The organism is Streptomyces sp. NPDC001381, from assembly GCF_042895685.1.
In the GTDB taxonomy this organism is placed as follows: Bacteria; Actinomycetota; Actinomycetes; order Streptomycetales; family Streptomycetaceae; genus Streptomyces.
Genome location: NZ_JBIAWO010000002.1, coordinates 1 through 114,505 on the forward strand (window position 1 = coordinate 1; position 114,505 = coordinate 114,505).

The window sequence follows — 114,505 nt, forward strand, 5'->3', positions numbered from 1 at the left end:
CAGCTGAGAGCCCCGGGCCCTCCCGTGACCCCCCGACGGGCCGCCGGGCCCCGCCCCCCCCGGGGGGCCCCCCGGGGGGGCCCCGCCCCGCCCACCCGGGGGGGCGGGCGCCCCCGGGGCCCGCCGCCCGACGTCGTTCGCGACGAGGCGTCAGGGCAGTGCGAGGACGCTGCCGATCACCTGACGCAGTGTCGACTGGGGGTCCGGGTCCGGTCCGGGGGAGCGCCAGGCGACGAATCCGTCCGGCCGGACGAGGACGGCACCTCCGGGGCCCACACCGTGGCTCTCGCGCCAGTCGGCGCCGTTCTCGGGTGTCAGGTCGGCGTCGGGCGCGGCCCCCACCCGGTACGGCGCCAGCGGGACGGACTCCCGGTCCGCGAGGCGGGCGGCGGCCTCGTGCCAGGCTCCCGGCTCATCGCCGGCACTGTCGTCGTCGGCGTCGCTGAGCAGCACCAGGGTCCGCTCGTACAGGTCGAGCGTGGAGATCCGCTCGCCGCGGTGCCGTACCCACAGGTGGGGTGCCCTGCTGCCCGGCTCCCCGGTCAGGGAGAGCCCCTCCGGGACGACCGGGGTCGCGGGGTCGGCGCCGACGACGGCGCCCCGTGGGTAGCGGTAGCCCAGGGCCACGTTGAGGATGCCGCGCTGCGGCCCGCCGCCGCCGGCGCCCGGCGGCGGTGCGAAGCCGGGGTGGCTGTGCTCGGCCGACCGGGCGGCCGCGCGGGCGCTGGTGGCCTCCGCCACCGGGCGGCGCTCGGCGTCGTAGGTGTCCAGCAGTCCGTCGCCCGCCCAGCCGCCGAGCACCGCCGCCAGCTTCCAGGCGAGGTTGTGGGCGTCCTGGATACCGGTGTTGGAGCCGAAGGCACCGGTGGGGGACATCTCGTGCGCCGAGTCGCCGGCCAGGAAGACCCGTCCCGACCGGTAGGCGCGGGTCACCCGCTGCGCGGCGTGCCAGGGCGCCTTTCCGGTGATCTCCACGTCCAGGTCGGCGACCCCGACCGCCCGGCGGATGTGGTCGACGCAGCGCTCGTCGGTGAAGTCCTCCATCGTCTCCCCGTGTTCGGGGTGCCAGGGGGCGTGGAAGACCCAGTGCTCGCGGTTGTCCACCGGCAGCAGCGCACCGTCGGCGCCCGGCTCGGTGAGGTAGCAGACGATGAAGCGGCGCTCGCCCACCACCTCGGCGAGCCCGCGGGAGCGGAACGTCATGCTGATGTTGTGGAACAGGTCGCCGGGGCCGCTCTGCCCGATGCCGAGCTGTTCCCGCACGGGGCTGCGCGGGCCGTCGGCGGCGACCAGGTAGTCCGCGCGGATGGAGGTGTGCTCGCCCGTCTCCCGGCTCTTGACCAGGGCGGTGACCCCGTCGGCGTCGGCCTCGAACGACATCAGTTCGGTGTTGAACCGCAGATCGCCGCCGAGCCGCGTGGCCTGGTCGAGCAGGACCGGCTCCAGGTCGTTCTGGCTGCACAGACACCAGGAGCTCGGGCTGAAGCGGGCCAGCCCGCCGCCCGGGTCGATGTCCCGGAACAGCCATTCGCCCGCGTCGCCCACCAGGGTGGGCGTCTGCAGGATGCCGTGGTTGTCGGCCAGCGTCGCCGCGGCCTCGTGGATGGCCGGTTCGGCCCCGGCCACCCGGAACAGCTCCATCGTGCGGACGTTGTTGCCGCGCCCGCGCGGGTGCAGGGAGGTGCCGGCGTGGCGCTCGACCAGGGTGTGCCGTACCCCCAGCCGGCCCAGGAACAGGGACGTCGACAGTCCCACCAGGGAACCGCCGACGATCAGGACCGGCACCTCGTGCGTCGTCCCGCCGGGTCGTCCGGCTGTCACGTTCGTCATTCCTTCATCACTCGCCTCCAGGCGTCATGTCCGCCGACTCGACCGGAATGGGGCCGCGATCTTCATGCATTGCCCCGCACGGCGGACACCGCCTCGGGCCGCTCCCGCTTCACCCGCTTGACCCATCCGATTCACCGTGCTGACGCCCTCACAGGTCACGGGTGACGCCGGCGGGCGCCACCCGTGACGGACCGGGGGCCGCTCAGCCCTCGATGCGGTGCGTGCTCCAGAACGACGTCAGGTCCGTGGTCGTGGCGGCCTGTGCGGCCGCCTTGAACTCGGCCGTGGTCGAGACGCCGTACCGGTGCGCGGTGGCGTAGCTCTTCAGCAGGCCGGCCATCGCGGTGTCGCCGATCAGCCGCCGCAGATCGTGCAGGGCGCACTTGCCGTAGCCGTAGACGACGGTGGAGTAGCGGGAGGAGTGGGTGTCCCAGTAGGCCATCGAATTGGTGATCTTCTCGGCCGAGGAGGCCCAGGAGACGCTGTTCCAGCAGTTGGTGCCGGTCTTGCCGAGGGCCAGGTCGGTGGCGTAGTCGGTGAACGACTCGTCCAGCCAGGGGCTGTTGTACTCGTCGTCGCCCACGATGCCGTACCACCACTGGTGGCCGATCTCGTGGGTGAGGGCCGTGGTGCTGACCAGGTCGAGGACGAACCCCGGGTACTCCATGCCGCCGAACCAGAACGAGTTGTCGATGACCGCGTCCAGCTCGCCGTAGGGGTAGGCGCCGAAGCGGGCGGCGTGGGCGTCGACGGCGGTCCTGGCGGTGCTGAGCATCGACGAGGCGTCGGAGGAGCTGATGCCGGAGACCGAGTACACGTTGACCGGGGTCCCGGCGGCCGACGTACCGGAGATCTTGCTGAACGGGCCGGCCGCCCAGGCGAAGTCACGGACCTGGGTGGCGGTGGCCGTGGTGACGGTGCGTCCGCTGGAGCCGGCGGTGTCGACCGAGGTGCCGGTGGCCGGGACCAGCAGGGTGGCCGGGTGGTCGAGGGTGACCCTGAAGTCGGCGGCCAGGGAGTAGAACGACTCGCCGTTGTTGGTGTACGGGTCCAGGTGCCAGCCCGCGCCGTCCTTCACCGCCAGCACCGGCAGCGCGTTGCCGATGAAGCTGAACGACCCGTCGTGGCCGAACCGGTCGGCGCCGCTGGGCACGGTGATCGTGAGGTCGAAGCCGATCGTGGTGCTCTGCCCCTGGGCCAGGGGCGTGGGCAGGCCGACCTGGAGGGCGGTGCAGCCGACGGAGAGGGCGCCCGCGGTGCCGCCGGTGACGTTGCCGACCGCGATCGGCATCGAGGAGCAGGTGCCGTGGTAATTGTCCCACAGCCGCAGGTACACCTCGCCGAGCGCGGTGGCGGAGGCGTTGGTGAACGTGACGCTCTCGTGCCCGGTCCAGACCGTGCCGGCGGTGTTGCTGCTGAGGCTCACGGTGTACGCCGGCGCGGCGGGCGTCCGGGTGGCGTCGGCGGGCGGAGTGGTGGAGCCGGACGTGTTCAGGGCGATGTCGTCCAGGACGAAGCTCGACTGGAGGCTGGAGTCCTCGGTGCCGGTGAAGGCGAGGGTGACGGTCTGGCCGGCGAACGCCGACACGTCGAACGACTTCTGGACGTACCCGGTGTTCTTGTCGAGGTTCGAGTACGTGGCGAGGGTCGTGGAGCCGATCTTGGCGGTGAGCTTGTCGTACGCGGTCGACGAGGTGGTCTCGGCGGTGTCGATGTGCAGCCAGAAGGTGAGGGTGGCGCCGGCGCAGCCGGAGGGGACGGTGACGCTCTGCGAGAGCGTGTCGGTGTGGGTGCCGCCGGTGCCGTCCAGCCAGGCGTAGTAGCCGCCGCCGTGCGGGGTCTGGCCGGTGCGGTTGGTGACCACGCCGGTCGACGACGCGGTCCAGGAGGTGGCGCCGCTCTCGAAGCCGCCGTTGGCGACCACCTGGGCGGGGGTGCAGGCGTCGGCCGCCGCGGGCGCGGCGGTCGCCGGGGTGGCTGGCAGGGAGAGGGCGGCCACCGCGGCGAGGGCGAGCGCGCTCGCGGCGAGGGCCTTGCGGGGGGTGGGTCTCACACGTGGCTCCTTTTGGGCGGCCGGGACCTCGGCATGGGGGTGTGCCGGAGGGAGAACGGTGTGCGACGGCTGCCGGAAGCGTGACAGATATGACGCGTCCATGCCACATCGGCAAGGCAAAGGAAACCCACAGGACACCGCGCGGCCGGGGGCGCCCGCGCACCGCACGGCCGCCGCGTCCCTCCCGCAGGGCTCCGCTCACACCCGCCCACCCCGCGCTGTGCGTCGGCCTTAACCCCCGGCGCCCCGTCCGGGAGACACCTGCGTAATGCACACTTCGTACCTTCGACAAGGCTCCCACCAGGGCCGATCGCAAGCAGGCGGCAGAACGAAAGGGGCGCCCGTGGCCGTGCCGGACCCGCGGACCGACAGCGCGTCGAAGGTGCGCACGGTCTGCTCGTACTGCGGTGTCGGCTGTGGCATGGTCCTCGACATCGGCCGTGGTCCGGACGGACGCCGTACGGTCCTGAAGGCCTCCGGGGACAAGGAGCACCCCGCCAACCTCGGCCGGCTCTGCACGAAGGGCGCGACCACCGCCGACCTGCTCGCCGCCCCCGGCCGCCTCACCACCGCCCTGGTGCGCCCGGACCGCGGCGAGGAGGCCGAGCCCGCCCCTGTGGACGCGGCGGTCGCCGAGACGGCACGCCGGCTGCGGGCGATCGTCGACGAGCACGGCCCCGACGCGGTCGCCCTCTACGTCTCCGGCCAGATGAGCCTGGAGGCGCAGTACCTGGCCAACAAACTCGTCAAGGGCTGTCTGCGCAGCAACCAGATCGAGTCCAACTCCCGGCTCTGCATGGCGAGCGCCGGCACCGGCTACAAGCTGTCCCTCGGCTCCGACGGTCCGCCCGGCTCCTACGACGACCTCGACAGGGCGGACGTCTTCCTCGTCGTCGGCTCCAACATGGCCGACTGCCACCCCATCCTCTTCCTGCGCATGATGGACCGGGTCAAGGCGGGCGCGAAACTGATCGTCGTCGACCCCCGGCGCACCGCCACCGCCGCCAAGGCCGACCTGTTCCTCCAGGTCAGGCCGGGTACGGACCTCGCCCTTCTGAACGGCCTGCTGCACCTGCTGCACGCGAACGGGCACACCGACCCCGACTTCGTCGCCGCGTACACCGAGGGCTGGGAGGCGATGCCCGACTTCCTCGCCGACTACCCGCCCGCCACCGTCGCCGAGCTCACCGGACTCGCCGAGGCCGACCTGCGCGAGGCCGCCCGGCTGATCGGCGAGGCGGGGGAGTGGACCAGCTGCTGGACCATGGGCCTCAACCAGTCCACGCACGGCACCTGGAACACCAACGCCCTGGTCAACCTGCACCTCGCCACCGGAAAGATCTGCCGCCCGGGCAGCGGCCCCTTCTCCCTCACCGGCCAGCCCAACGCCATGGGCGGCCGGGAGATGGGCTACATGGGACCCGGCCTGCCCGGCCAGCGGTCCGTCCTCGTGGACGCCGACCGCGCCTTCACCGAGGAGGTGTGGGGCCTCGAACCCGGCACGATCCGGGCGGACGGCGTCGGCAAGGGCACCGTCGAGATGTTCCGGAGGATGGCCGACGGCGAGATCAAGGCCTGCTGGATCATCTGCACCAACCCCGTCGCCTCCGTCGCCAACCGCAGGACCGTCATCGAGGGTCTGGAGGCCGCCGAGTTCGTCGTCGCGCAGGACGTCTTCGCCGACACCGAGACCAACGCCTACGCCGACGTCGTCCTGCCCGCCGCCCTGTGGACCGAGACCGAGGGCGTCCTCGTCAACAGCGAGCGCAACCTCACCCTCGCCCGGCCCGCCGCCGACCCGCCCGGCGAGGCCACCGCCGACTGGCGCCTGATCGCCGCCGTCGCCCGCGCGATGGGGTACGAGGAGGCCTTCTCCTACGACAGCGCGGAGGAGATCTTCGAGGAGATCAAGCGCTTCCACAACCCGCAGACCGGCTACGACCTGCGCGGAGTGACCTACGACCGGCTGCGCGCCGCGCCCGTCCAGTGGCCCGCCGCCACCGCCGACGGACCCCGCCGCAACCCCGTGCGCTACGTGAACCCCGACGGCACCCTCACCTTCGCCACCCCCTCCGGCCGGGCCGTCTTCCACGCCCGCCCGCACCTGGCGCCCGCCGAGATGCCGGACGACGACTACCCGTTCGTCCTGAACACCGGCCGTCTGCAGCACCAGTGGCACACCCTCACCAAGACCGCCCGGGTCGCCAAGCTCAACAAGCTGAACCCCGGCCCGTTCGTGGAGGTGCACCCCGAGGACGCGGCCGCGCTCGGCCTCGCCGACGGTGACTCCGTCGAGGTCGCCTCACGGCGCGGGCGGGCCGTGCTGCCCGCGGTCGTCACGGACCGGGTGCTGCCGGGGTCCTGCTTCGCGCCGTTCCACTGGAACGACCTGTTCGGCGAGTACCTCAGCGTCAACGCGGTGACCAGCGACGCCGTCGACCCGCTGTCCTTCCAGCCGGAGCTGAAGGTGTGCGCGGTGTCCCTGACGAAGGTGTCGACCCCGGTGACCGTGCAGGTCCCGGTCGCCGGGGCACCGGCCGGACCCGCCCCGGTGATCGTCCCGACCGCCGTCCAGCCCTCCGCCTTCGCCTCCGCCGCCACCGCTTCCGCCGCCGCCGTCTTCGGACTGGACCCCGCGCCGCCGCCGGTCCTGACCGAACGCGAACGCCAGTACCTGGTCGGCTTCCTCGCGGGCATCCCGGCCGGCGCCCCCGGCGTCCCCGTGCTGCCGCCGGACGCCCCCTTCAGCCCCGAACACGCCCTGTGGGTCAACGGCACCCTCGCCGGCATGTACTCCCGCACCGCCGCCGCGCCCGCGCACGGGCCCCGTGAGGCCCCCGGCCGCCGGGTGGTCATCCTGTGGGCCTCGCAGACCGGCAACGCCGAGGAGTTCGCCGCCACCACCGCCGAGCGCCTCACCGCGGGCGGCCACGCCGCCTCCCTCGTCGCCATGGAGGACGCCGACCCCGCCGCCCTGCCCGCCGGCGCCGACCTGCTGCTGATCACCAGCACCTTCGGCGACGGCGACGCCCCCGACAACGGGGCCGGCTTCTGGGACGGCCTCGCCGCCCTCGACACCGGGCGCCTGGAAGGCCGCCGCTACGCCGTCCTCGCCTTCGGGGACTCCGCCTACGACGACTTCTGCGGGCACGGCCGGCGTCTGGACCACCGTATGGACGAACTGGGCGCGGTACGACTGGCCCCGCGCACCGACTGCGAACCCGACTACGAGCCGCAGGCCGAGGCCTGGCTGGACCAGGTGCTCACCGCGCTGAAGGACGCCACGCAACGCACGGAAGCCGAGGCCGCCTCACCCGCGGACACCCCGTCCGGGCCGTCCGCCGTCACGGACGCCGGGGGCGCCGCACCCGGCGGGACCGGCGGGACCGGCCGGGCCGCGCCGGCCGCCGCACCGGCACCGGCCCGCCCCAAGCGTCCCGTGCCGGTCACCGCCCGCCTCACCGGGAACCGGCTGCTGAGCCTGCCCGGTTCCGGGAAGGAGGTGCGCCGCTTCACCTTCGACACCCGCGACAGCGAGACCCCGCTGGTCTACGAGGCGGGCGACGCCCTCGGTGTGCGGCCCCTCAACTCCCCGGCGCTGGTGGAGGAATGGCTGGCGGTCACCGGCCTCGACGCGGGGACGGCCGTGCACGTCAACGGCGTCGGCGAGGTCGCCCTGGGCGAGGCCCTGCTGCGCCACCTCGACATCACCCGCATCAGCCCGGCCCTGCTGCGCTTCACCGCCGAGCGCACCCGCGACCCGCGGGAGCTGCGCAAGCTGCTGCGCCCGGACAACAAGGGCGAACTCGCCAAGTGGTCCTGGGGCCGGCAGGCCGTCGACGTGGCCGCCGAGTTCGGGATCCGGGCCGGCGCCCAGGAGTGGGCCGAGGCGCTCGGCCGGCTGCAGCCGCGCCTGTACTCGATATCCTCCAGCCCGCTGACCGACCCCCGTCTCGTCTCGCTCACCGTCTCCGTGGTGCGCTACGAGAACCTGGCCGGCCGCCCCCGTCAGGGTGTCTGCTCGCCGTTCCTCGCCGACGCCGGACCCGGTGCCGAGGTCCCCGTCCACGTCCAGCGCTCCCCGCACTTCCGCCCGCCCGCCGACCCGGCCACCCCGATGGTGATGGTCGGCCCCGGCACGGGCGTCGCGCCCTTCGTCGGGTTCCTGGAGGAACGCCGGGCCCGCGGCCACCGGGCGCCCAACTGGCTGTTCTTCGGCGAGCAGCGCCGGGCGACGGACTTCTACTACGAGGAGGAACTGACCGCCCTGCTCGCCGACGGCAGCCTGGCCCGGCTGGACACCGCCTTCTCCCGTGACCAGCGCGCCAAGGTGTACGTGCAGGACCGGATGCGTGAACACGGCTCCCACCTGTGGTCCTGGCTCCAGGACGGCGCCCACTTCTACGTCTGCGGCGACGCCTCCCGCATGGCCAAGGACGTCGACCAGGCCCTGCGCGACGTCGCCGTCGTCCACGGCGGGCTGTCCGAGGCGGAGGCCGCGGCGTACGTCAAACAGCTCGCCTCGGACAAGCGGTACGTGCGGGACGTGTACTGACGGAAGCGGCGGACGGGCCCGGCGGCGAGCCAAGTGGCGTTGCGCCGAAGAGAGTTGCATTCTGGCCATCACGGCGCGCCCCTGTTCGTTTTTTCAACACTATCCGACAAGATCTGACGCACCCTCCGTCCGTGCAGCCGCACGGTCCTCCCCGAGGAAGGTCGTGGTCATGTCGCACCCGCACGTGTCGCCCATGGACCGGCCGGACCGCCCCGAGCGGGTGGTCGTCAGCCGCCGCCGTCTGCTCGAGGGATCGGCCGCCGTCCTCGGCGCCCTCGCCCTGTCCGCCCCGGCCGGCGCCCACCCGGCCGCCGCCGCGGGCGCCATCGCGGACGCCCCCGAGTGGAACGGCCGCATCGACGTCTTCCGGGTCGGCACCGAGGACCCGCACACCACCCTCATGCCGTACGCCGACCTCGCCCAGGCCCTCGCCGCCGACCGCACCCGCTCCCCGTACCGGCTCAGCCTCGACGGCACCTGGAGATTCGCCCACGCCGACCGCCCCGACGACCGCGACCCCGACTTCCACCGCACCGACCTCGACGACAGCGACTGGGACACCATCCCGGTCCCCTCCGCCTGGCAGCTGCACGGCTACGACCGCCCGCTCTACGTCAACATCACCTACCCCTGGTGGGGCCCCAACGGCCACGGCGAGGACGCGCAGCCACCGGCCGCCCCCACCCGCTACAACCCCGTGGGGCAGTACCGCCGCACCTTCACGCTCCCACGCGGCTGGGCGGGACGGCGCACCTTCCTGCACTTCGAGGGCGTCAAGTCCGCCCACTACGTCTGGATCAACGGCGAGCTGGTCGGCTACCACGAGGACTCCTACACCCCCGCCGAGTACGACATCACCGCCCACCTCAGGCCGGGCACCAACCGGATCGCCGTGGAGGTCTACCGCTACTCCGACGGCGACTGGCTGGAGGACCAGGACATGATCCGGCTGAGCGGCATCTTCCGCTCGGTCTACCTCTACTCCACCCCGGCCGTGCACCTGCGCGACTTCCGGCTGGACACCCCGCTGAGCGACGACTGCGAGGCGGCCGGCCTGTCCGTGACCGCCAGCGTGCGCGACTACGGCGGCAAGGGCGCCGGACGGTACTCCGTGGAGACCCAGCTGTACGACGCGGGCGGGCACCCGGTCTGGTCCCGGCCGCTGCGGCAGGCCGTCGAACTCGACGCCGGCGAGGAGAGCACCGTACAGGCCACGAAGGCCGTGCCCGCGCCGCGCCTGTGGTCGGCCGAGCATCCCTACCTCTACACCGCCGTGCTCCGGCTGCGCGACCCGGCCGGCCGGGTGACCGAGACCCTGTCGCACCGCGTCGGCCTGCGCGAGTTCGCCCTCAAGGACGGGCTGATGCGCATCAACGGCCGGCCGGTCTCCTTCCGGGGCACCAACCGCCACGAGATGCACCCGGCCCGCGGCTCGGCCCTCACCCGCGCGGACCTCGTCGAGGACATCCGCCTCATCAAACGACTCAACATCAACTCCGTCCGCACCTCGCACTATCCCAACAACCCCCAGTGGCTCGAACTCGCCGACGAGTACGGCCTCTACCTCGTCGACGAGACCAACCTCGAGACCCACGGCATCCGCGGCGAGTACCCCGGCGACCACGCCGACTGGACCCGGGCGTGCGTGGCCCGCGCCCAGAACATGGTCCACCGCGACAAGAACCACGCCTCGGTCGTCATCTGGTCCCTCGGCAACGAGGCGGGCGGCGGCAGCACCTTCACCGCCATGCACGACTGGATCCGCTCCTACGACACCACCCGCGTCATCCAGTACGAGGGCGACGACCGCCCCGGCATCAGCGACATCCGCTCCGAGATGTACGACAGCCCCGCCCGCGTCGAGGCACGGGCGAAGGACACCGCCGACACCCGGCCGTACGTGATGATCGAGTACTCCCACGCGATGGGGAACTCCAACGGCAACTTCAAGAAGTACTGGGACCTGATCCGCCGCCACGACGTCCTGCAGGGCGGCTGGATCTGGGACTTCGTCGACCAGGCCCTCACCTGGCCGGCCCCCTCCCGCAAGCTGCTCACCGAGTCCGGGCCCGCCGCCCTGAGCGGCGAGATCATCAACCCCAGCGGCACCTTCAGCCGCGACAAGGGCCTCTCCGGCGGCACGGTCTTCGCCCGCGACCCGCGCCTCGACCTCACCGGCTCCCTCACCCTGGAAGCCTGGATCACCCCGCACGTGACCGGCTACCACCAGCCCGTCCTCGCCAAGGGCGACACCCAGTACGCCCTCAAGCAGACCAACCGGACCCTGGAGTTCTTCATCCACGGCGGCGGCCAGTGGGTCACCGCGAGCTGGGCGCTCCCCGACGACTGGACCGGCGGCGAGCACCATGTCGCGGGCGTCTTCGACGCCGAGGCCGGCACCCTCACGCTCCACGTCGACGGGGTGGTCCGGGCCACCCGGGCCACCACCGTGCGCCCCGCCGTCAACACCGCGCCCCTGTCCCTGGCCACCGACGTCGACAACCCGACCCGGGAGTTCAGCGGCACCGTCCGCCGGGCACGCGTCTACGCCCGCGCCCTGAGCGCCGCCGAACTGGCCTCCGCGAGCCGCGGGCCCGGCGACGACGGAGTACGGTTCTGGTTCGACGCCGCCACCGCCGGCCTCACCGAGAAACGCCCCCGCGAGAAGTCCTTCCTCGCCTACGGCGGCGACTGGGGCGACAACCCCAACGACGGCGCCTTCTCCGGGGACGGCATCGTCACCGCCGACCGCGGGCTCACCGGCAAGTCCGCCGAGGTCAAACGCGTCTACCAGGCCATCGGCGCCGCGCCCGCCGCCGGCGCCCTGCTCACTCCCCGAGCCGCGGTCACCCTCACCAACGAGTACCTCTTCACCAACCTCCGCGCGTTCGACGGACGGTGGGAACTCGTCGCCGACGGCAAGGCCGTGCAGCGCGGCAGGCTCAGCCGTGACCAACTGGACGTGCCGCCGCTGACCGCCAAGGACATCACCGTGCCCTTCACCCCGCCCGGTGACCCGGCACCGGGCGCGGAGTACTTCCTGCGGCTCTCGTTCACCACCAGGGAGCGCACGAAGTGGGCCGAAGCCGGCTTCGAGGTGGCCCGGCAGCAGATCCCCGTCGACGCCGGCAGCCCCGCCGTCACCCCCGTGTCCCTCGCGGGCGTCCCCCCGCTCACCCACCGGGACGGCGGCACGTCGGTCACCGTCACCGGCCGGGACTTCTCCGTCACCGTCGACAAGAAGACCGGCGTCATCACCTCGTACCGGGCCCACGGCGTCCAGCTGATCACCTCCGGGCCGGCCCCCAACTTCTGGCGCGCCCCCACCGACAACGACCGCGGCAACGGCCAGCACACCCGCAACCAGACCTGGCGCGACGCCGGCGCCAACCGCAGGGTGACCGGCGTCGGCGTGCGGGCGCTGGGCGACCGGGCCGTCGAGATCAAGGTCGCCGGCACCCTGCCCACGACCACCGAGTCCACGTACACCACCACCTACACCGTCTTCGGGAACGGCGAGATCAAGGTCGACAACACCCTCCACCCGGGCGCCTCGAACCTGCCGTACATCCCGGAGGTGGGCACCCTGCTGATCCTGCCCTCGCGCCTGGAGCACCTGCACTACTACGGCCGCGGGCCCGAGGAGAACCACTGGGACCGCAACAACGCCACCGACGTCGGCCTCCACTCCGGCACCGTCACCGGGCAGTGGACCTCCTACCTGCGGCCGCAGGAGAACGGCAACAAGACCGACGTCCGCTGGATCGCCCTCACCGACCGCGACGGCGTGGGACTGCTCGCCTCCGGCGAACCGCTGCTGGAGGTCAACGCCTCGCACTTCACCCCCGAGGACCTCTCCGTCGGAGCCCGTCACGACTACCAGCTCACCCCGCGCAAGGAGGTCGTCCTGCGCCTGAACCACCGGCAGATGGGCGTCGGCGGCGACAACAGCTGGGGCGCGCACACCCACGACGAGTACAAGCTGTTCGCCGACCGCGACTACTCCTACACCTACCGGCTGCGCCCGCTGACCGGCGTGGACGAGGCCATGGCGGCCTCACGCAGGCCCACGGCCACGGAGTAGCGAGGCACGAGCGGTGAGCCGTGGGTACCGTTTCCCGACGGAACAGGAAACGGTACCTACGGAAGAGGAACCTCCCATGACCGAGCATGACGACCGCTTCGACGTCGTGGTCCTCGGCGCCGGTCCCGGCGGCTATGTCGCCGCGGTCCGCGCCGCCCAGCTGGGCAAACGCGTCGCCGTCGTCGAGGAGAAGTACTGGGGCGGCGTCTGCCTGAACGTGGGCTGCATCCCCACCAAGGCCCTCCTGCGCAACGCCGAACTCGCGCACATCTTCACCCGCGAGGCGAAGACCTTCGGCATCAAGGTCGACGGACAGGTCTCCTTCGACTACGGCGAGGCCTACCGCCGCAGCCGCAAGGTCGCCGACGGCCGGGTCAAGGGCGTCCACTACCTGATGAAGAAGAACAAGATCACCGAATTCGACGGCCGCGGCACCTTCCTCGACCCGCACACCCTCCAGGTCACCGGCTACGACGGCGAGACCCGCACCCTCGGCTTCGACCACGGCATCATCGCCACCGGCGCCACCCCCAAACTGCTCCCGGGCACCCGCCGCACCTCCCGCGTGGTCACCTACGAGGAGCAGATCCTCGCCGAGGACCTTCCGCAGTCCGTGATCATCGCGGGGGCGGGCGCCATCGGCATCGAGTTCGCCTACGTCCTGCACCACTACGGGGTGAAGGTCACCGTCGTCGAGTTCCTGGACCGCGTCGCCCCGCTCGAGGACGCCGAGGTCTCCGCCGAACTCGCCCGCCAGTACCGCAAGCTGGGCATCGACGTCCTCACCTCGACCCGCGTGGACGCCATCGACGAGTCCGGACCGCGGGTCCGCGTCACCGTCACCGGCAAGGACGGCGCTCAGCAGGTCCTGGAGTCCGACAAGGTCCTCCAGGCGATCGGCTTCGCCCCGAACGTCACCGGCTACGGCCTGGAGAACACCGGGGTCACGGTCACCGACCGCGGCGCCATCGACGTCGACGGCCGCTGCCGCACCTCCGTCCCGCACCTCTACGCCATCGGCGATGTCACCGCGAAGCTGATGCTCGCGCACACCGCCGAGGCGATGGGCGTGGTCGCCGCCGAGACCCTCGCCGGTGCGGAGACCATGGAACTCGACTACGCGATGATCCCCCGCGCCACCTACTGCCAGCCGCAGATCGCCAGCTTCGGCTACACCGAGGCCCAGGCCCGCGACCTCGGGTACGACGTCAGGGTCGCCAAGTTCCCCTTCTCCGCCAACGGCAAGTCGCACGGCCTCGGCGACACCACCGGCTTCGTGAAGCTCATCAGCGACGCCAAGTACGGCGAGCTGATCGGCGGCCATCTGATCGGCCCCGACGTCACCGAACTCCTGCCGGAGCTCACCCTGGCCCAGCAGTGGGACCTCACCGTGCACGAGGTCGCCCGGAACGTCCACGCCCATCCGACCCTGGGCGAGGCCGTCAAGGAGGCCGTGCACGGTCTGGCCGGCCACATGATCAACATGTGAGTCCGGCCCGGCCACCCCACCCGGCCCGGCCGTCCGGCGGGTCCCGCTCCCGGCGGGGCCGTTCACCCGTACGGCCCCGCCACGCTCGCCGCCGCCGTGCGCCCGGGATGTCCTGACACCGGCAGCAGGACCCGAGCGACGGACGAGGGATGCCCCACCGTACTGGACGGCGGGGCACCCCTCCGGAAGGGACGCCCCCATGACCGCCCACCCCCCTCCCGACGGTCCGAGCGGTCACCCGCGGGGCGAGATCGGCACCGCCTGGTCCGCGCCCCGCGGCGGCCCGCGGCCGTCCGCACCGGCTCCGTCCGACAGCTTCGCCCGCGGCGGCGTCACCTTCGCGGGCGTCCTGCTGCTGTGCGGCGGCGTCCTGTCCGTCCTGCAGGGCGTCGCCGCCCTCGCCGAGGACGACGGGTACGCCCGCGTCGGCTCCTACGCCTACGAGCTCAGCCTCACCGGCTGGGGCTGGATCCACCTCGTCCTCGGCATCCTCGCGGCCGGCACCGGCGCGGGTCTGCTCCGGAACCTGGCCTGGGCCCGCGTACCGGGCATGCTCCTGGCCGGGCTCGGTCTCCTCACCCAGTTCCTGTTCCTCCCGTACCGACCGCTCTGGTCGGTGACCGTGATGGCGATCGACATCTTCGTGATCCAGGCGCTGGCGTCCCGCCGGGCGAAGGCGGGCTGAGGCCCCGGGCGCGCGTCCGCCCGGCCCGGTGAACCGCGGTGGTGCAGGACAGGCGAGGTCGATGTCGGATTCTCGCCAGCGCCGGGGGCGGCCGGTGGCCGATGCTGGACGCATGCAGAACGGGATGTACACCGACCGGGAACGCTGTGTGCGCGCCGTGCAGTCGAAGGACGCGCGGTTCGACGGCTGGTTCTTCACGGCGGTCCTGACCACGGGCATCTACTGCCGGCCGAGCTGCCCGGCCGTGCCGCCCAAGCCGGAGAACATGGTCTTCCACCCGAGCGCGGCCGCCTGCCAGCAGGCCGGGTTCCGTGCCTGCAAGCGCTGCCGGCCGGACACCAGCCCGGGCTCCCCGGAGTGGAACCAGCGTGCCGACCTGGTCGCCCGCGCCATGCGGCTGATCGCCGACGGCGTCGTCGACCGGGACGGCGTGCCCGGCCTCGCCGCCCGCCTCGGCTACAGCACCCGCCAGGTCGAGCGGCAGCTCCTCGCCGAACTGGGCGCGGGCCCGCTGGCCCTGGCCCGCGCCCAGCGCGCGCAGACCGCCCGGCTGCTCGTCGAGACGACCGCCCTCCCCATGGCGGACATCGCGTTCGCCGCGGGATTCACCTCCGTCCGCACCTTCAACGACACCGTGCGCGAGGTCTTCGCGCTCTCCCCGAGCGACCTCCGCGTCCGCGTCCGGAGGGCGGACGGGCCCGCCGCACCGGCCGATCCGGCCGCACCGGTCACCGGCTGCACGCTCCAGCTGCGGCTGCCGTTCCGGGCCCCGCTCAACCCCGACAACCTCTTCGGACATCTCGCCGCGACCGGCGTCCCCGGCGTGGAGGAATGGCGCGACGGAGCGTTCCGGCGCACCCTGCGTCTTCCGTACGGGCACGGAGTCGTCGCGCTCACCCCGCGCCCCGACCACATCGGCTGCCGCCTCACCCTCAGCGACCTGCGGGACCTCACCGTCGCCATCAGCCGCTGCCGTCGCATGCTCGACCTCGACGCCGACCCGGTGGCCGTCGACGACCAACTGCGCACGGACCCGCTGCTCGCGCCGCTGGTCGACAAGGCACCCGGCCGCCGTGTGCCCCGTACGGTCGACGAGGCGGAGTTCGCCGTACGCGCCGTGCTGGGCCAGCAGGTGTCCACGGCGGCCGCCCGCACCCACGCCGCCCGGCTGGTCACCGCGCACGGCGAACCGGTCGACGACCCGGAAGGCGGCCTCACCCACCTCTTCCCCACCCCCGAGGCGCTGGCCGCCGTCGACCCCGAGTCCCTGGCGATGCCGCGCACCCGCCGCACCACCCTCACCACGCTGGTGCGTCAACTGGCCGACGGAACACTTCACTTGGGACCCGAGAGCGACTGGCCGCAGACCCGGGCCCAGCTCCTCGCCCTCCCCGGCTTCGGCCCCTGGACCGCCGACGTCATCGCCATGCGCGCCCTCGGCGACCCCGACGCCTTCCTCCCCACCGACCTGGGCATCCGCCGCGCCGCCCAGGAGCTGGGCCTGCCGTCCACCCCGGCGGCCCTCACGGCCCGCGCGACGGCCTGGCGCCCCTGGCGGGCGTACGCGGTCCAGTACCTGTGGGCGACCGACAGCCACCCGATCAACTTCCTGCCCGTGTGAGGACGTTCCATGAGGAACCACACCGTCATCGACAGCCCCTACGGCCCCCTCACGCTCGTCGCCGACGACGGCGTGCTGAGCGGCCTCTACATGACCGGGCAGCGCCACCGCCCGCCCGAGGAGAACTTCGGCCCGCGCGACGACGCTCCCTTCGGCGAGCCGGAAGAACAGCTGAAGGCCTACTTCGCGGGCGAGTTGAAGGAGTTCACCCTGCGACTGCGCCTGAAGGGAACCGACTTCCAGCGCGCGGTCTGGGACCAGCTCCGCAGGATCCCGTACGGCGAGACCCGCTCCTACGGCGAACTCGCCGAGGCCCTGGGCAACCCGGGCGCGTCCCGCGCGGTCGGCCTCGCCAACGGCAAGAACCCCATCGGCATCATCGTCCCCTGTCACCGGGTGGTCGGCGCCGACGGCGGACTCACCGGCTACGGCGGCGGCCTGGACCGCAAGCAGCGCCTGCTGGCTTTCGAAAGCGGGGCGGCCCTGTTCTAGCCGCTCAACTCCCTTCCCCGGCCGTCGACTCCACGACCGCCGCCAGGTCGGCGCCCGCCCGGAGCAGCTCCACGGACCGGGCGGCGATCCGGTCGAGGCGCCGCTGCAGGACCTGCCGGGTCTCCTCCAGCCCCTCGGTCCGCCGCAGGGAGCCCATGATGTCCCGCACCGCCGGTATGCCGTACCCGGCACCGCGCAGGGCCACGACGATCCGGGCCGCCCCGATGGCCGCGAGACCGTAGCGGCGCGCCCGCAGCGACGTCACCCGCTCGGGCGTCACGAGCCCTTCCTGCTCCCAGAACCGCAGGGTCGAGGGGCGGACGCCGAGGGCCGCCGCGAGCTCGGTGATCGTCATCGCGTCCCGCTCGTGCCCGGACGCGCGGGCCGGTGCCTCCGCCAGGATCGCGCGGAGCGCCTCCTGCGCGCGTCGCACCTCGTCCGTCTCCCGCGCGAGCCGGACGTGGACCGCGTTGATCGCCGTGGCGGCCTCCACGAGCGTCCGCGACCGCAGCTCCGCGAGCAACTGCCGGGCCAGGACGGGCCCCGCGGCGGCCGCGAGCCCCCGGTAGGCGCGCAGCGCGTGCACGTGCGCCGGCGTGTAACAGCGGTAGCCGTTGGCCGACCGAGCGGCCGGGGGAATGACACCCAGCCGCTCCAGGTCCCGCACCTGCTGCACCGAGTAGCCCGTCTCCCGGGCCACGTCCACCGTGCGGATCGGCCCCCGCCGCAAGCCGCCCACCTGTCCGTCCACCGGCCCAACCCCACAGCAGCACTTGAAGGTCATGCTTGAACCATGAGTATGGACCAGATCATCACGACCGTCCGCTCCTTCCCCGGCGCGCTCGTGGTCGTCCCGGCCCCGGGAGGCGAATTCCCCGAACTCGTCTGGGGGGACGCGTTCTTCTACTACGCCCCCGACGGGCGGATGCCCCGCACCGTCCAGCCCTACGGAACGATCGTCACCAAGAACCACCCCGGCGACACCGCGTCCGACCTCGACCCCCCGGGCCGCTGGCGCGTGAACGTCCACGTCGGCCGCCCGGCCTTCCGCCGGCTCACCGGAGAGGAGCCCCGCGCCCTGACCCGCCCCCGCGACCACGCGGCCGCCGACACGGTGACGCCCCACCCGGTGTACGGCCCCCTCGGCTGGATCTCCGTCGTCAACCCCGCCGAACACACCCTCGACCTGGTCACCCGACTCCTCCACGACGCCCACGTCCACGCCCGCACCCGCTTCGACCGCCGGACCCGCGGCGGGGGAGGAACGGTCGCGGAACGACCCTGAAGCGCACCATGCCGGAACCACCGGACGGCCCCGACCGCTCACATCGGCCGGCGACGGAGCAGCGGCCCTCGACTCCGAGGGCCGCTACGCCGGGATCATGTTTCTCAGGTGCTTTCGTTCTGCAGGCCGCGGAGGAGCTGAGGCAGGGCGGTGCCGATGGGCTCGCGGATGACGTCGTCGGCGAGGTCGTCGTACGGGGTCGGTTCGGCGTTGACGATGATCAGGCGGGCCCCGTGATCGGCGGCGACGCCGGCGAGGCCCGCGGCGGGCTGTACCTGGAGGCTGGTGCCGACGGCGATGAACACGGTGCACGCCTTGGTGATGGCGAGCGCGTCGCCGAGGACGACCGGGTCGAGCCGTTCGCCGAACATGACGGTGGCCGGCTTGAGGATGCCGCCGCACTCCAGGCAGGGCGGATCCTCTTCGCCGGCAGCCAGGCGGGCAAGGGCGTCGTCCATCGGACCGCGGGCATGACACTTCGTGCAGACGACGCTGCGTGCGGTGCCGTGCAGCTCCAGTACCTTGCGGCCGGGCACGCCGGCGAGTTGATGGAGCCCGTCCACGTTCTGGGTGATCACCCGCACCGCGATCCCGGACTTCTCCAGCTCGGCGACAGCCAGGTGCGCGGCGTTCGGCTCGGCCTCCAGCGCCTGGTTCTTGCGCCGCATCTGCCACGAGCGCCGCCGGATCTCCGGGTCGCCCATGTAGTACTCGTAGGTGACGAGCTTCTCGGCCTCCGGATCCCGCCGCCACAGCCCGTTCGGACCGCGATAGTCAGGGATCCCGGAATCGGTGGAGATGCCCGCACCGCTGAGGATGGCGAGGAGTGGCCTGTTCATGCTGGTGAGAGTAGGACGCCCGCCTGCTCGGGGCGAACGGATATCCGGCGGACCGCGCCAGGAGATGCCCGCAGACGAACCTGGGTCGTCGCGCCGTTCGTCTACGGCCGCCGATCGCAGCGAACGGCTGCCCGCCTACCGGGTCGGCATGCCTCCGTGCGGGCTGTCGACCACCAAGGGCAGCGATCCCTCGGCGAGATGGCAGTGCCCCGGAAAGTGGTCGACGTGGAGGTGACCGCCGTCGTCGGCAGTGGCCATGTCCCGCAGGTTCTCCGCGAGTACCGCCCTGCCCGCGGTGTCACCGCCGATCACAAGGACCTGTCTCTCGGCGTCGCGGTGGATGAGGACGCCCGGGCCGGAAGTACCTCTGACCTCGACGCCCCTCAGGGCGTCGCTGCCAGGCGAAAGGGCGGAGCCGAGCAGCCCCTCACCCTGGGCCACCGCGCTCGCCAACTCCGTCAGCTCTTCCGCCGAGGCGGAGAGAATCACTTCGCCGTACCCGGGATCGGAGACCAGTCTCATGGGCGTCACTCCTCCAACGTCGGACACCCATGATGCCTGCCGGTCAAGATCGCCGGCCACGTCTCAGGGGCAGCGGTCAGGGTCGAACGGGGCACCGCACAGCGGAGCAACTCGCTTGAGGCGTAGCTGGCGAGCCGGCGCCTGCCAGACGCCGGTCTCCTTGCGCAGCCGGGCCGCGCAGGCACCATGGTCCTCTCCGGCTCGGGCCGCGGGGTCGTGGACTGCAGCCATTTCGAGGTGGAGTAGCGCGAAGTCGTCCGCCCGGACGCGAGGTTGCTTCTGGAGATGCTCTGCTCCGGGGAGACCAACCGGTGTTACCGTCCCCCCATGGCCAAGGTCACTGTCTCCCTCGACGCCGAACTCGTCGTCGAGGTCATGGTCCTCTCCGGCGTCGGCAGCCCCCAGGACGCCGTCGAGCTCGTCGTCCGGGACTACATCGAGCGCGGCCACCGGACCGAGGCCCGGGTCGCCGTACGCGACGAGGCGCTGCGCGAGGTGGACGGCAAGCCCCGGGACCCCGAGGGCTGACGACGGGCGGCGGGGTCAGCCGGCCCGGTGCCCGTTCTCCAGCTCGACCGGCCCCGAGCCGTCCGCCAGCGCGTCCAGCGCGGCCAGGACCCGCCGGCCCAGCGCGCCCAGCAGATGGTCGGCGAGCCGCTCGCGCGGGACCAGCCGCCAGGACAGCAGCTCCTCCTCCTGCAGCCGGATCGCCTTGAGGTCGTCCTCGTCGAGTACGCCGCCGTCGTAGACGTACGCCACCAGCGGCGGCCGGCCCGGCCCGGTCACCCAGTCCACCGCGAGCAGCCGCCCGAGCGAGCGGTCGAGGCCGATCTCCTCGAGCGTCTCGCGGCGCGCGCCCTGGCGCGGGGACTCGTTCCGGTCGGACTCGATGGTGCCGCCCGGCAGCGCCCAGCCGTCGCGGTAGTTGGGCTCGACGAGCAGGACCCGGCCCTCCGCGTCCCGGAAGAGCGCGGCGGCCCCGGCCAGGACACGGGGCAGGGAGGCGATGTAGGCGGCGAAGTCGGACGCGCTGGAAGTAGTCACCCCGGCAGGGTATCCAGCCTGGTCCGGCCGTCCCCGCCAAGTTCATCCGTACGTAGGACGGTACGCCTCGGCCGGTCTCAGGCGAGGGCGGCGACCAGCAGGGTGAAGGCGGCGACGATGACGGCCACGCGCACGTAGTGGAAGCGGTCCCAGCGGTTCATCTGCTCCTTCCAGTCCTCGGGCCGGTTCTCGACGGTCCACGTCTTGCCCCGGTCGTTGATCGGGACGAGCAGCAGGAGCGACATGACCACGCTGAGGATCAGCAGCGCGCCGGCGACGACGACGAGGCCGGCGCCGTCGTGGTGCCGTCCGGCGACGGCCCAGACCGCGCTCAGGACGAGCGAGCCGATGTACCAGAACGGCATCACCGCGCCGAGCATCCGGCCCCCGTGGCTCCGGCCGCGTTGGCTGCTGTCGTCGGGGAGGGCTTTGAGGATCGGGTTGATGACGAAGGCGACGGAGAACTCCACCCCCACCATCACGCCGACGACCACGACGGTGACGATCTCCAGTGCGACGAGCATGATGACCCCTCCTGTGATCTAGCGTTGCTAGAAGTTGGGGCAACGCTAGCGCTGCTGCCGCTCGATTGTCTAGCGATGCTAGGATCGGCGTATGTCGGTACAGGAACGCAAGGAGCGCGAACGGGCGGTCCGCGAGCGCCTCATCGTGGCGACGGCCCGCGAACTCGCCGAGCAACAGGGCTGGGACGCGGTCACCACCCGCCGGCTCGCCGAGCGCATCGAATACAGCCAGCCCGTCCTCTACAGCCACTTCCGCGGCAAGCGCGAGATCATCGGCGCCGTCGCCCTCGAGGGCGCCGCCGAGATGGCCGTGGCGCTGCGGGCCGCGGCCTCCACCGCCGACGGCCCCCGCGCCCGGGTCACCGCCCTCGCCCGCGCCTACCTCTCGTTCGCCGAGCGCAACCCGGCGGTCTACGACGCCATGTTCCAGCTCGACGGCGGCCTGGCGTTCGCGCGGGAGGACACCCCGGAGCCGCTGAAGGACGCCTTCGCCGCCCTGCTGGAGACGCTCACCGAGGTCGCCGGGGACGGCGTCCACCCGGCACTGTTCACCGAGACGTTCTGGGCGGCCCTGCACGGACTGGCCACCCTGACCCGCGCGGGACGGCAGCCGCCGGAGGACACCGAGCGGAGGGTGGAACTGCTGGTGGACCGGCTCGCCGTCATCCGCCCTGGTACTCCGGCCCCGCCAGCCGCACCGTCCGCTCCGCCAGCTCGCTGATCCGCACCCCGTCGAAACCGAACACCGCGCTGCGCACGGTGTCCTCGAGCGGCTCCTTCCAGCGGGCCGGGATCGCCCGCGCCCCGTTCAGGACACCGGCCACCGAACCGGCCGTGGCCCCGTTGGAGTCCGTGTCCAGGCCGCCGCGCACGGTGAGGGCGACGGTGCGGGTGAAGTCGCCGTCGCCGTACAGCAGCCCGGCGGTGAGGACGGCGGCGTTGGGGACCGTGTGGATCCAGCCGAGGCCGGCGGTCTCCCCGGCCAGCGTGGTGAGCGTGTCCTCCCAGGCCAGCCCCGCGTCGTGGAGGGCGGCGACCCGGCGCACGGTCCGCGCGAGGCGGCTGCTCGCCGGGACGACGGCCAGCGCCTCGTCGAGCGCCCGGCGCACCGTCGGCGCGGTGAACGCCGCCGAGATCAGCGCCGCCGCCCACATGGCGCCGTAGACGCCGTTGCCGGTGTGCGAGAGGACGGCGTCCCGGCGGGCCAGGGCGGCGGCCCGGCGCGGGGCACCGGGAGAGGTCCAGCCGTGCACGTCGGCGCGGATGAGGGCGCCGATCCACTCCTGGTACGGGTTGTCGTACGTCGCCGTCAGGGGCGGTTTCAGACCGTTGGCGAGGTTGCGGTAGGCGGCGCGCTCCGCGGTGAACGTCTGCAGGTACGGCAGCCGCAGCAGCCACAGGTCCCCGACCTGCTCGGTGGTGAAGGCGAAGCCGTGGGTCTCCAGGAGGTGCAGCCCGAGGATCGCGTAGTCGACGTCGTCGTCGCGGCAGCTGCCGTGGATGCGGCCCCGCACGCACGCCGGCCACTCCGGGCGCAGCCGCAGGCGGTCCTCCTCGGTGGGCGGCTCGGGCAGATAGTCGGTCAGCGGCAGGGCGCCGGTGCGCCGCAGGTAGCCGTCGATGCGCTCGCGGGTCCACACCTCGCCCTGCTCGACCGGCTTGCCGAGCATGTTGCCCGCGATCCGGCCCAGCCAGCCGCCGAGCACGCGGTCGGCGAGGTCCGGGTCGGTGCCCACAGGGGTCATGGCTCCGGTCTACCCGATTCCGGGGGCTCTCGCGCGGGTTCCGGTGACTCCCACAGCCGCCGCTCAGGGTTGTTCCAGGGTGCGGGCATCGCATGACGGCGGGGGCGTCCTCCGGTTAAGGTCACTGCGGCGCGACTGGCCCTGACGTGCGCGGGGCCCGGAGAGCAAGGGGATGGAAACGGTGGCGGACGCTGCAGCGCAGGGCACCCGGCGGGTGCTCGTGGCCGCGGACAAGTTCAAGGGGTCGCTGACGGCCGTACAGGTCGCCGAGCGGGTGACGGCCGGGCTGCGCCGGGTCGTGCCGGACGCCGAGGTGGAGGCCCTGCCGGTCGCCGACGGCGGCGACGGCACGGTGGACGCGGCGGTCGCGGCCGGCTTCGAACGCCGGGAGGTACGGGTCGCCGGGCCCCTCGGGCACGAGGTCACCGCCGCGTTCGCGCTGCGCGGCGGCACCGCCGTGGTGGAGATGGCCGAGGCGAGCGGCCTGCAGCGGCTGCCGGCCGGTGTCTTCGCACCGCTCACGGCGTCGACGTACGGCTCCGGAGAGCTGCTGCGGGCCGCGCTGGACGCGGGCGCGCGGACGATCGTGTTCGGGGTCGGCGGCAGCGCCACCACGGACGGCGGCGCGGGCATGCTGTCCGCGCTCGGCGCGCGGTTCCTGGACGAGGAGGGGGAGCCGGTGGCGCCGGGCGGTGGCGGGCTCGCCGACCTCGCCCGGGCCGATCTGTCGGGGCTCGACCCCAGGCTGTCCGCGGTGGAGCTGATCCTCGCCAGCGACGTCGACAACCCGCTGACCGGGCCGAAGGGCGCGCCCGCGGTCTACGGGCCGCAGAAGGGTGCCTCCCCGGACGACGTCGACGCGCTGGACGCGGCGCTCACGCACTACGCGAAGGTGCTGGAGGCGGAGGCCGGGCCGCGTGTGGCGGAGTACGCGGCCGCGCCGGGCGCGGGGGCCGCGGGCGGTATCGGGTACGGGGCCCTGCTGCTGGGCGCCCGGTTCCGGGCCGGCATCGAGGTCATGCTCGACGTGCTGGGCTTCGCGCCGGCCCTGGAGCGGGCGGAGCTGGTGATCACGGGGGAGGGGTCGCTGGACGAGCAGACCCTGCACGGCAAGGCCCCCGCCGGCGTCGCCGCGGCCGCGCGCGCGGCCGGCAAGGAGGTCGTCGCCGTGTGCGGGCGCCTCGCCCTGCCGCCCGAGGCCCTGGGCCGGGCCGGCATCCGGCGGGCCTACCCGCTCACGGAGGCCGAGCCCGACGTCGCGACCTGCATCGCCGACGCCGGCCCCATCCTGGAACGGGTGGCGGAACAAATCGCCCGGGACTACCTGACCTGACCTGCCCGCCGACGGCCCTGGTCCGGGCTCGCGCCGTGTCTGGTCCGGGCTCGCGCCGTGTCATGGAACGGCCCCGCGCGCTATGGGCCGCCCCGCCCCGCCGTGGCCAGGGCGTCGACCCGCCCGACCGCGGCACCACGCCCGCCCGAGCACGAGGAAGGCCCCGAACCAGGAGGTTCGGGGCCTTCTCTGCGGGGGACCGGCGGTTCCGCTACGGCAGCTGGGCCGCTCGGGCCTCGCGCCGGTTGTCGCGGAAGTTGTTCACCCGGCGGGCCGTGGCGAACAGCGGGATGACCGCGCCCATGACCAGCTGCAGCGCGCAGCCCGTCTGCAGGAGCAGCTGGCCGCTGGGGGCGTCGAAGGCCCAGGCGGCCAGGAGCCCCATCGACAGCACGATCCAGCACAGCATCGCGCCGGCGAGGCGGCCCCGCGGCTTCGGGTACTCCACCCGGCTCACCATCAGCCAGGCGGTGCCCAGGATCGCCAGCAGGGTGGCCACGAAGGGCAGCTCCAGCAGGACGATCGAGACGACCGTCAGCGCGCCGAACGGCGAGGGCATGCCCTGGAACATGCCGTTCGTCGGGGTGACGCACGAGAAGCGCGCCAGGCGCAGTACCACGGCCAGCAGAACGACGATCGCGCCGACCGCCGCCACCCGCTGGTGCGCGTCGTCGGCGACCATGCCGTAGACGAGGACGAAGTACGCCGGGGCCAGACCGAAGCTGATCAGGTCCGAGAGGTTGTCCAGCTCGGCGCCCATCGGCGAGGAACGGAGCTTGCGCGCCACCAGGCCGTCGAACAGGTCGAAGACCGCCGCGCAGAGCATCAGGATGACCGCCGTGGCCGCGCTGTGGCGGGCCATGCCGGACTCCTGGCTGCCGGTGAGGTGCGGGATCAGGATCCCGGTGGTGGTGAAGTACACCGCCATGAAGCCGCACGTGGCGTTGCCGAGGGTGAGCGTGTCCGCTATCGACAGACGCAGAGAGAGGGGCATCTCCTCCTCTTCGTCCACCTCGTCGGCCTCGGGCACCCAGCCCGCCTGGGTCTCCGGGTCAATCACGGTCAATGCGAGTCACCCCCGCCACGGTCTTCTGCCCGACCTCGACCGCGACGTCCACGCCCTCGGGCAGGTAGATGTCGACGCGCGAACCGAAGCGGATCAGGCCGATCCGCTCGCCCTGCTCGACCTTCGTGCCCTCAGGGATGTAGGGGACGATACGGCGGGCGACGGCACCGGCGATCTGGATCATCTCGATGTCACCGAGCTCGGTGTCGAAGTGCCAGACGACGCGCTCGTTGTTCTCGCTCTCCTTGTTGAACGCGGGAACGAAGCCGCCGGGGATGTGCTCGACCGACGTCACCGTGCCGGCCAGCGGCGCGCGGTTGACGTGGACGTTGAGCGGGCTCATGAAGATCGCCACCCGGGTGCGTCCGTCCTTCCACGGCATGATGCTCTGCACCACTCCGTCGGCGGGGGAGATGACCCGGCCCGGGGCGATCTCGCGCTCGGGGTCGCGGAAGAACCACAGCATGCCCGCCGCGAGAGCGGTGGCGGGCACGGCGACGGCCTTGGCGACGCCCGAGCGGCGGGCGCGGACCAGGCTGACGGCTGCGGTGGCGACGGTCGGCAGAAGCCACGGCGATGCTCCGCGCGCGAGGCGTGCGCCTACCAGGCGGTCGCGGTGTGCAGAGGTTTGGCTGTGGGGCATGGATGACCTTCGTAGCGGATGATGCCGCGCTTCGACGGGGGGACGGCGGCTTTCCGGCGATCGTAGCGGTTCGGGGGCGCAACTGGGTAAGCCAGGAAGCCGAGTCGGCGGCCGAGGGAAGTTGACGGGGTGTGATCTTCTTCTCGAAGAAAACACCCCCAACCCGGACATCTATCCCTGGAACCGATACTCTTCGAGCAGTCGGCGCCCAATGATCATTTTCTGGATTTCGGCGGTACCTTCACCGATCAGCAGCATCGGGGCCTCACGGTAGAGGCGCTCGATCTCGTACTCCTTGGAGAAGCCGTAACCCCCGTGGATCCGGAAGGCGTCCTCCACGACCTCTTTGCAGTACTCGGAGGCGAGGTACTTCGCCATACCGGCCTCGAGGTCGTTACGTTCGCCGGAGTCCTTTTTGCGTGCCGCGTTCACCATCATGGCATGCGCGGCCTCGACCTTGGTAGCCATCTCGGCGAGCTTGAACTGGATCGCCTGGTGCTGGGCGATCGGCTTGCCGAAAGTGTGACGCTGCTGGGCGTACTGGACGCCCAGTTCGAACGCACGCTGAGCGACGCCGCAGCCACGCGCCGCCACGTTCACGCGGCCCACTTCGACGCCGTCCATCATTTGGTAAAAACCTCGGCCGGTGACCCCTCCGAGCACCCGATCGGCGGGAAGCCGCAGGCCATCCATGATCAGCTCGGTGGTGTCGACGCCCTTGTAGCCCATCTTCTCGATCTTGCCCGGGATGGTCAGGCCGGGGCGGACCTCACCGAAGCCGGGCTCCTTCTCGATCAGGAAGGTCGTCATGGACTTGTGGGGCGCCGTGCCCTCGGGGTGTCCTTCGTCACTCCGGACCAGAACGGCCACCAGGGACGACGTGCCGCCGTTCGTCAGCCACATCTTCTGACCGTTCAGGACGTACTCGTCGCCGTCCCTGACCGCCTTCGACGTGATCGCCGAGACGTCCGAGCCCAGGGCCGGCTCCGACATCGAGAACGCGCCGCGGATGTCGCCGGCCGCCATCCGCGGAAGGAAGTGGTCCTTCTGCTCCTGCGTGCCGTGCTGCTTGAGCATGTACGCCACGATGAAGTGCGTGTTGATGATCCCGGAGACGGACATCCAGCCGCGGGCGATCTCCTCGACGCACAGGGCGTACGTCAGGAGCGACTCGCCCAGACCCCCGTACTCCTCGGGGATCATCAGGCCGAACAGACCCAGTTCCTTGAGGCCGTCGACGATCTGCTGGGGGTACTCGTCACGGTGCTCCAGCTGGGTGGCGACCGGAATGATCTCCTTGTCCACGAAGTCGCGGACGGTGGAGAGGATCTCCTGCTGGACGTCGGTCAGACCGGCGGTCTGGGCGAGACGGGCCATGGCTTACTTCTCCTGCGACTTCAGCTCCGGGCGGCCGGGCTGCTCGCCGCCGCGCTCCTTGATGTACGTCTCGGTCGGCACCATCACCTTGCGGCGGAACACGCAGACCAGCGTGCCGTCCTGCTTGTAGCCCTTGGTCTCGACGTAGACGATCCCGCGGTCGTTCTTCGACTTGGACGGCCACTTGTCGAGCACGGTCGTCTGGCCGTAGATCGTGTCGCCGTGGAAGGTCGGCGCCACGTGCTTGAGCGACTCGATCTCCAGGTTGGCGATCGCCTTGCCGGAGATGTCCGGCACGCTCATGCCGAGCAGCAGCGAGTAGATGTAGTTGCCCACGACGACGTTCTTGCCGAAGTCGGTCGTCTTCTCCGCATAGTTGGTGTCCATGTGGAGCGGGTGGTGGTTCATCGTGAGGAGACAGAACAGGTGGTCGTCGTACTCCGTGACCGTCTTGCCCGGCCAGTGCTTGTACGTCGCCCCGACCTCGAACTCCTCGTAGGTGCGTCCGAACTGCATCGCGCTCAGGCCTCCGGGATCTCGAACTTGCTGGTGCGCTGCATGCCGGCGGCGCGGCCCTTGCCGGAGATGACCAGGGCCATCTTGCGGCTGGCCTCGTCGATCATCTCGTCGCCGAGCATCGCGGAGCCCTTCTTGCCGCCCGCCTCGGACGTGTAGTAGTCGTACGCGTCCAGGATCAGCTCGGCGTGGTCGTAGTCCTCCTGAGACGGCGAGAAGATCTCGTTGGACGCCTCGACCTGGCCCGGGTGCAGCACCCACTTTCCGTCGAAGCCGAGGGCGGCGGCGCGCTGGGCGACCGCGCGGTAGCCGTCGATGTTGCGGATCTGCAGGTAGGGGCCGTCGATCGCCTGGAGGTTGTTGGCGCGGGCGGCCATCAGGATCTTCATCAGGATGTAGTGGTAGGCGTCCGCCGGGTAGCCGGGCGGCTGCTCGCCCACGACCAGCGACTTCATGTTGATCGACGCCATGAAGTCGGCCGGGCCGAAGATGATCGTCTCCACGCGCGGGGAGGCCTGCGCGATGGCGTTGACGTTGTTCAGGCCCTGCGCATTCTCGATCTGCGCCTCGATGCCGATCTTGCCGACCTCGAAGCCCATCGTCTTCTCGATCTGCGTCAGCAGCAGGTCCAGCGCGACGACCTGCTCGGCGGTCTGCACCTTCGGCAGCATGATGCAGTCGAGGTTCTGGCCGGCGCCCTCGACGACGGTCACGACGTCGCGGTACGTCCACTCGGTCGTCCAGTCGTTGACACGCACGACGCGCGTCTTGCCCGTCCAGTCGCCCTCGTTGAGGAACTTGACGATGGTGTGCCGCGCCTCGGGCTTGGCGAGCGGCGCGCACGCGTCCTCCAGGTCGAGGAAGACCTGGTCCGCCGGGAGGCCCTGCGCCTTCTCCAGGAAGCGCGGGTTGCTGCCCGGTACCGCGAGACACGAGCGGCGGGGACGCAGACGGTTGACGGTCATGCGGGGACCTCCAGGGGGTCGAGCTTGTTCGCTTTCCGGATCTCGTCGACGATGCGGCCGATGATTCCGGTGATGTCGAAGTCCTTCGGGGTGAACACCGCTGCCACTCCGGCGGCCCTGAGCTGCTCGGCGTCCCCGTTGGGGATGATGCCACCGGCGATCACCGGTATATCTGTGGCACCGGCCACACGCAGCCTTTCGAGCACGTCGGGGACCAGCTGCGCGTGCGAGCCGGAGAGGATCGACAGCCCCACCGCGTGCACGTCCTCGGCGAGCGCCGCGTCCACGATCTGCTCGGGCGTCAGCCGGATGCCCTGGTAGACCACCTCGAAGCCGGCGTCCCGCGCGCGCACCGCGATCTGCTCGGCGCCGTTGGAGTGCCCGTCCAGGCCGGGCTTGCCGACCAGGAAGCGCAGCTTGCCCACGCCGAGGTCCTTGGCCGTCACCTCCACCTTGCGGCGGACGTCGGCCATGGCCGACCCCTCCTCGGCCGGAACCGCGACCGGCGCCGAGGAGACCCCCGTCGGGGCGCGGAACTCGCCGAACACCTCGCGCAGGGCCCCGGCCCACTCGCCGGTCGTGACCCCGGCGCGGGCGCACTCCAGGGTGGCCTCCATGAGGTTGTCGGTGCCCTTGGCGGCCTCCTTCAGCCGCTCCAGCGCCTTGCAGGGGCGCGGGTGGTTGAAGGGCGGCTGGTAGCGGGTGTCGCGCCAGTTCTGCAGGGAGGCGACGACCCGGGCCTCGACGGCCGGGTCGACCGTCTGGATCGCCGTGTCGAGGTCGGCGGTCAGCGGGTTGGGCTCGGTCGTCTCGAAGATGTTGACGCCGACGATCTTCTCCTGCCCGGACTCGATCCGGGCCCGGCGCTCGGCGTGCGAGGAGACCAGCTGCGACTTGAGGTAGCCGGACTCGACGGCGGCCATCGCGCCGCCCATCTCCTGGATCCGGTCGATCTCCGCGAAGGACTCCTCGACCAGCCGGCTCACCTTCGCCTCGACGACGTGCGAGCCCTCGAAGATGTCCTCGTACTCCAGCAGGTCGCTCTCGTGGGCGAGCACCTGCTGGATGCGCAGCGACCACTGCTGGTCCCACGGGCGGGGCAGGCCCAGGGCCTCGTTCCACGCCGGGAGCTGCACGGCACGCGCCCGCGCGTCCTTGGAGAGCGTCACGGCCAGCATCTCCAGCACGATCCGCTGGACGTTGTTCTCCGGCTGCGCCTCGGTCAGACCGAGCGAGTTGACCTGGACGCCGTACCGGAAGCGGCGCTGCTTGGGGTCCTCGATGCCGTACCGCTCGCGGGTGATCCGGTCCCAGATGCGGCCGAAGGCGCGCATCTTGCACATCTCCTCGATGAAGCGGACGCCCGCGTTCACGAAGAAGGAGATCCGGGCGACCACGTCACCGAACTTCTCGGCCGGCACCTGGCCGGAGTCGCGGACGGCGTCCAGCACCGCGATGGCGGTGGACATCGCGTACGCGATCTCCTGGACCGGCGTGGCGCCCGCCTCCTGCAGGTGGTAGCTGCAGATGTTGATCGGGTTCCACTTCGGGATGTGGGAGACCGTGTACGCGATCATGTCCGTCGTCAGCCGGAGCGAGGGCCCCGGCGGGAACACGTGCGTGCCCCGGGAGAGGTACTCCTTGACGATGTCGTTCTGGGTCGTGCCCTGGAGCCGGCTGATGTCCGCGCCCTGCTCCTCCGCGACGACCTGGTAGAGCGCCAGCAGCCACATGGCGGTGGCGTTGATGGTCATCGAGGTGTTCATCTGCTCCAGGGGGATGTCCTGGAACAGCCTGCGCATGTCACCGAGGTGCGCCACCGGCACACCGACCCGGCCGACCTCGCCGCGGGCGAGGACGTGGTCGGAGTCGTAGCCGGTCTGCGTGGGCAGGTCGAACGCCACCGACAGGCCCGTCTGCCCCTTGGCGAGGTTGCGCCGGTACAGCTCGTTGGACGCCTCGGCCGTGGAGTGACCGGCGTACGTGCGCATGAGCCACGGCCGGTCCTTCTGACGCTCAGTCATCTATGACCCCGGGTGTCTCAGATGTTGCGGAAGCGGTTGATGGCGTCGATGTGCTGGGCGCGCTTCTCCTCGTCGCGCACGCCCAGGCCCTCCTCGGGGGCCAGGCACAGCACGCCGACCTTGCCCTGGTGGAGGTTGCGGTGCACGTCGTAGGCGGCCTGGCCGGTCTCCTCCAGGGAGTAGACCTTCGACAGGGTGGGGTGGATCTTGCCCTTCGCGATGAGCCGGTTGGCCTCCCAGGCCTCGCGGTAGTTGGCGAAGTGCGAGCCGATGATCCGCTTCAGGGACATCCACAGGTAGCGGTTGTCGTACTCGTGCATGTAGCCCGAGGTCGAGGCGCAGGTGGTGATGGTGCCGCCCTTGCGGGTGACGTAGACCGACGCGCCGAAGGTCTCGCGGCCGGGGTGCTCGAAGACGATGTCGATGTCCTCGCCGCCGGTCAGCTCGCGGATGCGCTTGCCGAAGCGCTTCCACTCCTTGGGGTCCTGGGTGTGCTCGTCCTTCCAGAACTTGTAGCCCTCGGCGTTGCGGTCGATGATCGCCTCGGCGCCCATCGAACGGCAGATGTCCGCCTTCTGGGGGCTGCTCACCACACAGATGGGGTTGGCGCCGCCGGCCAGCGCGAACTGCGTGGCGTAGGAGCCCAGGCCGCCGCTCGCGCCCCAGATCAGGACGTTGTCGCCCTGCTTCATGCCGGCGCCGTTGCGGGAGACCAGCTGCCGGTAGGCGGTGGAGTTGACCAGACCCGGGGCGGCGGCCTCCTCCCAGCTGAGGTGGTCCGGCTTCGGCATCAGCTGGTTGGACTTGACCAGCGCGATCTCGGCGAGGCCGCCGAAGTTGGTCTCGAAGCCCCAGATGCGCTGCTCGGGGTCGAGCATGGTGTCGTTGTGGCCGTCCGACGACTCCAGCTCGACGCTGAGGCAGTGGGCGACGACCTCGTCACCGGGCTTCCAGGCGTTGACGCCGGGACCGGTGCGCAGGACGACGCCCGCGAGGTCGGAGCCGATGATGTGGTACGGCAGGTCGTGCCGCTTGGTCAGCTCGCTGAGGCGGCCGTAGCGCTCCAGGAAGCCGAACGTGGACAGCGGCTCGAAGATCGAGGTCCACACGGAGTTGTAGTTGACCGAGGAGGCCATGACGGCCACCAGGGCCTCGCCCGGGCCGAGCTCGGGCAGCGGGACCTCGTCGAGGTGGATCGACTTGCGCGGGTCCTTGTCGCGGGTCGCGAGGCCCGCGAACATCTCGGTCTCGTCCTTGTGCACGGTGATCGCGCGGTACGACTCGGGGAGCGGCAGGGCGGCGAAGTCGGCCGGCGTCGATTCCGGCGACTGGATCGCGTCCAGGATGTCCTTCACGGTCACGGTGATGCCTCCGGCGGTGAGCGCCCTGAGGGCGGGGCGCTGAGGGTTACGTCGGTGCTGCTGAGGGTGGGTGGGAAGGTGCCGTCGGTTCGGCGGTGGTGCTGTTCGGCAGCGCTTTGTGGCGCGGGAGGTTGCCTGTGACGCAGGCGTCCGGGCGCGCGAGCCGTCGGCTTGCGGGGACAGCCGGCGTACGTATGGTCTCTGCACGCCGGCCGCCCGGACTCCTTCAACGTATGACACCGCGTGTCACCCCGCAAGGCACTGAGTGCCAGAACTTCCTCTCAGCTGAAATCTTTACGTAACAAATGAGCGATGATCGATCGAACTGCCTCGGAAATCCGCGTGAAAAGGGGCTCTGACATGCCAAAACGGCCACCCGGTGGGGTGGCCGTCATCACAGGGGCCGGGCTGCGGGAGAGGGGGCTCAGCGCTCCTTGAGCGCCTGCTCGATGGTGCGCATGACCTCGTCCAGCGGTGCGTCGGTGCGGGCGACCGTCACCAGCACCTCGCCCTGGGCGGAGACCGCCGCGGGGACCTGCTGCGCGGGGGCGGCACCGTTGCGTCCGGCGCCGATGCCGGTGCCGAAGGTCCTGCGGACGATGGCGAAGGCGTGGTCGAGCTGTGCCTCGACGTCGCCCTGACCGCCGGCCCGCAGCCAGCGCCGCAGCACGTGGTTGTGGGCGGTGACCACGGCGGAGGCGGCGACCTCGGCGAGCAGCGGGTCGTCGTTGGCGTCGTCGTCGTGCGCGTGCTCGTCGAAGTGGCCGAGCAGGTAGCGGGTGAAGAGCCGCTCGTAGCGGGCCACCGAGGCGATCTCCGCCTCGCGCAGGGTGGGCACCTCACGCGTCAGCTTGTAGCGGGCGACCGAGATCTCCGGGCGGCCCGCGTACATCTTCATGACCTCCTTGATGCCGCGGCACACGGTGTCGAGGGGGTGCTCGTGCGCCGGGGCCGCGTTGAGGACGGCCTCGGCGCGGATCAGGGTGTCGTCGTGGTCGGGGAAGATGGCCTCTTCCTTGGAGCGGAAGTGGCGGAAGAAGGTGCGGCGTGCGACGCCGGCCGCGGCCGCGATCTCGTCGACGGTGGTCGCCTCGTACCCCTTCGTCGCGAACAGCTCCATGGCCGCGGCCGCCAGTTCGCGGCGCATCCTGAGCCGTTGGGCGGCCGCGCGGCCGCCCGCGGCACTCTCCGGCGCGTCGGGCGTGGCTGGTGTACGTGGGGACCTGGCGGGCTGGGACATGACCCGAACGTACTGCATGTGCGCAGCTCGATGCGCAGGTCCGGGGTTTCCCCCGCCCGGGAGAGGCGGGGGACCGCCGGGCCGGAGCGGGGGGAGACGCCCGGGCCGGGCGGGTGTCGGATGCCCGCCCGGGTCCAGCAGCCCGCCCCAGTCCCGGTCCCCTTCGAACCCGTCGCCGGCGCCGTCAGCGGCGGGCATATTCGCGGAAGCCGCGGCCGGTCTTGCGGCCGAGGCAGCCCGCGGCCACCAGGTGCTCCAGGAGCGGGGCCGGGGCGAGGCCCGGGTCGCGGAACTCGCGGTGCAGGACCTTCTCGATGGCGAGGGAGACGTCCAGCCCGACGACGTCCAGCAGCTCGAACGGGCCCATCGGGTAACCGCCGCCCAGCTTCATCGCGGCGTCGATGTCGTCGAGGGAGGCGTAGTGCTCCTGCACCATCTTGATCGCGTTGTTGAGGTACGGGAACAGCAGGGCGTTCACGATGAAGCCCGCACGGTCCCCGCAGTCGACGGCGTGCTTCCTGATCCGTCCGCACACCTCGTGGACCGTCGCGTGGACGTCCTCGGCCGTCAGCACGGTACGGACGACCTCGACCAGCTTCATGGCCGGCGCCGGGTTGAAGAAGTGCATCCCGATGACGTCCTGCGGGCGCGAGGTGGCGCGGGCGCAGGCGACCACCGGCAGCGACGAGGTGGTGGTGGCCAGGACGGCACCCGGCTTGCACACCTTGTCCAGCGTCGCGAACAGCTGCTGCTTGATCTCCAGGTCCTCGGCGACCGCCTCGACGGCCAGATCGACGTCGGCGAAGGCGTCGTAGCCGCCGGCCGGGGTGATCCGCTCCAGGGTCTGCGCGGCGGCCTCGGCGGTCATCCGGCCCTTGTCGACGGACCGGGCGAGCGACTTGCCGATACGGGCCTTCGCCGTCTGCGCCTTCTCCTCGCTGCGGGCGGCCAGGACGACGTCGTAGCCCGCCTTGGCGAACACCTCGGCGATGCCGGAGGCCATGGTGCCGGACCCGGCGACGCCGACGCTGCGGACCTCGCGCCCCGGCGTCCCGGTCCCGCCGGAGACGGGCGTCAGCGCGTCCGGGACGACCGTCGCGCTGCCCGGCGCCTCGTACGTGTAGAAACCGCGGCCCGCCTTACGGCCCGTCAGACCCGCCTCGCTGAGCTGCTTGAGGATCGGGGCGGGGGCGTGCAGCCGGTCGCGGGACTCGGCGTACATGGCCTCGAGGACCGTACGGGCCGTGTCGACGCCGATCAGGTCGAGCAGGGCGAGCGGGCCCATCGGCAGGCCGCAGCCGAGCCGCATCGCGGCGTCGATGTCCTCGCGGGAGGCGTACCGCGCCTCGTACATCGCGGCGGCCTGGTTGAGGTAGCCGAACAGCAGCCCGTCCGCGACGAACCCGGGGCGGTCGCCGACCGCGACGGGCTCCTTGCCGAGGTCGAGGGCGAGGTTGGTGACAGCGGTGACGGCGGCCGGCGCGGTGAGCACCGAGGAGACCACCTCGACCAGCTTCATCGCGGGCGCCGGGTTGAAGAAGTGCAGGCCCAGCACCCGCTCCGGGCGCGCCGACTCGGCGGCGAGCCGGGTCACCGACAGGGCGTTGGTGCCGGTCGCGAGGATCGTGTCCGGCCGCACGATCCCGTCCAGCTCACGGAAGATCGGCTGCTTGATCTCGTACGACTCCGGGGCCACCTCGATCACCAGGTCGGCGTCGGCCGCCGCGCGCAGGTCGGTGGAGGTGCGGACCCGGGCGAGGGCGTCGGCGCGCTCCTCCTCGGTCAGCCGGCCGCGCTGCACGGCGCGGGCGGTGGAGGCCTCCAGGGCGGCGAGCGACCGCGCCGCCTGGGCCTCGCTGATGTCGATGCCGATCACCTCGCGGCCGGCCTTGGCCAGGACCTCGGTGATGCCGGTGCCCATGGTGCCGAGGCCGACGACGGCGATCGTCCGGAGCGGGGACAGAGGGGTGTCGGACAGGGGAGTGGCCATCGCGGGACTCCAGAGAAAGAGGGTGACGACTGGGAACGCCCCCAGGTGCGCCGGAAAGCCTCTGCGAGGCCCGGGCGCACCGGGTGCGGAAGGAGTGCGGGTGTTGCCGGGCTACTGGCGCACACGCCCGGTGCCGCTCGCCGCGGGCGCGCACACGCCCACCGGACGAACGGGAATCCGACCGGCCCTGTCCCGGGACCGGGTCGTACATCGGTACCACGTACCGAACCGACTGCTCTCGCGGTGGCTGCGTCACCAGGCCGCCGCGAGGGATGAGCGAGTGGGTGACTCGCTCGTATGAGCTTAACCGGTGGGTAACGAGCGCGCCAGCCCTCGGCAGTGTGACCTGTTCCGCACGGGTGCGCGCGTCAGGAGCCGCCGTCCGAGGGGTCCTTGCGGCGGAGGTGGAGGAAGAGGGGGACGCCGGCGGCGACCCCGGTCATGCACACACCCGCCAGCGCCAGGAACCCGTTGGCGAGCGGGGAGTGGTCCAGCATCTGGTGGATGCCCAGGGCGACGCAGATGAGCGAAGCGGTGGCCAGCAGGCCGAGGACGGCCCCGAGGGCGAGCGTCCGGCGCGCGGGGCGCACCGCCGGGCTGCCGGACGCCGGGCGTGGTCCCTTCCCGGGGGCGGGGGCGGGGGTGGACACAGGGACAGGGACGGGAACGGGCGCGGGGGTGGTGTCGGATCCGGGTGCGGGTGCGGGTGCGGGTGCGGGTGCGGGTGGGGGTGCGGGGGCGGGTGTGCGGACGGCGCCGGATCCGGGCGTGGCGGCGTCGGGTTCGGGTGCGGGGCCGGGCGCGGGCGTGGTGCGGGACGCGGGGGGCGGGGTGTCCGTGCCGGTGTCCGGTCCGGGCGCGGTGCCGGAGTCCGCCCCGGTGTGCGGGCCGGTCTCGGGTGTCGTACGGGCGTGGGGTATGCCCGCCCTCGTCGCGTTGCTGCATCTCGCGACGGTCTGCCGGGGGGTGCCGTGGGTCGCCATCGTCGTGCTCTCTGTTCTCGCGGCGGGGCGTGGGGGGTGCGGGGGTGCGCCGGAGACCGCCGCTCCCGCGGCCGTGGCCCGTGGGCCGGGGCCGCGGGAGCGGCGGCTCCGTCATGACGTCGGACGGCCGGCGGCTATGCGCCGGCCGACGACGCCACGATGGTCCGCCCGCCCCGGGTGGGCGGGCTCATGGTGTGGTCCGGGTGGCGGGAGCGGCCGTCGTGAGCACGGTGCTCGCGCCCCTCGGTGTCGGCGTGGTCGCCGGTGCGTCCGGCGCCCGGGCCGGTCGTGGGACGGATGCTCTCCCCGTGGAGCAGCCGGTCCAGGACCAGGCGGACGACCGCCCCGCGCGGCAGATGGCGCAGTACGAGCAGCGCGCGTCGCGTGGCGGACGTGCCGTGGCCGGTGTCGAAGTACAGCGGCGACGTCCAGGGAGCGCGGCCGGGATCGCCCCCGGCGGCCCGGCGCCGGATCTCCGCCTCGATGTCCTCGAAGTACCGGGCGTCGTTCTCCCGCCACTCCTCAGGAGTGGGCGGAGCGGCATGATCGATGAGACGCGCCTTGCGGCGGTGAGCCGTCACATGGGTCATTCCTTGTCCTTCCTTCTCTCGATCTCTATGTCGAAGAAGCTCGTCTGCAGCTCCTCCACGGAGACCCCGGCGCGCGTCAGGAGGGATCTGGCCCGTGCCATGAGCTTGCTGGTCCAGCCCTCGGAGCGGTCCAGCAGCCCGGCGGTCCGGACGTTGGTCCAGCCCAGGTGGGCTATGGCCCGGAAGACGGCCCGCTCCTTGCGCGGCAGGTCGTCGACCGCGACCAGCCACGGGAGGAGTTCCTCGTCCAGTTCGCCGAGCCGGGGGCCGTACAGGGAGACGAGCGGGACCAGGTGCACCTCGTACGGGCCGCAACCGTCCCGTACGCGCTTCATCCCGTCGGCCGCGAGCTGCATGCTCGCGTCCATCAGCCGCTCGTACGTCTCCTCGACGCTCGTGCCGGCAGGCAGCCGGGGCAGGGTCACGGTGAAGGCCTCCATGGTGACGGCCGTGATGTTGCAACGCGGGTCGTCGTAGGTCTCGAACGTGTCGAGCCGCACCTGGTGGAACAGACCGCGCATCAGTTCCCCGTAGGAGGACGGATCGAATGGCGGGGGAGAACTCATGTGGTCAAGGCCCTTCGGACAAGACGACGGCGCCGCCGGGCGCCTCGGTGCAGGAGCCCAGCGGCTCCGCATCGACGGCACCCATCATCAGGGAGGAGGCCGTCGACCCTTTCCTGTCGGTTCCAGCGTCCATCTGACGGCTCATTACTTATCAGTAGCAACGCTTTTGATCGTTCCTGCTCGGACCACCGCTCATGGCTGTGGTTACTGCGGAGATGTGCCAACAGCAGGCGCTTCCTGTGCTGTTGGGTGCGTCATCGTACTGACGGGGGCGGTCGGCCCTTTCCGCCTCGAAAATTCACTCGTGCGAACTAATGTGCTTCGAAAATCAGCCGAACATGACCGTCGTTGAACGAAGTTGAGTCTGAAGGTGCTTTCTCTGCTCGTGGTCCATGGCATTGCTGCACGTCGCTGAGGGGGAGGGGATCGCGTGGAGGGGTGCCGCGGCCCTGGAGGGGAACGGGTGCGCATACATCGGAGGCGCATTCGAATCCGTCGCCAGTGCGCTGGTTGTGCTTCCATGCGCCGCTGCGCGCCGCCCGGTCCCCGGGGTGTGTCCCAGCCCCTACCCTCGAGGACATGGACGAAGAGTTGCGATCACTCACGGAGCGCTTACGGCGGGAGTCGGGTGGCACGGCCGCGTTCGAACGGCTCGCGGCCACCGAGGACCGCGACGCACTGGCGGACGTGCTCACCGAGCCGGGGCAGCCGCTGTGGGCCCGGGAGCTGGCCGCCTTCCGGCTGGGGCTCGCGGGGGACCCGCGGGCGTTCGAGGCGCTCGTGCTGCTCCTCAACCACCGCGACCCGCCGCGCTGCGCCTCCGCCGCCCACGCCCTGGCCCGCCTCGGTGATCCCCGCACCGCACGCGCCGCCGCGGCCCTGGCCACCAACGAACTGCGCGTCGCCTACGCCCTGCACCCCGTCCGGCTCCTGGTGCGGCTGCGCGCGCCCGAGGCGGTGCCCGCGCTGATCACCACCCTCCGGCGCCGGCTCACCCCGCACGACCCCTACCGACGGGTGGCCCTGGCCTGCGTGGAGGGGCTCGGCTCGCTCGGCGACGACCGCGCCCGGCCCGTGCTGAACGAGGCCCTCGCGCATCCCGCGCTCGCCGAGGCCGCCGTGCACGCGCTGGCGCGGATTCCCCGCCAGCGGTAGGCGGCCGGCGGGACCGGCGGGCCGTGAGACCGCCCGGCCGCCACGCTGCCGGACCGTCGGTCCGTCACTCCGTCGGCCCGTCACACGGTTCCGGCCGTTGCCTTGCCGGGCCGCCGAACTGTCAGGCCGTCGGACTGTCAGGCCGTCACCAGGACGCTTCCCCGCCGGAACAGCGCTCTGTACGGCTCGCGGTCATGCCCCGAGGACCGCGAACGCCTCGATCTCCATCAGGAACTCCGGGCGGACCAGCGCGGCGACCTGGACGGCCGAGGCGGCCGGGAGGCGGTCGTCGGGTATGTGGGCGGCGCGGGCCGCGCGGATCGCGGGCATGTGGGCCATGTCCGTGACGAAGTAGGTCAGTTTGACGACGTCGTCGAAGCCGGCGCCCGCCGCGGCGAGGCAGCGCCGCAGGTTCTCGAAGACCTGACGGGCCTGCGCCCCCGGGTCCCCCTCGCCGACCAGCGCGCCGTGCTCGTCGAGGGGGAGCTGGCCGGAGATCGCCACGAAACGGCCGGAGCCCATGACCACGTGGGTGTACTGGGCCGCTGGGGCGACCCCGTCGGGGGCGGGAATCCTGGTCGGTTCGCTCATGCGTCCATGGTGGACCACGGGTCCGACAACGCCCCCGACGGGCCCGGCGGCCACCCTCAGCCGCGGAAGCCCAGCAGGCCGTGCAGGGCCGAGCCGCGGGCCGTGCGCGCGGTGGCCTCCGAGGCCGGCGGCTTCGGAGCGGGCTGGGCCTCGCACACCGCGTCGACCGGGCCGGTGCCGCGCGGGACCGTGCCGTCGGTCAGATACGCCGCCAGGTGCTCGTCCAGGCAGCTGTTCCCGCTCAGCGTGACGCCGTGGTTCCCGCCGCCCTGTTCGACCACGAAGCTGGAGCCGCGCAGCAGCGCGTGGACCAGCGCGCCGCCCTCGTACGGGGTGGCCGCGTCGTTCGTCGCCTGGAACAGCAGGGCCGGCGGCAGCGCGTCGTTGGCGATGTTCACCGGGCCCCGCGACCTGGTCGGCCAGAACGCGCACGGTGCGTTGTACCAGGCGTTGTTCCAGGCCATGAACGGCGCCTTCCGGTACGCCGCCCAGTTGTCCGAGCGCCACGTGTCCCAGTCGCGCGGCCAGAGCGCGTCACGGCACTGCACCGAGGTGTAGACGCTGTAGCCGTTGTCCCCCGAGGCGTCCACGGCGGCGTAGTCCTCGTAGGCCCGCACCAGCGGATCGGCCTTCCCGTCGTTCACGTACGCCGCGAACGCCTTGGCGAGATGGGGCCAGTAGCCGTCGTAGTAGCCGCCGGGCAGGAAGGTGTCCTCCAGTTCCGCGGCGCCCACCTTGCCGCCGGCCGGCTTCCTGGCGAGCGCCGCCCGCATCGCGTACCACGCGGCCTCGACCTTCTCCGGGTCGCTGCCGAGCCGGTACGTCTTGTCGTACTTGGCGATCCACGCCATCAGAGCGCGGTGGCGGTCGTTGAAGGCGACGTCCTGCGTGAGGTTGGCGTCGTACCAGACGCCCGTGGGGTCGACGATCGAGTCCAGGACCAGGCGCCGTACCCGCTGCGGGTACAGCTTGGCGTAGACCGCGCCGAGGTAGGTGCCGTACGAGTAGCCGAAGTAGTTCAGCCTGGGCGCGCCGGTGGCGGCGCGGATCGCGTCCATGTCGCGTACCGCGCTGACCGTGTCGATGAACGGCAGCACGCGCGCGTACTTCTTGCCGCACGCCTCGGCGAAGGACCGGGCCCGCTCCAGGTTCGCCTTCTCGGTCGCCTCGGTGGCCGGCACGGAGTCCGGGCGCACGGGCCCGAAGTGGCCGGGCCTGCAGTCCAGGGCCGGGGTGCTTCTGCCCACCCCGCGCGGGTCGAAGCCGATGACGTCGTACTGGGCGGCCACCGCCTTCGGCAGCGACGACGCGACGAATCCGGCGAGGGACAGTCCCCGGCCGCCGGGCCCGCCGGGGTTGACCAGCAGCGGCCCCTGGTAGGTCCGCGCGGTGTGCGGGACGCGCGACAGCGCCAGGGTGATCTGCTCCCCGCCCGGGGTGTCGTGGTCCAGCGGCACCTTCAGGGACGCGCACTGGAGCGTCGGCTGGTCGGTGGTGGCGCACTTCTTCCAGTCGAGCTTCGCCGTCGCGGCGGCCGCGGCCGCCGGGGTCGCGGGCGCGGGGGTCGCGCCCGCCGGTACGGCCGTGACGGTCCCGGCCAGGACGACGGCGGTGGCGCACAGCACGGCTGCGCGTGGGTTCAAGGAGTCCTCCCAGGACGGAGGGGGCCGGAGGTGGCCGGGCCGCGTGGCTCACGGCCCTCGCGGCATCGTCCCGGAAAGATCGTCCGGACATTCCTGTTGCGGTGAGAGTTGACCCGATCGGGCGCCGGATGCGCTCGAACGCGCTCAGATCAGGGTGAGCTGGGTCGGCCCGGACGGGGCGGGTTCCTCCGCCCGCTCCGCCGGCCGGATCCGGCGCGGCGTCCCCGCGTGCGCGGGCCCGATGCCGTACTCCTGCGCCAGTTCGTGCACCTGACGGGTGATCCGGCGCTGGTACCACTTGGGGGCGTAGGAGCCGTCCGCGTACAGCCGCTCGTAACGGCGCACCAGGTGCGGGTGGTGCTGTCCCAGCCAGGCCGTGAACCACTCGCGGGCCCCGGGGCGCAGATGCAGCACGAGCGGGGTGACGGACGTGGCCCCCGCCGCCGCTATGGCCCGCACGGTCGCCCGCAGCTGGGCCGGTTCGTCGGAGAGGAACGGGATCACCGGCGCCATCAGCACGCCGACGCCGACGCCCTGCCCGGTGAGGGTCCGTACGACGTCCAGGCGCCGCTCGGGGGACGGGGTGCCCGGCTCCACGGTGCGCCACAGCGCGGTGTCGGTGAAGCCGACCGAGACGGAGATCCCGACGTCGGTCACCTGGGCGGCCTGCTTCAGCAGGTCGAGGTCGCGCAGGATCAGGGTGCCCTTGGTCAGGATGGAGAAGGGATTGGCCCGGTCGCGCAGGGCGGACAGGATGCCCGGCATCAGCCGGTAGCGGCCCTCCGCGCGCTGGTAGCAGTCGACGTTCGTGCCCATCGCCACGTGATCGCCGTGCCAGCGCGGCGAGGCGAGCTGGCGGCGCAGCACCTCGGGTGCGTTCACCTTGACCACGATCTGGGTGTCGAAGCCGATCCCGGTGTCGAGGTCCAGATAGCCGTGGGTCTTGCGGGCGAAGCAGTACACGCACGCGTGCGTGCAGCCACGGTAGGGGTTCACCGTCCATTCGAACGGCATCCGGGAGGCGCCCGGCACCCGGTTGAGGACCGAGCGGGCCCGGACCTCGTGGAAGGTGATCCCGGCGAACTCCGGCGTGTCGAACGTCCGGGTCGTGACCGCGTCCGCGCCGAACAGGGCGGCGTCCGACGCCCGGTCGTGGCGGGACTCCAGGGCGAGGTTCTCCCAGCGCATGACGCCTCCTCGGTAGCACTGAGCCCCACAATAGAACATGTGTTCCCATGATCGTGCGGGTGCGTCTCTGCCTCGGCGTTTCGAGCGCCTTCCGGCCGCTTCCGCGCCCCCGATTTGGGCGGCCGTGGAGCGGGGTGGTTGGCTTGCCTCGCCCGAGCACACCCTGAGCAACCCCGAGCAACACGGACCTGGAGGAACTTCATGGCGCAGGTCGAGGCCACCACCGAGCGGGTCGTCGCTGCGGACCCCGACAAGGTGTTCGACACGCTCGCCGACTACAGCGGCACGCGCGCGAGCCTGCTGCCCGAGCACTTCAGCGAGTACGAGGTGCGCGAGGGCGGCGACGGCGAGGGCACCCTCGTCCACTGGAAGCTCCAGGCCACCAGCAAGCGCGTCCGCGACTGTCTCCTGGAGGTCACCGAGCCGACCGACGGCGAACTGGTCGAGAAGGACCGCAACTCCTCGATGGTCACCGTCTGGCGCGTCACCCCGGCCGGCGAGGGCGCGTCCCGTGTCGTCGTCACCACCACCTGGCAGGGCGCCGGCGGCATCGGCGGCTTCTTCGAGAGGACCTTCGCCCCCAAGGGCCTCGGCCGTATCTACGACGCGATCCTCGACAAGCTCGCCGCCGAGGTCGAGAAGTAGTCCCGGTGGCCTGACCTCCGGGTCCGCCGGCCCCCTTCACCTGTCCGCGTGGCTCCCCCCGACGACCGGTACGGCGCCGCCACTCGTCGCGTCCGCCCGTGTCTCCCGCTTCCCGCGGGGAGCGCGCGGCAGGTGCGACGAGGGCGACGCGCAGCCCGGCCACGAGGGCCGGGAAGCCATCGCGGCGCACGGCGTACCCCGGAGCGCGCCGGTGAAACCAATTCCAGGATTGCCGCACATCCCGAGCGGTACGCGCCGTACGGTTGGTGCTGCGGACAGATCTTGCACAGCTCTGGGGAGAGAGGGCCTGGGCCATGGACCGTGGCACCGACAGGGACGCACCTCCCGGCCGCGGAGCGGGCAGTGGGGCGGCGGACGCCGGCGCCGGGCGCATGCCGCTGGCCGTGGTCGTCGTCGACCGCGACGGCCTCGTCTCCCACTGGAGCACCGGCGCACGCCGGCTCTTCGGCGTCGCCAAGGAGGAGGCGATCGGCGCACCCGCCATCGACCTGCTCCCCGTCTCCGGCGCCCTCCCCGAGCCCGACGACGACCTTCCGCACGGCTCGTACGGGGAGTTCGGGGCCTACGACGGACTGGGCCCCGGTCTGGAGTCCTCCCTCGACCGCGGACTGAGCTACCCGGCCGCGGGACGCGCCCGCCTCACCGTGCCGGACCGGGACCGCCACCGGGTCGACGTCCTGTGGTGGGCCTACCCCCTCGTCGGACCGGGCCCTGAGCGGCTGCTCGTCCTCGCCGCCGACGCCGCCACCCTGCACCGGGAACAGCCGGCGACATCCCCGGACCCGCTCGCCGTCGAGCGCATCGCGCCCGGCTTCGCCCTGCACACCGACTTCCCCGGCGCCGAGGAACTGGCCCGCAGACTGCCCGAGATCCTGCCCAGCATGAGCGTCGGCGAGAGCGCCCGCATCGTCGCCCAGGTCCTCGAACTCGGCTACCCCGTGCTGGAGTTCAGCCAGAACGACCGGGTGCCGGTCACCCCCGACTGGGGTGTGGCCCGGCGCGTCGAGCGCAAGGCCCGTCGTGAGCGGGCCGTCCGCGCCGCCGCCGAGGGACTGCCCGTCACACCGGAGCTCGCCGACGAACGCGAGGACCTCGAGTACGCCGCCGTGCGCGAGCGCCTGGAGTTCCTCAACGAGGTCAGCGGAAGGATCGGCACCTCCCTGGACCTCTCCCGCACGATCACCGAGGTCAGCAAGGCCGTCGTCCCCCGCTTCACCGACGTCGCCGGCACCTATCTGCGCGAACAGGTCGTCGCCGGCGAGGGATTCGCGGAGGGCGTGCCCGACACCACGACCATGTGGCACCGGGTGGCGGTCGAGCACACCGACGAACCCGGCCGCTGGGACGACGTCGTCCCGGTCGGCGAGGCCATGCCCTTTCCGGCCCACACCCCGTTCTTCCAGTGCATGACCACCGGCGAACCCGTCCTCGTGCCGCGCATCAGCGAGCAGATGGGCCACGCCATCGCCTCGCAGTTCGAGAAACGCGACATCCGGCCCCTCATCACCGGCCGCTCCATGCTCGTCGTCCCGCTGAAGGCCCGGAACGTCGTCCTCGGCTTCATGATCCTGCTGCGCCACCCCGAGCGCGCCGAGTTCAACGACATGGACCGGGTCACCGGAGCCGAACTCGCCGCCCGCGCCGGCCTCGTGCTCGACAACGCGCGCATGTACACCTACCAGGAGAGCGTCGCCGAGACCCTCCAGGACAGCATGCTGCCGCACATCCCGCCGCGCATGGCGGGCTGCGACATCGCCACCCGCTACCTGCCCGGCACCCTGCTCGGGCGGGTCGGCGGCGACTGGTTCGACTCCGTGAAACTCCCCGGCGCACGCACCGCCCTCGTCGTCGGCGACGTCATGGGCCACGGCCTCAACTCGGCCGCGATGATGGGCCAGTTGAGAACGGCCGTGCAGACCATGGCCGCCCTCGACCTGCCGCCCGCCCAACTCCTGCGCAACCTCGACGACCTGGCGCAACGGCTCGGCGACACCTACCTCGCCACCTGCCTGTACGCCGTCTACGACCCCATCGCGAGCGAACTCCACCTCGCCAACGCGGGCCACATCCCGCCGGTGCTGGTCCGCGCCGTCGACGGCCGCAGCGAACTGCTCGACCTGCCCACCGGGGCGCCCATCGGAGTGGGCGGGGTGCCCTTCGAGGCGGTACGCGTACGCGTGGAACCCGGCGACCGGCTGGTGATGTGCACCGACGGCCTGGTGGAGGTGCGCGGCGAGGACATCGGCGCGGGCCTGGCGACCCTGTGCGAGTCCGCCGCGCACCCGGCCGCCTCCATGGACGACGCCTGTGACACCATCATCCGCGCCCTCGCCGCGACGTTCTCGAAGGCGGGCCGCGGTGGCCGCAAGGACGACGTGGCCCTGCTCATGGCCCGCCTCAACGGCATCGAACCCGACGACGTGGCCGAGTGGCGCTTCCGTCTCGACCCGGCCGAGGCCGCCCGGGCCCGCGCGGCGGTCCGCGAACAACTCCACGACTGGGGCCTGGCGAAACTCGCCCACACCGCCGAACTGATGGTGAGCGAAATCGTCACCAACGCCCTGCGGCACTCCCACCGGCAGCCCGTCACCCTGCGGCTGGTGCGCGGGGAGACACTGCTGTGCGAGGTGGACGACGACGACCACGAACTGCCGACCCTGCTGAGCGCCGGGCCCGAGGACGAGAGCGGGCGGGGCCTGCGGGTGGTGAGCACGCTGGCCAGGGAGTGGGGGACCAGCCGCACGGGCGCCGGGAAGTCGGTGTGGTTCGAGCTCACGCTGCCACGGCGCTGAGCGGCCTCGAAGAGCCTCACGGACAGCGGTTCCCGCACCCACCCGGGCCGTGCGGGGCGCACAACGGCGTACGGTTCCGGAACGAGGCGTGAAGGAAGACGCACCGCGCTTGTAGCGGCGCCGTGGGAGCGATAGACCGTACTCGCCCGTCACTTACGGCGGATCGGCCTCGCACCCCGGGGAGCTGTGCATGAGCGTGACGATGCGGTACCGAGAAGCCTGGGAGGGCTTCTGGCGGGAGGCCCCCGACGACCCGGGCGCGGTCTTCTGGGACGCCGATCCCAAGGTCACCGCCGCCCGCCACCTCGCCCTCTTCGAGCCCCGTCTCGCCGACGCCGGGCTGCCCCTAGTCGACCTCGGCTGCGGCAACGGCACCCAGACCCGGTTCCTCGCCGACCGCTTCCGGCAGGTCGTCGGCGTCGACCTGGCCGCCGCCGCACTCGACCACGCCCGGCGCGCCGACCCCGCCGGACAGGCGACGTACCGGCTGCTGGACGCGGCCGAGCGGGGCGCCGCCGAGACCCTGCACGCCGAACTCGGGGACGCCAACGTCTACATGCGGGGCGTCCTGCACCAGTGCGAGCCCGCCGACCGGCAGCCGCTGGTCGACGGGATCGCCGAGCTGCTCGGCGAGCGGGGCCGGGTCTTCCTCGTCGAACTGTCCGAGGCCGCCCGTCCCGTCCTCGGCGGTCTGGCCCAGGGCCCGGCCGGTCCGCCCCCGAAACTCGCGCCGATCTTCCGCCACGGCATAGCCCCCGGCGAGGTCGCCGACGACGCCGTGCCGGGCCTCCTCCGTGCGGCGGGGCTCACCGTCCTCGCGAGCGGTGAACTCCCGCTCATCACCACCGAGTCCGCGCCGGACGGCACCCGGATCGAACTGCCGTCGAAGTGGCTGGTGGCGGGGCGGCCCGGCTGACCTCGGAGCACATCAGGCGATGAGCCGCCGCGCCGAGTCCACCTCGAACCAGACGGCGCCCACCGGCGGGCCGGCCGCGCGGACGCCGGGCGACGGGGCGACGGGGTGACGGGGCGACGGGGGGCGATGAGTCTCCGGGACTCCGGAACGACGGGGCGGCCGTGCCGCGAGTGTCGGTCGCGCCGGAGAACGCCGGGCCGTCGCTGGTGAGCCCGGACAGCCGACGCGCGGGCGCCCGCGTCACCCGCGTCACCCGCGCCACCCGCGACGACCTGGGAGCCGGCGACGAGGCGGACCGGATGGTACGGCGGCCATGGTGGGCGGGCGCGCGCCGAGCGGAAGCGGGGCGCACGCCGGGCGCAGGCCGGGTTCTCGGCGGCGTGCCCGGCGGCGGCCTGCCCAGGCACTCGTGCCGCCGCCCTCCGGCGCGGCCGTCGGCCTCACGGGTCCGGCAAGCCGTGCGCAGCCCTGGGCGGACCGGGCCCGGAGGCGCATACGATCAGCAGGAGACGCCGCCCGCGCGTCCGCCGCAGGGCGGGAGCAGCCTCGTCGAGCCGGTCCAGCGGCACCGCGAGTTCGCCTCCGGGACCAGGTCACGGAACAGAACGCCTCTCCGGGTTGTTCTCTCGCAAGGGTACGATACCCGTGGGGGTATGAAAGAGGAGGAAGTGTGCAACTCGACATGTCGGCCGAGGAGCTGAAGTCGGCGCTCAACCGGCTGCGGCGCGCTCAGGGCCAGCTCGCGGGCGTGATCCGGATGATCGAGGAGGGCCGGGACTGCGAGGACGTGGTCACCCAGCTCGCGGCGGTCTCCCGGGCCCTGGACCGGGCCGGTTTCGCGATCATCGCGACCGGGCTGGAGCAGTGCATGACCAGCGAGGACCCGGAGGTCCGGGACTCCGCGCAGATGCGCGGCCGCCTGGAGAAGCTGTTCCTGTCGCTGGCCTGACCCGGGCCCGACCTGCCCGCCGGTGGCGGGCCCACCCGCAGCGGTGCACCGGGGGTCTTCGGTGCGCGGCCGCCAGGGGCCCGGGTCGCCGGCGCTGTGGGTACGCTCTGGCCGCCCATCCCGTCCGGCAGCCGGGACAGGGGCGCTTCGCCGCCGCGGCCACCGGCCGGGCCGACCTCGTCGCCCCCCGCACACCGGCCCCGGCGCGCTGTACCCCCCGCTCCCCGGGCAACCGTGAGGGGGCCCGTTAGGCTCGAAAATCTCCTGGAGACGCCGGAGAGACCGGAGTCGGACAGAACGGGGCCCGGACGTGAAGATTCTGATCAGCGCCGACATGGAGGGCGCCACCGGCGTCACCTGGCCGGCCGACGTGCTGCCGGGGACCCCGCAGTGGGAACGCTGCCGGTCGATGTTCACCTCGGACGTCAACGCGGCCGTGCACGGCTTCTTCGCCGGCGGCGCCGACGAGGTGCTGATCAACGAGGCCCACTGGACCATGCGCAACCTCCTCCTCGAACGGCTCGACGAACGGGCCGAGATGCTCACCGGCCGGCACAAGTCCCTCTCCATGGTGGAAGGCGTGCAGTACGGCGACGTGGACGGCATCGCCTTCGTCGGCTACCACGCCGGCGCCGGAATGGAAGGCGTCCTCGCCCACACCTACCTCGCCAACTCCATCACCGGCGTCTGGCTGGACGACGTCCGCGCCAGCGAGGGCCTGCTCAACGCGCACGTGGCCGCCGAGTACGGCGTCCCGGTCGTTCTCGTCACCGGCGACGACGTGGCCTGCGAGGACGCCCTCGGCTACGCGCCCGAGGCGCTGAAGGTCGCCGTCAAGGACCACGTCTCCCGGTACGCCGCCGTCTGCCGTACACCCGCCCGCACCGCCGCCGACATCCGGGCGGCCGCGCAGGAGGCGGCCTCCCTCGCGGTGCGCCGGGACCCCGTCCACGGCGGACCGCACACGGTCGCCGTCGAGTTCGACGCCGAGCACCTCGCGATGGCCGCCACCGTCGTACCCGGCGTGGCGCGCACCGGCGAACGTAGGATCGTCTACACCAGCGGCACGATGTACGAGGGCATCCGTACCTTCAAAGCGGTCACCACCGTCGTCTCGGCCGCGATCGAGGAGCAGTACGGCTGAACGGCGGGACCGGGAAACAGGACCGGGACGCCGGGCGGAACGGCCGGGAAGAGGAGAGGGATGGCTGACGCGCAGGCACGGGACGAGGTCGTCCGCTTCACCTCCGACCTCATCCGGATCGACACCACCAACCGGGGCGGCGGCGACTGCCGGGAGCGGCCCGCCGCCGAGTACGCGGCCGCGCGACTGGCCGACGCGGGCATCGAACCGGCCCTCCTGGAACGCACCCCCGGACGCACCAACGTCGTCGCCCGCATCCCGGGCACCGACCCGTCCGCGGACGCGCTGCTCCTCCACGGCCACCTGGACGTCGTCCCCGCCGAGGCCGCCGACTGGACCGTGCACCCCTTCTCCGGGGAGATCCGCGACGGAGTGGTGTGGGGACGCGGCGCCGTCGACATGAAGAACATGGACGCGATGATCCTGGCCGTGGTGCGCGCCTGGGCGCGGCAGGGCGTACGGCCCCGCCGCGACCTCGTCCTCGCCTTCACCGCCGACGAGGAGGCCAGCGCCGAGGACGGCGCCGGGTTCCTCGCCGACCGGCACGCCGCACTGTTCGAGGGGTGCACGGAAGCCGTCGGCGAGTCCGGGGCGTTCACCTTCCACGACGGCGCCGGCCGCGAGATCTACCCGATCGCCGCGGGGGAGCGCGGCACCGGCTGGCTCAGGCTCACCGCGCGCGGGCGCGCCGGACACGGCTCCAAGGTCAACCGGGACAACGCCGTCACCCGGCTGGCCGCCGCCGTCGCCCGGATCGGTGAACACGAGTGGCCGCTCCGCCTCACCCCGACCGTCCGCGCCGCCCTCACCGAACTCGCCGCCCTCTACGGCATCGAGCCCGTACTCGACGACCCCGACGCCGTGGACACCCTGCTGAAGAAGCTCGGCCCGGCGGCCTCCCTCGTCGAGGCGACGGTCCGCAACAGCGCCAACCCGACCATGCTGGAAGCCGGTTACAAGCTCAACGTCATCCCCGGCGAGGCCGTCGCCCACGTCGACGGACGGTATCTCTGGGGCACCGAGGACGAGTTCCGCGCGACCCTCGACGAACTCACCGGCCCCGACGTGAACTGGGAGTTCCGCCACCACTCGGTCGCCCTCCAGGCGCCGGTGGACACCCCGCTGTACGCCCGTATGCGGGCCGCCGTCGAGGAGTTCGCACCCGAGGGGCACGTCGTGCCGTACTGCATGTCCGGCGGCACCGACGCCAAGCAGTTCTCCCGCCTCGGCATCACCGCCTACGGCTTCGCACCGCTGAAGCTGCCCGAGGGCTTCGACTACCAGGCCCTCTTCCACGGCGTCGACGAACGCGTCCCCGTCGAAGCCCTGCACTTCGGCGTCGACGTCCTCGACCGCTTCCTGCGCACGGCCTAGACGAGCGGGGAGAACGTGCAGATCCTGCCGTACGGTTCCTGGCCCTCACCCCTCGACGCGCACCTCGCCGCCACGCACGACGGACGGCCCGAGTACGTCGGCTTCGTCGGCGACGAGGTGTGGTGGACCGCGCCCCGCCCCACCGAGGAGGGCCGGCGCACCCTGGTGCGACGGCATCCGGACGGCACCCAGGAGTCGTTCCTCCCGCCCCCGTGGAACGTGCGCAGCCGGGTCGTCGAGTACGGCGGACAGCCGTGGGTGGGAGCCGCGTTGGAGGACGGCCCCCTGGTCGTGTTCGTGCACTTCGACGACCAGCGGCTGTACGCCTGCGAGTCCGGCTCCGCCCCCCGGCCCCTGACCCCCGTCTCCACGCTCGGCGGCGGACTGCGCTGGGCGGAGCCGCAGTTGCTGCTCGACCGGGGGGAAGTCTGGTGCGTCCTGGAGGAGTTCACCGGCACCGGCCCCACTGACGTGCGCCGGGTCCTGGCCGCCGTACCCCTGGACGGCTCGGCCGCCGACGACCGGAGCGCCGTACGCGAACTCACCGACGGCCGGCACCGATTCCTCACCGGAGCGCGTCTCTCGCCCGACGGCCGCCGGGCCGCCTGGCTGGCCTGGGACCACCCCCGGATGCCGTGGGACGGCACGGAGGTGCTCGTCGCCGACGTCTCGCCGGACGGGACGCTGAGCGGCGCGCGGGTGGTGGCCGGCGGGCCGGAGGAGTCGATCGCGCAGGTGGACTGGCAGCGGTCGGCGCGCGGCGGTATGCAATACGCGGACGACGGTAGGCGGTACGCGGGCGACGACAGCCGGTACGCGGACGATCGTATGCGGTCCGCGGACGGTCGTATGCGGTCGCCGAGTGAGGGTATGCAGTCCACCGTCGGCGACGCGCAGTCCGCTGACGACCGTATGCGGTCCACCGTGAACGGCCCACACCTCCCCGCCGACCGTCTTCTGTATACAAGCGACCGCACCGGCTGGTGGAACCTCTACCGCGACCACGAGCCCGTCTGCCCCCGTGAGGAGGAGTTCGGCGGCGCCCTGTGGAAGCTCGGGCACCGCTGGTTCGCGCCGCTGGACAACGGGCTCGTCGCGGTCGTGCACGGCCGGGGCGCCACCGCGCTCGGGATCCTCGATCCGGAGACCGGGGAGCTGGTCGACGCGGCCGGGCCGTGGACGGAGTTCGCGTCCACCCTGGCCGTGCGGGGGGACCGGGTGGTCGCCGTCGCGGCCAGTCCGCGCAGCGCCTACGAGGTGGTGGAGCTGGACGCCCGCACCGGCCGGGCCCGGGTGATCGGGGCCGCGCACGACGACGCGGTGGACCCGGCGTACTATCCGGAGCCGCAGATCCGCACCTTCGCCGGACCCGACGGGCGCGACATCCACGCGCACGTCTACCCGCCCCACCATCCGGCCTGCGCGGCCCCCGGGCACGAACTGCCGCCCTACGTCGTGTGGGCGCACGGCGGCCCCACCGACCGGGCGCCGCTCGTGCTGGACCTGGAGATCGCCTACTTCACCTCCCGGGGCATCGGTGTCGCCGAGGTCAACTACGGGGGGTCGACCGGATACGGGCGGGAGTACCGGGAGCGGCTGCGCGAGCAGTGGGGGGTGGTCGACGTCGAGGACTGCGCGGCCGTCGCCCGTGCCCTCGCCGACGAGGGGACCGCCGACCGCGGCCGACTGGCGATCCGGGGCGGCAGCGCGGGCGGCTGGACCGCCGCCGCCTCGCTGACCGGCACCGACGTGTACGCCTGCGGCACGATCCGCTACCCCGTGCTGGACCTGCTGGGCTGGGCGACCGGCGAGACGCACGACCTGGAGTCGCGCTACCTGGACACGCTGGTCGGGCCGCTCGCGGAGGTGCCCGCCCGGTACGCGGAGCGCTCGCCGCTGGAGCACGCCGAGCGCATCGCCGTACCGTTTCTGCTGCTCCAGGGCCTGGACGACGTGATCTGTCCGCCCGCGCAGTGCGAGCGGTTCCTGGCCCGGCTGGCGGGGCGGAGGGTCCGGGCGCCCCACGCCTATCTCGCGTTCGAGGGGGAGGGGCACGGGTTCCGGCGGGCGGAGACGACGGTGCGCGCGCTGGAGGCGGAGCTGTCGCTGTACGCTCAGGTGTTCGGGCTGCGTCCGCCCGGTATCCCCACCCTGGAGCTCGTGCAGTGAAGGACCTCGTCCGGCCGTCCCGGCTGGCCCCCGGCGCCCGCGTCGCCGTCGTCGCCCCCAGCGGACCCGTGGCGGAGGAGCGGCTGCAGGCCGGGCTCGACCTGCTGCGCGGCTGGGACCTCGACCCGGTGGCCGCGCCCCACGTCCTGGACCGGCACCCCGGCCTCGGCCACCTCGCGGGCACGGACGCCGACCGGGCCGCCGACCTCCAGCGCGCCTGGTGCGACCCCGCGGTCGACGCCGTGCTGTGCGCCCGCGGCGGATACGGCGCCCAGCGCGTGGTCGACCTGCTCGACTGGGAGGCGATGCGGGCGGCCGGACCGAAGGTGTTCGTCGGCTTCAGCGACAACACCACGCTCCACGAGGCGTTCGCCGTGCGCCTCGGCCTGGTCACGCTCTACGGACCGGTGGCCGCCGGCATCGACTTCGTCAAGAACGCCCGCGCCCAGGAACACCTCAGGGCCACCCTCTTCACCCCCGAGACCGTCCGCACCCTCGGCTCCCCGACCCCGGCACCGGCCCTCGCCCCGGGCCGTGCGCGGGGCGTCACCCTCGGCGGCTGTCTGACCCTCCTCACCACCGGACACGGCACCCCGCACACCCGGCCCGGCGCGCGCGGCGGGCTGCTGATGATCGAGGACGTGGGGGAGCGGCCGTACGCCGTGGACCGTGCCCTCACCCAGCTCCTGCGCACCGGCTGGCTGGACGGCGTCGCCGGGATCGCGCTCGGGTCCTGGGAGCGCTGCGGACCCTACGAGGAGCTGCGGCCGGTGTTCGCCGACCGGCTCGGCGGCCTCGGCGTGCCGGTCGTCGAGGAACTCGGGTTCGGCCACTGCGAGGGCGCGCTGACCGTGCCCTTCGGGGTGAACGCCGAACTCGACGCGGACGCGGGCACGCTGACCCTGGACGAGCCCGCCCTGCGCTGACGTGCGGGACAGCGGTTCACGGCCCACCCTGGACGTATGAGCCCGAAGACCTCGAAGTACTCGACGACCTCCGGGACCCGCCACCGGTCCGGTGGCTGGCGCGAGGCGATGACGCCCGGCCGGATCGTCGTCCTGGTGCTCGCCGCGCTCGCCCTGGTCTTCATCTTCGAGAACACCCAGGAGACCGAGATCAGGCTGCTGATCCCCGTGGTGACCATGCCGCTGTGGGCGGCCCTGCTCGCCACCGGGCTCGTCGGCGCGCTGTGCGGAGCCTATTTCGTGGGCCGCCGTCGCTGACCGGCCGTAGGCTGGCCGGATGCCGCACTCCGCCTCCCGCTACCTCGCCGAGGGCCCTCGCGTCGGGATACGTCACTTCACGTACGCGGACGGGGCCGAGTTCACCGCCCGGGTCCGCGAGAGCAAGGACCTGCACCACCCGTGGCTGTTCCCGCCGGCCACCCCCGAGGCGTACACCGCCTACGCGGGACGGCTGATCGAGGACCCCGCCAAAGCCGGGTTCCTGGTCTGCGAGAAGGAGCGCGGGGCCGCCCTCGCGGGGTTCATCAACATCAACAACATCGTCCAGGGCGGCTTCCAGTGCGGCGCGCTGGGCTACGGCGCCTTCGCGCACGCGGCCGGCCGCGGACTGATGCGCGAGGGCCTCGACCTCGTCGTGGGGTACGCGTTCGGGCCGATGCGGCTGCACCGGCTGGAGATCAACGTGCAGCCCGGGAACGCGGCGTCGATCGCCCTCGCCCGGGCCTGCGGGTTCCGGCTGGAGGGCTTCTCCCCGAAGATGATCCACATCGACGGGGAGTGGCGCGACCACGAGCGGTGGGCGATCACCGCCGAGCTGCGGACTTCCGGTTGATCTTCATGGTGTCGAGGTCCGTCACGGTCGACTTCAGCCCGGTGAAGCCGTAGCCCCGCTCCCGCAGCGCCGTCTCCGCGCGCTCCTCCGCGAGCGCGCCCGCCATCTCCTCGCCGTCCGCCGCGTCCGACACCACCACATAGCGCATCGAGAAGTGCTTCAGCGGGCGCGGCTCGTACGACAGCGTGCCCTCCTCGGTGAAGCGCATGCTGGTCAGGCCGTGGCCGTCGGCCTCGGCGAGCAGCCGGGCCCGGGCCTCGTCGGTGAGGCCGTCCCAGGTACCCCGGACGATCACCCGGTAGGTGTGCCGCTCGCTCACGTTCGCTCCTCGCTCGACCCGTCGGACGGTCGAGGGTACGTCGGCGGGGGCGCGGCGCACACGGAATTCCGTGGTGCGCGACGCCCCTCGACCCCGGGCCCCGCACCCGCCCGCGCCGGGCGCGGTCCCGGCGGGAACCAGGCCCTAAGCGGTGTCCTCGGCGGGGCGGCGGTCCACGTACTCGTACACCGAGCCGTCCGGGTGACGGGCGATCAGGTTGCGGCCCGCCGGGGTCGCCACCGGGCCCGCGACGACGTCCGCGCCGAGCTCGGTAAGGGTCTTGTGGGCCTCGTCGACGTCGGCCACGGCGATCGTCGCGGCCACCTTGCGCAGCACCTCCAGCTCCGCCTCGGGCCCGCTCATCAGGAGGAAGCAGCCGACCGCGGCCACTTCCACACCGCCGCGTCCGAAGCGGAGTGCTCTGGTGCCCGCGAGCCGCTCGTAGAAGGAGACCGAGGCCTCCAGATCGTCGACACACACCCGCAGCGTGGCTCCCAGAATGTCCATGGCCGCGAGCCTAGTTGGGCCGGCCGGAGGGTGGCGATCCCCTCACCCGATCCCCTTCGCGCCCTCTCGCCCTCCGTCCGTCGCCCCTCCGCCGGGCGCCCGTCGGCCCCGGCGTTACGGGCCCGCGACGGCGGGTACCCGGCCGCCATGGAGCGCATGGATCATCTGGAGCATCTGGACAAGCACCTCGTCGAAGAGCTGGCGCAGGTGGCGCGCAAGACGATCCGCGACGAGCTGCGGGAGCAGACCCGCAGGCAGCGCCGCAAGGCCACGCTGTACGCGGCGTCCGGCGCGGTCGCCCTCTACGCGGGCGCGGCCCTCGCGGTCGCCCTGGGCCTCGCCCTCGACATCGGTCTGCCCGGCTGGGCCGCCGCACTGATCACCGCGGCGATCCTGGGCGCCGTGGCGTACGCGCTGCGGGGCGCCGCCCGGCCGCACGGGCCCGCCCGGCCCGGCGGCGAGGCAGGGCTGAGCCACGCCGCACAGCAGGCGGGACACGGCCCCGTCGCCGGCGGACTGCCGCCGGCCGGGCCCGCAGCCGGTGTCGGCTCGCCGTACCCGCCGATGCCGCCCACCGCGCCCACCACGCCTCCCGCGCCCGGCGTGCCCGGCGCGCGGGGGCCGGAAGCGGGTACGGCGCGGGGTGACGACATCGACCCCGAGATCCCGCACCACCGGGCGTGATGCGTGATGCGCACGCTTCGGGGACCGGGCCGGGCCGTGGTGGTGACCGGCGCCAGCGCGGGCGTCGGCCGTGCCACGGCCCTGGCCTTCGCCGCGCGCGGCGACCGGGTCGCCCTCCTCGCCCGGGGACGTGAGGGGCTCGCCGCGGCCGCGGACGAGGTGCAGCGCGCGGGCGGCGAGGCTCTCGTCGTGAGCGTCGACATGGCCGACGCCAAGGCCGTCGAGGACGCGGCGCAGAAGGTCGCCGACGCGTTCGGCCGCATCGACGTGTGGGTCAACAACGCCTTCGCCGGCGTCTTCGCGCCCTTCACCGAGATCACCCCCGACGAGTTCCGCCGCGTCACCGAAGTGACGTACCTGGGCTATGTGTCCGGCACCCGGGCCGCCCTGCGGCACATGCTGCCGCGCGACCGCGGCACGATCGTCCAGGTCGGCTCCGCGCTCGCCTACCGGGGCGTGCCGTTGCAGTCGGCGTACTGCGGCGCCAAGCACGCGATCCAGGGGTTCAACGAGTCCCTGCGGTGCGAACTGCTGCACACGGGCAGCCGGGTCCGTACGACGATGGTGCAGCTGCCCGCGGTGAACACCCCGCAGTTCGACTGGGTGGCGGACCGGATGCCGGGGCGGGCCCGGCCGGTGGCCCCGGTGTACCAGCCGGAGGTCGCGGCAAGGGCGATCGTGCACGCGGCCGGCCACGCCCGCCGGCGGGAGTACTGGGTGGGAGGCTCCACGGCGGCGACCCTGATCGCCAACGCGGTGGTTCCGGGGTTCCTGGACCGGTATCTCGCCCGGACCGGCTTCGACGCCCAGCAGCAGGGCGAGCGGGACGGCGGCCCGGGCAATCTGTGGAGCCCCGCCGACGGCCCGCCCGGGCACGACTTCGGCGCGCACGGCCGGTTCGACGCGGAGTCGACGGACACCAGCGTGCAGGAGTGGGTCTCGCGGAACCGGGCGCGGATGGGGGTCGGCCTGCTGGCCGGCGGGCTGGGCGCCGCGGTCACCGCCGGGCTGCGCCGCAGGTCGCACGCCTGACCGGGGCCCGGCCGGGCGGCGGCCCGGCGCAGACCGGGCGTCGGGCGTCGGCGCACACCACCCGGTGGCACCCGGTACCGCTCCAGCCCGGGCGCACCGCGGTCAGCCCCGGTCGAGCCGGGGCAGCACCTTCGTGCGGTAGAAGTCGAAGAAGCCGCGCTGGTCGGGGCCGATCTGGTTGACGTAGATCCGGTCGAAGCCCGCGTCGGCGAACGCCTTCAGCGCGGCCACGTGCTCGTCGACGTCGTCGCCGCACACCGTGTTGTCCCCGACCATCTCCTCGGTGACCAGCGGCGCGAGCTGCTCGAAGTGGCTCGGGGTGGGCAGGATCTGGCCCATCTCGCCGGGCAGCAGCTGGTTCGACCACAGCCGGCGGGCCGTGCGGACGGCCTCGGCGCGGTCGGTGCCGTAGCAGACCTTGAGTCCGCCGCTGACCGGCTTGGATCCGCCGCCGCCCTTGCGGAACTGCTCCACCATCGGCTCCTCGGGCGTCATCGTGATGTAGCCGTCGCCGACGCGGGCGGCGAGGGAGGTCGCCTTCGGCCCGAAGCCGGAGATGTCGATGGGGACCGGTTCGTCCGGGACGGTGTAGAGGCGTGCGTTCTCCACCGTGTAGTGCGGGCCGTGATGGGTGACCTCCTCGCCGGTGAACAGCCGGCGCATCACCTGGACGGCCTCCTCCAGCATGTCGAGGCGGACGTCCGCGGGCGGCCAGGCGTCGCCGAGGACGTGTTCGTTGAGCGCCTCGCCCGAGCCGACGCCGAGCCGGAACCCGCCGCCCGTCATCACCGCGGACGTGGCCGCGGCCTGCGCCACCACCGCCGGGTGGATCCGCACGGTCGGGCAGGTCACCGCCGTCTCGACCGGCAGCGACACCGCCTCCGACAGCGCGCCGATCACCGACCAGACGAAGGGGCTCTGGCCCTGGGCGTCGTTCCACGGGTGGTAGTGGTCGGAGATCCAGAGTGCCTGGAATCCGGCCTGCTCGGCCATCCGCGCCTGCTCGACGAGGTCCGCGGGGCCGAACTCCTCGCAGGACAGGAAGTAGCCGTACTCGGGCATGGGGGGTACCTCCGCGCTGGGCGGGTCGCATCGTCCCGGCCGGTCGCGGCCGGAGCCGCGGCGGGGTGGGCCGGGGCCCCGACCGAGTACCCGGCGCCCGGCCGGGAAACCGGTGGCGCGCCCGCCCGGCACCCCCCGGCGCACGTTTGGCCGTCCTGGCCAGGGGGACGCGGAAACTCCGTACGACAACACCCGGAGGCGAACCGTGGCTCGACCCCGCATCGTGATCGTCGGAGCCGGCTTCGCCGGATACCGCACGGCCCGCACCCTCGCGCGGGAGGCCCGCGGCCGGGCCGACATCACCGTGCTCAACCCGACCGACTACTTCCTCTACCTGCCCCTGCTGCCCCAGGTGGCCGCCGGCCTCCTCGAACCGCGCAGGGTCACCGTCTCGCTGTCCGGGACGCTGCGGGAGGTAAGGCTGGTGCTCGGCGAGGCCGACCGGATCGACCTCGACGGCCGCACGGTCCACTACACCGACCCGGAGGGCGGCACCGGCACCCTCCCCTACGACCGGCTCGTCCTCGCCGCCGGCAGCGTCAACAAGCTGCTGCCCATCCCCGGTGTCGCCGAGCACGCCCACGGCTTCCGCGGGCTGCCCGAGGCGCTCTACCTGCGCGACCACATCACCCGTCAGATCGAGTTGGCGGCCGGTGCCGACAACGCCGAGGACTGCGCCGCGCGTTGCACGTTCGTGGTGGTCGGCGCCGGCTACACCGGCACCGAAGTCGCCGCCCACGGGCAGCAGTTCACCGAGGCGCTGGTGCGCTCCCACCCGTTGCGCAACGGCATCCGGCCGCGCTGGCTGCTGCTCGACGTCGCCGAACGCGTCCTGCCGGAACTCGACGCACAGCTCTCCCGCACCGCCGACCGGGTGCTGCGCCGGCGGGGCGTCGAGGTGCGCATGGGCACCTCCGTGAAGGAGGCCACGGGCGACGGGGTCCTGCTGACCGACGGCGAGTTCGTCGACACCCGGACCCTGGTGTGGTGCGTGGGCGTCCGGCCCGATCCGCTCGCCGAGTCCCTGGGGCTGCCCCTGGAACGCGGGCGGCTCCTCGTCGAGCCGACCCTGCGGGTGCCGGGCCGGCCCGAGGTGTTCGCGTGCGGCGACGCGGCCGCCGTACCCGATCTGGAGAAGCCCGGTCAGTACACCCCGATGACCGCTCAGCACGCGTGGCGGCAGGGCACGGTGGCCGGCCGGAACGTGGCCGCCTCGCTCAGCGGGGGCGAACTGCGGCCCTACCGGCACAAGGACATGGGGTTCGTGGTCGACCTGGGCGGGGCGCAGGCCGCGGCCAATCCGCTGGGCGTGCACCTGCCCGGACTGCCGGCGGGCCTCGTCACCCGCGGCTACCACCTCGCCGCCCTGCCCGGCAACCGCGTCCGCGTCGCCGCCGACTGGCTGCTGGACGCCGTACTGCCGCGCCAGTCCGTCCAGTTGGGCCTCGTACGTTCCTGGTCGGTGCCGCTGGACACGGCCTCGCCGGAACTGGCGAGGGTGCCGGGCGGCCACGAGCGCCGGCCCGTGTCAGGGCCGGGCGCGGCCCTCGCCCGGGACACCCGTGGCCCGGCCGGGTCCGGCGACGACGGCTCCTCGCCGTTGGTGGCGCCGACGCCCGCAGACGCGACGGACGGGCAGGAGTCCGGGTCCGGTTCAGGGACAGGGTCGGGGGCGGGTGAGGAGGATGCGCCGATCGTGACGCCGACGCCCGATGTCGCGAGGGACGACCCGGAGTCCGGGTCCGGTGACGACGATTCCTCGCCGTTGGTGGCGCCGACGCCCGCAGACGCGACGGACGGGCAGGAGTCCCGGTCCGGATCCGGGTCGGGGCCGGGTGACGAGGATGCGCCGATCGTGACGCCGACGCCCGATGTCGCGAAGGAGGACCCGGAGTCCGGGTCCGGTGACGAGGATGGGCCGCTTGTGGCGCCGACGCCCGACGTCGCGAAGGACGGGCCGGGGTCCGATCCCGCCGAGGACGGCTCCTCGCCGCTCGTCGCGCCGACCCCCGACGCCGCCCGGAACCAGCCGGGCGGCGAGCCCGCGAAGAGCCGGCCCGGCGGGGAAGCGGCGAAGAACCAGCCCGGCGGGGAAGCGGCGAAGAACCAGCCCGGCGGGGAACCCGCGAAGAACCAGCCCGGTGGTGAGCCGGCGGGGAGCCGCCCCGCCCCCGGGCCCGTGCAGCGCACCCACACCCGTTCCGAAGGAGATCAGTAGCCCGATGGACACCGCCGAACTCACCGAACTGGGCCAGCAGTTGCGCGTGGACAGCGTGCGCGCCTCCGCCGCCGCGGGCTCCGGGCATCCGACGTCCTCGATGTCGGCCGCGGACCTGATGGCGGTGCTGCTGGCACACCACCTCCGCTACGACTTCGACCGGCCCGCCCACCCCGCCAACGACCGCTTCGTCCTCTCCAAGGGCCACGCCTCCCCGCTCCTCTACTCCGCCTACAAGGCGGCCGGCGCGATCGACGACGACGAACTGCTCACCTTCCGCAAGCTCGGCAGCCGTCTCGAAGGGCACCCCACCCCCCAGCGGCTGCCCTGGGTCGAGACCGCCACCGGATCGCTCGGCCAGGGCCTGCCCGTCGGCGTCGGCATCGCCCTCGCCGGGAAGCGCCTGGACCGCACCGGATACCGCGTGTGGGTGCTGTGCGGGGACAGCGAGCTCGCCGAGGGCTCGGTGTGGGAGGCCGCCGAACACGCGGCGTACGAGCATCTCGACAACCTCACCGCGATCGTCGACGTCAACCGGCTCGGCCAGCGCGGCCCCACCCGGCACGGCCACGACCTCGACGCCTACGCCCGCCGCTTCCAGGCCTTCGGCTGGCACACCGTGGAGATCGACGGGCACGACGTGGACGCCGTCGACCGCGCCTACGGAGAGGCGGCCTCCACCCGGGGCCAGCCCACCGTGATCCTGGCCCGCACCCTCAAGGGCCGGGGCGTCGAGAGCGTCCAGGACCGCGAGGGCCTGCACGGCAAGCCGCTGCCCGACGCCGACGAGGCGGTGCAGGAACTGGGCGGGATCCGCGACCTGCGCGTCCAGGTGCACGAGCCGCCCGCCGCCCGCATGCTGCACTCCGTCCCCGACGGGCACCTGGACCTGCCCCGCTGGGAGAAGGACTCCGACGACACCGTCGCCACCCGTGACGCCTACGGGCAGGCCCTCGCCGCCCTCGGCACGGCCCGGCCCGACGTCGTCGCGCTCGACGGCGAGGTGAGCGACTCCACCCGCGCCGAGTTCTTCGCCAAGGAGCACCCCGACCGCTTCTTCGAGTGCTACATCGCCGAACAGCAGCTCGTCGCCGCCGCGGTCGGCCTCGCGACGCGCGGCTGGGTGCCGTACGCCTCCACCTTCGCGGCCTTCCTGACCCGCGCCCACGACTTCGTCCGCATGGCGTCCGTCAGCGGCGTCGGCATCAACCTGGTCGGGTCGCACGCGGGGGTCGCCATCGGCCAGGACGGTCCCTCGCAGATGGGCCTGGAGGACCTTGCGATGTTCCGGGCGGTGCACGGCTCGACCGTGCTGTACCCGTGCGACGCCAACCAGACCGCGCACCTGGTGACCGCCATGGCGGGGCTCGACGGCGTCCGCTATCTGCGCACCTCGCGCGGCGGCGGCCCGGCGCTGTACGGGCCCGACGAGGAGTTCCCCGTCGGCGGCAGCAAGGTGCTGCGTGCCTCCGACCGCGACCGGCTGACCGTCGTCGCCGCCGGCGTCACCGTCCACGAGGCGCTCGAGGCGGCCGACGCCCTGGCCGGCGAGGGCATCGCGGTCCGCGTCGTCGACCTGTACTCGGTCAAGCCCGTCGACCGGGCCACCCTGCGCCGGGCGGCCGAGGAGACCGGCTGCCTGATGACGGTCGAGGACCACCACCCGGAGGGCGGTCTCGGCGACGCCGTCCTCGACGCCTTCCTCGACGGCCGCCCGATGCCTCGTCTGGTGCGGCTCGCCGTGCGCACGACGCCGGGCTCGGCCTCCCCCGACGAGCAGCTGCACGCCGCAGGCATCGACGCCGAGTCGATCGCCGCGTCCGCCCGGCTGCTGGTGGAGACGGCGGTCGTGCCGTGAGCGGTGCCGAGGTCCGTACGGTGCGCGCGGGGCGCCGTACCGTCGAGGTGCACCGGCCGGGCAAGGTGCTCGTCCCGGCGGACGACGGGGGCACGGAGTACACCAAGGAGGACCTCGTCGCGTACTACCGGTCGGTCTCCGCGTTCGTGCTGCCGCACCTGCGCGACCGCCCGCTGATGCTGGAGCGGCAACCGGACGGCGTCGACGGGCCCCGGTTCATGCAGAAGAACACCCCCGCGCACTATCCGCGGTGGATCACCCGGGTCGAGGTGCCCAAGGAAAGCGGCACGGTCTGCCACACCGTCTGCGACGACGCCGCGACCCTCGCCTTCCTCGCCGACCAGGCCTGCCTCACCCTGCACCGCTGGCTGTCGCGGACCGGACGGCTCGACCGCCCGGACCTGATGGTGTTCGACCTCGACCCCTCCGGCGACGACTTCGGCGCGGTGCGGGAGGCGGCCCGGTGGACGGGCCGGCTGCTCGACCAACTGCGCCTGCCCTCCGGGCTGATGACCACCGGATCGCGCGGACTGCACGTGGTCGTCCCGCTGACCGGGCGGCACGACTTCGACGAGGTGCGCGCCTTCGCCCGGGACGCCGCCGAGCTGCTCGCCGCCGAGCATCCCGACCGGCTCACCACGGCCGCCCGCAAGCAGGACCGCGGCGACCGGCTCTACCTCGACACGGGGCGCAACGCCTACGCCCAGACCGCCGTCGCCCCCTACACCGTGCGCGCCCGCCCCGGCGCGCCCGTCGCCGTACCGATCACCTGGGACCAGCTCGACGACCCGGACCTCGGCCCCCGCCGCTGGACCGTCGCGAACGCCGCCGACCAGGCCCGTACCCGGCCCTGGTCAGGGCTGATGAGCCGCGGCCGGGCCCTGGGGCCCGCCCGCCGCCGGCTGGACGCGCTGCGCGGCTCCTGAGGCACTCGGGCTCTCGTGAAGGTTTGGCCAAGAGCGTTCAGGCCACCCGGAGGAAGAGGTGGCCATGTCTGACACGAAGAACACAGAGCCGACACGGGCTTCACGCGACGTACAGAGACCGAGGGACAAGGGGACGGCACGATGGCGGACGAGGACCGGCAGAGCCCCATGGAGGTGCTGCGTCAGGCACGCTCGCAGCTCGCCGAGCTGACCGGCATGTCCGCCGAGAGCGTCTCGTCCTTCGAGCAGACGGAGGACGGCTGGACCTTGGAGATCGAGGTCATGGAACTCGCCCGGGTGCCCGACACCATGAGCCTGATGGCGAGCTACCAGGTCGAACTCGATCCGCAGGGTCAGCTCACCGGCTACCGGCGCGTTCGTCGCTACGAGCGCGGGCGGGCCGACGCACATCGGTCCGGCGGCCGCTAGGCCGCCGGCCCGCACCCGCAGACCTTTCCATTCATCCCATCCGACACAAGGAGGCGCGGACGGCATGACCGTTGTCCCGGCACAACAGACCGGCGGTGGAGGCGGCAGCAGTGGTCTCTACGACGTGCTGGAGCTCGTCCTAGACAGGGGTCTGGTGATCGACGCGTTCGTACGTGTGTCGCTGGTCGGCATCGAGATCCTCAAGATCGACGTACGGGTCGTCGTGGCCAGCGTCGACACCTATCTGCGGTTCGCCGAGGCGTGCAACCGACTCGACCTGGAGGCCGGCCCCCGCAAGAGCCCCGGCCTGCCCGAGATCGTCGGCGAGGTCACGGAGTCGGGCGCGCGCGGCAAGTCCAAGGGCGCGCTGTCCGGCGCCGCCGAGACCATCTCCGACGCCTTCAAGCAGGCACGTGACGAGGGCTCGTCGAAGGAGACCGAGTCCAGGCCGCGGCCCCGCAAGAGCACCGCGACGCGCCGGAAGGAGGACGAGGGGTGAGCACGTACGTCTACGGCATCACCGCACGCTCGCACGCCGCGCTCCCCGAGGCCCTCGGCGGTGTCGGCGACCCGCCCAGGCCCGTGCGGGTGCTGGTGGAGGGCGAGCTGGCGGCGGTCGTCAGTGACGCGCCCGAGGAACTGCGCCCCAAGCGCAAGGAGCTCCTCGCCCATCAGAACGTGCTCGCCGAGGCCGGCGCCGACGGCTGTGTGCTGCCCATGCGGTTCGGCAGCGTCGCCCCCGACGACAAGTCGGTCACCAGCGTCCTCGCCGAGCGCGCCGAGCACTACCTGGAGCGTCTGCAGGCGCTCGACAACAAGGTGGAGTACAACGTCAAGGCCTCCCACGTGGAGGAGGCCGTCCTGCACCAGGTGATGGCCGACAGCCCCGAGCTGCGGGCCCTCGCCGAGGCCAACCGGCAGGCGGGCGGCGGCACCTACGAGCAGCGGCTGCAACTCGGCGAGATGGTCGCCTCGGCGGTCAAGGCACGGGAGGCCGAGGACGCGGCCGAGGTGCAGCAGACCCTCGAGCCGCTGGCCGCCGCCACCAGCGTGGGCCCCGAGTCCACCGGCTGGCTGGCCAACGTCTCCTTCCTCGTGGACCGGGACTCGGCCGCCGGGTTCCTGGAGGCGGTGGAGGAACTGCGCAAGGCACGCTCGCACCTCGACGTACGCGTCAACGGCCCCCTGCCGCCGTACAGCTTCGTCGAGCCCGGTCCGTCCGGACCCGCGGGCAGCGCCGGGGAGTAGGTGAAGCCGTGGGACTGATCTCGGAGGTCCTCCTGCTGCCGTTCGCGCCTGTGCGCGGCAGCGGGTGGGTGATCCAACAGGTGCTGCGAGAGGCGGAGCGGATCTACTACGACCCCGCCACGGTGCGGGCCGAACTCTCCCGGCTGGAGGAGCGGCTGGAGGCCGGCGAGATCACGGAGGACGAATTCGACCGGATGGAGGACGAGCTCCTCGACCGGATGGAGATCGCGATGCGCGGAAGCGCCGGAAATGACGGGACAACGCGATGAACCGGATGGGACTTGGCCTCGCGATCGGGGCCGGATACGTCCTCGGACGTACGAAGAAGGCGAAGCTGGCGTTCGCCGTGGGCTCGCTGGTGGCGGGCAAGAAGCTGAACCTGACACCGCGGGCCCTCGGTGACCTGCTGACCCAGCAGCTCAAGGACAACCCGCAGTTCAAGGCGATCGGCGACGAACTTCGCCAGGACCTGCGCGGAGTCGGCAAGGCCGCCACCGGCGCCCTGGTCGAACGGCAGATCGAGGCCCTCGCCGACCGGCTGCACGGCCGTACCGCCGAGGTGCGCGACCAGTTGCAGGGTGTGGCGCCCGGCGGCGGGAAGGACGAGGAGGCCGAGGAGGCCGAGGAGCCCGAGGGCGAGCACGAGGAGCCGGACGAGGAGGAAGAGGCCGAGGGTGCCGAGGGTGAGGAGCCCGAGGGCCGCGAAGAGGACGAGGAGGAAGAGGCCGAGGGTGAGGAGCCCGAGGGCCGCGAAGAGGACGAGGAGGAAGAGGCCGAGGGTGAGGAGCCCGAAGGCCGTGAAGAGGACGAGGAGGAAGAGGACGAGGAGGAGGACGGAGAGGCCGAGGCGTCCGAGGAGGACGAGGAACCGGCGAGGAAGCGGGCGGCCAGGAAGGCACCGGCCTCGAAGGCGGCCAAGAACGCGCCGGCCTCGAAGGCGGCCAAGAACGCCCCGGCGAGGAAGACACCGGCCCGCAAGCCGGCCGCGAAGAAGACCGGCGGCGCCCGCAAGACGGCGGCCCGGTCGGCCTCCCGCGGCGGAAGCGGCGGGGGACGTACGGGGGGACGGAAGGGAGGCGGTGAGCGATGACCGAGACCCTCGGATCCGCGACCTCCTCGGCGAAGTCCGGAGCGAACTCGGCCGCCTCCGGGGCGGCGGACAAGGCCGGCTCGGCGACGAACGGCGCGAACCCCCTCTCCGGTCTGGCCCACAGCGAGGCCGCCGACCGGCTGAAGGCGGAGGTGCAGGAATACCTCTCCGCACAGGCACAGCGGATGCTGGTGGGCGTCGGCCGCAAGCTCGGCGAGACCACCGGCAAGCTCAACGACATAGCTGACGGCAGCAGCCCCGGCTTCGCCAAGACGGCTCTGGACGGCGGGCGCAAGCTCGCCGAGGGCAAGGGCCCGCTGCGCTCCGCGCTGGAGCTCGGTGGCTCGCGGATCAAGGACAAGGTGACGGGCGCCTTCAAGAACCTCACCGGCGGCAAGGGCGGCGGGAAGAAGAGCAGATCCGGCAGCAAGCCGACCGTCATCATCGAGCACATCGACGTCGGCGTGCCGCTGCGCACGGCCTACGACCAGTGGACCCAATACCAGGACTTCAGCACCTTCGCCAAGGGCGTCAAGAGCGCCAGGCGAACGAGCGACGTCGAGTCCGACTGGCAGCTGAAGGTGTTCTGGTCCAACCGCAGCTGGAAGGCGAAGACCGGCGAGCAGGTGCCGGACGACCGGATCACCTGGACCTCGGAGGGCGCCAAGGGCACCACGACGGGCGTCGTCTCCTTCCACCGGCTCGCCGACAACCTCACCCGCATCCTGCTGGTCATCGAGTACTACCCCTCGGGTCTGTTCGAGAAGACCGGCAACATCTGGCGTGCCCAGGGCCGCCGTGCCCGCCTCGACCTCAAGAACTTCGTCCGCTTCATCACCATCAAGGGAGAGGCGGAGGACGGCTGGCGCGGCGAGATCCGCGACGGCGAGGTCGTCCGCTCCCACGAGGACGCGGTCGCGGAGGAAAGCGAGCGGGAGGACGATGAGGAGAACGAGGAGGAGAACGAGGAGGAGGGCGCCGAGGGGGCGGTGAGCCCGGACGCCGAGGAGGAGGAAGAGGAAGAGGACGAGGAGCCCGAGGGCGAGTACGAGGAGGACGGCACCGAGCCCGAGGACGAGGACGAGTACGACGAGGAGGCCGAGGGCGAGTACGAGGAGGACGAACCCGAGGACGAATCCGAGGACGAGGCCGCGTACGAGGAGAGCGGGAGCCGTCGATGAGCATGCCGAGTCGGCTGCCGGAGCCGTACGGCCAGGGTGGCGGCGCCAATCTCGCCGACATCCTGGAACGTGTCCTGGACAAGGGCATCGTGATCGCCGGCGACATCCGGATCAACCTGCTCGACATCGAACTGCTCACCATCAAGCTCCGTCTCATCGTCGCCTCCGTCGACAAGGCCAAGGAGATGGGCATCGACTGGTGGGAGGACGACCCGGAGCTCTCCACCCGGGCCCGCCGTGACGCACTCGCGCGGGAGAACGCCGAGCTGCGGGAGCGGCTGGCCCGGCTGGACGAACTGGGTGCGGGCCGCGCCCCGGACGCCCGGGAGGCCCCGGGCGTCCGGAAGGGCGGACGCGAGATACGGGAACCGCGGGATAATGCCCCTCAGGACGTCCGTGAGGAGTCCCCATGACCGGACTGCGTTACGTCTACGCCGTGTGCCGCCCGCTCGGCGCGCCCCTGCAGGCCGATCTGACCGGGGTCGCCGGCGATCCGCCCCGACTGCTCACCCACCACGGCCTGATCGCCGTGGTCAGCCATGTACCGGAGCGGGACTTCTCCGAGGAGCCGCTGCGCCGCCATCTGGAGGACCTGGACTGGCTGTCCGCCACGGCCCGCGCCCACCAGCAGGTCGTGGACGCCCTCACGGCCGTCACCACACCGCTGCCGCTGCGGCTCGCGACCGTCTTCCGCGACGACAGCGGTGTCCGCGTGATGATGGAGGAACGCGAGGAACACTTCCGCCGCACGCTGGACCGGCTGGACGGGCGGGTCGAGTGGGGTGTGAAGGTCTACGTCGAACCCGAGGCCGAGCCCGCCGCGGCCGCGGCGGCGCCGAGGGGGACGAAACCCGCCTCCGGGCGGGACTATCTGCTGCAACGGCGGCAGAGGGCCAGGGCGCGGGAGGACACCTGGCAGCGCGTCGAACGATTCGCCGGCCGGCTGCACAGCACGCTCCGCGCGCACGCCGAGGACGCCCGGCTGCACCCGCCGCAGAATTCCACCCTTTCCGACCGGGCCGGACAGAACGTGCTGAACGCCGCCTATCTGGTGCCGCGCGGACAGTCCGAGGAATTCGTGGAGATCGTGGACCGCACCAAGGGCGAGGAACCCGGCATTCGCGTGGAACTCACCGGTCCCTGGGCGGCCTATTCGTTCGTGGACGACGCCGGCGAAGCCGTGGAGGGGGAGGGTTCATGACCGTCGTGGAGCGCCGGGAGATCGCCCTGGTGGACCTGCTCGACCGGCTGCTGGCCGGCGGCGTCGTCATCACCGGGGACGTCACCCTGCGCATCGCGGACGTCGATCTCGTCCGTATCGACCTGAACGCGCTGATCAGCTCCGTCAACGAACAAGTGCCGTCACCGTGGGGGGATGCACCGTGACCGCTCGCCGCAACCGGCTGGACCTCGAGCCCGACACGGTCGAGCGCGACCTCGTCAAACTCGTCCTCACCGTGGTGGAACTGCTGCGCCAGCTGATGGAACGGCAGGCGCTGCGCCGTTTCGACCAGGGCGACCTCGACGAGGAGCAGGAGGAGCGCATCGGCCTCACCCTGATGCTGCTCGACGACCGCATGGCCGAGCTGCGCGATCGCTACGGACTGCGGCCCGAGGACCTCAATCTGGACCTCGGGCCACTCGGACCGCTGCTGCCCCGGGAATGAACCCGGGAACGAGCTCCTGAAAACCCCGAAAGGGGGAATCCCGGAAAGCGGGATTCCCCCTTTCGGGGAGACAGGTGTCAATTCACCTGCCAGTCACCACCTGTACCAACGTCCCCTGCCTCCTGCCGCAGAGGTTCCGCGGAAGAGGAATCCCAGGAGCCAGATGACGAGAACCGCGAGTGCGATCCACCAGAGCAACTTCACCGCGAATCCGGCGCCGAAAAGTATCAGCACCAGCAGCAGTACCAGCAGGATGGGAACCATAGTGTGAACCTCCTGCATTCCGGGTTTCCCGGATTCCGGGAATCATCCTCGGTTCAGGCTTCCTTCCGGCACAGAATCTCTCCATGCAGAACGGCGAACCAGCCGTCCTCCCGCGCACCCCATTCCCGCCAGGCCTCGGACACGGCCCGCAGTTCCTCCCCGGTGGCGTGCCCGCCCCGTGTGGCGTGCTCCGCGTACACCGAGGCGACCGTGCGGTCGGCCCACAGTCCGCTCCACCACGCCCGCTCCTGCGGGGTGCTGAACGTCCAGGTGCCCGACGTCGCCGTGATGTCGGTGAACCCGGCCTCCAGGGCCCAGGACTTCAGCCGCCGCCCGGCGTCCGGCTCACCGCCGCCCGCCCTCGCCACCCGCCGGTACAGGTCCAGCCAGTCGTCCATCCCGGGCGAGGCGGGGAACCAGGTCATCGCCGCGTAGTCCGAGTCCCGCACCGCGACGTACCCGCCCGGCCTGGTCACCCGCCGCATCTCACGCAGCGCCTGCACCGGGTCGCCCACGTGCTGGAGCACCTGGTGGGCGTGGACCACGCAGAACGTGTCGTCCGGGTGGTCGAGGGCGTGCACGTCCGCGACCGCGAAGTCGACGTTGGCCAGCCCCCGGCCGGCGGCGGTGGCCCGCGCCTGCTCCAGGATGCCCGGCGCGTGATCGACGCCGGTGACGTGCCCGTCCGGGACCAGGGCCGCCAGATCGGCGGTGATCGTGCCCGGACCGCAGCCGACGTCCAGGATCCGCATGTGCGGTTCGAGCGCGCCGAGCAGGTACGCCGCGGAGTTGGCGGCGGTCCGCCAGGTGTGCGACCGCAGCACCGACTCGTGGTGCCCGTGGGTGTAGACGGCGGTCTCCTGTGCCTTCGGCATGGCTCAGCCCCTTCTCGACGTACCGCGACGACGTACCGGCCCCCGGGCTCCGGAGAGCCCGGGCGGCAATCCTCACCGTACGCGTGTCGACCGTATCCTGAGACCATCTATTCCGACATGCGGACTGACGGAGCGTCATGTGAGCGCCGGGTACGCTGAGGACGGCCGTCTCCGCCGGGGTGGCGTCCGCGACCTGGAGGGTCCCCGTATGCGCCTGCTGCTCGTCCGCCACGGCCAGACCCCCACGAACGTGGACTACCTCCTGGACACCGCCGCTCCCGGTCCCGGGCTGACGGAACTGGGCGAGCAGCAGGCCGCGGCGCTCCCCGCCGCGCTCGCCGACGAGGACATCGAGGCGGTCTACGCCTCCACCCTCGTCCGCACCCAGCTCACCGCCGCCCCCCTGGCCGCCGCCCGCGGCCTCGGCGTCCTCGTCCGCGACGGCATCCGCGAGATCTCCGCCGGCGACCTGGAGATGCGGCCCGGCGACTCCGAACAGGGCGCGCTCTACCTGCGCACGGTGTTCGCCTGGGCCGCCGGCGACGTGGACCTGCGCATGCCGGGCGGCGAGAGCGGCACCGAGTTCCTGGCGCGGTACGACGCCGTGATCACCGAGGCCGCCGCGACCGGCGCCGCGACGGTCGCCCTGATCAGCCACGGCGCCGCCATCCGCACCTGGACCGCCGCCCGCGCCCACAACATCGACGTCCCGTTCGCCTCCGCCCACCGCCTCGCCAACACCGGAACGGTGATCCTGGAGGGCAGCCCCGCGGACGGCTGGAAGGCCCTGACCTGGGCGGGCACCACAGTGGTACCGGCGGGGGAGGGCGGTCCGGCGGGAGCGGCCGCAGCGGGGGATTAAGGGTTTGCCGCCGGGCGCGGGCGGCCCGCAGAATGCCTTTTCATGGGACATCTGGAAGCCGCGCACCTCGAGTACTACCTCCCCGACGGGAGGGCGTTGCTCGGCGACGTGTCCTTCCGGGTGGGCGAAGGGGCCGTGGTGGCCCTGGTCGGGCCCAACGGTGCCGGCAAGACCACCCTGCTGCGCCTGATCTCCGGCGAGCTGAAGCCGCACGGCGGCAGCGTCACCGTCAGCGGCGGCCTCGGCGTGATGCGCCAGTTCGTCGGCTCCGTACGGGACGAGACGACCGTGCGCGACCTGCTCGTGTCCGTGTCCTCGCCCCGCCTCCGGCAGGTCGCGCAGGCCGTCGACCGGGCCGAGCACGCGATCATGACCGTCGACGACGAGGCCGCGCAGATGCAGTACGCGCAGGCCCTCGCCGACTGGGCCGAGGCGCGCGGCTACGAGGCCGAGACACTGTGGGACATGTGCACCACGGCCGCGCTGGGCGTGCCGTACGACAAGGCGCAGTTCCGGCTCGTCCGCACCCTCTCGGGGGGCGAGCAGAAACGCCTGGTGCTGGAGGCGCTGCTGCGCGGCACCGACGAGGTCCTCCTCCTCGACGAGCCCGACAACTACCTCGACGTCCCCGGCAAGCGCTGGCTGGAGGAGCGGCTGAAGGAGACCCGCAAGACCGTCCTCTTCGTCTCCCACGACCGCGAACTCCTCTCCCGCGCCGCCGAGAAGATCGTCTCCGTGGAGCCCTCGCCCACCGGCGCCGACGCCTGGGTGCACGGCGGCGGCTTCGCCACCTACCACGAGGCCCGCCGCGAACGCTTCGCCCGCTTCGAGGAACTGCGCCGCCGCTGGGACGAGAAGCACGCCCAGCTGAAGAAGCTGGTCCTGAACCTGCGCCAGGCCGCATCCATCAGCCATGAACTGGCCTCCCGCTACCAGGCCGCCCAGACCCGGCTGCGCAAGTTCGAGGAGGCCGGGCCGCCGCCGGAGCCGCCGCGCGAGCAGGACATCACCATGCGTCTGAAGGGCGGCCGCACCGGCGTGCGCGCCGTCACCTGCACGGCACTCGAGCTGACCGGCCTGATGCGGCCCTTCGACCTGGAGGTCTTCTACGGCGAACGCGTCGCCGTCCTCGGCTCCAACGGCTCCGGCAAGTCGCACTTCCTGCGCCTGCTCGCCGGCGAGGACGTCGCTCACACCGGCCAGTGGAAGCTCGGCGCGCGGGTCGTCCCCGGGCACTTCGCCCAGACCCACGCCCACCCCGAACTCCAGGGCCGCACCCTGCTCGACATCCTCTGGAAGGAACACTCCCAGGACCGCGGCGCGGCCATGTCCCGGCTGCGCCGCTACGAACTCACGCAGCAGGCCGAGCAGGCCTTCGACAAGCTCTCCGGCGGCCAGCAGGCCCGCTTCCAGATCCTGCTCCTGGAACTGGAGGGCGCCACCGCGCTCCTCCTCGACGAGCCCACCGACAACCTCGACCTGGAGTCCGCCGAGGCCCTCCAGGAAGGCCTGGAGGCCTTCGAGGGCACGGTCCTCGCCGTCACCCACGACCGCTGGTTCGCCCGCTCCTTCGACCGCTACCTGGTCTTCGGCAGCGACGGCCGGGTCCGGGAGACCCCGGACCCGGTCTGGGACGAGCGGCGCGTGGAACGGGCCAGATAGACAGCGCTCCGGCGGGCTACTTCCAGCGCAGCAGCGCCCCGAGCCCGCCCACCGGCGCCTCCTCGGCCGCCTCGGACGGGACGACGAGCGCGCTCGCGTCCGTGGCGACCGCCGACCGGATCAGCGCGTCGTCCGCCCGGGCCGCCCAGGAGTGCTGCTCGCCGAGCGTCTTCAGCTCCGTGCGGCGCACGGCCAGCTGGTCCGGGTCCTCGCCGATCCACACCTCGCGGTGCGCGTCGGGACCGTCGGGCCGGATCAGCAGCTCGTCGATACGGTGCTCACGGGCCGCCTCGACCAGCGCGGGCACCCCCTCCACCGCCCCGGCGCGGCCCTCCTCGTCCGGGGCCCGGGCGGCGAGGAAACGTTCCAGCTCGGCCTCGGTGCGGCGCCGCACATGGTCGGCGCGGGCCGCCTCCACCTCCTCGTCCAGCAGCCGGCTGCCCGCACCGCGCTCCATCTCGGCCACCCGGCCCCGCAACCGCCGCGGCAGCCGCTCGTGCACGGCCCGCCGCTCCCGGTCGTCCCCGACCAGCACCAGCAGATCGGCGCGGGTCTCCTCCTGGCAGACGGTGAGCGCGTCCGCGATCTCCACCGCGTTGTGCTCCCAGGTGTTCTCGACCTTCAGCTGGAAGTGCCGCTCGGACCAGTCGGCCGTCGCCGTGCGGTGCACGGGATACTGCCGGCCGGAGACCGTGTCCACCTTCTCGCGGGTCCACGGCGTCCGCAGCTCGAAGTCCGCGCCCTTGCGGTCGATGTACGCCACCACGCACACCGGGTCCTGGTCGGCCAGCTCCAGCAGCGGCGCCACCCGCGGCAGCGGTGCCCACTCGGCCCAGTCCCCCTGCGGGGGCCGGGCGGCCAGCGCGGGATCCAGGACGACCTCGCCGGCCCGGGCGAACAGAGCCCGCCCGTACGGCTCGGAGGAGTGGCTCAGCTCCTCGACCGCGTGCTCCACGGCCCGGCGGGTCGCGTCGTCGGCGCCCTGGCGGCCCAGCTCGCGGGCCATCGCGGCGGCCGTGAGGTGACGTTCGTGAGGCGTGTTCTCCGTGTGCCGGGAGGTGTCGACGTACACGGAGGCCCAGGGGCCGGAATGTTCGTACAGTGGATGCAGAAAGGCGAGATCCATGGCTCCCTCCCGGATGCCGCTCGGGGTCGTGCTGGTGTGCTCCCGGGCGGGTACCCGAACCGCATGGACGAACACGACGAGCGGGGCACCACCATGACCGGAGTCGACCCGGACCGGCTGGACGACCAACAGCTCATGAAGGAGCTGGAGACGATCCACCGCACGCGCCACGACACCCTGCTGTACGGCTCGAACGACGCCCTGCGCGCCCACAACGACCGCATGGCCCAGCTCGAGGGCGAGTATCTGCGCCGCAATCCGCGCCGCTTCGTCGCCCCGGGCCGCACCCGGGACGGGGCCAGGGACCGCGCCACCGCGGCGAACGGCGGCCCGGGCACACGCCGTACCCCGGCCGGCACGGCTCCGGCGGGGGCGGCCGCGTCGGAGACCCCCGTGGGCAAGTGGGGTCCCGGTTCCACGGGTTCCACGGGCGGGAGCTCTCGCGGGGCCTGAGGCGGTCCGGGCGGTGTTCGGCGGTCGTCCGCTGGCTGTCGGCGGTCGGTTGTCGGCGGTCGGTTGTATGCGGTCGTCCGTCGGGGAGTGACCGGATCCGAGAGGTCGGCCGGATGCCGTCGATCGCATACAGCCGTCGGCGGACGTCGGCAGTCGTCGGCCAACGGCACCGGCCGATGCACCGGCATGACGCGAGGCGGCTCCGGGATCCGCCTCGGATCCCGGAGCCGCCCGGAGCTCGGCCGCTCAGCCGCCGAACGGGCTGTCGTCCGTCACGTGGGCGACGTTCACGTTCGGGCTGTCGTCACCGTTGCTGCAGCTCTGCTGCGTCACGGTCTGCTTCGACACCGCGCTGGGGGCGAGGAAGGCGGTGGGGAGGAGCCCCGCGAGGTTCACGTCGGAGACGTTCAGAAGACCGACGGTCACGTCGCCCTGCTGGATGCACTGCCGGAAGCCCCCGTCCCCGTCGGACCCGTAGGGGGAGGCGGAGGCGGCACCCGCCCCCGCCATGGCCAGGCTTCCGATCATGGCGGCGACGACGCCCGCCTTGTGCAGCTTGCGCATTAGATCCCCTTTGCTATCTGAGTGGCGTGTTTTGTGGCGTAACGGAGCGTTACGAGTGTGTACGATATGTTATGATTGCACCCTTTGCACCCCAACACGCCGCCACCCCCACGGCAACCACAGGCGTGCCGGTCGGGGGATGCGAGGCCGCTGCCGGGACACAGAGATGCGGTCGACCGCGGCACGTGCGGTCGACCGCATCTCCTCCCTCGCGGGCCGCCGCCCTCAGCCGTGCAGGGGCGGCCGGTCCCAGTGCCGATGAGCCGCGACCGCGGCCACGAACGCCTGGACGAACTCCGCGCTCGCGGTACCCGGCGAGGTGTCCGAGACCACGCCCTGGTCGGTCACCACCCGGTGGAACTCGGTGGACAGCCGCACCCCGGCCGGCTTCAGCGCCGCGATCACGCCCACCCCGGATCCCAGCGCGCCCACGGGCTTGCCGTGCCGGAAGGCGCTCCGCGCGAAGCGCATGGCGTCCGGGTCCTCGACGACCGGCGGGGTCCCGGTGGGACCGCCGGGCAGCAGGACGGCGTCGTACAGGACGGAGGCGACGGTCGGCAGTGCGCGGTCGACCGCATACCGTCCACCGTCGGCCGCCGCCACGCTCCCGTCCGTGGCCGCCAGCGCCTCCACGACCGCGCCCTGAGCCTCCAGCTCCTCCCGCACCGACGCCACCTGCTGCGCGTCCACCCCGTCGGTGACGAGCACCGCGATCCGCCGGGTGCGGATCGAGCCGTCGCCGCGCAGCGACTCCAGGCTGAGGGCGGGCGAGGACGCCTTGGACGCCGTCTCCGCCGCGCCGGACGGCTCGGCCACGCCGATGCCGCGCGCCACCCGGGTCGCCAGGCCGCCGTCGACATGCGCGAGTCGCTCGACGGTACGGGCGCGGATCTCCCGGGTCTCGACCTTGCCCAGCTCGAACCGGAACGCCTGGACGATGTGCTGCTTCTCCCAGTCGGCCATGCTGTTCCAGAACAGCGCGGGCTGGCTGTAGTGGTCCTGGAAGCTCGGGCTGCGGCGGCGGATCTTGGCGCCGTCGACGCGCTCCGTGTGGTGGGTGAAGGCCTTGCCGTCGACGCCCGCGTGGGCCGGGCAGCCGCCGCCGAGGGAGTTGGGGAAGTAGTTCGTACCCCGGTGGACCGTGCTCTGGTGGTAGCCGTCCCGCTGGTTGGTGCGGACCGGTGCGACCGGCCGGTTCACCGGCAGCTGGCTGAAGTTGGGACCACCCAGCCGGATCAGCTGGGTGTCCAGGTAGGAGAAGTTGCGGGCCTGCAGCAGCGGGTCGTTGGTGAAGTCGATACCGGGCACCACGTTGGCGGTGTGGAAGGCGACCTGTTCGGTCTCCGCGAAGAAGTTCTCCGGGTTGCGGTCCAGGACCATGCGGCCGATCGGGCGGACCGGCACCAGCTCCTCCGGGATGACCTTCGTGGCGTCGAGCAGGTCGAAGTCGAAGGCGAACTCGTCCTCCTCCGGCACCAGTTGCACACCCAGCTCCCACTCCGGGAACTCGCCGGCCTCGATCGCGTCCCACAGGTCCCGCCGGTTGAAGTCCGGGTCACGGCCCTGGCACTCCTGGGCCTCGTCCCACACCAGCGAGTGCACGCCCAGCCGCGGGGTCCAGTGGAACTTCACGAACGTGCCGCGTCCCTCGGCGTTCACGAACCGGAAGGTGTGCACGCCGAAGCCCTGCATCATGCGGTAGCTGCGCGGGATCGCCCGGTCCGACATCAGCCACATGATCGCGTGCAGCGTCTCCGGCTGGAGCGACACGAAGTCCCACAGGGTGTCGTGCGCGGAGGCGCCCGTCGGGATGTCGTTGTGCGGTTCCGGCTTCACCGCGTGCACGAAGTCCGGGAACTTGATGCCGTCCTGGATGAAGAACACCGGGAAGTTGTTCCCGACCAGGTCGTAGTTCCCCTCCGACGTGTAGAACTTGGTCGCGAAGCCGCGCACGTCCCGCACCGTGTCCGCGGACCCCCGCGGCCCCTGCACCGTCGAGAACCGCACGAACACCGGGGTGCGCACCGACGGGTCCTGGAGGAAGGCCGCACGGGTCAACTCCGCGCAGGACTCGTACGGTTCGAAGTATCCGTAGGCGCCCGCGCCCCGCGCGTGCACCACCCGCTCGGGGATGCGTTCGTGGTCGAAGCGGGTGAGCTTCTCCCGGAAGTGGAAGTCCTCCATCAGGGTCGGACCGCGCTCGCCGGCGGCCAGCGAGTCGTCGGTGTGGTCGACCTCCACGCCCTGGTCGGTGGTCAGCGGCCCGGACGCGGGATCCTCGGAACGAAAGCGGTCGAGTTGCTCGTCCTTGCGGCCGGCCGGCGTGCCCATCAGACCGCCTCCTGGGCGAACACGTCGAGAAACGCCTCGCAGAACGCCTTCAGGTCGTCGGGCTTGCGGCTGGTGACCAGCTTGGTCGGACCGTGGTCGCAGATCTTCACCTGCTCGTCGACCCAGGTGCCGCCGGCGTTGCGGATGTCCGTGCGCAGGCTCGGCCACGAGGTCAGCTCACGGCCGCGCACGACGTCCGCCTCGACGAGCGTCCACGCGGCGTGGCAGATCGCGGCGACGGGCCGTCCCCGCTCGAAGAACTCCTTCACGAACGCCACGGCCTCGGGCTTCGTCCGCAGGAAGTCCGGATTCGCGACGCCGCCCGGCAGGACCAGCCCGCCGAAGGACTCCGCGGTCACCTCGCCGGCGACCTCGTCCACCATGAACGTGTCGGCCTTGTCGAGATGGTTGAAGGCCTGGATCTCACCGGAGTCCGTCGACACCAGCACGGGCTCGTGACCCGCGTCCACCGCGGCCTGCCAGGGATCGGTGAGTTCGACCTGTTCGACGCCCTCGGGCGCCACCAGAAACGCGATGCGCATGATCGTTCAACGTCCTTTCGTGGCACGCCGGCGGGCCGCTTCGCCCCCGGCTCGCAGTTCGTTCTTCCTGGCCCGTGCAGCGTCGACGCACCGAACGGCAGCGACCCGGGAAGGCCGTGGACGTGCCGCTCGACGGGCTCGACGTCGCGCTCGCCGCGCGCGGACCCCACGCGGGGTGGTCGCGTCGAGGGTGGTGACGGTGGCTGCGATCTCGGCGGCCCGGTGGCTTCGGGTCACCGGCCGCTCCCGACCAGCGCCTCGGCCAGTTCGGACGCGTTGGCGTAGCGCTCCTTGTGCGGCAGCCGCCGTACGGCCTCCACCAGCGCGTCGGAGGCGTTCCTGCGCCGCAGGGTCACGGACAGCTCGCCCGGTCCCGCGGGGAAGGAACCGCGCCCCAGGATCCGGCCCAGTTCCAGCCGCACCGTCGCCAGGGACGCCCGGGAGGTGCCCGGCACCACCGGACCTCCCCAGACCTCGGGATCGTCCTCGGCGGACGGCTCCGGGTCGTGCCATTCCTCGGACCGCGTGGGATGCCCGGACCGGAGCAGACCCTGCAGTTCATGCTTCATCTCGTCGTCCCGGTGCACGCTCAGCCGGTCGCTGCCTCGCTGCATGTCTCCCTCCAGACTTCGTGGCCGGCCCACCGCGTACCCGTGGGGCGGGGGCTGACACGGGATCCCGGGAACGGATGCCGGTATGGCGGATCCAGGGAAGGGACGGCGGCATACGGGATCTCTCATGGCGGATATTGCATACAAGATCCCGCGCGGCCCGGGTGATCATTTCCTCCCCGGCAAGAAGTCCTGCATCTTCGCCTTGAACCCCTGCTTGATCATGGAGCCGCGGTCGGTGTCGCCCTTGAGGATCGACTCGGCCGTCGCCTCCATCTGCTCCCAGGTCGCGTGCGGCGGGATCGGCGGCACGGAGGGGTCGGTGAGGAACTCCACGACCGCGGGCCCGTCCGCCTCCAGGGCCGTACGCCAGCCCGCCTCGACGTCCTCGGGCTTCTCCACCCGCACCCCGGTCAGCCCCAGCGAACGGGCGAACGCGGCGTACTGCACGTCCGGCAGCTCCTGCGACGGAAGGAACGACGGGGCGCCCCCCATGGACCGCATCTCCCACGTCACCTGGTTGAGGTCGCGGTTGTTCCAGACGGCCACCACGAGACGCGGATCCTGCCACCGGTCCCGGTACTTGGCCGCCGTGATCAGCTCGGCCATGCCGTTCATCTGCATCGCCCCGTCCCCGACCAGCGCGATCGCGGGCCGGTCCGGGTGGGCGAACTTCGCCCCGATCGCGTACGGCACTCCGCAGCCCATCGACGCCAGTGTGCCGGAGAGGGAGGCGCGCATGCCGGGGCGCATCGTGAGGTGCCGGGCGAACCAGTTGGCGACCGAGCCGGAGTCGGAGGTGATGATCGCGTCGGCGGGCAGCAGCGGGTCCAGGGCGCGGGCCACGTACTCCGGGTTGATCGGGTCGGCGGACAGCCGGGCCCGCCGTTCCATCACCTCGTGCCAGGTCCGTACGTTGTCGCAGACGGTGTCGAACCACTCGCGGCCGCGTTCCTCGCCCCGGATCATCGGGATCAGCCGCCGCAGCGTCTCCCTGGCGTCGCCGACGAGATTCACCTCGTACGGATACCGCATCCCCACCATGTGCGGGTCGATGTCGATCTGCACGCCCCGCGCCTTGCCGAACTCCGGCAGGAACTGCGTGTAGGGGAAGGAGGATCCGATCGTCAGCAGGGTGTCGCAGTCGCGCATCATCTCGTAGGACGCGCGGGTGCCGAGCAGGCCGATCGAGCCGGTGACGTAGGGGAGTTCGTCGCTGAGGACGTCCTTGCCCAGCAGCGCCTTCGCCACGCCCGCGCCCAGCGTCTCGGCGATCCGCTCGACCTCCTCGCGGGCCCCGGCCGCGCCCTGCCCGGCCAGGATCGCCACCTTGTCACCGGAGTTGAGGATCTCGGCTGCCCGCTCCAGTGACTCCGCGGAGGGGACCGCCGTCCAGTCGCTGCGGTCCAGGCTGGACGGCACCATCTTGAACTCGTGTGTGGGGGCGGAGTAGTCGAGCTCCTGGACGTCCCCGGGGATGATGACCGCGGTCGGGCAGCGGCGGGCGTACGCGGTGCGGATCGCCCGGTCCAGGACGTTCGGCAACTGCTCGGGAACGGTCACCGTCTCCACGAAGTCCGAGGCGACGTCCTTGAACAGGGAGTGCAGGTCCACCTCCTGCTGGTACGAGCCGCCCATCGCCGAGCGGTGCGTCTGGCCGACGAGGGCCAGCACCGGGACATGGTCGAGCTTCGCGTCGTACAGACCGTTGAGGAGGTGGATCGCGCCCGGTCCCGAGGTCGCCACGCACACCCCGAGGCGGCCGCTGAACTTGGCGTACCCGGTCGCCTGGAACGCGGACATCTCCTCGTGCCGCGACTGCACGAACCGCGGGTGGTCCTCGGCGCGGCCCCAGGCGGCGAGCAGACCGTTGATGCCGTCGCCGGGATAGCCGAACACCTCCTCCACCCCCCACTCGCGCAGGCGCTGCAGGACGTGGTCGGCGACCTTGGTGCTCATGTACGGGACCTCCCGGACGTCGGGAAAAAGGACACGCGGACTTATGCCGTGACGTGTGACGAGTGACCCCGGAGGCGGCCGGAAAACCCGGGCGGGCGTTTGCGGAGGGGGTCCGGGGGCAGGCGCACTGCCAGTGCTTCGGACCGGAGGCACGCCCGTGGGACCGCCGCAACCGGCGGCCCCGGCACGCCCGGTCGGGCTGTTGCCGTGCTCCCGCGGGGACCGGCCAACCCTGAGCACTTCAAGGGAGTTGCTACGCATCATGCCAACCCGAGCGAGCGCGAGGCACCACCCGCACGACGACGCCCCCGACACCGCCGACGCCTTCCGCAGGCTGGCCGCACAGCCGCCCGGCCCCCGCCGCGACGAGCTCCGCGGCCGGATCGTGGAGGCCTGGCTGCCCATGGCCGACCGCATCGCCGGCCGCTTCCGCAGCCGCGGCGAGAGCTACGAGGACCTGCGCCAGGTCGCGGCCCTCGGCCTGGTCAAGGCCGTCGACCGCTACGACCCCGAGCGCGGCAAGGCGTTCGAGAGCTACGCCGTGCCCACCGTCACCGGGGAGATCAAGCGGCACTTCCGTGACCACATGTGGACCGTCCACGTGCCCCGCCGGGTCCAGGAGTTGCGCAACCGTGTCCGGTTCGCCTGCCAGGACCTGACCCAGACCGTGCCCGGGCGGCGCCCGACCGTCACCGAGATCGCCGCACAGGCGCAGCTGAGCGAGGAGGAGGTACGGGCCGGGCTGGAGGCGCTGGAGAGCTTCACCGCGCTGTCGCTCGACGCGGAACTGCCGGGCGGCGAGGACGGGTACTCGCTGAGCGATGTGCTGGGTGCCGCCGACCCGGCCCTCGACACGGTCGTGGACCGCGAGGCGGTGCGGCTGCGGCTGGCCGCGCTGCCCGAGCGGGAGCGGGCGATCCTGTACATGCGGTTCTTCGGGGACATGACACAGAGCCGGATAGCGGAGCGGCTGGGGATCTCGCAGATGCATGTGTCGCGGCTGATCAACCGGTGCTGCGACCGGCTGCGGGAACAGGTCATGAGCGACGCCTGAAGGGCGTGACACGGTCGCCGTGCGGGCGATCGCCCGTGCGGGCCGGTCGCGCCGTTCCCCGCCACCGGGTCGGTGACCCTCATCCCGTCCCCGCGTCACCCGTGTGGCGGGTCGGCGTCCCGCCAATGGACCGTGGCCGCGCGCGGCCCGGCGGCTCTGCGGCTGTGATGAGTGCGAGGCATGAACGCCGTGCCCGCCCCCGTCGGCCTAAGGAGCCGTTCCCATGCGCCGCACCGCCCCCCTTCTCCTCGCCGCCGCCCTGCTGGTCGCCGCCGGGCCGGTCGCGGTCGCCGACCCGGCGGCCGAAGTCGGCCCGGGCAGTGTCGACCCGGGCGGCAGTGTCACCGTGTCCGTCTCCTGCGATCCTCTCGACGGCACCGCACCCGACACCCTGGACGCCGTCTCGCAGGCCTTCGCCGACGGGACCGTCAGACTGAACAAGGTCCCGGGCGACGACGAGAAGACCGCCGGCCCGGCCTACGAGGGCAGTGCCCACATCGCCGCCGACCTCGGCGCGGCGGACGGCGGGGTCGGACCGGACACCGCCTGGACCGTCGACGGGACCTGCCCGGCACCGCCCGGCGGACAGGGCAGCCCCTGGAGCGCGACCTTCGACGTCAACCGCGCCGACGGCGGCAGCGGCGGCAGCGGCGGCAGCGGTGGTGACGGTGGCAGCGGTGGTGACGGTGGCAGCGGTGGTGACGGTGGCACCGGTGGTGACGGTGGCACCGGCGGGGACGGCGGCAGCGACACCTACGGCGGCCTCGCCGGCAGTGACACCGACAGCGGAATCGCCGGCGGCGGCACCGACAACGGCCTCGCCGGCAGCGACAGCGGCACCGACAACGGAATCGCCGGCAGCGGCACCGTCCCCCAGCCCTGCGGCCCGGCTCACGTCCCGGGCGGACCCTCCTGCGACACCGGCCACACGTGCTCCCAGGCCGCCTCCTGCGACACCGGCCACGCCTGTTCCCAGCCGACTTCCTGCGCCACGGCCCGCCCCCCTGTCCACGCCACCACTCCGGCCACCGTCGAACACGGCGTACGGGCCGGTACGGGCGGTGCCTTCCGCGAGTCCGTGCCCGCTCTCGTCGCCGGCGGCCTGCTGATCGCCGGCGCGTGCGGCGCCGCCGCGCACCGGCTGCTGCGCCGCCGCAGGCCCACGGCGGACGTCTGACCGGCCCGACGGCCCGTCCGGCCGCCGCTGTGATCAGCGCAACGCGGTCGGGCGGCCATGGCCCCCGGGCCCACGGGGTACTCGGAGCCCGGGGGCACGACCCGCCCCGTACGAGACGCCACGCATCAGCGGCACACCGGGCACCACAGGGCACACGGCTCCCGGCGGCCGACGGCACACGCCACCAGGGACGGACTGCGCGGAGGACCCCATGCGGCGCACGGCACCGGAAGGCCACGGGCCCGTCCGCTACGGCCCGCCGCTCCCGCCCGACGGACTGCCCGTGCTCCCCGGCCTCGCCTCCGTCCTCGCCGCGGCCGCCACGCGCGCGTACGGCGAGCCCGTCGGCGGCGGCTCCGCGCTCCTGGACGCCGCCCACGGCTACTGGGAGCGGCGCGGCACGCCCGCCGAGCCCGGCCGGGTCGTCGCCGGACCCGGGGCCCCCGCCCTGCTGCTCGCACTGACCGCCGCGCTCGGCGGCGACGTCCTGGTGCCCCGCCCGTGCGCGGCCTGGTGGGCGCCGTACGCCCGTCTGCTGGGCCGTCCCGTCTTCCACGTGGCGACGCCCGCCGAGTGCGGGGGAGTGCCCGATCCCTTCGCCCTGCTGGAGACGGTGCGCCGGGTGCGCGCCGAGGGCGGGGACCCGCGGCTGCTGGTGCTGTCCGTCGCCGACGACCCCACCGCCACCGTCGCCCCGCCCGAGGTGCTGCACGAGGCCGTCGAGGCCGCCGCGGCCGAGGGGCTGCACCTGGTCAGCGACGAGACCTGGCGCGGCACCCTGCACGCCCCGCACGACACCGTGCTGGTCAGCCCCGCCGAGATGCTGCCCGAGCAGGTCACCGTCGTCACCGACCTGGCAGGCGCGCTGCTGCCCGACGGCTGGCCGGCCGCCGTCGCCCGCCTGCCGGCCTCGACCGCCGGGGACGACCTGCACGCGCGCGTGCTCGACGTCCTCACCGCTCTCGACGCGCGCGTGGCCGCACCGGTCGCCGCCGCCGCGGCGTACGCCCTGGCCGAGCCCGAGCCGGTCCTCGCGCGCGTGGCCGCCACCGTACGTCTGCACGCGCGCGTGGCCCGGGAGGTGCACGCCACGGTGGTGGCCGCGGGCGCGCTCTCCCTGCCGCCGCAGGCCGGCCGCCACCTGTACGCCGATCTCGGTCCGCTGCGGGAGGCGCTCGCCGGGCACGGGGTGGGCGACGCACAGGACCTGGAGGACTTCCTCACCGCCCGGCTCGGGATGCCCGCGCCCGGCGGCCACCGCTTCGGAGACGACCTCGGGGCACTGCGGGTGCGCCTGTCCACCGGTCCGCTGCTGGGCGGCACGGACGCCGAGCGCACGGAATGCCTCACCTCACCCGCGCCGTTGGAACTGCCACACGTGCAACGCGCGTTGACGCTCTTGAGGTCGGTCTTCGACGATCTCCGTGACGACGCTCAGCGATGGGAGCCTCCTCGATGACGCAGCAGTCCGAGTCGACCACCACCCCCACCGGCACGGTGACCACCCCGGACCCCGATGCCCTGCCACCCTTGTCCGAGCCCACCGTCCCGCCCCTCGCCGAGCCCCGCCCGCTGGGGGAGCGGCGGGTGTGGCCGCGTACCTTCCACGACCGGTTGACCGCTCCGCTGCCCGGCCTCAAGGCCCTCGCCCGCTTCGCCCGCGAGGGCTCCGTACGCCCCGGCAAGGAGGGCCTCGCCGACGTCCCCCGGCTGCCGTTCGCGCCGGCCCCGCTGCCCCGCGTGGACGCCCGCACCGTCGCCGTCACCTGGGCGGGGCACGCGAGTTGGGTGGTCCGCATCGGAGGGCTGACCGTCCTCACCGACCCGGTGTGGTCCCGCCGCATCCTCGGCACCCCGGCCCGCATCACCCCCGTGGGCGTGCCCTGGGAGGCGCTGCCGCCGGTCGACGCCGTCGTCATCAGCCACAACCACTACGACCACCTGGACGCACCCACCCTGCGCCGGCTCCCGCGCGACACCCCCGTGTTCGTACCGGCCGGACTCGGCCGCTGGTTCCAGCGCCGCCGCTTCACGCGCGTGACCGAACTCGACTGGTGGGAGGCGGCCGAACTGTCCGGGGTCCGTATCGACTTCGTCCCCGCGCACCACTGGTCCAAGCGCAGCCTCACCGACACCTGCCGCACTCTGTGGGGCGGCTGGGTGCTCACCGCGCCCGACGGGCAGCGCGTGTACTTCGCCGGCGACACCGGCTACGGCCACTGGTTCTCCCGTATCGGGCAGCGCTACCCGGGCATCGACCTCGCCCTGCTGCCCATCGGCGCCTACGACCCGCGCTGGTGGCTCAGCGACGTCCACTGCGACCCGGAGGAGGCGGTCCGGGCCGCCCTCGACCTGGGCGCCCGCCGCATGGCCCCCATGCACTGGGCGACGTTCGTCCTGTCCGCCGAGCCGGTGCTGGAGCCGCTGCAACGGGTGCGCGCGGCCTGGGAGAAGGCGGGACGCGACCGCGGGGACCTGTGGGATCTCCCGATCGGAGGCTCACGCATACTCGGCTGAGACCTGTCCGACCCGATCGGGCCGCCCGCCCCGCTCCTCGGCGAGGCTGCGGTGTCCCCGGCCCGAGGACGGCCCTCGTCCGCCCGGCCGTGGCCGGGGGCCCGCCCGGCACGTCGGCCGGCTCGCGGTGCGCCGAACGCCTGTGTCAGGAGGTGCCCGCGGGGTCGGCGTCGCCGGCACCGGCCGCGTCGTCCCGCGCGATGCCGAGGAACCGGCGGATCGCTTCGACCGGCATGTCCAGGCCCTCGGACGCCGACTGCTCGTCCCCGAACACCTGCACCGCCTCGGTGACGGCCACGGCCAGTTCGACCTCCGCCTTGCGGACCTTGGCCTCGGCCTTGTCCACGGTGTCGACCACCGCCAGCTGGCGACGCTGCTTCTCCTGGAGTCTCTGCTTGCGAGACAGGGTCTTGTCAGAGTTCTGCACGGACATGACCAAGATCATAATCAGTCGAACCGCCTTACGCGGCCCGGGGTTTCCTGATCCGGCGCCACGCGCTCGGCGCCGCGCCGATCACCACGGTCAGCGCGACCGCCGTCACCACGCCCTGCCACGGCTCCGGGAACAGGGAACCGCCGAGGATCCCGATCAACTGGTAGGTCAGCGCCCACGCCAGACAGGCCGGCAGATTGCCCCGCACGAAGCGGCGCAGCGGCCACTTCGCCATCAGACAGGCCAGCATCACCGGGATCCGGCCCGCCGGCACCAGCCGGGACAGCACCAGCACGGCCACGTTGTGCTCGGCGAGCCGCTGCTGCGCCTGCGCCAGCCGCTCCTCCGGCGCACGGGAGCGGATCGCCTCCAGCCAGCGCGAGCCGTTCTTCGACCGCATCCCGCGCCGCCCCAGCCAGTACAGCGTCGCGTCCCCCAGGAACGCCGCCAGGGACGCCGTCACGAACACCAGCGCCAGCGCGAACGGCGCCGTCTGATGGAACGCCACCACCGCCGCCGAACTCACCAGGGCGCCCGTCGGCACCACCGGCACCAGTGCCCCGATCAGCACCAGCAGGAACAGCGACGGATAGCCGAGCGCCTGCTGCGTGGACTCCGTCGGCACCACCGCCGTCGCGGCCGTGGCGAGCAGCCACCTCATCGGGCGACCTCCGGGCGCACGCTCTCGCCGTGCGCCAGCCGGTGCACCGTCACGCCCGGCGCACGATGCGCCGCCAGGCGCACGAACTCCTCGCCCGGCGCATGGAACTCATGGGGGCGCATGGCGTCCATCCCGATCGGCCAGTACGTGCCGTAGTGCACCGGCACCGCGCTCGCCGGCGCCAGCCGCGCCAGCGCCTCGGCCGCACGGCCCGCGTCCAGGTGCCCCTCACCGAGATACGGCCCCCAGCCGCCCACCGGCAGCAGCGCCACGTCGACGGGCCCGACCTCCTTGGCCATCTCCTCGAACAGCCCGGTGTCCCCCGCGAAATAGGTGCGCGCCTCGCCCTCGACGACATACCCGAGAGCCGGGGAGCGGCACGGGCCGACCGGCAGCCGCCGCCCGTCGTGCCGCGCGGGCACGGCCCGTATCCGCAGCCCGCCCACCGAGGTCTCGTCGCCCGGCTCCACCTCGCTGACCTGCAGATGCGTCAGCCGCCGCAGACCCGGGACGGCGCGCGGCGCACCCCGCGGCACCAGCAGGCGCGTACCCGGCGCGAGGCGCGCCAGCGACGGGACGTGGAGGTGGTCGGCGTGCAGATGGGAGACGAGCGCCACGTCGGCGCGCCACGCGGCCGGCGGGGGGAGCGCGCCCCGGCGACGGCGCAGATGAGCGAGCCGGCGGACGAACAGAGGGTCGGTCAGCACGCGCACGTTCGAATCCTCGACCGTGCAGGTCGCGTGACCCCACCAGGTGATCTCCACCGGCACCCCTTTGCCTCCTTCGCGCGACTCCCCCGAAGCCTACGGGCAGGAGTAGGGTCGGCGGCGAAACCCGGAGGTGAGGGGGACGCCATGGGACCGGTGCGGGTCACGGCGATCGCGAGTCTGACGCCGCTGGAGGAACTGGACGCCGATCCCTTCCTGGTCGACTCCCGCAGCCAGCACGCGATGTGCGCGCGCTGGGCCGCCCAGCGCGGCTACGTCGTCAGCCGCGAACTGCTGGTGCGCGGCCTGCGCGCGGACCACTGCGTCCTGTGGGACGGCGTGCGGGCCGGCGTCGACCTGTTCGTGGCGCCCAGCCGCCGCGTTCTGGAGAGCGCCCTGTCCGACGTCGAGGAGTTCACCGACGAGTGCGCCCGGCGCGGGGTGCGCGTCGAGACGGTCGGCTACGCCGAACCCGCCTACGACGCCCAGATGAAGGCCCGCGTCCACCGCCGGCTGTCGATGCCCACGGCCGGGTACGACGGACGGTGACCGGGGTGACTGTCAGTCCCGTGTGACAGGGTGGACAACGGCCCCTCCTACGGCATCGGGGCCGGAAGACGAGGTGGACGGGGCGTGCGAGGGGTGCGGTGGCGGCGGGCCGTCAGCCAGGCCGGGCGGAGTCTTGCGGTGTGGGCCGTGTCCACCCTGACCATGCTGGTGCTCGCGGGGATCCTGCCGGACTTCCGCCTGCAGTCCGCCGACGGCGACAGCGCCACCACCATCGCCGTCACCGCGGCCGTCGGCGCCGGCGTCTTCGGTGTCCTCTCCGCCCTCGCCTGGCCACTGCTGGTCCGCCTCCTGCTGCTCGTACCGGCCCTCGTCCTCGGCCTGCTCGTGTTCTTCCTCAACGGCTCCCTGCTGCTGATCGCCCTGCGGCTGACCCCCTCCGGACAGAGCGAGGCCGCCCCCGAGACCGCCGTCATCGTCGCCGCCGTGATGTCCGCCGTCGCCTCCGCGACCGGCGCTGCCCTGGCCGTCCGCGACGACGACGCCTACCGCCGCCGCCTCTACCGCCTCGCCGACCGCCGCCGCAGAGGCGGCCCGCCCTGCCCGTCCGCCCCCGGCACCGTCTTCCTCCAGCTCGACGGCGTCGGCCACGACGTGCTCGCCGCGGCCGTCCGCAAGGGCCTGATGCCGACCGTCGCCGGATGGCTCGGCGAGGCCCCCCGCCCCGATTCCGGACCCGCGACCCGCCCCACCCACCGCCTCACCCCCTGGCGCACCGACTGGTCCAGCCAGACCGGCGCCAGCCAGCTCGGCATCCTGCACGGCAGCAACCACGACGTGCCCGCCTTCCGCTGGTACGAGAAGGACAGCCGCGCGGTGATGGTCTGCAACCGCCCCGCCGACGCCGTCGAGCTCCAGCGCCGCGCCGTCGAACGCACCGGCGACGGCGGACTGCTGACCGCCGACGGCGCCAGCCGTGGCAACCTCTTCAGCGGCGGCGCCGACGAACAGGCCCTCGTCCTGTCCATCGCGACCCGCAGGCGCAGCCGCGAGACACGCTCCCGCGCCGGGTACTTCGCCTACTTCTCCGACCCGGCCAACGCCGTGCGCACCGCCCTGTCGTTTCTCGCCGAGGTGGGCCGGGAGATCGCCCAGTCCACCCGCGCCCGGCTGCGCAAGGAGCGCCCACGCGTGGGCCGCGGCGGGCTGTACCCGTTCATCCGCGCCTTCGCGACCGTCGTCGAACGCGACGTCGTCGTGGCCGCCGTCATGGGCGACATGCTCGCCGGCCGCACCGCCGTCTACGCCGACCTCGTCGCCTACGACGAGGTGGCCCACCACTCCGGCCCGCTCGGCCGGGACACCGCGCAGGTCCTCGGCCGCCTCGACCGCGCCCTCGCCCTGATCGAGACGGTCGCCGAGCACGCTCCCCGCCCCTACCGGATCGTCGTCCTGTCCGACCACGGCCAGAGCCCCGGCGAGACCTTCCGCGCCCGCTACGGCCTCACCCTCGCCGACCTGGTGCGGGCCGGCTGCGGGCTGCCCGTGCCGCGCCGCGCCGAGCGCACCCACAGCGGCGCCGAGGCCCGCGCGGCCGTCCGCGCGGCGCTGCACCGGCCCGTCGAGGAGGGCGGCGATCAGCACCGGCCGGCCGGGCGCCGCTCCGAGCCGATCGTGCTGGCCTCCGGCAACCTGGGCCTGATCTCCTTCCCGGACGTCGCGCACCGGATGACCAAGGAGGAGATCGACGCCCGCCACCCCGCACTGCTGCCGACCCTCGCCAACCATCCGGGCATCGGCTTCCTCCTGGTCCGCAGCGAGCGGCACGGCGGGGTCGTCCTCGGCGCGTACGGCGTGGAGACACCCCTGGACCGGCTCGACGAGGACCCCGGCCCGCTGGCGGCGTTCGGCCCCGGCGCCGCCGACGCCGTGCGCCGCACCCACTCCTTCCCGCACACCGCCGACATCATGGTCAACTCCTTCCACGACCCGGCCGACGGCGAGGTCCTCGCCTTCGAGGAGCAGATCGGCTCGCACGGCGGCCTCGGCGGCGCCCAGAACAGGGCGTTCCTGCTGTCCCCGCTCGCCCTGTCCGCCCCCGTCGAGGACGGCGAGGTCCTGTCCGGCGCCGAACACGTCCATCGCGTCCTGCGCCGCTGGCTGCACGAGTCCCACGGTCCCCAGGTCCCGCTCGAGCCGGCCCCCGAGGAACGCGCCGCCTGACAGAGGCACGGCCACCCGCACATCGGCGGCGCCCCGCGGCGGACGCGCCACCTCGCCTTTCACCGCTGAGGGGCCGGTGTTCCGGGTGCGGTGAGCGAGAGTGTGATCGGATGGGGACCACGGAAACCCGTCCGACGGGAAACCCACGCGAAAGGAACAACCGTGGCCACCACGCGCTCCGCACACACCGTCTGGGAAGGCAACCTGCTCGAGGGCAACGGCGTCGTCACCTTCGACTCCTCCGGTGCCATCGACCAGCAGCCCGTGACGTGGGCCGCCCGTACCCAGGAGGCGAACGGCAAGACCAGCCCCGAGGAGCTGATCGCCGCCGCCCACTCCAGCTGCTTCTCCATGGCCTTCTCGCACGCCCTGGCGGGCGCCGGCACCCCGCCCACCAAGCTCGTGACCTCGGCCGACGTCACCTTCCAGCCGGGTGAGGGCATCACCGGCATCCACATCACGGTGGAGGGCACGGTCCCCGGTCTCGACAACGACGCGTTCGTCGCCGCCGCCGAGCAGGCCAAGGTCAACTGCCCGGTCAGCCAGGCCCTCAAGGCCGTACCGATCACGCTGTCGGCCAAGCTCGCCTGACCCCTCACCCGCACCGGCCGGCACGCCCCCGCGCACCGGCCGGTGCGGCATGTCCGCGCCCCTAGGCGGTCGGCATGCCGGCGCTCCGGGCGGATTTCGGCTTGCCCGCGCTCCGGGCGGGTTCGGCGTGCAGTCGCTCCGGGCCGGTTCGGCTTGCCGGCGCTCCGGGTATACCGCAGCGGCCGGGTCCACCGGGCGGGGACGGGACCACCCGTCGCGGGCGCCCGCCCGGGCACGCGAGGAAGGGCGACGGTGCCGGGAATCATGGATCATGAAGCGGTGATCAGCCTCCCGCACACCCCCGGGACCCCCCTGCCCCGTCCCGCCGTCTCCGCCCACCGGGGCGGCTCCGAACGCCGTGGCGCCGCGACCCTCCAGGCGTACGAGGACGCCCTCGCCTCCGGCGCGGAGTACGCCGAGTTCGACATCCGGCGCACGGCCGACGGCGTGCTCGTCGTCCACCACGACGCCCGGGCCGGCGGCCGCACCGGACCGCCGGTCGACCGGATCACCCACGCCGAACTGTGCGAACGCGCGGGATACGACGTCCCCGCCGTCGAGGACGTGATGGCGCTGGTCGCCGGCAGGCTGGCGGGCCACCTGGACCTGAAGGAGACCGGCTACGAGCACGAGGTCGTCGACCGGGCGGTGGCGCTGCTCGGCCGGGACGGATTCGTCGCCACGACCCTGGAGGACCGTTCCGTCGCCGCCATCACCCGGGCCTTCCCGGGGGTGCGCACCGCCCTGTCGCTGGGCCGCGACCGCCAGGAGGTGGGCGCCGCCCGGCTGGCCGGCACCCGGGCCGGAGAACTGTTCCCGCTGCGCCGCCTGCGGGACTGCGGCGCCCACGGCGTCGCCGTGCACCGGCTGCTCGCCCGCGCCACCGTGCTGCGCCGGGCGGCCCGGCACGGCCTGTTCACCATGGTCTGGACGGTCAACGACGACGCCGGACTGCGCCGCTTCCTCGCCGACACCCGGGTGGACGTGGTGATCACCGACCGGCCGCGGCGGGCGGTGGAACTGCGCGGCGAGGCGCATCGAACCCGTCCGGCGGGGCACCCGGCACCCTGAGGGGCACGCCCGGCCCCCGACCCGGCCCCGCCCTTCGCAGGGGCACCCGGGGCCCGCGGCCGGGGCGGCCCGCGCCGGGGTGTGCCCCCGGTGCCCCATTGACAGGAGCCCGCGCACCATTTGTGCTGGAAGTCCGGTGGCACGGGAGCTCCCTGGCGGAAGGGGACGGCGATGGGACGTCCGGTCGGCATCGATCTCGGGACCACGAACTCGGTGGTGGCCGTCCTGGAGGGCGGCGAACCCACGGTCATCGCCAACGCGGAGGGGGCCAGGACCACCCCGTCCGTCGTCGCCTTCGCCAAGAACGGCGAGGTGCTCGTCGGCGAGGTCGCCAAACGGCAGGCCGTCACCAACGTCGACCGCACCGCCCGCTCGGTCAAACGGCACATGGGCGACGCGACCTGGCACTTCCCCGACCAGGGCGATGTGGACGGCACCCGCTACCGCGCCCAGGAGCTGTCCGCCCGCGTCCTGCAGAAGCTCAAGCGGGACGCGGAGGCGTACCTCGGCGAGGACGTCACCGACGCGGTGATCACCGTGCCCGCCTACTTCGACGACGCTCAGCGGCAGGCGACCAAGGAGGCCGGGGAGATCGCCGGCCTGAAGGTGCTGCGGATCATCAACGAGCCCACCGCCGCCGCGCTCGCCTACGGCCTCGACCGGGGCGAGGAACAGACGGTCCTCGTCTTCGACCTCGGCGGCGGCACCTTCGACGTGTCGCTCCTGGACATCGGCGACGGCGTCATCGAGGTCAAGGCCACCAACGGCGACACCCACCTCGGCGGCGACGACTGGGACCAGCGGATCGTCGAGTACCTCGTGAAGAAGTTCAAGGGCCAGTACGGCATCGAGCTCGGCAACGACAAGATGGCACTGCAGCGGCTGCGTGAGGGCGCCGAGAAGGCGAAGATCGAACTGTCGTCGTCCTCCGAGACGACCATCAACCTCCCCTACATCACGGCCTCCGCCGAGGGCCCCCTGCACCTCGACGAGAAACTGACGCGCGCTCAGTTCCAGGAACTCACCGCCGACCTGCTCGACCGCTGCCGCACTCCCTTCCACCAGGCCGTCAAGGACGCCAAGGTGCAACTGTCCGCGATCGACCACGTCATCCTCGTCGGCGGCTCCACCCGGATGCCCGCGGTCACCGACCTGGTACGGGAGCTGACCGGCAAGGACCCGCACAAGGGCGTCAACCCCGACGAGGTCGTCGCCGTCGGCGCGGCACTGCAGGCGGGCGTCATCCGCGGCGACGTGAAGGACGTGCTGCTCCTCGACGTCACCCCGCTGTCCCTCGGCATCGAGACCAAGGGCGGCATCATGACCAAGCTCATCGAACGCAACACCACGATCCCCACCCGCCGTTCGGAGATCTTCACCACGGCCGCCGACAACCAGCCCTCCGTGGGCATCCAGGTCTACCAGGGTGAACGCGAGATCGCCGCCTACAACAAGAAGCTCGGCGTCTTCGACCTCACCGGTCTGCCGCCGGCCCCGCGCGGCGTCCCGCAGATCGAGGTCGCCTTCGACATCGACGCCAACGGGATCATGCACGTCTCCGCGAAGGACCTCGCCACCGGCCGCGAGCAGAAGATGACCGTGACGGGCGGCTCGGCGCTGCCCAAGGACGACATCGACCGCATGATGCGCGAGGCGGAGCAGTACGCCGAGGAGGACCGCAAACGCCGCGAGTCCGCCGAGGTCCGCAACCAGGCCGAGCAACTCGTCTACCAGACCGAGAAGTTCCTGCGCGAGAACGAGGAACGGGTACCCGCTCAGACGAGGGGAGAGGTGTCGTCGGCGGTCGCCGAGCTGAAGGATCTGCTGGAGCACCAGGCCGACACCACCGCCCTGCAGGCCGGCGTGGAGAAGCTCGCCACGGTCAGCCAGCAGATGGGCCAGGCGATGTACTCCCAGGCCCAGCAGCAGCCGCCGACCACCGGACCCGCCGACGACCACACCGGAGGCCGGAGCCGGGACGACGACGAGACGGTGGTCGACGCGGAGATCGTCGACGACGACCGGGACCAGGCCAAGGGGGCCTAGCGAGGGAACCGCCGGCGCCGGGGGACCCCGCGGCGTCGGCGGCATCGGGCGGGAGCCGGGGCGTCAGGGGTGCCGGCGGCGTGAGGGATGCCGACCGTGGTCTGCGGTCGGCGGTGTGGTGCATACAGTCGGCAGTGTGGCGCATACGGCGTCCAGGACGGAGGCGTACGGGGTACCGAGACCGGTCAGCCGGGAGCGGAGCCGCTCCAGCCCTCCGCGGTGCTCGGTGAGCGGACCCGTGTCGCCGGTGCGGGCGGCGAACTCCAGCACCGCGGGCAGGAAGTCGGGCCGCTCCTCGCCGGTGAACTCCAGCCCGTGCTGCCGGTAGAGCCCCTTCAGGCGGACCCGGACCTCCGGCCCGCCGGGCCGCTCGGTGCCGCCGCCGTCCCGCCACCGGCTCACATACAGGCTGTGCCGGCCGTCGGGGTCGAAGACCTCCTCGTAGTGCGCGGCCAGCTCCCGCGGCGCGGTGAGCGCCGCGTGGTCCACGAACTCCCTCAGCTGCGGGGCCGCTTCGCGCAGCAGGGGCAGCCGGTCGCGCAGAGCGTCGTCCGGATACGTCAGACAGAGCGCGGCGGCCTGGTGGAGTACGGCGTCCGAGGGCATCGGGCCTCCTTCGCGTCACCGACGCGGTGCGGGTCCCCGTCCTCCGACGCTAGGGGCGCGGGGACCGGCGCACCTGTCCACGGCGCCCGTCCGGGTGTACGGCCGGGGAAGGCGGGCCGGGATCGGCCAGGACCACGGCACCCGCACGGGTGCCGTCCACGGCATCCGCCGGTACCGGTCACGGCCTCCGCGCCGGTACCGGTCAGGGCTTGCGGGCGACCCCCGCGTACACCGGCACGATGCCTTCCGCCTGCGCCGCCACGTCCTCCGGGTCCGGCCGCCAGCCCGAGACCGGGATCAGGCCCGGGCCGAGCAGTTCCAGGCCCTCGAAGAAACGGGCGAACTCGGCGAGGGAGCGCGGGAAGAAGGGAGTGCCGCTGCGGCGGAAGTGGTTCGCCGCGTTCTCCATGGCCTCCGGGCTGAGGTCCGGGGTCACCTGGGAGAGGATCAGCCAGCTGCCGGGGGCGAGCCTCGCCACGTACTCCCGCACCAGGTCGGGGGCGCTGTCGTCCAGGTAGTGCGTGAGCGCCACCAGCGACAGCGACACCGGCCGGCCGAGGTCGAGGGACTCCGCGGCCCGCGCCAGCAGCGTCTCGAGGTCGCGGACGTCGGCGTGCACGTACTGCGTGGAGCCCTCGGCCGTGCCGTGCAGCAGGGCCTCCGCGTGCCGCAGCACGATCGGGTCGTTGTCCGCGTAGACCACCTTCGCCTCCGGCGCCACGCCCTGGGCCACCTGGTGCAGGTTGGGCTCGGTGGGGATGCCCGTGCCGATGTCCAGGAACTGCCGTATCCCGGCCTCGGCGGCGGCACGGACGGCCCGCTGCATGAAGCGGCGGTTGGCGCGCGCACCGCGCAGCACCGTGCCGTCCACGGCGAGGATCTTCCGGGCCAGCTCCTCGTCCACCGGGTAGTTGTCCTTGCCGCCCAGCCACCAGTCGTAGACACGCGCCGGGTGGGGCCTGCTGGTGTCGATGCGGACGGGCGCCTTCCCGGCCTCGGATCCGGTCATACGGGCTCTTCTCCTCGCGCGTGGGGCCGCCGTGGGCCGTGCTGTCGTGGGCCGTGCTGTCTTGTCCGTGCTGTTCTGGCCGGTGCCGCCCCCTGGCCGGAGCGGTCGGGGCTCCGGTCCGTGCTGGGGCGCGTCCCCGGGGTCCGCTTCCGTGGGGCTCAGAGGGCTTCGCGGACGTCCCGCAGGATCTTCCGCGTCTCCTGGGCGGAAGCGGCGTGGGTCGTCAGGTGGTCGAGGACCTCCAGATGCGCGGAGACCTCCGTGCGGGAGTCGAGGTAGAGGGCGCCGGTCAGGTACTCGGTGACGACCATGTCGGGCAGCTCCGGCTCGGCGAAACGGAAGAGCGAGAAGGGTGCGGCCGTCCCCGGGTGAGGGCCGTCGGCGAACGCGGCGATCTGCAGGGTGATCCGGTCGCGTTCGGCCAACTCCAGCAGCTTGTCGAGCTGTTCACGCATGACGGAGGGGTCCTCGCAGACCGGGCGCAGCAGCACCGTCTCGTCCATCACCGCCCACAGGTGCGGCGGGTTGGGGCCGTCCAGCAGCTGCTGCCGGGCCATGCGCAGCGACACGTGCCGCTCGATCGCGTCCGGCCGCGTCCGCCCGACCGTCCCGGCCTCCAGGACGGCGCGCGCGTACCTCTCGGTCTGCAACAGCCCCGGCACGAAGTGCGGTTCGTAACTGCGGATCAGCCGTGCCGCGCCCTCCAGGCTCACGTACAGGCTGAACCACTCCGGCAGCACGTCGTGGAAGCGCTGCCACCAGCCGGGCAGGTTGGCCTCCTCGGCCAGCCGAACGAACGCCTCGGCCTCGCCCGCGGGAACGCCGTACCTCTCCAGCAGCACCTGCACGTACGGGATCTTCAGCGCGACCTCGGCCGTCTCCATGCGCCGCACGGTCGCGGGAGCCACGCGCAGCGCGCGGGCCGCCTCCTCGCGACCGAGGCCGGCCGCCTCACGCAACTCCTGCAGCCGTCTGCCGAGCACCACCTGGCCCACCGTAGGCGCGGGCCGCCGTTCACTCACGCCACGTCTCCCCTACGTGTCGAGGCACGCGGGCCAGTGTGTCATGTTCCGGCCGCGGTCTCACAGGTACGGAGGTGAGGTCCTCGCCACGCATGACGTCACGGGTAATCGACCCGACCGTCCCCAGCCGGGATCGTGGAGTCACCGGGTTACGGGCCGGCGCACTCCGGCCCGTGACCCGGCTCCCCGCCACCACCGGTGGACGACCACGACCCCGACGGAGGGTGATTCACCATGTCCGGAACCCTGTCCGCCCCGCTCACCGCCCTCGCCCGCACCGCGGAGCCGCACACCGCGCTGCGCCGCTTCCTGGCCCTGGACGCCGTGGTGACCGGTGTCAACGGCCTCGCGTACCTGGTCGCGTCCGGCCCGCTCGGGCGTCTGCTCGGCGTCGACGGCGCCCTGCTGCGCGAACTGGGGGTCTTCCTGGTGGCGTTCGCCGTCGCCGTGGGTGTGCTGGCTTCCCGTGGCCGCCCGGCACCGCTGCCGGTGCGGCTGGTGGTGGAGGCCAACCTCGCCTGGTCGGTGCTCACTTGCGTCGCACTCGCCTTCTGGCTCTCACCGACCGCGGCGGGCGCGGTGTGGACGGTGCTGCAGGCCCTGACGGTGACCTGCTTCGCCGCACTGCAGCACGTCGCCCTGCAGACGGTGCGGACCAGTCACTGACGGGCTGTCAGTGCAGCGCTGAGTGAAGGTACTTGACCGTCGCCGGGTCGGCCGGGAGGAACGTCTCGATGGCCAGCTCGGCGACGGTCACGTCCAGGGGCGTGTTGAAGGTGGAGATCGACGAGATGAACGACAGTGTCCGCCCGTCGTGCTCGATCTGCATCGGCAGCGCGAAGTGCGGCACGGGACCGGCCGGTTCGCCGCCGCCTGGGTACTCCGGCACCGGATAGGCGGCGACCTCCTCGTACAACGCGCGCAGCGGGGCCGAGCGGTGCAGGGCGATCTGACGCTCCATCTGGCCGAGGAGATGGCCGCGCCACTCGGGCAGGTTGCGGATGCGGGGTGCGAGACCCTGCGGATGGAGCGTGAGCCGCATCGCGTTCAGCGGCGGCGCGAGCAGGGACTCCGGGACGCCTTCCAGCAGCATGGCGATCCCGCGGTTGGCCGCCACGACGTCGTACCTCGCGTCCACCACCAGCGCCGGGTACGGCTCATAGCCCTGGATGAGTTTTTCCAGGCCCGTGCGCAGCACGTCCAGCGCCGGGTCGTCCAGCGGGGTCTGCGCGTAGTGCGGGGCGTAACCGGCCGCCAGCAGCAGCGCGTTGCGCTCCCGCACGGGCACCTCCAGGTGCTCGGCCAGTCGCAGCACCATCTCCTCGCTGGGCCGGGAGCGGCCCGTCTCCACGAAACTGATGTGCCGGGCCGAGGACCCGGCCCGCAGCGCGAGCTCCAGCTGGCTGACCCGCCGCCGCTCCCGCCAGGCCCGCAGCAGCGGACCCACGCCCCGCTCGGCGGGGGCGGTGAACGGCGCGTTCGTACTGGTCGCGACAATGCCCATACGTACGACCGTAGTCGAGAAGCCGGCGCAGAGCCGCGGACGAGAGGTGGGTGGACGACCGTGCCGTGGATTTCGCGGAGGTTCACGTTCGAGGCCGAGGCGCTGTACCGGGCGCGGGTGCGTGGCTGTCTGCTCGGCGGGGCGCTCGGGGACGCCCTCGGCTACCCGGTGGAGTTCGACTCCCTCGGCCGTATCCGCGCCCGGCACGGCGAGCGGGGCGTCACCGGGCTCGTGCCGGACGCGGCCGGCGTGGTCGGCCGGATCAGCGACGACACGCAGATGACGCTGTTCAGCGCGGAGGGCGTCGAGCAGGCGCTCCGGCGTGAGCGCGAGCGAGGGATCGGCGGGGGAGGCCCCCGGCTGGTGCGCTGGGCCTACGAGCGCTGGCTGCACACCCAGCGCGTACCCGGGCCCGACGGCGGACCCACCGCCCACGGCTACGCCGGCCCGGCCGGCGGCCTCGTCGCCGAGCCCTGGCTGTACGCCCGCCGGGCCCCGGGCAACGCCTGCCTGAGCGGCCTGGAGCAGGACTTCGTCCCCGACACCTGGGCCGAGCTGGGCCCGCCGGGGCCGGTCAACCCGGACTCCAAGGGCTGCGGCGCCGTCATGCGGTCGGCGCCCTTCGGCCTCACCGGCACCTCCGCCGACACCGCGTTCCGCCTCGCCGCCGTGTGCGCCCAGATGACCCACGGCCACCCCACCGGCTACTACGCGGCCGGCGCGCTCGCCGCCGTCGTCTCGCACCTGACGGACGGGGAGTCGGTCGAGGGCGCCGTACTGCGCGCCCTGCGGCTGCTGGCCCGGCACCCCGGGCACGAGGAGACCAGCGCGGCCCTCGGGCGGGCCCTGGACCTGGCGGCGGAGGGCGACCCCACCGCGGAGAAGGTGGAGCGGCTCGGTGCCGGCTGGATCGCCGAGGAGGCCCTCGCGATCGGCGTCTACGCGGCCCTGGCACACGCCGACGTCGAGCAGGCCCTGCTGCTGGCGGTCAACCACTCGGGCGACAGCGACTCCACGGGCTCGATCTGTGGCAACCTGCTCGGCACCCGGCACGGCGACCACGGTCTGCCGCACGCCTGGCTGCGCCAGGTGGAGGGCCGCGCCCGCATCGCCGCGCTCGCGGACGACTTCGCGGCCGAGAGCGCGCTGACCTGAGGCCTGGCAGGCTGGACGGGTACGCGACATGAGGAAGGGAGTCGGACCATGGCCGTGGAACCGTTGTCGCAGGAGGAGATCGAGGACCGTCTGTCCGAGCTGCCGGGCTGGTCGCTGGACGGCGACCGTCTCACCCGCTCCTACCGGCTGGGCTCCCACTTCGCCGCGACGGCCCTGGTCGTCCATGTCGCGCAGATCCAGGAAGACCTCGACCACCACTCGGACCTCACCCTCGGCTACAACACGGTCTCCCTCTCCGTGAACACCCACAGTGTGGGCGGCGCCGTCACCGAACTCGACGTCCAGCTCGCCCGCCGGGTGGAGGAGGCGGCCGCCGGGCACGGCGCGCACTGAGGCGGGCGACGGCATACTGACGCGAGGGGACGGCATACAGTCTGCGACATCCGGCATACGGCACCTGGTCTGCGGTCTGCGGTCTGCGGTCTGCGGTCTGCGGTCTGCGGTCCGCAGACCTGGGGTCTGGGGCTTACAGTCCGCGGGCCTACAGTCCGCGGGCCGCGGTATGTGCCCCAGCGGCGGGTCGCACCTGGCATACGGCCGACGGGCGGAACGGGAGGGCGGGTGCTGGACTACGACAAGGAAGCCGAACGCTACGACGCCTCGCGCGGCGGTGAGCCCCGAGCGGCCGCCGCCGCGGAGGCCGTCCTGGACCTGCTGCCGCCAGGGGCGCGCAGTCTGCTGGACGTCGCGTGCGGCACCGGCATCGTCACCCGGCGGCTCGCGGCCGCGGGCGACGCCCTGCGCGTGACGGGCGTCGACCTGTCGCCCGCGATGGCCCGGCAGGCCGCCGCCCGGCTGCCCGGCGCGATCGTGCGCGCCGACTGCCGCCGACTCCCCTTCCGGGAAGCGCGGTTCGACGCGGTGAGCAGTGTGTGGCTGCTGCACCTCGTCGACGACGCCGGGGACGTACGGCGGATCGTCGCCGAGTGCGCCCGGGTGCTGCGGCCGGGCGGGGTCTACATCACCACCGTCGACAAGGGCGCCTCGCACAACGTGGGCAGCGACATCGACGGTGTCCTCGCCTCCCGCCCGCCCCGCCCCGCGTCCGACGCCGACGCGCTCGTCGAGGCGTACGCCCTCGGCTGCGGCCTGGTCCCGGCCGGGCGCGCCCGGTTTCCCGGCCGGGGGCAGGGCCGCAGCCCGCGCCGGGCGATCGCCGATCTGCGGCGCGGCTGGTTCGTCACCCTGCCGCCCGGACATCCCCTCGCCGACGAGTTCGCCGCCCGTCTCGCGGCCCTGCCCGACCAGGACCGGCCGCGCCCGGAGCCGGAGTTCACCCTGCGGGCGTTCCGCAAGCCGCCGGTTCCGCGGACGGGCGGACGAACTCCCTGAGCGCGACATCCGCCAGAGGCTGTTCCCACACCCCGTCGACCTGCCCTCCTGGCGGATCGCTCGTGGTCGGCCGAACTGGCCGAAAGATGGGGCAACTTGGCCGAACCCCGTGGCGACTGGAGTGCGGAACCCGTCCGTCCTCTCTGGAGGTTCGTCCCGTGCAGCACCCGCACCCGCACCGCAGACGCCGCGCCCTCCTCGCGGCGACGACAGCCGCCGCGGCCCTGGCCGCCGCCGGCCTGACCGCGCTCGGCACCGGCACGGCCGAGGCCGCCACCGCCCGCCAGGTCGAGGCCCTCGACCGGGGTGTCGTCAGCGTCCACACCGACAGCGGCAACCTCGTCAGCTGGCGCTGGCTCGGCACCGACCCCGACAGCGTCTCCTTCAACGTCTACCGGGCCGGCACGAAGGTCAACTCGACCCCGGTGACCGGCTCCACCAACTACTTCCACTCCGGCGCCCCCGCACAGGCCGACTACACGGTCCGCGCCGTCGTCAACGGCGTCGAACAGGCCGACTCCGTCCACGCGGTGCAGTTGCGCACCGGGTACAAGGACGTCCCGATCACCCCGCCGGCGGGCGGCACGACCCCGGACGGAGTGGCGTACACCTACGAGGCGAACGACGCCTCGATCGGCGACCTGGACGGCGACGGCGCACTGGACTTCGTCCTCAAGTGGCAGCCGACGAACGCCAAGGACAACTCCCAGTCCGGCTACACCGGCAACACGGTCCTCGACGGGATCAAGCTCGACGGCACCCGCCTGTGGCGCATCGACCTGGGCCGCAACATCCGCTCCGGCGCCCACTACACCCAGTTCCAGGTCTACGACTACGACGGCGACGGCAAGGCCGAGGTCGCCATGAAGACCGCCGACGGCACGGTCGACGGCACCGGCACGGTGATCGGCAGTTCCTCGGCCGACCACCGCAACTCCAGCGGATACGTCCTCTCCGGCCCCGAGTACCTGACCATGTTCAACGGCCAGACCGGCAAGGCGATGCAGAGCGTCGACTACGTCCCGGCCCGCGGCTCGGTCTCCTCCTGGGGCGACTCCTACGGCAACCGCGTCGACCGCTTCCTCGCCGGGACCGCCTACCTGGACGGCTCCCGCCCCTCCCTGATCATGGCGCGCGGCTACTACACGCGCACGGTGATCGCCGCCTGGGACTGGCGAGGCGGCGCCTTCACCCGCCGCTGGACCTTCGACACCAACTCCTCCACCAACAGCGGCAAGGGCTACGACGGACAGGGCTCGCACAGCCTCTCCGTCGGCGACGTCGACGGTGACGGCAAGGACGAGATCGTCTACGGCGCGATGGCGGTCGACGACAACGGCAACGGTCTGTGGACGACGAAGACCGGCCACGGCGACGCCCAGCACCTCGGCGATCTCGACCCGTCCCATGCGGGCCTGGAGTACTTCAAGGTCTCGGAGTCCGCCGGCCAGCCGGCCGAGCTGTACATCGACCCGGCCGACGGGACCGTCGACTGGCAGCTCGCCGCCTGCTGCGACAACGGCCGCGGCGTCGCCGGCGACATCTGGGCGGGCAACGACGGAGCCGAGGTCTGGTCCGCCTCCGACTCCTCCGTCCGCGACGAGGCGGGCGCGGCCAAGGGCCGCGAACCGTCCTCCGTCAACTTCCTCTCCTGGTGGGACGCCGACACCACCCGTGAGCTCCTGGACGGCACCCACATCGACAAGTACGGCACGTCCTCCGACACCCGTCTGCTGACCGGCTCGGACGTCCACTCCAACAACAGCACCAAGGCCACCCCGTCCCTGTCCGGCGACATCCTCGGCGACTGGCGGGAGGAGGTCGTCTGGCCGACGAGCGGCAACACGGCACTCAGGATCTACTCCACGCCGTACGAGACGACCACGAAGATCACGACCCTGCTCCACGACACCATGTACCGCACCGCGCTGGCCTGGCAGAACACTGCCTACAACCAGCCGCCGCACCCGAGCTTCTTCATCGGCAACGGAATGCCGACGGCACCACGGCCGACGGTGTACACACCGTGAACTGCTGAAACCCCGCCCACCAGGCCCCGCACCGGCGGCTTCCCGACCGGTCGGCATGCCGCTTCAGCCGCCCGGGCCGGCAGGCCGGGGCGGAGCGGCACTGCTGCGGCCACCGCCGAAGGGGCAGCTGTCCTCCGCCACGAGTCCCGCGCTCCGGCCTACGATTTTCGGCCGTGATCTATCTCTGTGGCTGGTTCGTGGTGCATGGTGTCTCGCACGGGATCCCGCTCCACCCCCGGGTGGAATCCCGCTCTCGGGCCCTGCCGTCCCCTGAACGGCGGGGCCCGCCGCTCCTCCCGGCTCCCCACGGGAGGCCAAGCGGCTGCCCGCGTGCCGAACGCCCCCCCCGCGCCATGTCCGAGGAGGCACCGTCCGTAGCCACGGGGCGAGCGCGAACAGGGCGGCGCCCGCGAGCCCGCACACGAGGGGCGCGTGCCCGGCACACGCCCCTCGGTTCGGCTCAGGAGACCGTGCAGCTCTGGTCTCCCAGCGTGAAGGCCGCCGGTTTCGCGTTCGAGCCCGACCAGCTGCCGGTGAAGCCGAAGCTCACGGACGAGCCGGCCGCCACGTTGGCGTTCCAGGTGACGTTCCTCGCCGTCACCGCCGAACCCGACTGCGTGTAGCCGGCGTTCCACAGCTGGGAGATCGTCTGGCCGTTGGGGAAGGACCAGCCGAGGCTCCAGCCGGACCAGGCGCTCGTGCCCGTGTTGGCGAGCTTCACGTCGGCCTGGAAGCCACCGGACCACTGGTTGGTGATGGTGTACGTCACCGCGCAGGCCCCGGTCGGAGCGGGTGTGGGATCCGTCCCGCCGCCGCCCCCGCCCCCGCCGCCGCCGGTGTCGGAGGTGTCGCCGTAGACGACACCCCGGCCGTTCGTCGACACGTAGACGCGCCCGTAGATCCGCGGGTCACCGGTGATCGCGGCGCCCGTCCAACCCCATTGATGGGCGTCGTCGTTGATGCGCGTCCAGGTGGCGCCCTTGTCGGTCGAGCGGAAGATGCCACGGACCCCGGCGATCTTCGCGCTGGTGTAGAGCGTCTGGTACGAGGCTCCCGTCGCCGCCTTGCCGAAGCCGATCGTGTCGGCCTGTTCGACGGTCGACAGCTTGGTGAAGGTGGCGCCCGAGTCCGTGGAGTGCCACAGCCCGTACGCCCCGTCGCTCGCCCCGCCCGCCAGCCACACATCGCCCTTGACGCCCGGCAGCGCCTTGAAACGCACGCTGTCACCACTGGGCAGACCGCTCGCGGACGAGGCCGTGAAGGTGGCACCGCCGTCGGAACTCACGTAGAACTTGCCGGACTTGAAGCCGTAGAACGTCTTGGGGTCCACCCGGTCGGACTCGACGACCGCGCCGGAGGGGATCCCGCCGGACGCGGACCAGGACGAGCCGAAGCCGGTCGTGTACTGCACCCCCGCACCCGCCGGGCTCCACACGAACCTGCTTCCGTCGGCCGCCGCCGCGACCGTCCCGCCGCCGCTGACCCCCGAAGGATCCGTGCCCGCGAACCAGTTGGCGCCGTTGTCCGTCGAGAACGCCACATGCGGGCCGGAGTCCAGGTCGCCCACCCGCACCACCGTGTTCGGGTTGGTCTCCGCGTAGTCCAGGCTCGTGGTCGTCGTGAAGTTCGGCGAGGTGAACATCATCGACGGAACCTTGGTCAGGTCGGTGTGCCGGAAACCGCCGACGTCACCGAGGGCGCTGAGCAGCGGGGCGCCGGCCGGGGGAGAGACGAGGTCGTTGACCGCAGTCTCCTCCAGCCCCTGCACCATCGGCCTGACGGTGAACTGGCCGCCGCTGTCCCAGTTCGCCAGGTTCTCCGTGCCGTAGATCGTCGCCCCCGTCCCGTACATCATGCGGCTGGAGTTGAACGGATCGATCTCCAACGCCTCCGTCATCCAGCCCAGTTTGGGCGTCTGCTCCGGCGGCGAGGGGTTCGCGCCCCAGGTCAGCCAGGGCGACGAGGAGACGTCCATGGTGTAGCGGTTCGAGCGGTTGGGATACGACGTGTAGTCCCACGCCTTCGTCCAGGTCCCGCCGCTGTCCGTGGAGCGGAAGATCTGCGTGTCCGGCCACCAGGAGCTGTACGCGGTGGCCATGACGGTGCCGGGCTTCTGCCGGTCCACCGTCAGCCCGCTGAAGCCGTAGTAGGTGTCGGCCTCCGCCACCGGGCTGATGTCGGTCCACGTCCCGGTCGCCGTCGCGTACCGCCACAGCCGGCCCTTGCCGCCGTCGTACGGGCCGCCCTTGTCGCTGTATGCGATGTACAGATAGCCGTTGACGGTATCCAGTACGCCCTTGTGCGCCAGGTATCCCGTCGGCTGCCCGGCCAGCCGGCTCCAGGTCGCCCCCGCGTCCGTCGACCGGTACACCGCGTTGTCCTTGTCCGCGACCCCGACGTAGACCGTCTTCGTCGCCGTACCGGACGTGCCCGTCGACTCGTCGAAGGTGACCCAGACGATCCCCTGGTTGTCGCTCGCGTACCCGCTGGTGTCGCTGGGATCCTGTACGTAGTTGCCGACGTTGGGGAAGTTCGTCACCTGCGACCAGGTGACGCCCGAGTCCGTCGACCGCCACAGCCCCTTGCCGCTCGGCGCGCCCAGGTACAGCACGCTGTTCCTGTTCGGGTCGACCGCGAGCCGCTCGCCCATGCCCCGGCCGGGCATGTTCCCGCCCAGCTTGAAGGGCAGGTCCGTCTTCTGCCAGCTGGCGCCCCGGTCCCCGGATCGCAGCACGGCGCCGTTCCCCGGATCCCAGCTGTTGGTGTACGTGCCGACCGCCGCGTACACCTTGTCGGGGTCGACGGAGTCGGAGGCCAGGCTCACCACGCCGGTGTGCCCCCAGTCAGCCCAGCCGACCGAGTCCAGCAGCGGTGTCCAGGTCTTGTCCGACTCCTGCCAGCGGTAGGCGCCCCCGATGTCGGTGCGCGCGTAGGCGAGGTTCTTCTCCTTGCGGTTGAAGACGATGCCCGGGACGAATCCGCCGCCGTCGATCCGGGCGTTCTTCCAGGTGTACGCCTCGGCGGCCAGTGCCGTCTTCGGCGCGGCATCGGTGGCAAGGGCGGGCGGGCTGCCGGCGAGCAGGCCAGCGGCGAGCGCCAGCACAGCCGTCAGAATGCGCTTTCTTCGCACGGTGGGGGTCCTTCCTCGCGAAGCCATGTGGGAGGAGATCGGTGCGCAAAGGTGCGGTGCGTGCGGGTGCTGACGTGCGACTACCGGGCGGCCCCCATGCGGGAAGGGGCCGCCCGGCGCGGTACGCGGAGCGTTAGCGGGGACTTATTCGAGGAGCTCCGCGTACGAGCCCATGGCCAGGGCGATGTCGGCCTGGGCCCAGAACCGGTGGTAGGTGAAGACGGGTGCGGCACCGCCCTTGAGGTAGGCGTCGATCTTGGACCAGGCGGGGTCGTTCTTGTAGAAGGACCGGATCGAGGCGAAGGTCGACGAGGAGTTGATGGTGTCGCCGTTCGGCATCGTGCCGGTCCAGCCGCTCGGGACGTACACGCCGTCGTCGAAGCGGTTGTAGTCGGCGCGGGTCTCGGGGACCGCGATGCCGAGGGCGTCCTGGTGGTTGGTCCACATGCCGTCCAGGAGCGCCTTGGCGGTGGTCTTCGCCTCCGTGTCACCGGACTTGGCGGCGTAGTACGTCAGAGTCTTGGCGTACGCGGCGGCCACGCCGACGTCGTTGGTGTAGTCGGCGACGGTGACGTGCAGTCCCGCGTTGGCGCCGGGACTCGACGCGTTCCAGGTGTCGGGCTGGCCCGACCACTGGAGGGTGGAGGGGATCAGGAAGGTGCCGTCGGGGTTGATCGTGGTCTTGGACAGCGCCCAGTCGACCCACTTGTCGAGGACCGCCTTGGCCTGCGCGTTCCCCGTCTGCTGGTAGTACTCGGCGACCCGCTCCATCGACCACGCCTGGAAGCCGAACCACTGGTTGGACGGGGGGTCGTGGTAGACGGGCTGCTGGTCGTAGTACATGCCGTAGAAGGTCGACGTCCCGGCCGGCGGGGTCGCGTAGCGGCCTGCCCAGCTGTTGGTCGCCCCGCCGGCGATGGCGCCCTCGTTCGACTGGAGCCAGCGGTAGAACTCCACCTGCCGGGTGAGCGACTTGGCCCAGTCGGCCTGGCCCGTCGCCGACTTGGGCTTCAGGTCGGCGTAACTGCTCAGCGCGTAGGCGGCCAGGGGGTTCTGGTAGCCGCCGTGGGTGTGGCTGGAGCCGATGCGCCAGGCCCAGCCGGCGCTGGTGTCGGTGGCGCCGCCCCAGGCGTAGTACCAGGAGAGCAGGTAGTGCGAGGCGTCCTTGCCGGTCCCGGCCGGGCACGCGGTCGGGCCGACACAGTTGCCGATCTTCTTGAAGTACTTGTCGTACATGGCGTACCGCAGGTAGTCGCCCATCTTCGCGGCCTTGCCGACGGTCGCCGACACGTCACTGCCCTTGCCCTGCTGCTTCGCCCACAGGTCCGCCCAGTACGCGGCCTGCACGGCGCGGGCGTCGGCGTCCGGGGCGTTGGTGAACTTCCACTGCTTGGCGTAGGAGGAGTCACCGGTGAACAGGTCGAGATACCCGTTCCTGCCACCGTACTTGAAGGCGTCGCAGGTCGGCTGCGGAACCGTCTCCCACACCGACTCCTGCGCGCCGCGCTGGAAGGTGTTGATGTAGGACGGTCCGGTCGCGGTCGGGCCGGCCTCGCACGTGCCGGGCTCGTTGCCGTAGCCGTAGACGTTGTCGACGTCCTGGAGCCAGTGCATACCGTAGACGTCGTCCGTGCCGTATGCGCTCTTCAGTTCACCGGCGATCGGATCCGGTCCCACGGACACACCCGTGTCCAGCTTCGCCGGATACTCGTTCGGCGTGTCCAGTTCCGGCGCGTACGTCGCCGGCTTGGAGGCGTTGTAGAACGAGTTCGTCGGCTGGTCGGCGTGGGTGGGGATCATGTACTTCTCCATGATCTCCCAGGCGCCGTTGAACTTGGTCCAGTCGCCTGTCACCTTGCCGTACATCGCCTGGAGCCACAGCAGGTAGCTGTAGGCCTCCGACGTGGTCTCGTGGCCCTGGTCCGGCGCCTCGACGATCAGCGTCTCGACCGAGTGGTACGGGATGCCCTCGGGGGAGAAGTAGCCGTTCGCCGGGTTGGTGATCTTGCCGTAGAGGTCCAGGAACCGGGCGTCGTACACCTTGCTGCCGGCGATCTCGGTGACCGTCACCGAGGCCTTGGCGTGCCCCGTGGCGGTCGACTCGAAGGTGGCCGCGCCCGTGCCCGAGGCGTTCGCGGTGACGGTCACCTTCTGGGCGGTGCTCCAGTTCGACGGGGTGAAGGTGAGGGTGGCGCCGCCGGTGACCGTCAGGCCCGTGTTGCCGCCGGTGCGGGCGGTCGTGACGGTCACATTGGCCGACGGCTGGGTCGACAGCTTCAGCTCGTAGGTGCCCGTCTTGCCCTGCTGCACCGCCAGTTGGTTCGTGGAGGCGACCACGGCCGGTCCCGAGGCGACCGTGATGCCGACCGGCGTCGACGACGCCGACGCGCCCAGACTGTCGTAGGCCTTCGCCACCAGCGAATGACTGCCCACCGACAACCCGGAGGCCGACAGGGTGTAGGGCGAACTCGTGTCCGTACCGAGCAGCGTGGTGTCGTCGTAGAACTCCACCTTGCTGATCGTCGCGCTGTCGGCGGCCGCGGCGGTCGCCGCCAGGGGCACCGGGTCCCCTTGTGAGTACACGGCGCCCGCGGCGGGACTGGTCAGCACGGCGACGGGCGGCTGGTGCGCGCCGGCGCAGGTGGTGCCGTTGACCGCGAAGCTCGTGGGGGCGGCGTTGGCGCCGCTGTAGGTGAACTGCGCACCGGTGCTCACGGCGGCACCCGCCGCGATCGTCCCGTTGTAGGTGGCGTTGTTCACCGTGATCTGCTGGCCGGACTGCGACCAGGTCCCGTTCCAGCCGTTCGACAGCTTCTGGTTGCCCGTGTAGGCGTACGTCAGGGTCCAGCCGCTGATGGGGTCGGTGCCGCGGTTGGTGAGGGTCAGGTCCGCGGTGAAGCCGGACCCCCAGTCGTTGGTCTTGTAGTCCACGCTGCACTGAAGTGCCGCCGCCTGGGCGGGGGTCGAGCTGGTGCTCAGCATGGCGAGGGGAAGCGCGAGGGCCGCCACGACGGCGGTCCACAGGCGCCGCGCCCGGCGGCGTCTGCGTGAGGGATCCATGGTTCTGGTTCCTCCTTGCGGCTCGGAGCGGTGGGGGAGGAGCAACAAGCCTTGAACCAGTGGGAGCGCTCCCATAGTGATGACGGGGGTGAGAACGGTCAAGGTGCTTGAAGAGTCGAAAAGATTCGACGCTGTAAGTTGAGGGAAAGTCAGTGACTCCCCTGTTCTTTGCCGGGACTTGGCGCTAGCTTCGAGACACCAGTGGGAGCGATTCCATCAGTCGACGCGTTCGTCACGACGCGCTGAGCTGCAAGGAGTCGCTCATGCGACGCCCCCCTCGTTCAGTGTTCTCAGCCGTGGCCGGCCTGGTCGCCCTCGGGACGGGTGTGACCCTGCCGGTCATGACGGCGCAGGGAGCCACGCCCGCGTGCACGGTGGAGTACTCCGTCACCGGCCAGTGGGACGCAGGCTTCCAGGGTGCCGTGAAGATCACCAACAACGCGGCTCCCGTGTCCGTGTGGAGCCTGACCTTCGCCTTCGCCGACGGGCAGCAGGTCGCCCAGGGCTGGAGCGCCAAGTGGTCCCAGTCGGGTACGGCCGTCACCGCGGCGAACGAGAGCTGGAACGGTTCCCTCGGCACGGGCGCCGTCGTCAGCGCGGGCTTCATCGCCTCGAAGGGCGCGACGAACTCCGTGCCGACGGCGTTCAAGCTCAACGGCACCCTGTGCAACGTCGACAGTGATCCCACCCCGACGCCCACCCCGACCCCCACCGCGTCCCCCAGCACCCCGCCGGACACCGGCGACGCGCCGCCCGCGCTGCGCGTATCCGGGAACAAGCTCGTGGACGCCGACGGCGCGACCCGCCGGCTGCTCGGCGTGAACCGGTCCGGCGGCGAGTTCATGTGCGTCCAGGGCCGCGGCATCTGGGACGGCCCGGTCGACGACGCGGCCGTGCGGGCGATCGCCGACTGGAACGTCGACACCGTCCGCATCCCGCTCAACGAGGAGTGCTGGCTCGGCCTGTCGAACATCGACTCCGCGTACGGCGGTGCCGCTTACGTCGACGCGGTCAAGGACCTGGTGGCCCGCGTCGAGGCGCACGGCATGACACCGGTCGTCGAACTGCACTGGACCTACGGCCAGTACACCGGCAACTCGGCCGGCTGCTCCGACGTGCACGCCAGTTGCCAGAAGCCGATGCCCGACATGCAGTACACCCCGTCGTTCTGGACCTCGGTGGCGAACACCTTCAAGAACGACCAGGCCGTCGTGTTCGACCTGTTCAACGAGCCCTACCCGGACCGCGCGACCTCCACGACCACCCAGGCGTGGCAGTGCTGGCGGGACGGCGGCACCTGCCCCGGCATCGGGTACGAGGTCGCCGGTATGCAGGATCTCGTCGACGCCGTACGGGCCACCGGCGCCCGGAACGTGATCCTCGCCGGCGGGATCGCCTACTCCAACGACCTCGGTCAGTGGCTCACGTACAGGCCCACGGACCCGACCGGCAATCTCGCCGCCGCGTACCACGTCTACAACTTCAACTCCTGCGCGAACGAGAGCTGCTGGAACTCCACGCTCGCCCCCGTCGCCGCCCAGGTGCCGCTCGTGGCCGGGGAGATCGGGGAGAACACCTGCACGCACGCCTTCGTCGACCAGGTCATGAAGTGGTTCGACGACCGGGGCCTGTCGTACCTCGGCTGGACCTGGAACACCTGGGACTGCTCCTCCGGCCCGTCCCTCATCTCCAGCTACGACGGCACCCCCACCGCGTACGGCACCGGGCTGCGCGACCGTCTGCGCGCCCTCGACGGATAGGCGCCACCCCAGCACGAGCCGCACGACCAAGGGAACGGACAACACCCGCAACGGACAACTCCCGCAACGGACAAGGAAACCCGCACTCATGAGCCGTAGCAGAACAGCGATACTCGCCGCGCTGGCGCTGGTCGCCGGCGCCTCCGGGACGGCGCTCGCGGTGGTCCCCGGGGATCCGGGCATCGCCGCGATCCCCTGCACCGTCGACTACAAGGTGCAGAACCAGTGGGACACCGGCTTCACCGCCAACGTCACCGTGACCAACAACTCGGCCGCCAAGACGAGTTGGTCGGTGAAGTGGGCGTACGCCGGCAACCAGAAGATCACCAACGGCTGGAACGCGAAGATCACCCAGTCCGGCACGGCCGTCACCGCGAACAACGAGACCTACAACGGGGCCCTGGCGAACGGCGGTTCGGTCAGCTTCGGATTCCAGGGGTCCTACAGCGGCACCAACGCCGTGCCCACGACGTTCACGCTCGACGGCGTGACCTGCAACGTCGACAGCGGCACCGGCACCCCCACCGACCCCGGCACACCGACGGACCCGGGCACCCCCTCCACCCGGGTGGACAACCCCTACGCCGGTGCCAAGGTGTACGTGAACCCGGAGTGGTCGGCGAAGGCGGCCGCCGAGACGGGCGGCTCCCGCATCTCCAACCAGCCCACCGGCGTCTGGCTGGACCGCATCGCCGCCATCAACGGCGTCAACGGCGGCATGGGACTGCGCGCCCACCTCGACGCGGCCCTCGCCCAGAAGGGGAGCGGCGAAGAGGTCGTCCAACTGGTCGTCTACGACCTCCCCGGACGCGACTGCTCGGCCCTCGCCTCCAACGGTGAGCTCGGTCCGACGGAGATCGACAAGTACAAGACGCAGTTCATCGACCCGATCGCGGCGATCCTCGCCGACAGCAAGTACGCCGGTCTGCGGATCGTCACCACCATCGAGATCGACTCGCTGCCCAACCTGGTCACCAACACCGGCAGCCGGCCCACCGCCACCGCGGCCTGCGACACCATGAAGGCCAACGGCAACTACGTGAAGGGCGTCGGCTACGCGCTGAACAAGCTCGGCGCCATCCCCAACGTCTACAACTACATCGACGCCGGTCACCACGGCTGGCTCGGCTGGGACGACAACTTCGCCCCGTCCGCCCAGATCATGTACCAGGCCGCCACCGCCGAAGGCGCGACCGTCGACGACGTGCACGGCTTCATCACCAACACGGCGAACTACAGCGCCCTGAAGGAGAACAACTTCACCATCAACGACTCGGTGGCCGGCAAGTCGGTCCGTGAGTCGAAGTGGGTGGACTGGAACCGGTACGTCGACGAGCTGTCGTACGCGCAGGCCTTCCGCACCCAGCTGGTCTCCACCGGCTTCCGGTCGAACATCGGCATGCTGATCGACACCTCCCGCAACGGCTGGGGCGGCTCGGCACGGCCCACCGGCCCGGGCGCCACGACCAGCGTGGACACGTACGTCGACGGCGGCCGCTACGACCAGCGTATCCACATCGGCAACTGGTGCAACCAGTCCGGCGCCGGCCTCGGCGAGCGCCCGCAGGCCGCACCGGCCGCCGGGATCGACGCGTACGTGTGGATGAAGCCGCCGGGCGAGTCCGACGGCTCCAGCTCCGCCATCGCGAACGACGAGGGCAAGGGCTTCGACCGCATGTGCGACCCGACGTACACGGGCAACCCGCGCAACGGCAACAACCTGTCCGGCGCCCTGCCGAACGCCCCGCTGTCCGGGCACTGGTTCTCGGCCCAGTTCCAGCAGCTGATGCAGAACGCCTACCCGCCGCTGTCGTGACGGCGCGGTAGTCCCCGTCCGGCCGCTCCAGCTCGCAGGGAGCGGCCGGACACGGCGGCAACCGGATTTTGCCGACCCGGCAACAGAAGTGGCCCTCCCGCGGTGCGTCGGAGCACGCTGACGGCATACCGGACGAGAGGCTGACCACCATGGCGCACCACCCGCACCAGCAACAGCACGGACCCGACCACGAACACGGCCCGGGCCACGGCTCGAGCCACGGCCACGGCTCGAGCCACGGCCACGGCCCGGGCCACGGAGCCGGCCACAGCCACAGCCACGACACGGAGATCGACTGGGCGGAGATGGCCCCGCACCTCGAAGCCCAGGCCGAACTGTTCATGCCCCTGTACGAGCGGGCCCTCGCCTGGCTCGGCAAGGAGGTGACCGAGCCGGGGCTGATCGTCGACGCGGGCAGCGGCCCCGGGGTGGTCGCCTGCCTGTTCGCCGAGACCTTCCCCGGCGCCCGCGTGCTGGCGGTCGACGGCTCCGAGCCGCTCCTGGACCGGGCCGGGCAGCGGGCCGCCCGGCTCGGGTACGCCGACCGCTTCGGCACCCTCGCCGGTGATCTCCCCGGCGTGCTCGAGGAGTTGGACTATCCGGCCGATCTGCTGTGGGCGGGCCGCAGTCTGCACCACCTGGGCGACCAGCGTGCCGCCCTCGCCGCCTTCGCGGAGCGGCTCGCGCCCGGCGGAACCCTGGCGATCATGGAGGGCGGCCTGCCGAGCCGGTTCCTGCCGCGCGACCTCGGCCTCGGCCGTCCCGGCCTGGAGGCGCGGATCGACGCGCTGCAGGAGGAGTGGTTCGCGCACATGCGGGCCGACCTCCCGGGGTCCGTCGCGGTGACCGAGGACTGGTCGGCGCTGCTCGCTTCCGCGGGGCTGAAGCACACCCGCACCCGCAGCTTCCTGCTCGATCTGCCGGCCCCCGCCTCCGACCGGACCCGCGCCTACGTCGCCACGTCCCTGTCCCGGCTGCGCGACGTCTTCGGCGACGCCCTGGACCCCGAGGACCGCGCCGTACTGGACCGCCTCCTCGACCCCGACGACCCGGCGGGCGTCCACCGCAGGCCGGACGTCTTCGTACTGGCGGCCCACACGGTCCACACGGCGGTCAAGCCGACCTGACCCCCCCACAGCCGTCCGCCCGACCTGACCGTTCCCCACGACCGGTCCACGTGGCCGCCCTCAGCGGCCGTCCCGTCTGGCCGTCCCGCGGGCGCCGTCGTCGCGGCCGGGAATGCGGAGAGGGCGTGACCGGCGGTCACGCCCTCTCCCGATGCGCACGGGCGTCCGCCCGCCTCCCCGGCTGCCGCCCGCGTGGGCGGCGGAAGGTCCGGGCTCAGCCCATGTCGAACGTCGCCGGGTCCGGGCCGATGCGCCGGTCCTCGTTGAGCGCGCTGATCGCCGCCAGGTCCTCGGCGTCCAGGCTGAAGTCGAACACGTCGATGTTCTCCGCGATCCGCGAAGGCGTGACGGACTTGGGGATCACCACGTTGCCGAGCTGGAGGTGCCAGCGCAGCACGACCTGGGCCGGGGTGCGGTTGTGCTTCTGGGCGATGGCCACGATCGCCGGAACCTCCAGAAGGCCCTTGCCCTGGCCCAGGGGCGACCAGGCCTCGGTGGCGATGCCCTGCTCCGCGTGGAACTCGCGGGCGGCGTGCTGCTGCAGATGCGGGTGCAGCTCGATCTGGTTGACCGCGGGGACGACCGACGTCTGCTCGATCAGCCGCTCCAGGTGCTCCGGCAGGAAGTTGGAGACGCCGATGGCCTTGACCCGGCCGTCGGCGTACAGCTTCTCGAACGCCTTGTACGTGTCGACGTACGTGTTCCGGGCCGGCAGCGGCCAGTGGATGAGGTACAGGTCGACGTAGTCCAGGCCCAGCTTCGCCAGGGAGGTGTCGAACGCGCGCAGCGTCGCGTCGTACCCCTGGTCGGCGTTCCAGAGCTTGGTCGTGACGAAAAGCTCCTCGCGGGGCACGCCGGAGGTGGTGAGGGCCTTGCCGGTGCCCTCTTCGTTGCCGTAGATCGCCGCTGTGTCGATGCTGCGGTACCCGGCCTCCAGCGCGGTGGAGACCGCCCGCTCCGCCTCGTCGTCCGGCACCTGCCAGACACCGAAGCCCAGCTGGGGCATCTCGACGCCGTTGTTGAGGATGATCGGGGGGACCTTGCTGCTCACTAGCTCTCGATCCTTCGGTTGTCCGTCAGAGTGGTCTTCACATCCTCAACGATCACGGGCCGTCATGCATTCCTGACCGCGAATTCGTGCCCGAAGCCTGCGAAGACTCCCGCGCGGCACGCAGGACCTACGTCCGGTACAGCGCGTCGACCTCGTCGGCGTACGCGTTCTCGATCGCCTTGCGCTTCAGTTTCAGCGACGGGGTGAGCAGCCCGTGCTCCTCGGTGAACGGCTGGGCCAGGATGCGGAAGGTGCGGATGGACTCGGCCTGCGAGACCAGGGTGTTCGCGGCGACCACGGCCCGGCGCACCTCCGCCTCCAGGTCCGGGTCGCGCACCAGCTGGGCGGGGGTCAGGTGCGGCTTGGCGCGCATCTGCAGCCAGTGCTCGACGGCCTCCTGGTCGAGGGTGATCAGGGCGGCGACGAACGGCCGGTCGTTGCCGACGACGATGCACTGGGCGACCAGGGGATGGTCGCGCACCCGCTCCTCCAGCGGCCCCGGCGAGACGCTCTTGCCGCCGGAGGTCACCAGGATCTCCTTCTTGCGGCCGGTGATGGTGAGGTACCCGTCCTCGTCGAGGGTCCCCAGGTCACCGGTGGCCAGCCAGCCGTCGTGCAGGGTCTCGTCGGTGGCCTTGGGGTTGTTGAGGTACCCCTGGAAGATGTTGTCGCCGCGCAGCCAGATCTCGCCGTCGTCCGCGATGTGCACGGTCAGCCCGGGTATCGGCCGGCCGACCGTGCCGTAGCGGGTGCGGCCGGGCGGGTTGGCGGTGGCGGCCGCCGTCGACTCGGTCAGCCCGTACCCCTCGTAGATCTGTATGCCGGCGCCCGCGAAGAACAGCCCCAGCCGGCGGTCCATCGCCGAGCCGCCCGACATCGCGTGCCGCACCCGGCCGCCCATCGCCGCCCGCACCTTCGCGTAGACGACCTTGTCGAAGAACTGGTGCTGCATCCGCAGCCCGGCCGACGGCCCGGGCCCGATCCCCCACGCCTTCGCCTCCACCGCCTCCGCGTAGGCCACGGCGACCTCGATCGCCTTCTCGAACGGGCCGGACCTGCCCTCCCGCTCGGCCTTGCGCCGGGCCGCGTTGAACACCTTCTCGAAGATGTACGGGACGGCCAGGAAGAACGTCGGCCGGAACGCGGCGAGGTCCGGCAGCAGAGCGGCCGCGTGCAGTTGGGGCTGGTGGCCGAAGCGGACCTTGCCGCGGATCGCGGCGATCTGCACCATCCGCCCGAACACATGCGCGAGCGGCAGGAACAGCAGGGTGGCCGCCTCGTCGCCCTTGCGGGAGTGGAACACCGGCTCCCAGCGTTCGATGACCGTGTCCGCCTCGAACATGAAGTTGCCGTGCGAGATCACACAGCCCTTGGGACGGCCCGTGGTGCCCGAGGTGTAGATGATCGTGGCGACCGAGTCGGGGGTGACCGCCTCGCGGTGCCGGTGCACCACCTCGTCCTCGACCGGGGCGCCGGCGTCGTACAGCTCCTGTACGCAGCCCTCGTCCAGCTGCCACAGCTGACGCAGCCGCGGCAGCCGGTCGATGACGGTGGCGATCGTCATCGCGTGGTCCTCGTGCTCCACGACCGCCGCCGTGCACTCCGCGTCGTACAGCATC

Annotated in this window: 99 protein-coding genes and 2 pseudogenes (1 of these 101 cut by a window edge); 56 read left to right on the plus strand and 45 right to left on the minus strand. The window is 72.3% G+C overall.

Annotated features, from left to right (window positions below):
• Positions 1-150: 150 nt before the first annotated feature.
• Both ACFY2L_RS07100 and ACFY2L_RS07105 read right to left on the minus strand, forming a co-directional pair.
• Positions 151-1,821 carry an FAD-dependent oxidoreductase gene (locus ACFY2L_RS07100; RefSeq protein WP_390658824.1) on the minus strand — a complete coding sequence of 557 codons (1,671 nt, stop codon included), beginning with the start codon at positions 1,819-1,821 and terminating at the stop codon, positions 151-153.
• 211 nt (positions 1,822-2,032) lie between these two features.
• Positions 2,033-3,883, minus strand: coding sequence for a M1 family aminopeptidase (locus ACFY2L_RS07105; protein ID WP_390821717.1), 1,851 nt, complete (start codon positions 3,881-3,883; stop codon positions 2,033-2,035).
• Between the two features lie 421 nt (positions 3,884-4,304).
• Between ACFY2L_RS07105 and ACFY2L_RS07110 the strand changes: the two genes are divergently transcribed.
• The 6 genes from ACFY2L_RS07110 (at position 4,305) to ACFY2L_RS07135 (ending at position 16,809) form a co-directional block, all read left to right on the plus strand.
• Complete coding sequence (locus ACFY2L_RS07110; RefSeq protein WP_390822388.1) at positions 4,305-8,438, plus strand: molybdopterin-dependent oxidoreductase; 4,134 nt, start codon at positions 4,305-4,307, stop codon at positions 8,436-8,438.
• Between the two features lie 169 nt (positions 8,439-8,607).
• The gene (locus ACFY2L_RS07115; protein WP_390821718.1) at positions 8,608-12,522 is read left to right on the plus strand and encodes a glycoside hydrolase family 2 TIM barrel-domain containing protein; all 3,915 of its coding nucleotides are present in this window, start codon (positions 8,608-8,610) and stop codon (positions 12,520-12,522) included.
• Positions 12,523-12,598: 76 nt separating this feature from the next.
• The gene (gene lpdA / locus ACFY2L_RS07120) at positions 12,599-14,011 is read left to right on the plus strand and encodes a dihydrolipoyl dehydrogenase (protein ID WP_390658821.1); all 1,413 of its coding nucleotides are present in this window, start codon (positions 12,599-12,601) and stop codon (positions 14,009-14,011) included.
• 199 nt (positions 14,012-14,210) lie between these two features.
• Positions 14,211-14,696: a hypothetical protein gene (locus ACFY2L_RS07125; protein ID WP_390658820.1), complete on the plus strand. Its 486-nt coding sequence runs from the start codon at positions 14,211-14,213 to the stop codon at positions 14,694-14,696.
• Positions 14,697-14,808: 112 nt separating this feature from the next.
• On the plus strand, positions 14,809-16,317 hold the full coding sequence (locus ACFY2L_RS07130) for an AlkA N-terminal domain-containing protein (protein WP_390658819.1): 1,509 nt from the start codon (positions 14,809-14,811) through the stop codon (positions 16,315-16,317).
• Between the two features lie 9 nt (positions 16,318-16,326).
• Positions 16,327-16,809 (plus strand): methylated-DNA--[protein]-cysteine S-methyltransferase, encoded by a 483-nt coding sequence (locus ACFY2L_RS07135; protein WP_390821719.1) that lies wholly within the window; start codon positions 16,327-16,329, stop codon positions 16,807-16,809.
• Positions 16,810-16,813: 4 nt separating this feature from the next.
• Here the strand turns inward: ACFY2L_RS07135 and ACFY2L_RS07140 are convergent, their stop codons facing one another.
• Entirely contained in the window at positions 16,814-17,560 is a 747-nt protein-coding gene (locus ACFY2L_RS07140; protein ID WP_390821720.1) for a MerR family transcriptional regulator, read from the minus strand.
• A 48-nt stretch (positions 17,561-17,608) separates the two neighbouring features.
• On the opposite strand from ACFY2L_RS07140, the gene ACFY2L_RS07145 reads away from it, so the two are divergent.
• On the plus strand, positions 17,609-18,094 hold the full coding sequence (locus tag ACFY2L_RS07145; RefSeq protein ID WP_390658991.1) for a DUF6194 family protein: 486 nt from the start codon (positions 17,609-17,611) through the stop codon (positions 18,092-18,094).
• Positions 18,095-18,198: 104 nt separating this feature from the next.
• Here the strand turns inward: ACFY2L_RS07145 and ACFY2L_RS07150 are convergent, their stop codons facing one another.
• Both ACFY2L_RS07150 and ACFY2L_RS07155 read right to left on the minus strand, forming a co-directional pair.
• Positions 18,199-18,933 carry an NAD-dependent deacetylase gene (locus ACFY2L_RS07150; protein ID WP_390821721.1) on the minus strand — a complete coding sequence of 245 codons (735 nt, stop codon included), beginning with the start codon at positions 18,931-18,933 and terminating at the stop codon, positions 18,199-18,201.
• Positions 18,934-19,068: 135 nt separating this feature from the next.
• Positions 19,069-19,455 (minus strand): hypothetical protein, encoded by a 387-nt coding sequence (locus ACFY2L_RS07155; protein ID WP_390821723.1) that lies wholly within the window; start codon positions 19,453-19,455, stop codon positions 19,069-19,071.
• A 327-nt stretch (positions 19,456-19,782) separates the two neighbouring features.
• Between ACFY2L_RS07155 and ACFY2L_RS07160 the strand changes: the two genes are divergently transcribed.
• Entirely contained in the window at positions 19,783-19,983 is a 201-nt protein-coding gene (locus tag ACFY2L_RS07160) for a type II toxin-antitoxin system VapB family antitoxin (RefSeq protein ID WP_390821725.1), read from the plus strand.
• A gap of 15 nt (positions 19,984-19,998) precedes the next feature.
• On the opposite strand, the gene ACFY2L_RS07165 is transcribed toward ACFY2L_RS07160, so the two are convergent.
• Both ACFY2L_RS07165 and ACFY2L_RS07170 read right to left on the minus strand, forming a co-directional pair.
• Positions 19,999-20,499, minus strand: a complete 501-nt coding sequence (locus ACFY2L_RS07165) for an NUDIX domain-containing protein (RefSeq protein ID WP_390821726.1) — start codon at positions 20,497-20,499, stop codon at positions 19,999-20,001.
• Positions 20,500-20,576: 77 nt separating this feature from the next.
• A complete protein-coding gene (locus ACFY2L_RS07170; protein WP_390821727.1) occupies positions 20,577-21,023 on the minus strand; it encodes an anthrone oxygenase family protein in 447 nt (148 codons plus the stop codon).
• 91 nt (positions 21,024-21,114) lie between these two features.
• Between ACFY2L_RS07170 and ACFY2L_RS07175 the strand changes: the two genes are divergently transcribed.
• On the plus strand, positions 21,115-21,744 hold the full coding sequence (locus ACFY2L_RS07175) for a TetR/AcrR family transcriptional regulator (protein ID WP_390658811.1): 630 nt from the start codon (positions 21,115-21,117) through the stop codon (positions 21,742-21,744).
• Here ACFY2L_RS07175 and ACFY2L_RS07180 read toward each other — a convergent pair.
• Positions 21,686-22,768 (minus strand): ADP-ribosylglycohydrolase family protein, encoded by a 1,083-nt coding sequence (locus ACFY2L_RS07180; protein WP_390658810.1) that lies wholly within the window; start codon positions 22,766-22,768, stop codon positions 21,686-21,688. The two genes, ACFY2L_RS07175 and ACFY2L_RS07180, sit on opposite strands and share 59 nt — an antisense overlap.
• Positions 22,769-22,949: 181 nt before the next feature.
• Between ACFY2L_RS07180 and ACFY2L_RS07185 the strand changes: the two genes are divergently transcribed.
• Positions 22,950-24,101 (plus strand): glycerate kinase, encoded by a 1,152-nt coding sequence (locus ACFY2L_RS07185; RefSeq protein ID WP_390821728.1) that lies wholly within the window; start codon positions 22,950-22,952, stop codon positions 24,099-24,101.
• 211 nt (positions 24,102-24,312) lie between these two features.
• Here the strand turns inward: ACFY2L_RS07185 and pssA are convergent, their stop codons facing one another.
• The 12 genes from pssA to ACFY2L_RS07245 all read right to left on the minus strand — a co-directional run bounded on the left by pssA (position 24,313) and on the right by ACFY2L_RS07245 (position 37,422).
• Entirely contained in the window at positions 24,313-25,131 is an 819-nt protein-coding gene (gene pssA, locus ACFY2L_RS07190; protein ID WP_390658990.1) for a CDP-diacylglycerol--serine O-phosphatidyltransferase, read from the minus strand.
• A gap of 22 nt (positions 25,132-25,153) precedes the next feature.
• Complete coding sequence (locus tag ACFY2L_RS07195) at positions 25,154-25,810, minus strand: phosphatidylserine decarboxylase (RefSeq protein ID WP_390658808.1); 657 nt, start codon at positions 25,808-25,810, stop codon at positions 25,154-25,156.
• Between the two features lie 171 nt (positions 25,811-25,981).
• Positions 25,982-27,187, minus strand: a complete 1,206-nt coding sequence (locus ACFY2L_RS07200; RefSeq protein WP_390658807.1) for an acyl-CoA dehydrogenase family protein — start codon at positions 27,185-27,187, stop codon at positions 25,982-25,984.
• Positions 27,188-27,190: 3 nt separating this feature from the next.
• The gene (locus ACFY2L_RS07205; protein WP_093905754.1) at positions 27,191-27,703 is read right to left on the minus strand and encodes a MaoC family dehydratase; all 513 of its coding nucleotides are present in this window, start codon (positions 27,701-27,703) and stop codon (positions 27,191-27,193) included.
• A 5-nt stretch (positions 27,704-27,708) separates the two neighbouring features.
• On the minus strand, positions 27,709-28,668 hold the full coding sequence (locus ACFY2L_RS07210; protein WP_386379252.1) for an HpcH/HpaI aldolase/citrate lyase family protein: 960 nt from the start codon (positions 28,666-28,668) through the stop codon (positions 27,709-27,711).
• Positions 28,665-30,692 (minus strand): protein meaA, encoded by a 2,028-nt coding sequence (locus tag ACFY2L_RS07215; protein ID WP_390658806.1) that lies wholly within the window; start codon positions 30,690-30,692, stop codon positions 28,665-28,667. The genes ACFY2L_RS07210 and ACFY2L_RS07215 overlap by 4 nt, the downstream gene beginning before the upstream one ends.
• A 17-nt stretch (positions 30,693-30,709) precedes the next feature.
• Complete coding sequence (gene ccrA / locus ACFY2L_RS07220) at positions 30,710-32,047, minus strand: crotonyl-CoA carboxylase/reductase (protein WP_390658989.1); 1,338 nt, start codon at positions 32,045-32,047, stop codon at positions 30,710-30,712.
• A 430-nt stretch (positions 32,048-32,477) separates the two neighbouring features.
• Positions 32,478-33,293 carry a TetR family transcriptional regulator gene (locus ACFY2L_RS07225; protein ID WP_390658805.1) on the minus strand — a complete coding sequence of 272 codons (816 nt, stop codon included), beginning with the start codon at positions 33,291-33,293 and terminating at the stop codon, positions 32,478-32,480.
• Between the two features lie 184 nt (positions 33,294-33,477).
• On the minus strand, positions 33,478-35,283 hold the full coding sequence (locus ACFY2L_RS07230) for a 3-hydroxyacyl-CoA dehydrogenase family protein (protein WP_390658804.1): 1,806 nt from the start codon (positions 35,281-35,283) through the stop codon (positions 33,478-33,480).
• 368 nt (positions 35,284-35,651) lie between these two features.
• Positions 35,652-36,266: a hypothetical protein gene (locus tag ACFY2L_RS07235; RefSeq protein ID WP_390821729.1), complete on the minus strand. Its 615-nt coding sequence runs from the start codon at positions 36,264-36,266 to the stop codon at positions 35,652-35,654.
• A gap of 134 nt (positions 36,267-36,400) precedes the next feature.
• Positions 36,401-36,856, minus strand: coding sequence for a hypothetical protein (locus ACFY2L_RS07240; RefSeq protein WP_390821730.1), 456 nt, complete (start codon positions 36,854-36,856; stop codon positions 36,401-36,403).
• Positions 36,853-37,422: a hypothetical protein gene (locus ACFY2L_RS07245; RefSeq protein WP_390821731.1), complete on the minus strand. Its 570-nt coding sequence runs from the start codon at positions 37,420-37,422 to the stop codon at positions 36,853-36,855. Before ACFY2L_RS07245 ends, ACFY2L_RS07240 begins: the two co-directional genes overlap by 4 nt.
• A 579-nt stretch (positions 37,423-38,001) precedes the next feature.
• Here ACFY2L_RS07245 and ACFY2L_RS07250 point away from each other — a divergent pair.
• Complete coding sequence (locus ACFY2L_RS07250) at positions 38,002-38,577, plus strand: adenylosuccinate lyase (RefSeq protein ID WP_390658800.1); 576 nt, start codon at positions 38,002-38,004, stop codon at positions 38,575-38,577.
• Positions 38,578-38,769: 192 nt separating this feature from the next.
• On the opposite strand, the gene ACFY2L_RS07255 is transcribed toward ACFY2L_RS07250, so the two are convergent.
• The 3 genes from ACFY2L_RS07255 to ACFY2L_RS07265 all read right to left on the minus strand — a co-directional run bounded on the left by ACFY2L_RS07255 (position 38,770) and on the right by ACFY2L_RS07265 (position 41,999).
• Complete coding sequence (locus tag ACFY2L_RS07255) at positions 38,770-39,168, minus strand: RidA family protein (protein WP_390658799.1); 399 nt, start codon at positions 39,166-39,168, stop codon at positions 38,770-38,772.
• 56 nt (positions 39,169-39,224) lie between these two features.
• On the minus strand, positions 39,225-40,811 hold the full coding sequence (locus ACFY2L_RS07260) for an alpha/beta hydrolase (protein ID WP_390658798.1): 1,587 nt from the start codon (positions 40,809-40,811) through the stop codon (positions 39,225-39,227).
• A 144-nt stretch (positions 40,812-40,955) separates the two neighbouring features.
• Positions 40,956-41,999 (minus strand): Rv2578c family radical SAM protein, encoded by a 1,044-nt coding sequence (locus tag ACFY2L_RS07265; RefSeq protein WP_390658797.1) that lies wholly within the window; start codon positions 41,997-41,999, stop codon positions 40,956-40,958.
• Positions 42,000-42,200: 201 nt separating this feature from the next.
• Here ACFY2L_RS07265 and ACFY2L_RS07270 point away from each other — a divergent pair, with 201 nt between their 5' ends.
• The 10 genes from ACFY2L_RS07270 to ACFY2L_RS07315 all read left to right on the plus strand — a co-directional run bounded on the left by ACFY2L_RS07270 (position 42,201) and on the right by ACFY2L_RS07315 (position 53,806).
• Entirely contained in the window at positions 42,201-42,644 is a 444-nt protein-coding gene (locus tag ACFY2L_RS07270) for an SRPBCC family protein (protein ID WP_390658796.1), read from the plus strand.
• 314 nt (positions 42,645-42,958) lie between these two features.
• Positions 42,959-45,457, plus strand: coding sequence for a SpoIIE family protein phosphatase (locus ACFY2L_RS07275; RefSeq protein ID WP_390821732.1), 2,499 nt, complete (start codon positions 42,959-42,961; stop codon positions 45,455-45,457).
• Positions 45,458-45,647: 190 nt separating this feature from the next.
• The gene (locus ACFY2L_RS07280; protein WP_390658794.1) at positions 45,648-46,373 is read left to right on the plus strand and encodes a class I SAM-dependent methyltransferase; all 726 of its coding nucleotides are present in this window, start codon (positions 45,648-45,650) and stop codon (positions 46,371-46,373) included.
• A 670-nt stretch (positions 46,374-47,043) separates the two neighbouring features.
• Complete coding sequence (locus tag ACFY2L_RS07285; protein ID WP_390658793.1) at positions 47,044-47,322, plus strand: metal-sensitive transcriptional regulator; 279 nt, start codon at positions 47,044-47,046, stop codon at positions 47,320-47,322.
• Positions 47,323-47,632: 310 nt separating this feature from the next.
• The gene (locus ACFY2L_RS07290) at positions 47,633-48,466 is read left to right on the plus strand and encodes a M55 family metallopeptidase (RefSeq protein ID WP_390658792.1); all 834 of its coding nucleotides are present in this window, start codon (positions 47,633-47,635) and stop codon (positions 48,464-48,466) included.
• Between the two features lie 60 nt (positions 48,467-48,526).
• A complete protein-coding gene (locus ACFY2L_RS07295; protein WP_390821733.1) occupies positions 48,527-49,840 on the plus strand; it encodes a M20/M25/M40 family metallo-hydrolase in 1,314 nt (437 codons plus the stop codon).
• A 15-nt stretch (positions 49,841-49,855) separates the two neighbouring features.
• Complete coding sequence (locus ACFY2L_RS07300; protein ID WP_390821734.1) at positions 49,856-52,009, plus strand: S9 family peptidase; 2,154 nt, start codon at positions 49,856-49,858, stop codon at positions 52,007-52,009.
• Entirely contained in the window at positions 52,006-52,935 is a 930-nt protein-coding gene (locus ACFY2L_RS07305) for an LD-carboxypeptidase (protein WP_390658789.1), read from the plus strand. The genes ACFY2L_RS07300 and ACFY2L_RS07305 overlap by 4 nt, the downstream gene beginning before the upstream one ends.
• Before the next feature lie 36 nt (positions 52,936-52,971).
• The gene (locus ACFY2L_RS07310; RefSeq protein ID WP_390658788.1) at positions 52,972-53,232 is read left to right on the plus strand and encodes a DUF1049 domain-containing protein; all 261 of its coding nucleotides are present in this window, start codon (positions 52,972-52,974) and stop codon (positions 53,230-53,232) included.
• Between the two features lie 19 nt (positions 53,233-53,251).
• A complete protein-coding gene (locus ACFY2L_RS07315; RefSeq protein WP_390658787.1) occupies positions 53,252-53,806 on the plus strand; it encodes a GNAT family N-acetyltransferase in 555 nt (184 codons plus the stop codon).
• Here ACFY2L_RS07315 and ACFY2L_RS07320 read toward each other — a convergent pair.
• A complete protein-coding gene (locus ACFY2L_RS07320; RefSeq protein WP_390821735.1) occupies positions 53,778-54,125 on the minus strand; it encodes a DUF6204 family protein in 348 nt (115 codons plus the stop codon). The two genes, ACFY2L_RS07315 and ACFY2L_RS07320, sit on opposite strands and share 29 nt — an antisense overlap.
• Positions 54,126-54,269: 144 nt before the next feature.
• A complete protein-coding gene (locus ACFY2L_RS07325; RefSeq protein ID WP_390658785.1) occupies positions 54,270-54,632 on the minus strand; it encodes a VOC family protein in 363 nt (120 codons plus the stop codon).
• A 147-nt stretch (positions 54,633-54,779) separates the two neighbouring features.
• On the opposite strand from ACFY2L_RS07325, the gene ACFY2L_RS07330 reads away from it, so the two are divergent.
• Together ACFY2L_RS07330 and ACFY2L_RS07335 are read left to right on the plus strand one after the other, a co-directional pair.
• Positions 54,780-55,316: a phage holin family protein gene (locus ACFY2L_RS07330; RefSeq protein WP_390821736.1), complete on the plus strand. Its 537-nt coding sequence runs from the start codon at positions 54,780-54,782 to the stop codon at positions 55,314-55,316.
• Between the two features lie 6 nt (positions 55,317-55,322).
• Positions 55,323-56,348, plus strand: coding sequence for an SDR family oxidoreductase (locus ACFY2L_RS07335; protein WP_390821737.1), 1,026 nt, complete (start codon positions 55,323-55,325; stop codon positions 56,346-56,348).
• Between the two features lie 102 nt (positions 56,349-56,450).
• On the opposite strand, the gene ACFY2L_RS07340 is transcribed toward ACFY2L_RS07335, so the two are convergent.
• A complete protein-coding gene (locus tag ACFY2L_RS07340) occupies positions 56,451-57,410 on the minus strand; it encodes an LLM class F420-dependent oxidoreductase (protein WP_390821738.1) in 960 nt (319 codons plus the stop codon).
• A gap of 205 nt (positions 57,411-57,615) precedes the next feature.
• On the opposite strand from ACFY2L_RS07340, the gene ACFY2L_RS07345 reads away from it, so the two are divergent.
• The 13 genes and pseudogenes from ACFY2L_RS07345 to ACFY2L_RS07405 all read left to right on the plus strand — a co-directional run bounded on the left by ACFY2L_RS07345 (position 57,616) and on the right by ACFY2L_RS07405 (position 68,027).
• Positions 57,616-59,628, plus strand: a complete 2,013-nt coding sequence (locus ACFY2L_RS07345) for an FAD-dependent oxidoreductase (RefSeq protein ID WP_390821739.1) — start codon at positions 57,616-57,618, stop codon at positions 59,626-59,628.
• A gap of 4 nt (positions 59,629-59,632) precedes the next feature.
• Positions 59,633-61,486, plus strand: coding sequence for a transketolase (locus tag ACFY2L_RS07350; protein ID WP_390821740.1), 1,854 nt, complete (start codon positions 59,633-59,635; stop codon positions 61,484-61,486).
• Positions 61,483-62,412, plus strand: coding sequence for a non-homologous end-joining DNA ligase (gene ligD / locus ACFY2L_RS07355; protein ID WP_390821741.1), 930 nt, complete (start codon positions 61,483-61,485; stop codon positions 62,410-62,412). Before ACFY2L_RS07350 ends, ligD begins: the two co-directional genes overlap by 4 nt.
• Positions 62,413-62,565: 153 nt before the next feature.
• Positions 62,566-62,841 (plus strand): annotated as a pseudogene (locus ACFY2L_RS07360) (gas vesicle protein); the annotation flags it as partial.
• Between the two features lie 64 nt (positions 62,842-62,905).
• Entirely contained in the window at positions 62,906-63,340 is a 435-nt protein-coding gene (locus ACFY2L_RS07365) for a gas vesicle structural protein GvpA (protein WP_390658778.1), read from the plus strand.
• Positions 63,337-64,089 (plus strand): GvpL/GvpF family gas vesicle protein, encoded by a 753-nt coding sequence (locus ACFY2L_RS07370; protein ID WP_390658777.1) that lies wholly within the window; start codon positions 63,337-63,339, stop codon positions 64,087-64,089. The genes ACFY2L_RS07365 and ACFY2L_RS07370 overlap by 4 nt, the downstream gene beginning before the upstream one ends.
• Positions 64,090-64,097: 8 nt before the next feature.
• Complete coding sequence (locus ACFY2L_RS07375; protein ID WP_390658776.1) at positions 64,098-64,358, plus strand: gas vesicle protein GvpG; 261 nt, start codon at positions 64,098-64,100, stop codon at positions 64,356-64,358.
• On the plus strand, positions 64,355-65,179 hold the full coding sequence (locus ACFY2L_RS07380) for a DNA primase (protein ID WP_390821742.1): 825 nt from the start codon (positions 64,355-64,357) through the stop codon (positions 65,177-65,179). Before ACFY2L_RS07375 ends, ACFY2L_RS07380 begins: the two co-directional genes overlap by 4 nt.
• Positions 65,176-66,360, plus strand: coding sequence for an SRPBCC family protein (locus tag ACFY2L_RS07385; protein ID WP_390821743.1), 1,185 nt, complete (start codon positions 65,176-65,178; stop codon positions 66,358-66,360). The genes ACFY2L_RS07380 and ACFY2L_RS07385 overlap by 4 nt, the downstream gene beginning before the upstream one ends.
• Positions 66,357-66,773, plus strand: a complete 417-nt coding sequence (locus ACFY2L_RS07390; protein WP_390658773.1) for a gas vesicle protein — start codon at positions 66,357-66,359, stop codon at positions 66,771-66,773. The genes ACFY2L_RS07385 and ACFY2L_RS07390 overlap by 4 nt, the downstream gene beginning before the upstream one ends.
• Positions 66,770-67,561 (plus strand): GvpL/GvpF family gas vesicle protein, encoded by a 792-nt coding sequence (locus ACFY2L_RS07395; protein ID WP_390821744.1) that lies wholly within the window; start codon positions 66,770-66,772, stop codon positions 67,559-67,561. Before ACFY2L_RS07390 ends, ACFY2L_RS07395 begins: the two co-directional genes overlap by 4 nt.
• On the plus strand, positions 67,558-67,746 hold the full coding sequence (locus tag ACFY2L_RS07400; RefSeq protein WP_390658771.1) for a gas vesicle protein: 189 nt from the start codon (positions 67,558-67,560) through the stop codon (positions 67,744-67,746). The genes ACFY2L_RS07395 and ACFY2L_RS07400 overlap by 4 nt, the downstream gene beginning before the upstream one ends.
• Complete coding sequence (locus tag ACFY2L_RS07405) at positions 67,743-68,027, plus strand: gas vesicle protein K (RefSeq protein WP_390658770.1); 285 nt, start codon at positions 67,743-67,745, stop codon at positions 68,025-68,027. Before ACFY2L_RS07400 ends, ACFY2L_RS07405 begins: the two co-directional genes overlap by 4 nt.
• A 93-nt stretch (positions 68,028-68,120) precedes the next feature.
• On the opposite strand, the gene ACFY2L_RS07410 is transcribed toward ACFY2L_RS07405, so the two are convergent.
• On the minus strand, positions 68,121-68,291 hold the full coding sequence (locus ACFY2L_RS07410; RefSeq protein ID WP_390658769.1) for a hydrophobic protein: 171 nt from the start codon (positions 68,289-68,291) through the stop codon (positions 68,121-68,123).
• A gap of 53 nt (positions 68,292-68,344) precedes the next feature.
• Positions 68,345-69,166, minus strand: coding sequence for a class I SAM-dependent methyltransferase (locus ACFY2L_RS07415; RefSeq protein ID WP_390658768.1), 822 nt, complete (start codon positions 69,164-69,166; stop codon positions 68,345-68,347).
• A 208-nt stretch (positions 69,167-69,374) separates the two neighbouring features.
• Here ACFY2L_RS07415 and ACFY2L_RS07420 point away from each other — a divergent pair, with 208 nt between their 5' ends.
• Together ACFY2L_RS07420 and ACFY2L_RS07425 are read left to right on the plus strand one after the other, a co-directional pair.
• Complete coding sequence (locus tag ACFY2L_RS07420) at positions 69,375-70,028, plus strand: histidine phosphatase family protein (RefSeq protein ID WP_390658988.1); 654 nt, start codon at positions 69,375-69,377, stop codon at positions 70,026-70,028.
• A gap of 42 nt (positions 70,029-70,070) precedes the next feature.
• Entirely contained in the window at positions 70,071-71,690 is a 1,620-nt protein-coding gene (locus ACFY2L_RS07425) for an ABC-F family ATP-binding cassette domain-containing protein (protein ID WP_390658767.1), read from the plus strand.
• A gap of 16 nt (positions 71,691-71,706) precedes the next feature.
• On the opposite strand, the gene ACFY2L_RS07430 is transcribed toward ACFY2L_RS07425, so the two are convergent.
• Complete coding sequence (locus ACFY2L_RS07430) at positions 71,707-72,816, minus strand: Vms1/Ankzf1 family peptidyl-tRNA hydrolase (protein ID WP_390821745.1); 1,110 nt, start codon at positions 72,814-72,816, stop codon at positions 71,707-71,709.
• Positions 72,817-72,879: 63 nt separating this feature from the next.
• On the opposite strand from ACFY2L_RS07430, the pseudogene ACFY2L_RS07435 reads away from it, so the two are divergent.
• Positions 72,880-73,164: pseudogene (locus ACFY2L_RS07435) on the plus strand (DUF6158 family protein); the annotation flags it as partial.
• 351 nt (positions 73,165-73,515) lie between these two features.
• Here ACFY2L_RS07435 and ACFY2L_RS07440 read toward each other — a convergent pair.
• The 5 genes from ACFY2L_RS07440 to ACFY2L_RS07460 all read right to left on the minus strand — a co-directional run bounded on the left by ACFY2L_RS07440 (position 73,516) and on the right by ACFY2L_RS07460 (position 79,276).
• Entirely contained in the window at positions 73,516-73,833 is a 318-nt protein-coding gene (locus ACFY2L_RS07440) for a hypothetical protein (protein WP_390821746.1), read from the minus strand.
• A 225-nt stretch (positions 73,834-74,058) separates the two neighbouring features.
• The gene (locus ACFY2L_RS07445; RefSeq protein ID WP_390821747.1) at positions 74,059-76,164 is read right to left on the minus strand and encodes a catalase; all 2,106 of its coding nucleotides are present in this window, start codon (positions 76,162-76,164) and stop codon (positions 74,059-74,061) included.
• Positions 76,164-76,706, minus strand: coding sequence for a type 1 glutamine amidotransferase domain-containing protein (locus tag ACFY2L_RS07450; protein ID WP_390658763.1), 543 nt, complete (start codon positions 76,704-76,706; stop codon positions 76,164-76,166). Before ACFY2L_RS07450 ends, ACFY2L_RS07445 begins: the two co-directional genes overlap by 1 nt.
• A gap of 233 nt (positions 76,707-76,939) precedes the next feature.
• On the minus strand, positions 76,940-77,320 hold the full coding sequence (locus ACFY2L_RS07455; protein ID WP_390658762.1) for a DUF2795 domain-containing protein: 381 nt from the start codon (positions 77,318-77,320) through the stop codon (positions 76,940-76,942).
• 165 nt (positions 77,321-77,485) lie between these two features.
• The gene (locus ACFY2L_RS07460; protein ID WP_390658761.1) at positions 77,486-79,276 is read right to left on the minus strand and encodes a thiamine pyrophosphate-requiring protein; all 1,791 of its coding nucleotides are present in this window, start codon (positions 79,274-79,276) and stop codon (positions 77,486-77,488) included.
• 262 nt (positions 79,277-79,538) lie between these two features.
• On the opposite strand from ACFY2L_RS07460, the gene ACFY2L_RS07465 reads away from it, so the two are divergent.
• The 4 genes from ACFY2L_RS07465 (at position 79,539) to ACFY2L_RS07480 (ending at position 84,024) form a co-directional block, all read left to right on the plus strand.
• Positions 79,539-80,330: an RNA polymerase sigma factor SigF gene (locus tag ACFY2L_RS07465; RefSeq protein WP_390658760.1), complete on the plus strand. Its 792-nt coding sequence runs from the start codon at positions 79,539-79,541 to the stop codon at positions 80,328-80,330.
• 223 nt (positions 80,331-80,553) lie between these two features.
• On the plus strand, positions 80,554-81,507 hold the full coding sequence (locus tag ACFY2L_RS07470) for a hypothetical protein (RefSeq protein WP_390821748.1): 954 nt from the start codon (positions 80,554-80,556) through the stop codon (positions 81,505-81,507).
• A gap of 211 nt (positions 81,508-81,718) precedes the next feature.
• Positions 81,719-82,966 carry an aminotransferase class I/II-fold pyridoxal phosphate-dependent enzyme gene (locus tag ACFY2L_RS07475; RefSeq protein WP_390821749.1) on the plus strand — a complete coding sequence of 416 codons (1,248 nt, stop codon included), beginning with the start codon at positions 81,719-81,721 and terminating at the stop codon, positions 82,964-82,966.
• Positions 82,963-84,024, plus strand: coding sequence for an MBL fold metallo-hydrolase (locus ACFY2L_RS07480; RefSeq protein ID WP_390658757.1), 1,062 nt, complete (start codon positions 82,963-82,965; stop codon positions 84,022-84,024). Before ACFY2L_RS07475 ends, ACFY2L_RS07480 begins: the two co-directional genes overlap by 4 nt.
• 145 nt (positions 84,025-84,169) lie before the next feature.
• Here ACFY2L_RS07480 and ACFY2L_RS07485 read toward each other — a convergent pair whose 3' ends face one another.
• From ACFY2L_RS07485 to ACFY2L_RS07495, 3 genes are read right to left on the minus strand one after another with little or no spacing between them, the layout of a single operon-like run.
• Entirely contained in the window at positions 84,170-84,457 is a 288-nt protein-coding gene (locus tag ACFY2L_RS07485; RefSeq protein ID WP_390658756.1) for a hypothetical protein, read from the minus strand.
• Positions 84,458-84,485: 28 nt separating this feature from the next.
• Positions 84,486-85,118, minus strand: a complete 633-nt coding sequence (locus tag ACFY2L_RS07490; protein WP_390658755.1) for a DedA family protein — start codon at positions 85,116-85,118, stop codon at positions 84,486-84,488.
• Positions 85,115-85,888 (minus strand): MBL fold metallo-hydrolase, encoded by a 774-nt coding sequence (locus ACFY2L_RS07495; protein WP_390821750.1) that lies wholly within the window; start codon positions 85,886-85,888, stop codon positions 85,115-85,117. Before ACFY2L_RS07495 ends, ACFY2L_RS07490 begins: the two co-directional genes overlap by 4 nt.
• Positions 85,889-85,972: 84 nt before the next feature.
• Between ACFY2L_RS07495 and ACFY2L_RS07500 the strand changes: the two genes are divergently transcribed.
• The 5 genes from ACFY2L_RS07500 (at position 85,973) to dnaK (ending at position 92,263) form a co-directional block, all read left to right on the plus strand.
• Entirely contained in the window at positions 85,973-86,374 is a 402-nt protein-coding gene (locus tag ACFY2L_RS07500; RefSeq protein WP_390658753.1) for a hypothetical protein, read from the plus strand.
• A 138-nt stretch (positions 86,375-86,512) separates the two neighbouring features.
• On the plus strand, positions 86,513-88,555 hold the full coding sequence (locus ACFY2L_RS07505) for a phage holin family protein (protein ID WP_390822390.1): 2,043 nt from the start codon (positions 86,513-86,515) through the stop codon (positions 88,553-88,555).
• A gap of 162 nt (positions 88,556-88,717) precedes the next feature.
• Positions 88,718-89,146 carry an OsmC family protein gene (locus ACFY2L_RS07510; protein WP_390658752.1) on the plus strand — a complete coding sequence of 143 codons (429 nt, stop codon included), beginning with the start codon at positions 88,718-88,720 and terminating at the stop codon, positions 89,144-89,146.
• 264 nt (positions 89,147-89,410) lie between these two features.
• Positions 89,411-90,217, plus strand: a complete 807-nt coding sequence (locus ACFY2L_RS07515) for a glycerophosphodiester phosphodiesterase family protein (protein ID WP_390658751.1) — start codon at positions 89,411-89,413, stop codon at positions 90,215-90,217.
• A gap of 171 nt (positions 90,218-90,388) precedes the next feature.
• Positions 90,389-92,263: a molecular chaperone DnaK gene (gene dnaK, locus ACFY2L_RS07520; protein WP_390658750.1), complete on the plus strand. Its 1,875-nt coding sequence runs from the start codon at positions 90,389-90,391 to the stop codon at positions 92,261-92,263.
• Between the two features lie 63 nt (positions 92,264-92,326).
• Here the strand turns inward: dnaK and narJ are convergent, their stop codons facing one another.
• From narJ to ACFY2L_RS07535, 3 genes are all read right to left on the minus strand, one after another.
• The gene (narJ, locus tag ACFY2L_RS07525; RefSeq protein ID WP_390658749.1) at positions 92,327-92,869 is read right to left on the minus strand and encodes a nitrate reductase molybdenum cofactor assembly chaperone; all 543 of its coding nucleotides are present in this window, start codon (positions 92,867-92,869) and stop codon (positions 92,327-92,329) included.
• 202 nt (positions 92,870-93,071) lie between these two features.
• A complete protein-coding gene (locus tag ACFY2L_RS07530; RefSeq protein WP_390658748.1) occupies positions 93,072-93,878 on the minus strand; it encodes an SAM-dependent methyltransferase in 807 nt (268 codons plus the stop codon).
• A gap of 158 nt (positions 93,879-94,036) precedes the next feature.
• Positions 94,037-94,900, minus strand: a complete 864-nt coding sequence (locus ACFY2L_RS07535) for a helix-turn-helix domain-containing protein (protein ID WP_390658747.1) — start codon at positions 94,898-94,900, stop codon at positions 94,037-94,039.
• A gap of 234 nt (positions 94,901-95,134) precedes the next feature.
• Here ACFY2L_RS07535 and ACFY2L_RS07540 point away from each other — a divergent pair, with 234 nt between their 5' ends.
• Entirely contained in the window at positions 95,135-95,566 is a 432-nt protein-coding gene (locus ACFY2L_RS07540; protein ID WP_390658746.1) for a hypothetical protein, read from the plus strand.
• 7 nt (positions 95,567-95,573) lie between these two features.
• Here the strand turns inward: ACFY2L_RS07540 and ACFY2L_RS07545 are convergent, their stop codons facing one another.
• The gene (locus tag ACFY2L_RS07545; protein ID WP_390821751.1) at positions 95,574-96,404 is read right to left on the minus strand and encodes a helix-turn-helix domain-containing protein; all 831 of its coding nucleotides are present in this window, start codon (positions 96,402-96,404) and stop codon (positions 95,574-95,576) included.
• Between the two features lie 60 nt (positions 96,405-96,464).
• Here ACFY2L_RS07545 and ACFY2L_RS07550 point away from each other — a divergent pair, with 60 nt between their 5' ends.
• The 4 genes from ACFY2L_RS07550 to ACFY2L_RS07565 all read left to right on the plus strand — a co-directional run bounded on the left by ACFY2L_RS07550 (position 96,465) and on the right by ACFY2L_RS07565 (position 100,942).
• On the plus strand, positions 96,465-97,559 hold the full coding sequence (locus tag ACFY2L_RS07550; RefSeq protein WP_390821752.1) for an ADP-ribosylglycohydrolase family protein: 1,095 nt from the start codon (positions 96,465-96,467) through the stop codon (positions 97,557-97,559).
• 48 nt (positions 97,560-97,607) lie between these two features.
• Positions 97,608-97,913, plus strand: coding sequence for a 4a-hydroxytetrahydrobiopterin dehydratase (locus ACFY2L_RS07555; RefSeq protein ID WP_390658743.1), 306 nt, complete (start codon positions 97,608-97,610; stop codon positions 97,911-97,913).
• Positions 97,914-98,141: 228 nt separating this feature from the next.
• Positions 98,142-98,912, plus strand: coding sequence for a class I SAM-dependent methyltransferase (locus ACFY2L_RS07560; RefSeq protein ID WP_390658742.1), 771 nt, complete (start codon positions 98,142-98,144; stop codon positions 98,910-98,912).
• A gap of 158 nt (positions 98,913-99,070) precedes the next feature.
• The gene (locus ACFY2L_RS07565; protein ID WP_390821753.1) at positions 99,071-100,942 is read left to right on the plus strand and encodes a rhamnogalacturonan lyase; all 1,872 of its coding nucleotides are present in this window, start codon (positions 99,071-99,073) and stop codon (positions 100,940-100,942) included.
• A gap of 460 nt (positions 100,943-101,402) precedes the next feature.
• Here ACFY2L_RS07565 and ACFY2L_RS07570 read toward each other — a convergent pair whose 3' ends face one another.
• Positions 101,403-104,072, minus strand: a complete 2,670-nt coding sequence (locus tag ACFY2L_RS07570; RefSeq protein ID WP_390821754.1) for a cellulose binding domain-containing protein — start codon at positions 104,070-104,072, stop codon at positions 101,403-101,405.
• 144 nt (positions 104,073-104,216) lie between these two features.
• Positions 104,217-107,132 carry a glycoside hydrolase family 48 protein gene (locus ACFY2L_RS07575; RefSeq protein ID WP_390821755.1) on the minus strand — a complete coding sequence of 972 codons (2,916 nt, stop codon included), beginning with the start codon at positions 107,130-107,132 and terminating at the stop codon, positions 104,217-104,219.
• A gap of 263 nt (positions 107,133-107,395) precedes the next feature.
• On the opposite strand from ACFY2L_RS07575, the gene ACFY2L_RS07580 reads away from it, so the two are divergent.
• From ACFY2L_RS07580 to ACFY2L_RS07590, 3 genes are all read left to right on the plus strand, one after another.
• Complete coding sequence (locus tag ACFY2L_RS07580) at positions 107,396-108,892, plus strand: cellulase family glycosylhydrolase (protein ID WP_390821756.1); 1,497 nt, start codon at positions 107,396-107,398, stop codon at positions 108,890-108,892.
• A gap of 88 nt (positions 108,893-108,980) precedes the next feature.
• Entirely contained in the window at positions 108,981-110,708 is a 1,728-nt protein-coding gene (locus ACFY2L_RS07585) for a glycoside hydrolase family 6 protein (RefSeq protein WP_390821757.1), read from the plus strand.
• A 149-nt stretch (positions 110,709-110,857) separates the two neighbouring features.
• Positions 110,858-111,835 (plus strand): class I SAM-dependent methyltransferase, encoded by a 978-nt coding sequence (locus ACFY2L_RS07590; RefSeq protein ID WP_390821758.1) that lies wholly within the window; start codon positions 110,858-110,860, stop codon positions 111,833-111,835.
• Between the two features lie 214 nt (positions 111,836-112,049).
• Here ACFY2L_RS07590 and ACFY2L_RS07595 read toward each other — a convergent pair whose 3' ends face one another.
• On the minus strand, positions 112,050-112,886 hold the full coding sequence (locus ACFY2L_RS07595) for an aldo/keto reductase (protein WP_390821759.1): 837 nt from the start codon (positions 112,884-112,886) through the stop codon (positions 112,050-112,052).
• Positions 112,887-113,013: 127 nt separating this feature from the next.
• A protein-coding gene (locus tag ACFY2L_RS07600) for an AMP-dependent synthetase/ligase (RefSeq protein WP_390821760.1) crosses the window boundary here: on the minus strand, positions 113,014-114,505 show its 3' portion. 335 nt of this gene lie beyond the right edge of the window; the window shows 1,492 of its 1,827 coding nt (coding positions 336-1,827); its start codon lies off the right edge, out of view — the gene reads right to left on this strand; it ends in the stop codon at positions 113,014-113,016.

Bases quoted from the DNA above. Each gene is read 5' to 3' on its own strand.
- ACFY2L_RS07230 (WP_390658804.1), bottom strand. From the start codon at position 35,283: ATGGCCACTCCCCTGTCCGACACCCCTCTGTCCCCGCTCCGGACGATC.
- ACFY2L_RS07460 (WP_390658761.1), bottom strand. From the start codon at position 79,276: ATGAGCACCAAGGTCGCCGACCACGTCCTGCAGCGCCTGCGCGAGTGG.
- ACFY2L_RS07530 (WP_390658748.1), bottom strand. From the start codon at position 93,878: ATGACCGGATCCGAGGCCGGGAAGGCGCCCGTCCGCATCGACACCAGC.
- ACFY2L_RS07240 (WP_390821730.1), bottom strand. From the start codon at position 36,856: ATGACCCATGTGACGGCTCACCGCCGCAAGGCGCGTCTCATCGATCAT.
- narJ (WP_390658749.1), bottom strand. From the start codon at position 92,869: ATGCCCTCGGACGCCGTACTCCACCAGGCCGCCGCGCTCTGTCTGACG.
- ACFY2L_RS07255 (WP_390658799.1), bottom strand. From the start codon at position 39,168: ATGAGCGAACCGACCAGGATTCCCGCCCCCGACGGGGTCGCCCCAGCG.
- ACFY2L_RS07445 (WP_390821747.1), bottom strand. From the start codon at position 76,164: ATGGGCACGCCGGCCGGCCGCAAGGACGAGCAACTCGACCGCTTTCGT.
- ACFY2L_RS07235 (WP_390821729.1), bottom strand. From the start codon at position 36,266: ATGGCGACCCACGGCACCCCCCGGCAGACCGTCGCGAGATGCAGCAAC.
- ACFY2L_RS07275 (WP_390821732.1), top strand. From the start codon at position 42,959: ATGGACCGTGGCACCGACAGGGACGCACCTCCCGGCCGCGGAGCGGGC.
- ACFY2L_RS07350 (WP_390821740.1), top strand. From the start codon at position 59,633: ATGGACACCGCCGAACTCACCGAACTGGGCCAGCAGTTGCGCGTGGAC.
- ACFY2L_RS07425 (WP_390658767.1), top strand. From the start codon at position 70,071: ATGGGACATCTGGAAGCCGCGCACCTCGAGTACTACCTCCCCGACGGG.
- ACFY2L_RS07150 (WP_390821721.1), bottom strand. From the start codon at position 18,933: ATGAACAGGCCACTCCTCGCCATCCTCAGCGGTGCGGGCATCTCCACC.
- ACFY2L_RS07485 (WP_390658756.1), bottom strand. From the start codon at position 84,457: ATGTCCGTGCAGAACTCTGACAAGACCCTGTCTCGCAAGCAGAGACTC.
- ACFY2L_RS07480 (WP_390658757.1), top strand. From the start codon at position 82,963: ATGACGCAGCAGTCCGAGTCGACCACCACCCCCACCGGCACGGTGACC.
- ACFY2L_RS07200 (WP_390658807.1), bottom strand. From the start codon at position 27,187: ATGGCCCGTCTCGCCCAGACCGCCGGTCTGACCGACGTCCAGCAGGAG.
- ACFY2L_RS07410 (WP_390658769.1), bottom strand. From the start codon at position 68,291: ATGGTTCCCATCCTGCTGGTACTGCTGCTGGTGCTGATACTTTTCGGC.
- ACFY2L_RS07170 (WP_390821727.1), bottom strand. From the start codon at position 21,023: ATGCTCGTCGCACTGGAGATCGTCACCGTCGTGGTCGTCGGCGTGATG.
- ACFY2L_RS07335 (WP_390821737.1), top strand. From the start codon at position 55,323: ATGCGCACGCTTCGGGGACCGGGCCGGGCCGTGGTGGTGACCGGCGCC.
- ACFY2L_RS07470 (WP_390821748.1), top strand. From the start codon at position 80,554: ATGCGCCGCACCGCCCCCCTTCTCCTCGCCGCCGCCCTGCTGGTCGCC.
- ACFY2L_RS07580 (WP_390821756.1), top strand. From the start codon at position 107,396: ATGCGACGCCCCCCTCGTTCAGTGTTCTCAGCCGTGGCCGGCCTGGTC.
- ACFY2L_RS07245 (WP_390821731.1), bottom strand. From the start codon at position 37,422: ATGAGTTCTCCCCCGCCATTCGATCCGTCCTCCTACGGGGAACTGATG.
- ACFY2L_RS07420 (WP_390658988.1), top strand. From the start codon at position 69,375: ATGCGCCTGCTGCTCGTCCGCCACGGCCAGACCCCCACGAACGTGGAC.
- ACFY2L_RS07475 (WP_390821749.1), top strand. From the start codon at position 81,719: ATGCGGCGCACGGCACCGGAAGGCCACGGGCCCGTCCGCTACGGCCCG.
- ACFY2L_RS07545 (WP_390821751.1), bottom strand. From the start codon at position 96,404: ATGGGCATTGTCGCGACCAGTACGAACGCGCCGTTCACCGCCCCCGCC.
- ACFY2L_RS07590 (WP_390821758.1), top strand. From the start codon at position 110,858: ATGGCGCACCACCCGCACCAGCAACAGCACGGACCCGACCACGAACAC.
- ACFY2L_RS07400 (WP_390658771.1), top strand. From the start codon at position 67,558: ATGACCGTCGTGGAGCGCCGGGAGATCGCCCTGGTGGACCTGCTCGAC.
- ACFY2L_RS07110 (WP_390822388.1), top strand. From the start codon at position 4,305: ATGGTCCTCGACATCGGCCGTGGTCCGGACGGACGCCGTACGGTCCTG.
- ACFY2L_RS07515 (WP_390658751.1), top strand. From the start codon at position 89,411: ATGGATCATGAAGCGGTGATCAGCCTCCCGCACACCCCCGGGACCCCC.
- ACFY2L_RS07490 (WP_390658755.1), bottom strand. From the start codon at position 85,118: ATGAGGTGGCTGCTCGCCACGGCCGCGACGGCGGTGGTGCCGACGGAG.
- ACFY2L_RS07180 (WP_390658810.1), bottom strand. From the start codon at position 22,768: ATGACCCCTGTGGGCACCGACCCGGACCTCGCCGACCGCGTGCTCGGC.
- ACFY2L_RS07175 (WP_390658811.1), top strand. From the start codon at position 21,115: ATGTCGGTACAGGAACGCAAGGAGCGCGAACGGGCGGTCCGCGAGCGC.
- ACFY2L_RS07145 (WP_390658991.1), top strand. From the start codon at position 17,609: ATGGACCAGATCATCACGACCGTCCGCTCCTTCCCCGGCGCGCTCGTG.
- ACFY2L_RS07575 (WP_390821755.1), bottom strand. From the start codon at position 107,132: ATGGATCCCTCACGCAGACGCCGCCGGGCGCGGCGCCTGTGGACCGCC.
- ACFY2L_RS07585 (WP_390821757.1), top strand. From the start codon at position 108,981: ATGAGCCGTAGCAGAACAGCGATACTCGCCGCGCTGGCGCTGGTCGCC.
- ACFY2L_RS07390 (WP_390658773.1), top strand. From the start codon at position 66,357: ATGAGCATGCCGAGTCGGCTGCCGGAGCCGTACGGCCAGGGTGGCGGC.
- ACFY2L_RS07310 (WP_390658788.1), top strand. From the start codon at position 52,972: ATGAGCCCGAAGACCTCGAAGTACTCGACGACCTCCGGGACCCGCCAC.
- ACFY2L_RS07195 (WP_390658808.1), bottom strand. From the start codon at position 25,810: ATGCCCCACAGCCAAACCTCTGCACACCGCGACCGCCTGGTAGGCGCA.
- ACFY2L_RS07210 (WP_386379252.1), bottom strand. From the start codon at position 28,668: ATGACCGTCAACCGTCTGCGTCCCCGCCGCTCGTGTCTCGCGGTACCG.
- ACFY2L_RS07325 (WP_390658785.1), bottom strand. From the start codon at position 54,632: ATGGACATTCTGGGAGCCACGCTGCGGGTGTGTGTCGACGATCTGGAG.
- ACFY2L_RS07465 (WP_390658760.1), top strand. From the start codon at position 79,539: ATGCCAACCCGAGCGAGCGCGAGGCACCACCCGCACGACGACGCCCCC.
- ACFY2L_RS07155 (WP_390821723.1), bottom strand. From the start codon at position 19,455: ATGAGACTGGTCTCCGATCCCGGGTACGGCGAAGTGATTCTCTCCGCC.
- ACFY2L_RS07415 (WP_390658768.1), bottom strand. From the start codon at position 69,166: ATGCCGAAGGCACAGGAGACCGCCGTCTACACCCACGGGCACCACGAG.
- ACFY2L_RS07380 (WP_390821742.1), top strand. From the start codon at position 64,355: ATGAACCGGATGGGACTTGGCCTCGCGATCGGGGCCGGATACGTCCTC.
- ACFY2L_RS07340 (WP_390821738.1), bottom strand. From the start codon at position 57,410: ATGCCCGAGTACGGCTACTTCCTGTCCTGCGAGGAGTTCGGCCCCGCG.
- ACFY2L_RS07430 (WP_390821745.1), bottom strand. From the start codon at position 72,816: ATGGATCTCGCCTTTCTGCATCCACTGTACGAACATTCCGGCCCCTGG.
- ACFY2L_RS07130 (WP_390658819.1), top strand. From the start codon at position 14,809: ATGCAGAACGGGATGTACACCGACCGGGAACGCTGTGTGCGCGCCGTG.
- ACFY2L_RS07250 (WP_390658800.1), top strand. From the start codon at position 38,002: ATGGACGAAGAGTTGCGATCACTCACGGAGCGCTTACGGCGGGAGTCG.
- ACFY2L_RS07450 (WP_390658763.1), bottom strand. From the start codon at position 76,706: ATGCGCATCGCGTTTCTGGTGGCGCCCGAGGGCGTCGAACAGGTCGAA.
- ACFY2L_RS07395 (WP_390821744.1), top strand. From the start codon at position 66,770: ATGACCGGACTGCGTTACGTCTACGCCGTGTGCCGCCCGCTCGGCGCG.
- ACFY2L_RS07330 (WP_390821736.1), top strand. From the start codon at position 54,780: ATGGAGCGCATGGATCATCTGGAGCATCTGGACAAGCACCTCGTCGAA.
- lpdA (WP_390658821.1), top strand. From the start codon at position 12,599: ATGACCGAGCATGACGACCGCTTCGACGTCGTGGTCCTCGGCGCCGGT.
- ACFY2L_RS07225 (WP_390658805.1), bottom strand. From the start codon at position 33,293: ATGTCCCAGCCCGCCAGGTCCCCACGTACACCAGCCACGCCCGACGCG.
- ACFY2L_RS07280 (WP_390658794.1), top strand. From the start codon at position 45,648: ATGAGCGTGACGATGCGGTACCGAGAAGCCTGGGAGGGCTTCTGGCGG.
- ACFY2L_RS07125 (WP_390658820.1), top strand. From the start codon at position 14,211: ATGACCGCCCACCCCCCTCCCGACGGTCCGAGCGGTCACCCGCGGGGC.
- ACFY2L_RS07315 (WP_390658787.1), top strand. From the start codon at position 53,252: ATGCCGCACTCCGCCTCCCGCTACCTCGCCGAGGGCCCTCGCGTCGGG.
- ACFY2L_RS07500 (WP_390658753.1), top strand. From the start codon at position 85,973: ATGGGACCGGTGCGGGTCACGGCGATCGCGAGTCTGACGCCGCTGGAG.
- ACFY2L_RS07295 (WP_390821733.1), top strand. From the start codon at position 48,527: ATGGCTGACGCGCAGGCACGGGACGAGGTCGTCCGCTTCACCTCCGAC.
- dnaK (WP_390658750.1), top strand. From the start codon at position 90,389: ATGGGACGTCCGGTCGGCATCGATCTCGGGACCACGAACTCGGTGGTG.
- ACFY2L_RS07265 (WP_390658797.1), bottom strand. From the start codon at position 41,999: ATGCGCTGGGAGAACCTCGCCCTGGAGTCCCGCCACGACCGGGCGTCG.
- ACFY2L_RS07135 (WP_390821719.1), top strand. From the start codon at position 16,327: ATGAGGAACCACACCGTCATCGACAGCCCCTACGGCCCCCTCACGCTC.
- ACFY2L_RS07440 (WP_390821746.1), bottom strand. From the start codon at position 73,833: ATGCGCAAGCTGCACAAGGCGGGCGTCGTCGCCGCCATGATCGGAAGC.
- ACFY2L_RS07385 (WP_390821743.1), top strand. From the start codon at position 65,176: ATGACCGAGACCCTCGGATCCGCGACCTCCTCGGCGAAGTCCGGAGCG.
- ACFY2L_RS07270 (WP_390658796.1), top strand. From the start codon at position 42,201: ATGGCGCAGGTCGAGGCCACCACCGAGCGGGTCGTCGCTGCGGACCCC.
- ACFY2L_RS07540 (WP_390658746.1), top strand. From the start codon at position 95,135: ATGTCCGGAACCCTGTCCGCCCCGCTCACCGCCCTCGCCCGCACCGCG.
- ACFY2L_RS07365 (WP_390658778.1), top strand. From the start codon at position 62,906: ATGACCGTTGTCCCGGCACAACAGACCGGCGGTGGAGGCGGCAGCAGT.
- ACFY2L_RS07555 (WP_390658743.1), top strand. From the start codon at position 97,608: ATGGCCGTGGAACCGTTGTCGCAGGAGGAGATCGAGGACCGTCTGTCC.
- ACFY2L_RS07160 (WP_390821725.1), top strand. From the start codon at position 19,783: ATGGCCAAGGTCACTGTCTCCCTCGACGCCGAACTCGTCGTCGAGGTC.
- ACFY2L_RS07455 (WP_390658762.1), bottom strand. From the start codon at position 77,320: ATGCAGCGAGGCAGCGACCGGCTGAGCGTGCACCGGGACGACGAGATG.
- ACFY2L_RS07215 (WP_390658806.1), bottom strand. From the start codon at position 30,692: ATGACTGAGCGTCAGAAGGACCGGCCGTGGCTCATGCGCACGTACGCC.
- ACFY2L_RS07205 (WP_093905754.1), bottom strand. From the start codon at position 27,703: ATGCAGTTCGGACGCACCTACGAGGAGTTCGAGGTCGGGGCGACGTAC.
- ACFY2L_RS07115 (WP_390821718.1), top strand. From the start codon at position 8,608: ATGTCGCACCCGCACGTGTCGCCCATGGACCGGCCGGACCGCCCCGAG.